Origin of the sequence: Rhodococcus sp. IEGM 1305, assembly GCF_030058635.1 — a bacterium.
In the GTDB taxonomy this organism is placed as follows: domain Bacteria; phylum Actinomycetota; class Actinomycetes; order Mycobacteriales; family Mycobacteriaceae; genus Rhodococcus_F; species Rhodococcus_F opacus_D.
Map to the genome: position 1 here is coordinate 115,344 of NZ_JASHKX010000008.1, position 95,891 is coordinate 211,234.

At 68.4% G+C, this 95,891-nt stretch carries 80 protein-coding genes and 1 pseudogene (1 of these 81 only partly in view); 38 read left to right on the forward strand and 43 right to left on the reverse strand.

The window, feature by feature from the left end; all coding sequences use genetic code 11:
* Positions 1-219: the 3' portion of a non-ribosomal peptide synthase/polyketide synthase gene (locus tag QM693_RS15445; RefSeq protein ID WP_283352790.1), read on the forward strand. Its footprint begins 29,322 nt before the window's first position; the window shows 219 of its 29,541 coding nt (coding positions 29,323-29,541); its start codon lies beyond the left edge, outside the window; it ends in the stop codon at positions 217-219.
* Between the two features lie 549 nt (positions 220-768).
* Here QM693_RS15445 and QM693_RS15450 read toward each other — a convergent pair.
* A complete protein-coding gene (locus QM693_RS15450) occupies positions 769-1,107 on the reverse strand; it encodes an RNA polymerase-binding protein RbpA (RefSeq protein WP_005255751.1) in 339 nt (112 codons plus the stop codon).
* A 172-nt stretch (positions 1,108-1,279) separates the two neighbouring features.
* On the opposite strand from QM693_RS15450, the gene QM693_RS15455 reads away from it, so the two are divergent.
* The 7 genes from QM693_RS15455 (at position 1,280) to QM693_RS15485 (ending at position 34,164) form a co-directional block, all read left to right on the forward strand.
* The gene (locus QM693_RS15455) at positions 1,280-1,612 is read left to right on the forward strand and encodes a hypothetical protein (protein ID WP_005246337.1); all 333 of its coding nucleotides are present in this window, start codon (positions 1,280-1,282) and stop codon (positions 1,610-1,612) included.
* A 215-nt stretch (positions 1,613-1,827) separates the two neighbouring features.
* A complete protein-coding gene (locus QM693_RS15460) occupies positions 1,828-28,614 on the forward strand; it encodes a non-ribosomal peptide synthase/polyketide synthase (RefSeq protein ID WP_283352791.1) in 26,787 nt (8,928 codons plus the stop codon).
* A 115-nt stretch (positions 28,615-28,729) separates the two neighbouring features.
* On the forward strand, positions 28,730-29,950 hold the full coding sequence (locus QM693_RS15465; protein WP_280783141.1) for a lipase family protein: 1,221 nt from the start codon (positions 28,730-28,732) through the stop codon (positions 29,948-29,950).
* A gap of 118 nt (positions 29,951-30,068) precedes the next feature.
* Positions 30,069-30,755 (forward strand): SDR family NAD(P)-dependent oxidoreductase, encoded by a 687-nt coding sequence (locus QM693_RS15470; protein ID WP_283352792.1) that lies wholly within the window; start codon positions 30,069-30,071, stop codon positions 30,753-30,755.
* Positions 30,756-30,815: 60 nt separating this feature from the next.
* Positions 30,816-33,173, forward strand: coding sequence for an ATP-binding protein (locus QM693_RS15475; RefSeq protein ID WP_283352793.1), 2,358 nt, complete (start codon positions 30,816-30,818; stop codon positions 33,171-33,173).
* Positions 33,174-33,448: 275 nt separating this feature from the next.
* Positions 33,449-33,838 (forward strand): Zn-ribbon domain-containing OB-fold protein, encoded by a 390-nt coding sequence (locus QM693_RS15480; RefSeq protein WP_105417507.1) that lies wholly within the window; start codon positions 33,449-33,451, stop codon positions 33,836-33,838.
* 5 nt (positions 33,839-33,843) lie between these two features.
* Complete coding sequence (locus tag QM693_RS15485; RefSeq protein WP_280783144.1) at positions 33,844-34,164, forward strand: hypothetical protein; 321 nt, start codon at positions 33,844-33,846, stop codon at positions 34,162-34,164.
* 10 nt (positions 34,165-34,174) lie between these two features.
* On the opposite strand, the gene QM693_RS15490 is transcribed toward QM693_RS15485, so the two are convergent.
* The 3 genes from QM693_RS15490 to QM693_RS15500 are packed head-to-tail and all read right to left on the reverse strand — an operon-like array spanning position 34,175 to position 37,784.
* Entirely contained in the window at positions 34,175-36,271 is a 2,097-nt protein-coding gene (locus tag QM693_RS15490; protein WP_283352794.1) for a xanthine dehydrogenase family protein molybdopterin-binding subunit, read from the reverse strand.
* Complete coding sequence (locus QM693_RS15495) at positions 36,268-37,260, reverse strand: FAD binding domain-containing protein (protein ID WP_283352795.1); 993 nt, start codon at positions 37,258-37,260, stop codon at positions 36,268-36,270. The genes QM693_RS15490 and QM693_RS15495 overlap by 4 nt, the downstream gene beginning before the upstream one ends.
* Positions 37,257-37,784, reverse strand: coding sequence for a 2Fe-2S iron-sulfur cluster-binding protein (locus QM693_RS15500; RefSeq protein ID WP_283332473.1), 528 nt, complete (start codon positions 37,782-37,784; stop codon positions 37,257-37,259). Before QM693_RS15500 ends, QM693_RS15495 begins: the two co-directional genes overlap by 4 nt.
* Before the next feature lie 76 nt (positions 37,785-37,860).
* Here QM693_RS15500 and QM693_RS15505 point away from each other — a divergent pair, with 76 nt between their 5' ends.
* Genes QM693_RS15505 through QM693_RS15525 form a run of 5 tightly spaced genes read left to right on the forward strand, consistent with a single transcriptional unit; the run spans position 37,861 to position 41,849 of the window.
* The gene (locus QM693_RS15505) at positions 37,861-38,778 is read left to right on the forward strand and encodes an amidohydrolase family protein (RefSeq protein WP_025432596.1); all 918 of its coding nucleotides are present in this window, start codon (positions 37,861-37,863) and stop codon (positions 38,776-38,778) included.
* Between the two features lie 56 nt (positions 38,779-38,834).
* Positions 38,835-39,500 (forward strand): glycosyltransferase family 2 protein, encoded by a 666-nt coding sequence (locus QM693_RS15510; RefSeq protein ID WP_283352796.1) that lies wholly within the window; start codon positions 38,835-38,837, stop codon positions 39,498-39,500.
* Positions 39,497-40,462: an acyl-CoA dehydrogenase family protein gene (locus QM693_RS15515; RefSeq protein WP_283352797.1), complete on the forward strand. Its 966-nt coding sequence runs from the start codon at positions 39,497-39,499 to the stop codon at positions 40,460-40,462. Before QM693_RS15510 ends, QM693_RS15515 begins: the two co-directional genes overlap by 4 nt.
* 2 nt (positions 40,463-40,464) lie before the next feature.
* The gene (locus QM693_RS15520; protein WP_283332470.1) at positions 40,465-41,238 is read left to right on the forward strand and encodes a PIG-L deacetylase family protein; all 774 of its coding nucleotides are present in this window, start codon (positions 40,465-40,467) and stop codon (positions 41,236-41,238) included.
* Positions 41,232-41,849, forward strand: coding sequence for a class I SAM-dependent DNA methyltransferase (locus QM693_RS15525; protein WP_283352827.1), 618 nt, complete (start codon positions 41,232-41,234; stop codon positions 41,847-41,849). Before QM693_RS15520 ends, QM693_RS15525 begins: the two co-directional genes overlap by 7 nt.
* Positions 41,850-41,862: 13 nt before the next feature.
* Here the strand turns inward: QM693_RS15525 and phoU are convergent, their stop codons facing one another.
* Both phoU and QM693_RS15535 read right to left on the reverse strand, forming a co-directional pair.
* Positions 41,863-42,510, reverse strand: coding sequence for a phosphate signaling complex protein PhoU (gene phoU / locus QM693_RS15530; RefSeq protein WP_105417489.1), 648 nt, complete (start codon positions 42,508-42,510; stop codon positions 41,863-41,865).
* Between the two features lie 39 nt (positions 42,511-42,549).
* On the reverse strand, positions 42,550-42,819 hold the full coding sequence (locus QM693_RS15535) for a DUF4235 domain-containing protein (protein ID WP_280783154.1): 270 nt from the start codon (positions 42,817-42,819) through the stop codon (positions 42,550-42,552).
* Positions 42,820-42,951: 132 nt separating this feature from the next.
* On the opposite strand from QM693_RS15535, the gene QM693_RS15540 reads away from it, so the two are divergent.
* The gene (locus QM693_RS15540; RefSeq protein ID WP_283332467.1) at positions 42,952-44,274 is read left to right on the forward strand and encodes an NAD(P)/FAD-dependent oxidoreductase; all 1,323 of its coding nucleotides are present in this window, start codon (positions 42,952-42,954) and stop codon (positions 44,272-44,274) included.
* A gap of 38 nt (positions 44,275-44,312) precedes the next feature.
* Complete coding sequence (locus QM693_RS15545; RefSeq protein WP_280783156.1) at positions 44,313-44,540, forward strand: hypothetical protein; 228 nt, start codon at positions 44,313-44,315, stop codon at positions 44,538-44,540.
* Here the strand turns inward: QM693_RS15545 and QM693_RS15550 are convergent.
* Positions 44,537-45,226, reverse strand: coding sequence for an HAD family hydrolase (locus QM693_RS15550; protein WP_283332466.1), 690 nt, complete (start codon positions 45,224-45,226; stop codon positions 44,537-44,539). The two genes, QM693_RS15545 and QM693_RS15550, sit on opposite strands and share 4 nt — an antisense overlap.
* A gap of 78 nt (positions 45,227-45,304) precedes the next feature.
* Between QM693_RS15550 and QM693_RS15555 the strand changes: the two genes are divergently transcribed.
* Both QM693_RS15555 and QM693_RS15560 read left to right on the forward strand, forming a co-directional pair.
* Positions 45,305-45,748, forward strand: coding sequence for an SRPBCC family protein (locus QM693_RS15555; RefSeq protein WP_317567508.1), 444 nt, complete (start codon positions 45,305-45,307; stop codon positions 45,746-45,748).
* Positions 45,749-45,752: 4 nt separating this feature from the next.
* Positions 45,753-47,375, forward strand: coding sequence for a phytoene desaturase family protein (locus QM693_RS15560; protein WP_283352798.1), 1,623 nt, complete (start codon positions 45,753-45,755; stop codon positions 47,373-47,375).
* A 12-nt stretch (positions 47,376-47,387) separates the two neighbouring features.
* Here the strand turns inward: QM693_RS15560 and QM693_RS15565 are convergent, their stop codons facing one another.
* Positions 47,388-47,798, reverse strand: coding sequence for an NYN domain-containing protein (locus tag QM693_RS15565; RefSeq protein WP_283332464.1), 411 nt, complete (start codon positions 47,796-47,798; stop codon positions 47,388-47,390).
* 85 nt (positions 47,799-47,883) lie between these two features.
* Here QM693_RS15565 and QM693_RS15570 point away from each other — a divergent pair, with 85 nt between their 5' ends.
* On the forward strand, positions 47,884-48,867 hold the full coding sequence (locus tag QM693_RS15570) for a magnesium transporter CorA family protein (RefSeq protein ID WP_280783160.1): 984 nt from the start codon (positions 47,884-47,886) through the stop codon (positions 48,865-48,867).
* Positions 48,868-49,477: 610 nt separating this feature from the next.
* Here QM693_RS15570 and QM693_RS15575 read toward each other — a convergent pair.
* A complete protein-coding gene (locus QM693_RS15575) occupies positions 49,478-50,623 on the reverse strand; it encodes an RNA polymerase sigma factor (protein WP_283332462.1) in 1,146 nt (381 codons plus the stop codon).
* Between the two features lie 6 nt (positions 50,624-50,629).
* Positions 50,630-51,037, reverse strand: a complete 408-nt coding sequence (locus QM693_RS15580; RefSeq protein WP_283332552.1) for a YciI family protein — start codon at positions 51,035-51,037, stop codon at positions 50,630-50,632.
* A gap of 269 nt (positions 51,038-51,306) precedes the next feature.
* Between QM693_RS15580 and QM693_RS15585 the strand changes: the two genes are divergently transcribed.
* Both QM693_RS15585 and QM693_RS15590 read left to right on the forward strand, forming a co-directional pair.
* Complete coding sequence (locus QM693_RS15585; protein ID WP_283332461.1) at positions 51,307-51,531, forward strand: hypothetical protein; 225 nt, start codon at positions 51,307-51,309, stop codon at positions 51,529-51,531.
* Positions 51,532-51,604: 73 nt separating this feature from the next.
* On the forward strand, positions 51,605-51,754 hold the full coding sequence (locus tag QM693_RS15590; RefSeq protein WP_283332460.1) for a hypothetical protein: 150 nt from the start codon (positions 51,605-51,607) through the stop codon (positions 51,752-51,754).
* 12 nt (positions 51,755-51,766) lie between these two features.
* Here QM693_RS15590 and QM693_RS15595 read toward each other — a convergent pair whose 3' ends face one another.
* From QM693_RS15595 to QM693_RS15605, 3 genes are all read right to left on the reverse strand, one after another.
* A complete protein-coding gene (locus QM693_RS15595; RefSeq protein WP_283352799.1) occupies positions 51,767-52,450 on the reverse strand; it encodes an HhH-GDP family DNA glycosylase in 684 nt (227 codons plus the stop codon).
* 11 nt (positions 52,451-52,461) lie between these two features.
* The gene (locus tag QM693_RS15600) at positions 52,462-52,911 is read right to left on the reverse strand and encodes an STAS domain-containing protein (protein WP_283352800.1); all 450 of its coding nucleotides are present in this window, start codon (positions 52,909-52,911) and stop codon (positions 52,462-52,464) included.
* A gap of 224 nt (positions 52,912-53,135) precedes the next feature.
* Positions 53,136-53,861 (reverse strand): GAF and ANTAR domain-containing protein, encoded by a 726-nt coding sequence (locus QM693_RS15605; protein ID WP_280783168.1) that lies wholly within the window; start codon positions 53,859-53,861, stop codon positions 53,136-53,138.
* A gap of 208 nt (positions 53,862-54,069) precedes the next feature.
* Between QM693_RS15605 and QM693_RS15610 the strand changes: the two genes are divergently transcribed.
* Both QM693_RS15610 and QM693_RS15615 read left to right on the forward strand, forming a co-directional pair.
* Positions 54,070-55,383, forward strand: a complete 1,314-nt coding sequence (locus tag QM693_RS15610) for an HNH endonuclease (protein ID WP_283352801.1) — start codon at positions 54,070-54,072, stop codon at positions 55,381-55,383.
* A gap of 114 nt (positions 55,384-55,497) precedes the next feature.
* Positions 55,498-57,234, forward strand: a complete 1,737-nt coding sequence (locus QM693_RS15615; RefSeq protein WP_283352802.1) for a cutinase family protein — start codon at positions 55,498-55,500, stop codon at positions 57,232-57,234.
* 7 nt (positions 57,235-57,241) lie between these two features.
* Here the strand turns inward: QM693_RS15615 and QM693_RS15620 are convergent, their stop codons facing one another.
* From QM693_RS15620 to QM693_RS15660, 9 genes are all read right to left on the reverse strand, one after another.
* Positions 57,242-57,688 (reverse strand): mycothiol transferase, encoded by a 447-nt coding sequence (locus tag QM693_RS15620; RefSeq protein ID WP_283352803.1) that lies wholly within the window; start codon positions 57,686-57,688, stop codon positions 57,242-57,244.
* Positions 57,685-58,008 (reverse strand): DUF2207 domain-containing protein, encoded by a 324-nt coding sequence (locus QM693_RS15625; protein ID WP_280783171.1) that lies wholly within the window; start codon positions 58,006-58,008, stop codon positions 57,685-57,687. The genes QM693_RS15620 and QM693_RS15625 overlap by 4 nt, the downstream gene beginning before the upstream one ends.
* Before the next feature lie 38 nt (positions 58,009-58,046).
* Complete coding sequence (locus QM693_RS15630) at positions 58,047-58,196, reverse strand: hypothetical protein (protein ID WP_280783172.1); 150 nt, start codon at positions 58,194-58,196, stop codon at positions 58,047-58,049.
* Positions 58,197-58,210: 14 nt separating this feature from the next.
* Positions 58,211-58,447, reverse strand: a complete 237-nt coding sequence (locus QM693_RS15635) for a DUF3618 domain-containing protein (protein ID WP_283352804.1) — start codon at positions 58,445-58,447, stop codon at positions 58,211-58,213.
* Positions 58,444-58,887, reverse strand: coding sequence for a phage holin family protein (locus QM693_RS15640; protein ID WP_283352805.1), 444 nt, complete (start codon positions 58,885-58,887; stop codon positions 58,444-58,446). The genes QM693_RS15635 and QM693_RS15640 overlap by 4 nt, the downstream gene beginning before the upstream one ends.
* Positions 58,888-58,963: 76 nt before the next feature.
* Entirely contained in the window at positions 58,964-59,464 is a 501-nt protein-coding gene (locus QM693_RS15645) for a DUF6328 family protein (protein WP_283352806.1), read from the reverse strand.
* Positions 59,465-59,577: 113 nt separating this feature from the next.
* Positions 59,578-59,856, reverse strand: a complete 279-nt coding sequence (locus QM693_RS15650; RefSeq protein ID WP_283352807.1) for a GlsB/YeaQ/YmgE family stress response membrane protein — start codon at positions 59,854-59,856, stop codon at positions 59,578-59,580.
* 100 nt (positions 59,857-59,956) lie between these two features.
* On the reverse strand, positions 59,957-60,193 hold the full coding sequence (mbp1, locus tag QM693_RS15655; RefSeq protein ID WP_005570747.1) for a microaggregate-binding protein 1: 237 nt from the start codon (positions 60,191-60,193) through the stop codon (positions 59,957-59,959).
* A gap of 41 nt (positions 60,194-60,234) precedes the next feature.
* Positions 60,235-60,774 carry a Dps family protein gene (locus QM693_RS15660; protein WP_037232228.1) on the reverse strand — a complete coding sequence of 180 codons (540 nt, stop codon included), beginning with the start codon at positions 60,772-60,774 and terminating at the stop codon, positions 60,235-60,237.
* A 478-nt stretch (positions 60,775-61,252) separates the two neighbouring features.
* On the opposite strand from QM693_RS15660, the gene QM693_RS15665 reads away from it, so the two are divergent.
* The 3 genes from QM693_RS15665 to QM693_RS15675 all read left to right on the forward strand — a co-directional run bounded on the left by QM693_RS15665 (position 61,253) and on the right by QM693_RS15675 (position 62,874).
* A complete protein-coding gene (locus QM693_RS15665; RefSeq protein WP_411194541.1) occupies positions 61,253-61,498 on the forward strand; it encodes a cold-shock protein in 246 nt (81 codons plus the stop codon).
* 147 nt (positions 61,499-61,645) lie between these two features.
* Positions 61,646-62,077 carry an ATP-binding protein gene (locus QM693_RS15670; RefSeq protein ID WP_164061353.1) on the forward strand — a complete coding sequence of 144 codons (432 nt, stop codon included), beginning with the start codon at positions 61,646-61,648 and terminating at the stop codon, positions 62,075-62,077.
* Complete coding sequence (locus QM693_RS15675) at positions 62,077-62,874, forward strand: SigB/SigF/SigG family RNA polymerase sigma factor (protein WP_105417455.1); 798 nt, start codon at positions 62,077-62,079, stop codon at positions 62,872-62,874. Before QM693_RS15670 ends, QM693_RS15675 begins: the two co-directional genes overlap by 1 nt.
* 10 nt (positions 62,875-62,884) lie before the next feature.
* Here QM693_RS15675 and QM693_RS15680 read toward each other — a convergent pair whose 3' ends face one another.
* A complete protein-coding gene (locus QM693_RS15680) occupies positions 62,885-63,127 on the reverse strand; it encodes a hypothetical protein (protein ID WP_411194542.1) in 243 nt (80 codons plus the stop codon).
* 157 nt (positions 63,128-63,284) lie between these two features.
* Here QM693_RS15680 and QM693_RS15685 point away from each other — a divergent pair, with 157 nt between their 5' ends.
* Positions 63,285-63,410 carry a hypothetical protein gene (locus QM693_RS15685; RefSeq protein ID WP_283352808.1) on the forward strand — a complete coding sequence of 42 codons (126 nt, stop codon included), beginning with the start codon at positions 63,285-63,287 and terminating at the stop codon, positions 63,408-63,410.
* A 317-nt stretch (positions 63,411-63,727) separates the two neighbouring features.
* Positions 63,728-64,501: a GAF and ANTAR domain-containing protein gene (locus tag QM693_RS15690; RefSeq protein WP_283352809.1), complete on the forward strand. Its 774-nt coding sequence runs from the start codon at positions 63,728-63,730 to the stop codon at positions 64,499-64,501.
* Between the two features lie 19 nt (positions 64,502-64,520).
* Here the strand turns inward: QM693_RS15690 and QM693_RS15695 are convergent, their stop codons facing one another.
* The 3 genes from QM693_RS15695 to QM693_RS15705 form a co-directional block, all read right to left on the reverse strand.
* The gene (locus QM693_RS15695; protein ID WP_283352810.1) at positions 64,521-65,960 is read right to left on the reverse strand and encodes an alpha,alpha-trehalose-phosphate synthase (UDP-forming); all 1,440 of its coding nucleotides are present in this window, start codon (positions 65,958-65,960) and stop codon (positions 64,521-64,523) included.
* Positions 65,957-66,412 (reverse strand): STAS domain-containing protein, encoded by a 456-nt coding sequence (locus tag QM693_RS15700; RefSeq protein WP_280783180.1) that lies wholly within the window; start codon positions 66,410-66,412, stop codon positions 65,957-65,959. Before QM693_RS15700 ends, QM693_RS15695 begins: the two co-directional genes overlap by 4 nt.
* A 369-nt stretch (positions 66,413-66,781) precedes the next feature.
* Complete coding sequence (locus QM693_RS15705; RefSeq protein WP_502942644.1) at positions 66,782-67,012, reverse strand: CDGSH iron-sulfur domain-containing protein; 231 nt, start codon at positions 67,010-67,012, stop codon at positions 66,782-66,784.
* Positions 67,013-67,021: 9 nt separating this feature from the next.
* On the opposite strand from QM693_RS15705, the gene QM693_RS15710 reads away from it, so the two are divergent.
* On the forward strand, positions 67,022-68,068 hold the full coding sequence (locus QM693_RS15710; protein ID WP_283352829.1) for an iron-containing redox enzyme family protein: 1,047 nt from the start codon (positions 67,022-67,024) through the stop codon (positions 68,066-68,068).
* Between the two features lie 4 nt (positions 68,069-68,072).
* Here the strand turns inward: QM693_RS15710 and QM693_RS15715 are convergent, their stop codons facing one another.
* The 3 genes from QM693_RS15715 to QM693_RS15725 all read right to left on the reverse strand — a co-directional run bounded on the left by QM693_RS15715 (position 68,073) and on the right by QM693_RS15725 (position 71,187).
* Positions 68,073-69,458, reverse strand: a complete 1,386-nt coding sequence (locus QM693_RS15715; RefSeq protein ID WP_280783182.1) for a WS/DGAT/MGAT family O-acyltransferase — start codon at positions 69,456-69,458, stop codon at positions 68,073-68,075.
* 119 nt (positions 69,459-69,577) lie between these two features.
* Positions 69,578-70,744, reverse strand: coding sequence for an AI-2E family transporter (locus QM693_RS15720; protein WP_283352811.1), 1,167 nt, complete (start codon positions 70,742-70,744; stop codon positions 69,578-69,580).
* The gene (locus QM693_RS15725; protein WP_283332446.1) at positions 70,741-71,187 is read right to left on the reverse strand and encodes a DUF6292 family protein; all 447 of its coding nucleotides are present in this window, start codon (positions 71,185-71,187) and stop codon (positions 70,741-70,743) included. Before QM693_RS15725 ends, QM693_RS15720 begins: the two co-directional genes overlap by 4 nt.
* Positions 71,188-71,310: 123 nt before the next feature.
* Here QM693_RS15725 and QM693_RS15730 point away from each other — a divergent pair, with 123 nt between their 5' ends.
* Both QM693_RS15730 and QM693_RS15735 read left to right on the forward strand, forming a co-directional pair.
* Positions 71,311-72,021, forward strand: coding sequence for an enoyl-CoA hydratase/isomerase family protein (locus QM693_RS15730; protein WP_283352812.1), 711 nt, complete (start codon positions 71,311-71,313; stop codon positions 72,019-72,021).
* A gap of 106 nt (positions 72,022-72,127) precedes the next feature.
* Positions 72,128-72,553: a cupredoxin domain-containing protein gene (locus tag QM693_RS15735; RefSeq protein ID WP_280783186.1), complete on the forward strand. Its 426-nt coding sequence runs from the start codon at positions 72,128-72,130 to the stop codon at positions 72,551-72,553.
* 5 nt (positions 72,554-72,558) lie between these two features.
* On the opposite strand, the gene QM693_RS15740 is transcribed toward QM693_RS15735, so the two are convergent.
* Genes QM693_RS15740 through QM693_RS15750 form a run of 3 tightly spaced genes read right to left on the reverse strand, consistent with a single transcriptional unit; the run spans position 72,559 to position 75,099 of the window.
* A complete protein-coding gene (locus QM693_RS15740; protein ID WP_283352813.1) occupies positions 72,559-73,011 on the reverse strand; it encodes a nitroreductase/quinone reductase family protein in 453 nt (150 codons plus the stop codon).
* A gap of 8 nt (positions 73,012-73,019) precedes the next feature.
* Complete coding sequence (locus QM693_RS15745; RefSeq protein ID WP_283352814.1) at positions 73,020-73,925, reverse strand: DUF8686 domain-containing protein; 906 nt, start codon at positions 73,923-73,925, stop codon at positions 73,020-73,022.
* A gap of 13 nt (positions 73,926-73,938) precedes the next feature.
* A complete protein-coding gene (locus QM693_RS15750) occupies positions 73,939-75,099 on the reverse strand; it encodes a zinc-binding dehydrogenase (protein WP_283352815.1) in 1,161 nt (386 codons plus the stop codon).
* A 123-nt stretch (positions 75,100-75,222) separates the two neighbouring features.
* Between QM693_RS15750 and QM693_RS15755 the strand changes: the two genes are divergently transcribed.
* Entirely contained in the window at positions 75,223-75,759 is a 537-nt protein-coding gene (locus QM693_RS15755; protein ID WP_280783189.1) for a carboxymuconolactone decarboxylase family protein, read from the forward strand.
* A gap of 41 nt (positions 75,760-75,800) precedes the next feature.
* On the opposite strand, the gene QM693_RS15760 is transcribed toward QM693_RS15755, so the two are convergent.
* Positions 75,801-76,226, reverse strand: coding sequence for a hypothetical protein (locus QM693_RS15760; RefSeq protein WP_283332441.1), 426 nt, complete (start codon positions 76,224-76,226; stop codon positions 75,801-75,803).
* Between the two features lie 257 nt (positions 76,227-76,483).
* Between QM693_RS15760 and QM693_RS15765 the strand changes: the two genes are divergently transcribed.
* On the forward strand, positions 76,484-77,161 hold the full coding sequence (locus tag QM693_RS15765) for a response regulator transcription factor (RefSeq protein ID WP_283332440.1): 678 nt from the start codon (positions 76,484-76,486) through the stop codon (positions 77,159-77,161).
* Here QM693_RS15765 and QM693_RS15770 read toward each other — a convergent pair.
* From QM693_RS15770 to QM693_RS15780, 3 genes are all read right to left on the reverse strand, one after another.
* Entirely contained in the window at positions 77,134-78,537 is a 1,404-nt protein-coding gene (locus QM693_RS15770) for a sensor histidine kinase (protein WP_283352830.1), read from the reverse strand. The genes QM693_RS15765 and QM693_RS15770 overlap by 28 nt on opposite strands.
* A gap of 14 nt (positions 78,538-78,551) precedes the next feature.
* Positions 78,552-82,973: a non-ribosomal peptide synthetase gene (locus QM693_RS15775; protein ID WP_283352816.1), complete on the reverse strand. Its 4,422-nt coding sequence runs from the start codon at positions 82,971-82,973 to the stop codon at positions 78,552-78,554.
* A gap of 136 nt (positions 82,974-83,109) precedes the next feature.
* Entirely contained in the window at positions 83,110-84,591 is a 1,482-nt protein-coding gene (locus tag QM693_RS15780; protein ID WP_280783193.1) for an MFS transporter, read from the reverse strand.
* A 249-nt stretch (positions 84,592-84,840) separates the two neighbouring features.
* Here QM693_RS15780 and QM693_RS15785 point away from each other — a divergent pair, with 249 nt between their 5' ends.
* Positions 84,841-85,548, forward strand: a complete 708-nt coding sequence (locus QM693_RS15785) for a hypothetical protein (RefSeq protein ID WP_280783194.1) — start codon at positions 84,841-84,843, stop codon at positions 85,546-85,548.
* Here the strand turns inward: QM693_RS15785 and QM693_RS15790 are convergent.
* Positions 85,508-86,356, reverse strand: a complete 849-nt coding sequence (locus tag QM693_RS15790) for an alpha/beta fold hydrolase (RefSeq protein ID WP_105417417.1) — start codon at positions 86,354-86,356, stop codon at positions 85,508-85,510. The genes QM693_RS15785 and QM693_RS15790 overlap by 41 nt on opposite strands.
* A 157-nt stretch (positions 86,357-86,513) precedes the next feature.
* Here QM693_RS15790 and QM693_RS15795 point away from each other — a divergent pair, with 157 nt between their 5' ends.
* Entirely contained in the window at positions 86,514-87,260 is a 747-nt protein-coding gene (locus QM693_RS15795) for a response regulator transcription factor (RefSeq protein ID WP_280783195.1), read from the forward strand.
* Here the strand turns inward: QM693_RS15795 and QM693_RS15800 are convergent.
* Positions 87,236-88,201 (reverse strand): alpha/beta fold hydrolase, encoded by a 966-nt coding sequence (locus QM693_RS15800; protein ID WP_283352817.1) that lies wholly within the window; start codon positions 88,199-88,201, stop codon positions 87,236-87,238. The genes QM693_RS15795 and QM693_RS15800 overlap by 25 nt on opposite strands.
* A gap of 52 nt (positions 88,202-88,253) precedes the next feature.
* Here QM693_RS15800 and QM693_RS15805 point away from each other — a divergent pair, with 52 nt between their 5' ends.
* A complete protein-coding gene (locus QM693_RS15805; RefSeq protein WP_283352818.1) occupies positions 88,254-88,793 on the forward strand; it encodes a TetR/AcrR family transcriptional regulator in 540 nt (179 codons plus the stop codon).
* A gap of 39 nt (positions 88,794-88,832) precedes the next feature.
* On the opposite strand, the gene QM693_RS15810 is transcribed toward QM693_RS15805, so the two are convergent.
* Positions 88,833-90,221, reverse strand: coding sequence for an ABC transporter permease (locus QM693_RS15810; protein WP_283352819.1), 1,389 nt, complete (start codon positions 90,219-90,221; stop codon positions 88,833-88,835).
* Positions 90,222-90,264: 43 nt separating this feature from the next.
* Positions 90,265-91,038, reverse strand: a pseudogene (locus QM693_RS15815) (ABC transporter ATP-binding protein); the annotation flags it as partial.
* 187 nt (positions 91,039-91,225) lie between these two features.
* On the opposite strand from QM693_RS15815, the gene QM693_RS15820 reads away from it, so the two are divergent.
* The 3 genes from QM693_RS15820 (at position 91,226) to QM693_RS15830 (ending at position 93,560) form a co-directional block, all read left to right on the forward strand.
* Positions 91,226-92,704, forward strand: a complete 1,479-nt coding sequence (locus QM693_RS15820) for a DUF4389 domain-containing protein (protein WP_283352820.1) — start codon at positions 91,226-91,228, stop codon at positions 92,702-92,704.
* Complete coding sequence (locus tag QM693_RS15825) at positions 92,701-93,243, forward strand: flavodoxin domain-containing protein (protein WP_283352821.1); 543 nt, start codon at positions 92,701-92,703, stop codon at positions 93,241-93,243. The genes QM693_RS15820 and QM693_RS15825 overlap by 4 nt, the downstream gene beginning before the upstream one ends.
* Before the next feature lie 74 nt (positions 93,244-93,317).
* Entirely contained in the window at positions 93,318-93,560 is a 243-nt protein-coding gene (locus QM693_RS15830) for a PLDc N-terminal domain-containing protein (RefSeq protein WP_283352822.1), read from the forward strand.
* 15 nt (positions 93,561-93,575) lie between these two features.
* On the opposite strand, the gene QM693_RS15835 is transcribed toward QM693_RS15830, so the two are convergent.
* From QM693_RS15835 to QM693_RS15845, 3 genes are all read right to left on the reverse strand, one after another.
* On the reverse strand, positions 93,576-94,583 hold the full coding sequence (locus QM693_RS15835) for a potassium channel family protein (protein ID WP_283352831.1): 1,008 nt from the start codon (positions 94,581-94,583) through the stop codon (positions 93,576-93,578).
* Positions 94,584-94,627: 44 nt separating this feature from the next.
* Entirely contained in the window at positions 94,628-95,416 is a 789-nt protein-coding gene (locus QM693_RS15840) for a universal stress protein (protein ID WP_283352823.1), read from the reverse strand.
* A 106-nt stretch (positions 95,417-95,522) separates the two neighbouring features.
* On the reverse strand, positions 95,523-95,780 hold the full coding sequence (locus QM693_RS15845) for a hypothetical protein (protein WP_280783203.1): 258 nt from the start codon (positions 95,778-95,780) through the stop codon (positions 95,523-95,525).
* Positions 95,781-95,891 lie beyond the last annotated feature (111 nt).

Genomic DNA, 95,891 nt, shown 5'->3' on the forward strand with positions numbered 1-95,891 from the left:
CACGTGGACCCGGTGACCTGCTGGGGCCAGTTCGTGCGCGGGAGCATCGACGAGCATCCGGTGGACGCGACGCACTGGACGATGACGACGCCAGCTGCTCTCGCCGCGATCGCACCGCACCTCGAGCGTTCGCATCCTCGGCCGCGGCACGCCGCGCCCGACACCGGCAGGGACAGCGATCCCGACGACAGCGCGAACCGGCCGCACTCGGTGCGCTGACCGCATCACCGCCCGACAGACCGGAAGGTTTGGTTTGGGCGGTGATGGGGGAATACCACGAAATGTGAGTGGTTGTACGGAAAACGAGCGGTTGACCACCCCGAATGTCGTGGACGCCCGACCGGTCGTGGTTTCGGGGTGCCGATTTCATACCCCAGGTGTGAGATTTACCCGAAGAGAAGACCAAACCCTTGACTCCGCGGTACCGAATAGTAGATTGAGAGCGGTCATGTGACCTACCTCTCAAATGGTACGGAAGCCCGAGAGGTCGGTCATACGTGGTTTCTTCGACTGCGTGTTCGGGGCGTGACGCTCGGTGCTTTGTGTGCTCGGAATGTAACGCGCCCGCGTTCAGCAGATCGGAGTACTTGGATGAGTCCTGTCGAGACGGTGACCAGCCCAGTGACGAACAGAAGCTTGTCCGTGTCGAACACCCCGTCCGTGTCGAACACCCCGTCCGCGCCGAAGCCGGGGTCGCAGTCTCCCCGGACGCGGCGAACGCCGCCCCGGCAGAGCCGAGACGGCGTTCGTACGGTTCGGTTGCCTGTGTCAGGCTCCGCGGCGCTTCGCCTTCAGCAGGTCGAGGCGCTCCTTCAGCAGCTCCTCCAGTTCCTCCTTGGAACGGCGTTCGAGCAGCATGTCCCAGTGGGTACGCGGCGGCTTGACCTTCTTGGCCTCGGGCGCAGTGCCCTCGACCAGGGTTCCCTCGAGGCCGTTACGGCACAGCCACGTGCCGGGAATCTCGGCATCGTCGGCGAAGGGAATGTCGAAGACCTCACCGTTGTCGCACCGGTACTTGGCCATCCGACGGGGCGCGAGGTCGTGGTCACGGTCGGTCTCGTAGCTCACCGCTCCGAGTCGACTTCCTCGAAGTACGCGATCTGCCATGGTTGTGTCCTCTCCTCGATCGTCTCCGCGCGAGTACGCCTGGACCAGAACCAAGCGTTCACACTCATCTACAACGCCACGGCCTCCCGATTGGTTCCCGCACGCCGCGCAGATGCAACCTCGACATCTTACCGGGCGGGCCTCGAGGCGCCGCGCAGTAAGGTGGTTGACCATGACCGGCGCCTCCCGCAGACCCGATTCCTGTGTGTGGTGCGGCCGGGAAGTGGCCGAGACAGGGATGGGGCGGCGCCGCCGGTACTGCCGCCAATCCTGCCGGCAGCGCGCATACGAGCAGCGCAACCAGGTCAAGGGCACGAGCATCCCCGCCGATGCGGTGGTGCTCACCTCGGAGGAAGCCTCCGCCATGGTCGACCGGGTTTTCCAGGTTCGATGTGCCGCCGAGGACGTGGCGACAGCCGTTGCCGAAGGTGCGGCGGCCCATGAGGTGGAGTCTCTGTGCGCCGACCTCGTGCAACTCGCACGTGAGGCCGAACGCTTCCGCTGAGCCTCGGACAGAGGCGGGGGAGCGTAGGACGCACTCTGCTCGACCGGTCCGACCGTCGCCCGTCGATGGCGATTCCGAAACGAACATCACGAATCGACGCACGCCGAGCCCACGCGTACAGCACGATCAGTACAGCGTGGGAGACCGGCGTCGGTTGGTCCGTCTCACGCGCAGGACTTGCGCATCCAAGGTCTTCTACCCGCTGGGGGAACGAGATGACGAGTGTGAATTCGCCGCAGCCGAATAACGGCGCCGAAGATGTGAACGTTCCCGAAGGGGCCTTCCCGCTCTCCTCGGTGCAACGCAGCATGTGGTTCGCCCAACAACTGAGCCCCACCGTTCCGAAGTTCATCGCCCAGTACATCGAGTTGCGGGGCGAGATCGACCTGGACCTGTTGAGCGATGCGGCGGTCCGGGCGGGTCAGGAGTTCCAGTCGCCGTTCCTGCGACTGCTGGACGTCGACGGGGAGCCCTACCAGGCGGTCGATTTCAGCATCGACCCGTCGATCGGATTCCTCGACTTCCGGGGCGAGTCCGACCCGATGGCTGCCGCGCAGGTGTGGATCGACGAGGATTACGCGACGCCGCTCCGGCTCACCCGGGACCGGCTCGTCGAGATGAACGTTCTCCAGGTCGGTGAGCAGCACTACCTGTGGTACACCAGGATTCACCACGTCGCGCTCGACGGATACAGCGGTATGACCATGGTGAACCGGATCGCGGCGCTGTACACGGCGGCGGTCGAGGGCACCGAACCGGAACCGAACCGTGCGCTGGATCTGCGCGACCTCTACGAGCTGGACCAGAAGTACCGGGCGTCGAGCCGCTTCGAGAACGACCGGTTGTACTGGGCCGAACGCATTGTCGGCATCGAGCACGGGTCGACGCTCGCCACCCACGACGCGCCCGCGGCGGCGAAGAGCCGGCTCGAGAGCGCGAAGATCTCCGACACCGCACTGGGTTTCCTCGGAGAGTCGGATCAGCGGGTCGGCGCCACGTCGGCGGCGGTACTGCTCGCCGGGTTCGCCTGCTATCTGTCCCGGATGACGGGCAAGCGGGACGTGCTCATCAACCTGCCGGTGTCGGCGCGCACCACGGCGCCGTTGCAGCGGTCCGGTGGCATGCTCGTCAACGTCGCCCCGCTGCGGATCACCGTCCGCCCGGAGGACACGGTGGCCGAGCTCGTGCAGCGAACGCAGCTCGAACTGATGGGTGCGCTGCGCCATCAGCGGTGCAGCCTCGAGGACATCCGCCGCGATGCCGGGCTCGCCGGGACCGCGGAGGGCCTCGCCGGCCCGATGGTGAACGTCATGCTGTTCCACCAGGCGTTCACTCTCGGCACGGTCACGGGCGAGTACCACATCGTGACATCGGGCCCGGTGGACGACCTGCTGGTCAACATCTATCAGAGCGGTGACGGGCAGACGCTCCTCGATTTCCGCGGCAACCCCAACCGGTACGGCTCGGAGGAGTTGCGCGCCCACCACCGCAGGTTCGTGGAACTGGTCGAGGAGTTCGTCACGGCCGAGCCGCAGACACGGACCGCCGACATTCACGCCGAGAGTGCGCGCCTCGGCGCGCGGTTCCTCGAGCGGGAGGCCCAGCTCGCGTTCTGGAAGCGGGAGTTGGCCGGCCTGCCGGAGGTGACGGCACTGCCACTGGATCGGCCGCGTCCGGTTGAGCGGGCCGGGGCCGGCGAGGTCGTCGGGTTCGCCGTCGACGCGGACGTGCAGCGCCGCGCGGCACTGCTTGCCGAGGAGGCGGGCACCGGGATCTTCACCACGCTGCACGCCGCGCTGGCCGTACTCCTGGGCCGGCTGGGCGACACCGACGACGTCGTGATCGGAACGCCGGTCGTCGGGCGCGAGGCTTCCGACTCCGACGACCCGGAAGCCGGAGCATTCTTCAACAAGACCGTCCTGCGGTCGCAGGTGGACACCGCAACGTCGTTCGTCGACCACCTGAGCCGGGTCCGGGACGCCGACCGGGCCGCGTTCGCGCATGCGGCGCTGCCCTTCGACGATCTCGTCGCCACCCTCGGGGCCGAATCCGATCCCTCGCACGCCCCGCTGTTCCAGGTGATGCTCGAATTCACCGACGGTGGCCATCCGCACTACTCGTCCGGGGACGTGACGGTCAGCCCGATCCAGCGCGAACACCGCGCGCTGGGGCTGGATCTCGTGTTCTCCCTCACCGAATCGGAGACGGGCGGCATCATCGGCCGGTTGCGGTTCGCGACGGACGTGTGGGACCGCGCCGGCGCGGAGGCCCTGGCCGCGCGCTTCGTTCGCATCCTGCAGACGGTGACGGCGGACCCCGCCGCACCGATCGGGGACGTCGACCTCCTCGAGCAGGTCGAATACGCGGAACTCGCGCCGGTCCGCGACGAACCGTCGGTCGAGCCCCGCACGCTGCCCGCGTTGCTCGCGCGCGCCGTCGAGACGGGCGGCGACGGGGACGCCCTCGTCTACCAGGGACGCACCCTGACCTACCCCGAACTCGACGCGCAGTCGGACCGTCTCGCCCGCATGCTGATCGGACACGGTGTGGGACCGGGTTCGGTTGTGGCGCTGGCGATCGCGCGATCGATCGAATCGGTGCTGGCCACCTGGGCGGTCGCGAAGTCCGGGGCCGCGTTCGTCCCGGTCGACCCGAACTATCCGGCCGATCGCATCGAGCACATGCTCACCGATTCCGGTGCGGTCGTCGGGCTCACCGTGGCGGCGCACCGGTCGTCGCTGCCGGAGATCACGCCGTGGTTCGTGATGGACGACGCGTCGTTCGGCCGGGACCTGGCGCAGCACGCGGCCGGCACGGTCGCCGACCCCGACCGCCTGCGGCCGCTGCGGACCGCGGATCCGGCCTACCTGATCTACACGTCCGGTTCCACCGGCACACCCAAGGGTGTCGTCGTCACTCACATCGGCCTGGCCAATTTCGCCGAGGACGAGCGGCAGCGGTTCGCCGTGACCGCGGAGTCCCGCACCCTGCACTTCTCCTCACCGAGTTTCGACGCGTCCATCCTGGAACTGCTTCTCGCGGTGGGTGCCGGCGCCACGATGGTGGTGGCGCCGTCGACGGTGTACGGCGGTACCGAACTCGCGGACCTGTTGCGTCGGGAACGGGTGACGCACGCGTTCGTGACCCCCGCCGCGCTGGCATCCGTCGATCCGACCGGCCTCGACCACATCCGGTGCGTCGTCACCGGTGGTGAGAGCTGTCCTCCTGCGCTGGTGGCGCAGTGGGCGCCGGGGCGGGTCATGTTCAACGCATACGGCCCGACCGAGGCCACCGTCGTCGCGAGCGTGGCCGGACCGTTGACGGTCGGTGAACCGGTGACGATCGGCCGCCCGTCCCGCGGTTGCGCTCTGCTGGTGCTCGATTCGCGGTTGCACCCCGTCCCGAAAGGGGTCCCCGGTGAGCTGTACATCACCGGTGACGGTGTGGCACGCGGGTACCACAATCGGTCGATCCCGACGGCCGAACGGTTCGTCGCCGACCCCCACGGGGCGCCCGGCGAGCGGATGTATCGCACCGGCGACCTGGCACGGTGGAACGCTGCCGGACAGCTGGAATACCTGGGCCGCACCGACTTCCAAGTGAAGATCCGCGGGTTCCGCATCGAACTCGGCGAGATCGACGCCGTCGTCCGCTCGCATCCGAGTGTGGCGTTCGCGATCACGGTCGGACGGACCGCACCGTCCGGCGACACCGTGCTGGTGACGTACGTGCTCCCCGAGGACGGGACGGACATCGTCGTCGGCGACATCCTCGAGCACGCCGCGGCCGCGCTGCCCGCGCACATGGTGCCCGCCCGGGTGATGGTGCTCCGCGAGGTCCCGCTGACCCCGGCGGGCAAACTCGACCGGAAGGCGTTGCCGGAACCGCAGTTCGAGGCCACCTCCACCGTCTACCGGGCGCCGGTGACCCCGACCGAGATGCAGATCGCGGAGGTGTTCGCGGCGCTTCTGGGAGTCGAGCGCATCGGCGTCGACGACAGCTTCTTCGACCTGGGCGGCGACTCCCTCGTCGCGACTCGCGTGGTGTCCCGGGTCAACGCGGCCCTGAGCGCGGAGATCGGGGTGCTCGATCTGTTCGAGGCGCCCAGCGTCGCGTTGCTCAGTGCCCGCGTCGACGCTCTCGGGCCCCGCACCTCCGCCCGCCCCGTGCTCGCGCCGCGGGCCGGGTCCGGCCCGGTGCAGGTGTCGCTGGCGCAGCAACGGATGTGGTTCATCAACCAGCTCGACACGGCCTCGCCCGCATACAACATTCCCGTCGGCATCCGGCTGCGCGGCACGCTCGACGTGGACGCGCTGCGGACCGCGGTGAGTGACGTCCTCGCCCGGCACGAGTCGCTGCGGACGGTGTTCCCGAACACCCCCAACGGTCCCATTCAGGTGGTTCTGCCGGTCGCCGAGGTGAGCCCGCACCTCGACGCGGTCGAGGTGGCCGAGAACGAGCTCGAATCCCGCCTGATCGCCGACGCCGCAACCGGTTTCGACGTCACCGTCGAACCGCCGATCCGGGCGGAGCTCTACCGCACCGCGACCGACGATCACGTGCTGGTGTTCGTGGTGCACCACATCGCCGCCGACGGCCTGTCGATGACACCGCTGACCCGGGACGTGATGGTGGCCTACCACGCCCGCGCCGCAGGCGACACGCCGCAGTGGGCACCGCTCGAGGTGCAGTACGCCGATTTCGCGGTGTGGCAGCGCGAGCTGCTCGGTTCCCCCGACGATCCGACGAGCCTCCTCGCCCGCCAACTGGCGTTCTGGGCCCGCACGCTCGACGGCGCCCCCGAGGTCATGGACCTGCCGACCGACCGGCCGCGCCCGGCCCGGCAGTCGATGATCGGCGCCACCGCCGACTTCTCGATCCCGGCGCGCATCCACGCCGCGCTGCTCGAGATCGCGGGCGCCAACGACGCCAGCCTGTTCATGGTGGTGCACGCCGCCCTCGCGGTCCTGCTGTCCCGGTCGAGCGGCTCGTCCGACGTGTCGATCGGATCCCCGGTTTCCGGTCGTGGCGAACGCCAACTCGACGACGTCGTCGGCATGTTCGTCAACACCGTCGTCCTGCGCACCACCGTCGACCCCGATCGGAGCTTCCCCGAGATCCTCTCCCACACCCGCTCCGTGGATCTGGAGGCGTTCAGCAACACCGATCTGCCGTATGAGCGGCTCGTCGACGAACTGAAGCCGACCCGCTCCGAGGCACATTCACCGCTGTTCCAGGTGATGCTGGTGCTGCAGGGATTCGCGAAGACGCGGCTCGAGCTGCCCGGGCTCGACGTGGAGGTCGAGGCCCTCGAGACCGGCGCCGCCAAGTTCGACCTGCAGGTCATCCTCACCGAGCACACCGAGGAATCCGGCGCCCCGGGTGCGATCGACGTCCAATTCTCGTACGCGTCGGAACTGTTCGACCCGCCGACGATGACGGCGCTGGCCGAACGCTTCGTCACCTTGCTCGAGACCGTCACCGCCGGTTCGGACGCGAAGGTCGGCGATATCGACCTGATCGGTGCGGACGAGACCCACCGGATGCTCGCGCAGTGGATCGACACGGACGTCGCCGTGCCGGACTCGGCGACCTTGGTCAGCCTGTTCGAGGCGCAGGTGGCCCGGACCCCGGACGCCGTGGCCGTCGTGTTCGCCGAAGAGGAACTGCTGTACGCGGAATTCGATGCCCGCGCCAACCGGCTGGCACGCGAACTCCTTGCCCGCGGCGTCGGACCCGAATCCCGGGTCGCCATCGCCCTGCGCCGTTCACTCGAGCTGATGATCGCGATCTACGCGGTCGAGAAGACCGGGGCAGCGTACGTTCCGCTCGACCCCGATCACCCCGCCTCGCGAATCGCCTACGTGATCGAGAGCGCCGAGCCCGCATGCGTTCTCACCTCCTCCCGCGACCGGTGCGAGGGCGTCGACGGCGCGGCCGGTGCGTCCGTGATCGAGATCGACACCCTGAACCTGTCCCGGCGGCCGAGTACCCCGATCACCGACGCCGAGCGGGGCGGTCCGATCCACCCCGATTCGACCGCCTACGTGATCTACACGTCCGGATCGACCGGCCGTCCCAAGGGGGTCGCCGTCAGCCACCGCGCGATCGTGAACCGCTTGCTGTGGATGCAGGACACGTACCGGATGGACCACACGGACGTGGTGCTGCAGAAGACACCCGTCACGTTCGACGTGTCCGTGTGGGAACTGTTCTGGCCCCTCGAGGTCGGTGCGCGACTCGTCCTCGCCGCGCCGGACGGTCACCGCGACCCGACCTACCTGTCCCACATCATCGCCGACCACCAGGTCACCACCATGCACTTCGTGCCGTCGATGCTCGCGGTGTTCACGGCAGGCGCCGAACCGGAACTCTGCGGTTCGCTGCGCCAGGTGTTCTGCAGTGGTGAGGCGCTGCCGCCCGCCACCGCCGACGCGTTCCGGGAATTCGGGTCCGCGGCGCTGCACAACCTGTACGGCCCGACGGAGGCCGCGGTCGACGTCACCTACTGGGAGTGCACGGAAGGCGACCGGGCCTCGGTCCCGATCGGGGCGCCCGTGTGGAACACGCAGGTGTACGTCCTCGACTCCCGGCTGCACCCCGTGCCGGTCGGCGTGCACGGCGAGCTGTACCTGGCCGGCATCCAGCTGGCCCGCGGCTATGTCGGCCGCAGCGATCTGACGTCCGACCGGTTCGTGGCGAACCCGTTCGGCGCGCCGGGACAGCGGATGTACCGCACCGGCGACGTCGTCCGCTGGCGTGCCGACGGCAACATCGAGTACATCGGACGCCGCGACTTCCAGGTCAAGCTCCGCGGTCAGCGCATCGAACTCGGCGAGGTCGAGGCGGCCGTGCTGGCGCACCCGTCGGTGGCGCAGGCGGTCGTGACCGTGCACCGCAGCGAGGCCACCGGCGAAAGCCTTGTCGGCTACGTGATTCCCGTGGCCGGCGCCGACATCGACACCGCCGTCGTGCGCGACGCGGCGGCGGAGGCGCTGCCCGCCTACATGGTGCCGACCCGGATCATCGTGCTCGACCGGTTCCCGCTCGGGGCCACCGGCAAGCTGGACCGGGGAGCCCTGCCCGAGCCGGAGTTCCTCAGCCCGTCCGCAGAATTCGTCACCCCGCGGAACCCGATCGAGGAGATCCTCGCGTCGATCTTCGCGGATCTGCTCGACGCGCCCCGGATCGGTGTGTACGACAGCTTCTTCGACCTCGGCGGCAACTCACTGGTGGCCACCCGGCTGGTGGCGCGGGTGAACGCCGCGCTGGGCAGCCGGATCGGGGTCCGGGAGATCTTCGACGCCCCGACCGTCGCGACCCTGGCAACCCGGATCGAATCCGAGGCCGTGCAGGGGGCCGAACGCCCGCCGCTGGTGGCCGGGGTGCGCCCCGACCGACTGCCGGTCTCGCTGGCGCAGAAGCGCATGTGGTTCATCAACCAGTTCGACCTCGACTCCCCGGCCTACAACATCGCGCTCGCGGTGCGGTTGACGGGCGACCTCGACGAGGACGCGATGCAGGACGCCGTCGCCGACGTGATGGACCGGCACGAGTCGTTGCGCACCCGGTTCCCGATGGTGGAGGGCGAACCCGTCCAGGTGATCCTGCCGACCGAGGACGTGGTGCCCGATCTGTCGCCGATCGCGACGACGGAAGCAGAACTGCCCGAGCACATCTCGCGACTCGCGGGCGCCGGGTTCGACGTCACCGTGTCGGTGCCGGTGCGCGCCGCCCTGTTCCGTACCGATCCCGGCGAGCACGTTCTCGTCATCGTCGTCCACCACATCAGCGCCGACGGCTTCTCCATGGCCCCGCTCGCCCGGGACGTGATGACCGCCTACGCGGCCCGCACCGGGGGACAGGCACCGGACTGGACGCCGCTGCCGGTGCAGTACGCCGACTTCGCGCTCTGGCAGCACCGGGTGCTCGGCAACGCCGACGACCCCGACAGCCTGCTGGCCGCCCAGCTCGACTACTGGACGCACACGCTCGCCGGGCTTCCGGAACTCCTCGCGCTGCCGACGGACCACCCCCGGCCGGTGCAGCAGTCGATGCGCGGCGGCATCCACTCGTTCAGCATCGACCCGCAGGTGCACAGCCGGTTGATCACGACTGCCCGCGAACATAATTCGAGTGTGTTCATGGCCGTGCACGCGGCGCTCGCCGTGCTCCTGGCCAGGCTGGGCGACACGGACGACGTGTCGGTGGGCACCCCCATCGCAGGTCGTGGCGACGCCGCCCTGGACGACATGGTCGGCATGTTCGTCAACACCCTGGTGCTGCGCACCCCGGTCGAACCGGCCGGCACGTTCACCGATCTGCTGTCCACGGTCCGCGACACCGACCTGAGCGCGTTCCACCACGCGGATCTGCCGTTCGAGCGGCTGGTCGACGCGATCTCACCCGAACGCGCGACGTCGCATTCGCCGCTGTTCCAGGTGGTGCTCGAGTTCCGCAACAACGAGCGCCCGCGGCTGGAGCTGCCCGGGTTGACCGTCACCGGCCTCGACCTGGCCACCGACATCTCCAACTTCGACCTGCAACTCACCCTCACCGAGGAATTCGGGGTGTCGGGGGAGCCCGCCGGGATCTCCGCGGCCTTCACGTACGCGTCGAGCCTGTTCGACGCGTCCACGATCGCCGGCTTCGCCGACTACCTGCAGCGGATCTTCGACGCGGTGACGTCCGAACCGGGCATGGCCGTCGGTGACATCGACCTGATGGTGGCGTCCGAACGTGCGGCCCTCACCCCGGTGATGGACGGGCCCGACGCCGAACCGCGGACCCTGCCCGAACTGCTCGCGGCCGCGGCCTCCGTGGATCCCAAGGCGGCCGCGCTGTCCTACGAGGGCCGTGAGGTGACGTATCGCGATCTCGACGAGCGGTCGAACCGTCTCGCCCGCTTGCTGATCGGGCGCGGCATCGGCCCGGAATCGGTGGTGGCGCTGGCGCTGGCGCGGTCGCCGGAGTCGGTGCTGTCACTGTGGGCCGTCGCCAAGACCGGTGCCGCGTTCGTCCCGGTCGACCCGAACTACCCGACCGACCGGATCGTCCACATGCTCAGCGACTCCGGTGCGGCGCTCGCGCTCACCGTCGCCGAGTTCCGTCCCACGCTGCCGGACTGCACGTCCTACGTCGTGGTCGACGCACCCGGATTCGACGACGAGGTGAGCGCGCACTCCGCCGCGGTCGTCACCGACGCCGACCGGACACACCCGCTCGCGCTGGAGAACCCGGCCTACCTGATCTACACGTCCGGGTCCACCGGCACCCCGAAGGGCGTCGTCGTCACCCACCGCGGCCTGGCGAACTTCGCCACCGACGAACGCGTCCGCTTCGGGGTCACGCCGCGGTCGCGCACGCTGCACTTCTCGTCGCCGAGCTTCGACGCGTCGATCCTGGAATTGCTGCTCGCGGTCGGCTCCGGCGCGACCATGGTGATCGCTCCGGCGTCCGTCATCGGCGGCACCGAACTCGCCGACGTGCTCCGGGAAGGCCGGGTCACGCACGCGTTCATCACCCCGGCGGCCATGGCGTCCGTGGACCCCGCGGGCCTCGACCAGCTCGAGTGTGTCGCCACCGGCGGCGACGTGTGCCCGCCGGAGCTGGTGGCGCAGTGGGTGACCGGGGGCAGGCGGATGTTCAACGCCTACGGCCCCACCGAGGCGACGGTCGTGTCCAGCGTGACGGGACCGATGATTCCCGGTGAGGGCGTCACCATCGGCCGTCCGCCGATGGGAACCGGGGAGATGGTGCTCGATTCACGCCTGCACCCGGTGCCCAACGGGGTGACCGGCGAACTGTACGTCACCGGTTCCGGTCTGGCCCGCGGCTACAAGGACCGGGCGGGCACGACGGCGGAGCGTTTCGTCGCCAACCCGTACGGCGGCCTCGGGGCCCGCATGTACCGGACCGGCGACCTGGCGCGCTGGAACGGTGCCGGCCAGCTCGAGTACCTGGGCCGCAGCGACTTCCAGGTGAAGATCCGCGGTTTCCGCATCGAACTCGGCGAGATCGAGACCGCCCTCACGCGCTACCCGGGGGTCGCCCGTTCGGTGGTGTCCGCGCACCAGGGCAGCACCGGAGCCAACCGGCTCGTCGGGTACCTCGTCCCCACGGCGGGCGCGGAACTCGACCCGGAAGCCGTCCTCGATTTCGTCGGCGGATTCCTCGCCCCGTACATGGTGCCGTCCGCGCTGATCGTCCTCGACGAGTTGCCGCTCACCCCCGCAGGCAAGCTGGATCGCCGCGCGCTGCCCGAACCCGACTTCGGCGCCCGGGTGTCGACCGGCCGCGCGCCGGTGTCGGAGATGGAGGAGGTGCTCGCCGGACTGTTCGCCGAGGTCCTCGGTCTGGAATCGGCCGGTGTCGAGGACTCGTTCTTCGCCCTCGGCGGCGACAGCATCATGTCGATCCAGTTGGTGGCCCGCGCGAAGGCGGCGGGTGTGGTGCTGACCCCGCGGGACGTGTTCGAGGCCAAGACCGTTGCCGGTCTCGCCGCGGTGGCGTCGTGGGTGGGGGCCGCCGACATCGTCGTCCTCGACGAACTGCCCGGTGGCGGAGTCGGCGACATGCCGACCACCCCGATCACGAAGTGGCTGCTCGAACGGGGCGGCGAGTTCAACCGCATGTCGCAGTCGGCGCTGCTGACCGCACCGCCGAACCTGCGCGAACTCGAACCCCTGAGCGCCACGTTCCAAGCCGTCCTCGACCGGCACGACATGCTGCGCGCGCAGCTGATCGTCTCCGCCGAGGACTCGCACCTCGCCGTCCGCCCGGTCGGCGCGGTCGACGCACAGGACCTGATCCGCCGGGTCCCCGTGTCCACCGCCCCGGGAACCCCGGCGTTCGCGGCGACGGTGATCGCGGAACTCGACGCCGCGCTGGACCGACTCGATCCCGCGGCCGGCGTCATGGTGCAGGTGGTGTGGTTCGACGCCGGGGAATCCGGCGGCCGCCTGCTCGTCGTCGCGCATCACCTCGTCGTCGACGGTGTGTCGTGGCGCATCCTCGTCCCCGACCTCGCGACCGCCTGGGCGCAGATCTCGGCAGGCCAGGAACCGGTCCTCGAACAGGTCGGCACGTCCATGCGCCGGTGGGCGCACGGACTGGTCGACGAGGCGGCGAACCGGGCAGCCGAACTGGACCTGTGGCAGCGCATCCTCGACTGCGAGGACCCACTCGTCGGCAGCCGCCCGCTCGACCCCGACATCGACGTCAACGCGACCGTCGGCCGCGTCACCGTGCAGCTGCCCGCCGAGGTCAGCGAAGCCGTCCTCACGGCCCTGCCGGAGGCCATCCACGGCAGCGTGAACGACGGACTCCTCACCGCGCTGGCGATGGCGGTCACCCAGTGGCGGCGCACCCGCGGCCACACCCTGCACGGCCGGTCCGTCGACGGGACCCTGGTGAGCCTCGAGGGTCACGGCCGTGAAGACCAGGTCGTGCCGGGCGCCGATCTGGGCCGCACCGTCGGCTGGTTCACAGCGATGTTCCCGGTGCGTCTCGACCTGTCCGGCATCGACCTCGACGACGCGTTCGACGGCGGAAAGGCCGCCGGCTCCGCGATCAAGGCGATCAAGGAACAACTGCTCGCGATCCCGGATCACGGCATGGGTTACGGCATGCTGCGGTACCTCAACGCCGACACCGCCCCGCTGCTCGCGGCCCGCTCGCTGCCGCAGATCAGCTTCAACTACCTGGGACGCTTCGCCGCCGACCTGTCCGAGGCGGCCACCCGCGCCGGCTGGACGCCGACCGGTGAAGTCGACATGGACCGTGCGCAGGACCTCGACACCCCGGTCACCTCGGCCATCGACGTCAACGCGGTCACCACCGAGGTGGAGGACCGGCCTCAACTGCGCGCCACCTGGGCGTACGCGGCCGGTGTCCTGACCGTCGCCGAGGTCCGGGAACTCGCCGAACTGTGGGTCCGGGCGCTCACCGCGCTCACCACGTACGCGGCCCGCCCCGACGCCGGCGGCGTGACCCCGTCCGACCTCGAACTGGTCAGCCTCGACCAGGACGCCATCGACCGCATCGAATCGCGCTTCCCGGCGCTGTCCGACATCTGGTCGCTGTCGCCGCTGCAGTCCGGACTGCTCTTCCACGCACTGCTGGCCGATCAGACGATCGACTCGTACACGGTGCAGGTGACTCTCGAACTGCGCGGTGCCGTGCCGTCCCGCATGCGGGTGGCCGGGCAGGCCCTGCTCGACCGGCACGCGAACCTGCGGGCGTCGTTCGTCTACGACGAGGGCGGCACCCCGGTTCAGGCGATCCACGGGTACGCCGAGCTGCCCTGGACGGAGATCGACCTGTCCGGGCTGGACGCGGAGAGCCGCGAGGCCGAGATCGTGCGACTCCTCGACGCCGACCGGCGCCGCGGGTTCGACATGGCCACCCCGCCGCTGTTGCGGTTCATGCTGATCCAGATCGGTGGGGACGAGCAGCGCCTGATCATCACCAACCACCACATCCTGCTCGACGGCTGGTCGATGCCGCTGCTGATCCGCGACCTCCTCACCCTGTACGCCACGGAGGGTGACGCCACGGCGCTGCCGCGGGTGCACCCGTACCGCGACTACCTCGCGTGGATGTCGCACCGCAGCACCGAGGACTCCCTCGGTGTATGGCGGCGTGCCCTCGCCGGGGTGGAGGAGCCGACGCTGCTCGCGCCCGCCGACGCGTCGGTGCAGAGCGACACGCAGTCCAATGAACTGCTCGTCGAACTCGACGTCGACCGCACCGATCAGCTGAGTGTGCTCGCACGCGAGCACGGTCTGACCCTCAGCACCCTGATCCGCACCGCGTGGGGAATCGTGCTGGGCGGCTTGGTCGGTCGCTCCGATGTGGTCTTCGGTGGGACGGTGTCCGGTCGGCCTCCGCAGATCGCGGGGATCGAGTCGATGGTGGGCCTGTTCATCAACACCCTGCCGGTGCGCGTGGTTCTCGACCCGCGGGAAACGCTGGGGGAGTTGCTCGAACGCATCCAGGGCGAGCAAGCCGCGCTGCTCGACCACCACTACGTCGGACTGACGGACATTCAGTCGGTGGCCGGTCCCGGTGCCGGTTTCGACACGCTGACCGTGTTCGAGTCGTATCCCGTCGATCGGGAAGGGCTGACCGAGCAGACCGACATCGCCGGCATGCACGTCCTCGACGTGCACGACAGCGCGAACGCCGCCCACTACCCGCTCGCGCTGATCGCCTCGGCGCACGAGAACCTGCAGCTGAAGCTCGAGTACGTCGAGGAGCTGTTCGACCGGGCCGACGTGGAGCGGATCGGCGACCGGATCGTCCGGGCGCTGATCGCGCTCGCCGAGCATCCCGGGATGAAACTGGCGCAGCTGCGTCTGCTCACCGACGTCGAGGAGGCCGAACTGGTTCCGGCCCGCGGCCCGTCCGGCCGCTCCGTGCGAACACTGCCGCAGATGTTCACCGACACGGCCGCCGCCGCGGGGGACGCGACCGCACTCGTGTTCGGGGACCGCCGGATGTCCTACCGGGAACTGGACGAACGGTCCAACCAGCTCGCGCGTCTGCTCATCGACCGCGGCGTCGGCCCGGAAGACATCGTGGCCCTGGGTATCTCACGGTCCATCGAATCGGTCCTGGCGGTCTGGTCGATCACCAAGACCGGCGCGGCGTTCGTTCCGGTCGATCCGACCTACCCGCGTGAGCGGGTCGAGCACATGGTCACGGATTCCGGGTGCACGTTCGGTCTCCGCCTGGACGCCGACCACGGCCGGCTGCCCGACACGGTCGGCTGGCTGACCCTCGACGACGCCGAGACCGCGACGGCCGTTCGGGCGATGTCCACCGACACCGTCACCGACGACGACCGTGTCGCCCCCCTGCGCTTCGCACACCCGGCGTACGTCATCTACACGTCCGGCTCCACCGGCAAGCCGAAGGGCGTGGTGGTCAGCCACCGCGGTCTCGACAATTTCGCCGAGGAGCAGCGGACCCGCTACGCGACCGATTCCACGTCGCGGGCGTTGCACTTCTCCTCACCGAGCTTCGACGCCTCGGTCCTCGAATACCTGCTGTCGTTCGCCGTCGGCGCGACCATGGTGATCGTGCCGCCGTCCGTGTACGGCGGCGAGGAACTCGCGGAGCTGATCCGCAGCGAGAGCGTCACCCACGGGTTCGTCACCCCCGCGGCGCTGGCCTCCGTCGACCCCGAGGGGCTCGACGTGTTCCAGAACGTGGTCGCCGGCGGCGAGGCGGTCCCGCCGGAACTGGTGACCCGCTGGGCGCCTGGCCGCACCATGTACAACGGCTACGGTCCCACCGAGACCACCATCATGAGCAACCTCAGCGACCACCTGCAGGCGGGGGAGACGGTCACCATCGGTGCCCCCGTCCGCGGCGTCTCCGAGGTGATTCTCGACTCGCGGCTGCAACCGGTCTCCGTCGGCGTCGCCGGCGAGCTCTACATCTCCGGTGAGGGCCTGGCCCGCGGCTATCATGCACGCGCCGGGCTGACCAGCGAGCGGTTCGTCGCCAACCCCTACGGCGGGCCGGGCGACCGGATGTACCGCACCGGCGACCTCGCGCGGTGGCGGTCCGATCACACGGTCGAATACCTGGGCCGCACCGACTTCCAGGTGAAGATCCGCGGGTTCCGCATCGAGCTCGGCGACATCGACAGCGCGCTCGCCGCGCATTCGTCCGTGGCGTTCGCCGTCACCCTCGGGCGTCCCGGCCCCGCCGGCGACACCGTACTCGTCTCCTACGTGCTGCCGGAGACCGAGTCGGCACTCGAACCGCCGGAACTGAAGGAGTGGACGGCGAACCTGCTGCCCGCACACATGGTGCCGTCCAGCATCATGATCCTGGACGAGATCCCGCTCACCCCCGTCGGCAAGCTCGATCGGGCAGCGCTGCCCGAACCGCAGTTCCTGCCCACGTCGGGCGACTTCCGGCCGCCGTCGACGGTCCTCGAACACACGATCGCCGACGTCATCACCACCGTCCTGGGCATCGAACGGGTCGGCATCGACGACAACTTCTTCGACATCGGCGGAAACTCGCTGATCGCGACCCGTGTCGCCGCGCGCCTGACCGCGGAACTGGACACCGACATCGGTGTCCGCACCCTGTTCGAGGCGCCGACGATCCATCAGCTGGCCCGCCTCATCGAGTCGACGGCATTCGCACCCGCGCAGGACGGCGCCCACGTCCGGATCCCGCTCGGCCCGATGCCGCGGCCCGCGCACGTGCCGGTGTCCCTGGCGCAGAAGAGGATGTGGTTCCTCAACCAGTTCGACACGTCGTCGGCGGCCTACAACATTCCCCTGGCCGTGCGGCTGACCGGTCACCTGGACGTGGAGTCGCTGCGCGCGGCGGTGACGGACGTCTTCGTCCGCCACGAATCGTTGCGGACCGTGTTCCCGTCCCACGACGGCGAACCGACCCAGGTGGTCCTCTCGCCGGGTCAGTGGACGCCGAACCTCGAGATCGTCGAGGTGTCCGAGGACGAACTGAGGGAGCACATCGCCGGTCTCGCGACCGCCGGCTTCGACGTGACGGCCGACGTGCCGATGCGGTCGGCGCTGTTCGCACTCGCCCCCGACGACCACGTGCTCGTCATCGTGGTGCACCACATCTGCGCCGACGGGTTCTCGCTCACCCCGCTCGCCCGGGACGTCATGACCGCCTACGCCGCCCGCATCGCGGGGAGCGCACCGCAGTGGAACCCACTGTCGGTGCAGTACGCCGACTACACCCTGTGGCAGCTGCAACTGCTGGGCGACGAGAGCGACGCCGAATCGCTGATCTCCCAGCAACTCCGGTACTGGACGGATCAGCTGGCCGACCTGCCCGAACTCCTGCAGCTGCCCACCGACCGGGCGCGGCCGGTCCAGCAGTCGTTCCGCGGTGCGCAGGTCGACTTCACGATTCCGGCGGACGTGCACCGGGCGCTGGCGGCGTTGGCGCGCAAGCACAACTCCACCATGTTCATGGCCGTCCACGCGGCCCTGTCGGTGCTGCTGTCGGCGCTCTCGTCGACCGAGGACATCGCGGTCGGCACACCCATCGCCGGCCGCGGTGACGCGGCACTCGACGACATGGTCGGCATGTTCGTCAACACCCTGGTGCTGCGGAGCGCTGTCGACCCGGCGGCGGGTTTCGGCGCCCTGATGGATCAGGTGCGGGCCACCGACCTGGCCGCGTTCCACCATTCGGACCTGCCGTTCGAGCGGCTCGTCGACGTTCTCGCGCCGGAGCGCTCCACCGCGCACTCGCCGCTGTTCCAGGCGCTGCTCGAGTTCCGGAACAACGAGACGCCGCGGCTCGAGCTCCCGGAACTGACCGCGGCCGCCGTCGATTTCGATCTCGAGGTCGCCAAGTTCGACCTGCAGCTCAGCGTCGAGGAAGGATTCGACGCGGACGGGGTGGCGTCGGGTATCGCCGCGTCGTTCATCTTCGCCACCGATCTGTTCGACGCCGGCACCGTCCGGACGTTCGCCGACCGGTTCCTGCGCATCCTCGGTGCCGTCACCTCCGATCCGCTGGCCCCGGTCGGGGACATCGTGATCACCGACGCCGCCGAGCGGTCGGCGATGGCGACCGAATGGAACACCGCCGGACTCGACGCGGGCACCGACACCCTCGCGGACCGGTTCGCCCAGAGCGTGGCCCGGTTCCCCGACGCCACGGCCGTGACGTCGGAGGACGTGGCACTGACGTACGCGGAGCTCGACGCCCGGTCGAACCGGCTGGCCCGCCTGCTCATCTCCCAGGGAGTGGGGCCGGAAACGCTGGTGGCCGTGGCGCTTCCACGCACCTGCGATCTGATCATCGCCCTGCTGGCGGTGATCAAGACCGGCGGCGGCTACCTGCCCGTCGATATCACCTACCCGGCGGACCGGCTGGCGTTCGTGTTCGAGGACGCCGCACCGAACTGTGTCATCACCACCACGGGGGACGTCTCCGCCCTGCCGGATTCGGAGACCCCGGCGATCCTGCTCGACGACCCCGAGACCACCGCCGACCTCGCGCAGCAGTCGCCGGCGACGATCACCGACGCCGACCGGCTGGCGCCGCTCGACTCCGCGTCGGTGGCGTACGTCATCTACACCTCCGGGTCGACGGGCCGCCCCAAGGGCGTGGTCGTCTCGCACCGCAACGTGCTGACGCTGTTCGCGAACACGCAGACGCTGTACGGGTTCGACGAGAACGACGTGTGGACGATGTTCCACTCGTACGCGTTCGACTTCTCCGTGTGGGAGCTGTGGGGTCCGCTGCTCTATGGCGGCCGACTCGTCGTCGTCGACTACTACACGGCGCGGTCGCCGGAAATGTTCCACGAACTCCTGCGGAACGAGCAGGTCACCGTACTCAACCAGACCCCGACCGCGTTCTACCAGCTCGCCGAGACCGACCGCATCGTCTCGGAGATCGACGTGAACGCGGCGGCACTGGCCCTGCGGTACGTGATCTTCGGTGGTGAGGCGCTCGACCTCGGACAGCTCGGCCGCTGGTACACGCGGCACGACGACTCCGCCCCGACGCTGGTGAACATGTACGGCATCACCGAGACGACGGTCCACGTCAGCTACCTCGCGCTCGACCGCGAATTCGCCGAGTCCGCGTCGGCCAGCGTGATCGGCCGCGGAATCGCCGGGCTGCACGTCCACGTCCTCGACCGGCGCCTGCACCCGGTTCCCCCGGGCACCATCGGGGAGATGTACGTGTCGGGTGACCAGGTGACCCGCGGCTACCTCGGCCGGGCCGGGCTCAGTTCGACCCGGTTCGTGGCCGACCCGCTCCGGCCCGGGGCCCGGATGTACCGCACGGGTGACCTGGCGCGCTGGAACACCGACGGCCAGCTCGAGTACCTGGGCCGCAGCGACTTCCAGGTCAAGATCCGTGGTTTCCGCATCGAACTCGGCGAGATCGAATCCGCGCTGCTCCGGTACCGCGGCATCGCCCAGGCCGTCGTCCTCACCCGCGACGACGGGCACGGCGGTCACCGGCTGATCGGCTACGTGGTTCCGGAATCCGGCGCCACCGTCGAGGTGTCGTCCGCGCTCGAGTTCGTCGGCACCCAGCTCACCTCGTACATGGTGCCCGCCACCCTGGTGGTGCTCGACGCACTGCCGTTGACGAGCAACGGCAAACTCGACCGCCGCGCGTTGCCGGAACCCGACTTCGGGGCCCGGGTGTCGGCGGGCCGCGCCCCGGCCACGGAGATGGAAACCGTCCTCGCCGGTCTGTTCGCCGAGGTACTCGGTCTGGAATCGGTGGGTGTGGACGACTCGTTCTTCGCACTCGGCGGCGACAGCATCATGTCGATCCAGTTGGTGGCCCGGGCGAAGGCCGCCGGCGTGGTGCTCACCCCGCGGGACGTGTTCGAGGCCAAGACCGTTGCCACGCTCGCCGAGGCCGCCTCCTGGGCGGGCGCCGCCGACGTGGTGGTCCTCGACGAACTGCCGGGCGGCGGGATCGGCGAGATGCCGGTCACCCCGATCACCGCGTGGCTGCTCGAACGCGGCGGCGACTTCCGCCGCTACACCCAGACCGCGCTGCTGTCCCTGCCCGCCGCGGCCGACGAGACACTGCTGAAGCGCACGATCGCGGCCGTCGTGGATCACCACGACATGCTGCGGGCGCGTCTCCTCGGTGCCGAGCCGCAGTGGCGGATCGAGGTGCAGGCCGTGGGCGCGGTCGACGTCGACGACGTGCTGCACCGCGTCGAGGTCGCGTCGGTGGTCGGTTCCGGGTTCGCGGAGGTCGCGACCCGTGAACTCGATGCCGCGGCAGGACGACTGGACCCCGAGGCCGGGGTCATGCTGCAGATGGTGTGGTTCGACGCCGGCGACGAGGGCGGGCGGCTGCTGGTCGTGGCCCACCACCTGGTGGTCGACGGTGTGTCGTGGCGGATCCTCGTCCCCGACCTGGCGACCGCGTGGGCGCAGGTCTCCGCCGGTCAGGAACCGGCCCTCGAACCGGTCGGCACGTCGATGCGGCGCTGGTCGCACGGCCTCGTCGAGGCGACACGCGAACGCGCCGGCGAGATCGAACTGTGGCGCCGGGTGCTCGAGGCCGACGACCCGCTCATCGGATCGCGTCCGCTCGACGCCGCGGTCGACGTGGCCGGGACCGTCGAGAAGGTGACCGTGGAGGTGCCCGCCGACGTGACGGACGCACTGCTCACGCGTGTTCCCGAGGCGTTCCACGGCGGCGTCAACGACGGACTGCTCACCGCGCTGGCGCTGGCACTGGCCCAGTGGCGGCGCACCCAGGGCGACTTCACGCGCGAATCGCTGGTCAGCCTCGAAGGCCACGGCCGCGAGGACCAGGTGCTGCCGGGCGCCGACCTGGGCCGCACCGTCGGCTGGTTCACGGCGATGTTCCCGGTGCGCCTGGACCTGTCGGGCATCGACCTCGACGACGCGTTCGCCGGTGGCAAGGCCGCGGGGTCCGCGGTCAAGGCGATCAAGGAACAGTTGCTGGCCATCCCGGATCACGGCATCGGCTACGGCATGCTCCGCTACCTGGACCCGGAGAGCGCGGATCAACTGCGGGCGCTGGCGAAGCCGCAGGTCACGTTCAACTACCTGGGCCGGCTGGGCGGCGCGACGTCCACCGACATCCACGGTCACGCCTGGGTTCCGGTGACGGACACGAAGCTCGACGACATCCCCGCCTCCGACATCCCGGTGGCGTCGGCGCTCGACATCAACGCCGTCACCGGCACCGGGGCCGACGGCAACCGGCTGCGGGCCACGTGGGCGTTCCCGACCGGGGTCCTCACCCCGTCCGAGGTCCGCGCACTCGCCGACCTGTGGGTGCAGGCGCTGACCGCGCTGACCACCCACGTCGCGCGGCCCGACGCCGGCGGTGTGACCCCGTCCGATCTGGACCTGGTCACCCTCGACCAGGACGCGATCGACCGGCTCGAGGCCCGGTTCCCGGCACTGTCGGACATCTGGTCGCTGTCACCGCTGCAGTCCGGGCTGCTGTTCCACGCCCAGTTCTCGGACGCCTCGGTCGACCCGTACCTGGTGCAGCTGGCGCTGAAACTGCGCGGAAACATCGACCCGGACCGGATCCGCCGGGCCGGACAGGCCCTGCTGGACCGGCACCCCAACCTGCGGGCCGCGTTCGTCCACGACAGTGCGGGCGCCTCCGCGCAGATCATCCAGCAGCACGTGGAACTGCCGTGGTCGGAGTTCGACCTCTCGGCACTCGACCCCGACGAGACCACCCGCGAATACGACCGGATCGTGGCACGGGACCGGTCGGTGAAGTTCGACATGGCGAACGCGCCGCTGCTGCGGCTGGCCCTCGTCCGGCTCACCGAGGAGGACTACCGGCTGATCCTGACCAACCACCACATCCTGCTCGACGGCTGGTCGACTCCGCTGGTCATCCGCGACCTGCTGACGCTGTACGCGTTGGACGCCGACGGCAGCCTGCTGCCCCGGGTCCACTCCTACCGCGACTACCTGTCGTGGATGAAGCGCCACGACACCACGGACTCCCTCGACGCCTGGCGCACCGCGCTCGACGGGGTCGAGGGGCCGACCCTCCTTGCCCCGCTGGAGCGGGGTGAGGCGCACTCCGTCGTCGCGGAGGAGACCGCCTTCACACTGTCGGTGGAGCAGACCACCCGGTTGCGGGACCTGAGCCGGGAACGCGGGCTCACCCTCAACACCGTCGTCCAGACGGCGTGGGGAATCGTGCTGGGCGGCTTGATCGGCCGCTCCGACGTGGTGTTCGGCGGTACGGTCTCGGGCCGGCCGCCGCAGATCGCGGGCATCGAATCGATGGTGGGTCTGTTCATCAACACCCTGCCGGTGCGGGTGACCCTCGACCCGTGGGAGTCGCTGGGCGAGCTGCTCGAACGTGTGCAGAGCGAACAGGCCGCACTGCTCGATCACCACTACCTGGGTCTGACCGACATCCAGTCGGCGGTCGGCGGCGGCGGTGCCTTCGACACGCTGACCGTGTTCGAGTCGTACCCGGTCGACGAGGCGGGGCTGACGGAGCAGACCGACATCGCCGGGATGTTCGTCACCGGCATCGACGGCAAAGACTCCGCGCACTACCCGCTCGCCGTCGTCGCCTCCGGGGACGCGCGGCTGAACTTCAAGTTCGAATACCTCCCCGAGGTCTTCGAGGAAAGCGCGGTCGACGAGATCGCGGACCGGCTGCAGCGGGTGCTCGACGCCCTCGCCGACCGACCCGAGATTCCGCTCGCCCACATGCAACTGCTCACCGAGGCCGAACTCGCCGAGTTCGCGCCGGTGCGCGGCCGTCCCGGGTTCTCCGTCCGGACGCTGCCGCAGATCTTCGAGGACGCGGCCGCCCTGGATCCGAACCGCACGGCGCTGACGTTCGAGGGCCGCAACGTGTCCTACCGGGAGCTCAACGAACGCTCCAACCAGCTCGCGCGGGTGCTCATCTCCCGCGGCGCCGGCCCGGAGACGTTCGTGGCGCTCGGCATTCCCCGATCGATCGAGTCGGTCCTCGCCGTGTGGGCGGTGGCCAAGACGGGTGCCGCATTCGTCCCCGTCGACCCGAACTACCCGATGGACCGCATCGAGCACATGCTCACCGATTCGGGTGCCACCATCGGATTGACCATGGCCGCGTACGAGAAGGCGCTGCCCGACTCGGTGCCGTGGCTGCAGCTCGACTCGCCCAAATTCGAAAAGGCCTGCCAGTCGAAACCGGCTCTGCCGGTGGCCGATTCGGATCGGCGGTCGCCGATAAGCCTCGACAACGCCGCCTACATCGTCTACACCTCCGGTTCGACGGGGAAGCCGAAGGGCGTCGTGGTCACCCACGAGGGCCTCGACAACTTCGCCGAGGACCAGCGGCAGCGTTTCGCCGCCGCGCAGACGTCCCGCACCCTGCACTTCTCGACGCCCAGCTTCGACGGGTCGGTGTTCGAGTACCTGCAGGCCTTCGGGGTCGGCGCCACGATGGTGATCGCCCCGCCGACGGTGTACGGCGGAGCGGAACTGGCCGAACTGATCAGGTCCGAACACGTCACCCACGCGTTCGTCACCACCGCGGCGCTGTCCACGGTCGACCCGACGGGGCTCGACGAATTCCAGCACGTCGTGTTCGGCGGCGAGGCGTGCCCGCCGGAACTGGTGACCCGCTGGGCGCCCGGCCGGCAACTGTCCAACGCGTACGGACCCACCGAGACCACGGTGATGGCGAACATCAGTGACCCGATGACGGTGGGCGACCCCATCACCCTCGGCGGCCCGATCCGCGGAGTCGGTGAGCTCGTGCTGGATTCACGTCTCCAGCCGGTGCCCGTCGGGGTGCCCGGCGAGCTGTACATCACCGGTGCCGGTCTCGCCCGCGGCTACCACCGGCGCCCGGAACTGAGCAGCCAGCGGTTCGTCGCCAACCCGTTCGGGGAGGCGGGGGAGCGGATGTACCGCACCGGCGACATCGTCCGGTGGCGCGCCGACCACACCGTCGAGTACGTGGGCCGCAGCGACTTCCAGGTGAAGATCCGCGGTTTCCGCATCGAACTCGGCGAGATCGACAACGAGATCGCCACGTTCCCCGGGGTCAGCTTCGCCGCGACCCTCGGTGTTCCCGGCCCGTCCGGTGACACGGTGCTGGTGACCTACCTGCTGCCCAACACGGCCGGCGGCGTCGATCCGGCCGAACTCACCGCGCACCTGTCGACCCGGCTCCCCGCGCACATGGTGCCGACGAGCGTCATGTTCCTGGACGAGATCCCGTTGACCCCGGTGGGCAAACTGGACCGGTCGGCGCTGCCCGCCCCCGAGTTCCACGTCACCACCACCGAGTTCCAGCCGCCGACCAACGACCTCGAACGCAAGATCGTGGACATCTTCGCCGATGTCCTCGGTGTCGAACGGATCGGTATCGACGACAACTTCTTCGATCTCGGCGGAAACTCGCTGGTCGCCACCCGTGTCACGGCGCGGTTGCGGGATGCCCTCGACACCGACATCGGTGTGCGTGCCCTGTTCGAGGCCCCCGACGTCCGGTCGCTGGCCGCACGCGTCGCCGACAGTGTGAGCGGCGGCGCCCGCCCGGCCCTCGCGCCGGTCGAACGGCCCGACCGGATTCCGCTGTCGCTGGCACAGAAGCGGATGTGGTTCCTCAACCAATTCGACACGTCCTCACCGGCCTACAACATTCCGTTGGCCGTCCGGCTGACCGGAACCCTGGACGAGGACGCCCTGCGGCTGGCGATGGCCGACGTCCTCGAACGGCACGAGACGCTGCGCACCGTCTTCCCGACGGTCGACAACGAACCGACCCAGCGGATCCTGCCCGCCGCCGATGCGCAACCGGGCGTCGACACCGTCGCGGTGGCGGCGGAGGACTTGCCGCGGCACATCATGGATCTGGTGTCCCGTGGGTTCGACGTCAGCACCGACGTGCCGGTCCGCGCGGCCCTGTTCCGGATTGCGCCCGACCATCACGTGCTGACGATCGTGGTGCACCACATCAGCGCGGACGGATTCTCCCTGGCGCCGCTCGCCCGCGACGTCATGGTGGCGTACACGTCACGGCTCGGCGGCGACGGCCCGCAGTGGGATCCGCTGCACGTCCAGTACGCCGACTACACGCTGTGGCAGCATGCCGGACTCGGCTCGGAGAACGATCCCGAATCGATGATCAACCAGCAGTTGCGGTTCTGGTCGGAGACGCTGGCCGGGGTGCCGGACGTCATCCAGTTGCCGACCGACCGGCCGCGCCCGATCCAGCAGACGTTCGAGGGTGATCGGGTCGAGTTCGCGATCGACGCCGACCTCCATCAGCGGCTCACGGCACTGGCCCGGGTCAACAACGCCACCATGTTCATGGCCGTCCACGCCGCGCTGGCGGTTCTGCTGTCGAGGCTCGGCAGCACCGACGACGTCGTCATCGGCACCCCCGTCGCCGGGCGCGGTGAAGCCGCACTCGACGACATGGTCGGCATGTTCGTCAACACCCTGGTCCTGCGGAACCGGATCGACCCGGCGTCGACGTTCACCGAACTGGTGCAGCGGATCCGGGAAACGGACCTGGCCGCGTTCCAGCACTCGGATCTGCCGTTCGAGCGCCTCGTCGAGGAGCTCAACCCGACCCGGTCCACGTCGTACTCGCCCCTGTTCCAGGTGGCCCTCGAGTTCCAGAACAACGAGAACCCGACGCTGGAACTGCCGGATCTGCGGGTCGAGAACGTGGACCTCGAAACCAAGGTGGTGAAGGAAGACCTCGAGGTGATCCTCGCCGAGCAGTTCGATCAGGACGGCGCGCCAGCGGGTGTCGCCGGCGGACTCGACTTCGCCGTCTCCCTGTTCGACCGCGGGACCGCACGCTCGATCGCGGACCGGTTCGTCCGGATCCTCGCGGCCGTCACCGCCGACCCGGACCGGCCGATCGGCACCCTCCCGCTGCTCGACGAGGCGGAGATCGAGGAGATGGTCCCGGCGCGCGGCAAGCCCGACGTGCGCCCCGAGGTGTGGCCCGACCTGCTCACGGCCGCCGCGGCACTCGACCCCGATTCGGTGGCGTTGTCCTTCGAGGACCGGCAGGTCACCTACCGCGAACTCGACGAATGGTCCAACCGGCTGGCGCGGGTGCTGTGCGCCCAGGGAGTCGGGCCGGAGACGTTCGTGGCCATCGGAATGCCGCGATCGATCGAGGAAGTCGTGTCGATCTGGTCGGTCGCGAAGTCGGGTGCGGCGTTCGTGCCCGTCGACCCGACCTACCCGCGGGACCGCATCGACTACATGCTGACCGACTGCCGGGCGTCCGTCGGCCTGACCGTCGCCGGCCGTCGCGACAACCTGCCGGACACCGTGTCGTGGCTGGTGCTCGACGACGAGTCCTTCGCCGAGCAGGTCGCGGCCGTCTCCTCGGCGCCGGTCACCGACGCTGACCGCACACGCCCGCTCCATCTGGCCCACCCGGCGTACCTGATCTACACGTCGGGATCGACCGGTAAGCCGAAGGGTGTCATCGTCACTCACCGCGGCATGGCCAACCTCACCGCGGAGGAGCACGAACGGTTCCAGGTCACGCACGAGTCGCGGGTCTCGCATCTGGCGTCCCCGAGCTTCGACGCGTCGATCTTCGAGCTGATGATGGCGTTCGGCGCGTCGGCCCGGGTCGTGATCGTGCCGCCCACCGTCTTCGGTGGCACGGAGCTGGCGGACCTGTTCCGGCGCAACGCGGTGACACACGCGTTCATCACGCCCACCGCGCTGTCGTCCATCGAGGACGTGGGACTCGAATCGCTCCGTGTCCTCGCGGTGGCCGGTGAGGCCTGCCCGCCGGAGCTGGTGGAGATCTGGGGTAAGCACCGCAACATGCACAACGGCTACGGGCCCACGGAGACGACCATCCAGGCGAGCGTCAGCGCCCCGATGCGTCCGGGTGGCGTCGTGAACATCGGCGCCCCCGCGCTGGGATTCGGTTCGCTGGTCCTCGACGAGCGCCTGCAGCCGGTCCCGGTCGGTGTGCCCGGCGAGCTCTACATCACCGGCCCCGGACTGGCACGCGGGTACCACAACCGGTCGGCGCTGACGTCGGAGCGGTTCGTCGCCTGCCCGTTCGGCGAGCCCGGTCGCCGGATGTACCGCACCGGCGACGTGGTGCGCTGGCGCGGCGACCACACCATCGAGTACATCGGCCGCACCGACTTCCAGGTGAAGGTCCGCGGCTTCCGCATCGAACTCGGTGAGATCGACGCCGTCCTCGCCCGCCACCCCGCGGTCGCGTTCGCGGCCACCATCGGTCACACCGGACCGTCCGGCGACACGCTCCTCGCGTCGTACGTGCGGGCGGCCGAGGGACACGATCTCGAGCCGGCGGAGTTGCGTACCCACGCAGCCGACCGCCTGCCCGCGCACATGGTCCCGTCCGCGGTGGTCGTCCTCGATCAGATCCCGATGACCCCGGTCGGCAAACTCGACCGCAAGGCGCTGCCCGCACCCGAGTTCGGCACCACCGGAGCGGCCTTCCGGGCCCCGACGACGGCGACCGAGCACATCATCGTCGAGGCGTTCGCCGAGGTGCTGGGCGTGGACCGGGTCGGCACCGCCGACAGCTTCTTCGACCTCGGCGGCAACTCGATCGTCGCCACCCGGGTGATCACGGTGCTGCAGGAACGCCTCGGACGGCAGATCCCGTTGCAATCCATGTTCCTGGACCCGACCCCCGCCGGTCTGGCACTGCGCGTCGACACCGAGAACGCGGCCGGGTCGCCGGTCGACGAGGCGCTCGGCGTGGTCATCCCGCTGCGGCCGACAGGGGACAAGCCGCCCCTGTTCTGCATCCATCCCGGGATCGGGCTGTCGTGGGGTTACGCGGGTCTCCTGCAGCACCTCTCGCAGGACCGGCCGGCGTTCGGCCTGCAGTTGCCGATCATCAGCGGTGGCCCGAGCTTCGAGTCGATCGAGCAGCTGGCGCACCAGTACGTGCTGGAGATGCGCAAGGTCCAGGCGCACGGGCCCTACCACCTGCTGGGCTGGTCGCTCGGCGGCGTCATCGCCCACGCGATGGCCGTCGAACTGCGGCGGGAAGGGGAGGCGGTCGACACGCTGGCCGTCATGGACAGCTACGTGACCGACGGGACCGACCAGGGTCCGGAGAGCCTCACCGTGTCCGAGTTGCTCCACGGCCTCGGGCTGGACCTCGAGTCCGTCTCCGAGGAGGAACTCACCTACGAGCGGGCAGTCGAGTTGCTGGACGACGCGTTCGGGCAGAAGACGGGACTGACCCCGAAGCACCTGGAGCGGATCAGCGCCGGATTCACGAACTCCTCGCGGATCATGAACAACTTCCGCCCGCAGGTGTTCGACGGGGATCTGCTGTTCTTCACGGCCGCCGGATCGGCGTCGACGGAACAGCATTCGCCGGACGAGTGGCGGAGTTCCGTCACCGGAGGCATCCGGGAAGTGAAGATCGAGTGCGAGCACAATCAGATGATCGAACCCGAGGTCCTGGCCGTGGTGGGGCCGGTCCTCGAGGATTATCTGAGCGCGCATTGACCCGATTTCGTTGCGTCGGGCCCGCCCTCCATTGCAGTGGCGTAACGGGCGGGCCCGAATACCGATATCTCCTGCGAACTCGGTAACAATCGATCTACGCAAACTAGGAGGCGGCATGAAGCGCTCACGTATCTCGAGCCTCACCGCGGGTGCACTGTGTGCCGCATTCGTCGCCTGCGCCACCGTCGCGAACGTCGGAGTCGCGGCTGCTGTGCCGATCTATCCCGCATCCGACCCCGATCCCTTCTACCTGCAGCCGCAGGGTCTGGCGGATACGGCGGTCGGCGAGCCGCTCGTGGTCCGGCCGATGCCGCCGTTGCTCGCCTTCCCCGACACCGACGTCTGGCAGGTGAAGTACCGCACCACCAACTCGGAGGACCACCCGATCTCGTCGGTCACCACCGTGCTGGTTCCCCGCACCCGGGCGGTGAACGGGCCGCTGCTGTCGTATCAGCACATCATCAACGCGCTCGGACCGCGGTGCGCGCCGTCGCGGACCCTGTATTCGAACGATCCCGACCTCCAGATCAAGGAGGCGCCGGCACTGAACCTCGCACTGCAACGCGGCTGGACGGTCGCGCTTCCCGACCACCTCGGCCCGAACAGTGCGTACGGTGCCGCACGACTCGGCGGAACCATTACCCTGGACGGCATCCGCGCGGTTCAGCGGGTGCCCGAACTCGCCGTGGCGGAGAGCCCGGTCGCGCTGGCCGGGTACTCCGGTGGCGGCATGGCGTCGGCGTGGGCTGCGGCGCTCGCCCCCACGTACGCGCCGGAACTGAACATCGTCGGTGTCGCCGAGGGCGGTGTGCCCATGAACATCGGCAAGATGGCCAACGGCCTCGGCATGCAACCGCACCCGGCGTTCGGCCTCGCGATGGCGGCGGCACTCGGACTCGAGCGTGAGTACCCGGACCGCCTTCCGATCAGCGAGCAACTCAACGATCGCGGCCTGGCGATGCGCGACGAGATGGTCAACGCGTGCACCAACGGCATCCTCGCGGCAGGCGCAGGGCGCAGCGCGACGGAGGTCGCCAGGACCACCGACCTCATGAGCAGCCCGCAGGCCTGGGAGGTGCTGAACGAGAACAGTGTCGAGCTGTATCCGGGGGTTCCGACCGCGCCGATCTTCGAATGGCACAGCCCGACAGACGTACTCATTCCGGTCGACTCGATCGAGGCGACCGTCGCGCGATACTGCGCCGCCGGCGTCACGGTGCAGTCCGATCTGTTCCCGAGTCCCGACCACCTGACCACCGCCGTGCTGGGCCTTCCGACCGCCCTGGACTACCTCGATGCCCGGTTCCGCGGCGATCCGGCGCCGTCCAACTGCTGACGGTGGGCGTTGATCCGCGACGGGTCGCGTGTGCGGCTCGTCGTCGGATTATGTTCTGCCCGTACGCAGTCCGAAAGTTGAGCGTTTGAGCAGATCTGCCAGGGGGTATTCCGAATCCATGCACCCCAGCACACGCACCGCAGTCGTGACGGGATCGGACTCGCCGATGGGCCGAGCGGTCGCACTGGCGCTCGCGGACGACGGGTTCCACATCGGCCTCGCCTACGCCGCGGACCGGGACAGCGCCGAAGCCACCGCCGCCGACGTCCGGTCCAGATCGGTGAATGCGGCCGTGCAGCGCATGGACCTGGCCGACCTGCCCGACTCCGCGGCCGCCGTCGACGAGTTCGCCCGTGAGCTGGGCGGAATCGGCGTTCTCGTCAGCTGCCCCGGCAGTACGGCCGTCGAGTGCATGCAGCGCGCCGTCCGTTACATGATCGCAAGTGGCGGGGGCGGCCGGATCGTCAACATCGTCCCGTCGTCGTCCGGTCTCGGCGGACTCACCGGTCTGCTCGCCGCCGAATTGGCGCGATACTCGATCACGGTCAATTCGGTCGTGGTGCCCGCGGTCGAACCGGACTTCGCGTCGCCCGGCCCCGACGACCGGGAAGTCGCCGCCGTCGCGTCGTACCTGACCGCGCCGGGCGCAATGTTCGTCACCGGGGCCGCCTACGTGGTCGACGGCACCCGGATCGCCATGATCCCGCACAGCCTGACCGAGGCCGGCACGCGGCGGCCTGCCCGCCGCGCCAACCGCATCCGGTCCTACACCGGCCGCTGGGCGCCCACCCGCTGGACGCGGTGACCCGAAACTCGCGGACCCGCAGCCGAAAGCGTCGTTGCCGCCGCGCACCGGGAGTACCGTGTGCGCAGGGGGCTGCGAGTCGAGAGTGACGGTGTGATGCCGGCGGCAGTGAAGGGCACAGTGGGAAATCTGCCCCACGAACTGACGAGTTTCGTCGGCCGTCGCCGTGAGGTGACCGAGGCGCGACGTCTGCTGTCCGTGTCACGACTGGTGACGCTCGCCGGGATCGGCGGGGTCGGGAAAACCCGGCTGGCGTTGCGGGTGGCTGCCGATGCGAGTCGCGCATTCGAGGACGGCGTGTGGCTGGTCGAACTGGGAGAGCTGGACGACGACACGACACTCGTCGACGCCGTGTCGGCGGCACTGCGACTGCGCGAGCAGCGCTCCGGGGACCCGGAGGTGCTGCTGACCGAGTACCTCGCCACCCGGCAACTGCTGCTGGTGCTCGACAACTGCGAGCACGTGGTCGCCGCGGCCGCCGCGTTGTCGGAGACGTTGTTGCGGAGCTGCCCGGAGTTGCGGATCCTCGCGACGAGCCGCGAACCGCTGGCCATCGGCGGCGAGGCGGTACTGCGGGTGCCGCCGTTGACGGTGCCCGAACCCGAACGCTCGTCACTGCAGGGCCTGCCGCAGTACGAGGCGGTGACGTTGTTCGTCGAGCGGGCGGCCACGGCGGTGCCGGAGTTCGAACTCACCGAGGACAACCATGTGGCGGTGGCCCGGATCTGCCGCCAGCTGGACGGGTTGCCGTTGGCGATCGAGCTGGCGGCGGTGCGGCTGCGGGTGATGTCGGCGGAACAGATCCTGCAGCGACTGACCGACCGCTACCGGTTGCTGACGGTCGGATCGCGGGGCGCGCCGAGCCGGCAGCAGACCCTGCGGCTGTGCGTCGACTGGAGCCACGAGCTGTGCACCGAGGAGGAACGCGAGCTGTGGGCGAGACTGTCGGTGTTCGCCGGCGGCTTCGAACTGGACGCCGTGGAGGGAATCTGCGCCGGGGACCTGCCGGTGGAGAACGTCCTCGACGTGGTGGCGTCGTTGATAGACAAGTCGATCCTGATCCGCGAGGAGTCGGGGCCGGCGGTGCGATACCACCTGCTCGAGACGGTGCGCGACTACGGCCGCGAGAAATTGCAGGAGACCGGGGAGTACGTGTCGCTGCGGCGGCGGCACCGCGACTGGTACGAGCAGTTGGTGGTGCAGTGCGAGGCCGAGTGGATCGGTCCCCGGCAGGCGATGTGGATCGGCCGGCTCGACGCGGAGACGCTGAACGTGCGGGCGGCTCTCCATTTCTGCCTGACCGAGCCGGGGGAGGCCGAGACGGGGCTGCGGATCGCCGCCGCACTGTACCCGTACTGGCGCGCCCGCGGACTGCTCCGTGAGGGTCGCCGCTGGCTCGGACAGCTGCTGGGACGGCACCCGGGTGGCGCGAGCCGGGAACGGATCGAGGCGCTGTACGTCGACAGTGTGCTCGCGGGCATGCACGGCGACCGCGAGGCCGCGAAAGCGCTGGTCGACGAGGGGGTCGTCCTCGCCGAGCGGAACGGTGACATGCTGATGCGTGCCCTGGTGGTCCACGCCGCCGGGTGCTGCGCCATGTTCGCCGGGGACCTCCCCCGCGCACGGGCCTGCTTCGAGGAGGCACTCGCCGAGTTCCGCGACAAGGGCAACCTGCTCCAACTGACGTGGGGACTGCTCGGGGTGGCACTGGTCAGCGGCATGCAGGGCGACGGGGCGGTGGCGAAGATGTGCGGATCCGAGATCTTCGCGCTCACCGAGGCGCACGGCGAGTCCGTGTACCGGGGCTGGTCGCTGTGGGCGGCGGGAATGGCGGCGTGGCAGCGCGGACACCTCGCCCTCGCCGACGACTACGTGAAGCAGGGGCTGCGGCTGTCCCACCTGGTCGACGACCGGATCAGCGCGTGCGGGGCACTCGAGGTGCTCGCCTGGGTCGCCGTCGGCTCCGGCCGGGCCCAGCAGGCCGCCGAACTGATGGGCGCCGCGGAGGCCGTCGCGCAGACCGTGGGCAACCCGAGCACCGTCTACCCGAACCTGCTCGTCCACCACGCCGAATGCGAGCAGCAGGCACGCGCCGTGATCGGGGACCGCGCATTCGACGCCGCCTTCGACCACGGCATGCACACGTCGTTCGACGATGCGGTCGCCTATGCGCTCGACGAGCAGCGACCGGAGGCGGTGTCGGCGTCGAACGGGGCGACGCACCTGACCCGACGAGAATGGCAGGTCGCGGAACTGGTCGCCGACGGGCTCACCAACAAGGCGATCGCCGCCCGGTTGGTGATCTCCCAGCGCACGGCGCAGGGGCATGTCGAGCACATTCTCGCGAAACTGGGTTTCAATTCGCGCACCCAGATCGCGGCGTGGATCGTCGAACACGCACAGGACCCGCACCCCTGACCGGGCACCCGCACGGGACGAAATAGGTATGTCCCCGGGTCGTTCAGCCGCTGTACTTCGCCGCCGCGGACGGGATGCTCGTACGCGTCCCCCCAATCCGGCTCGAGACCGAGGCCCCCGATGTCCACTGATCCCCGAACGCACCGAAAGCCCGACCCCCAACTTCCACGGCCCCCGATCCTCCGTCGGGCGCACACCGACCGGTGTCTTGTGTGGATCGGGGGAAGCCGAATGGCAGACGAGGTGGTGGGGCAGGAATTCACGGGGGTGACGGCGTGACCACGGACGGCATGACCCGCTGGCAGGGTCTTGCCCAGAAATGCGAACTGATGATCCAGCGCTGCCTCAACTGCACGACCCTGCTCGCGCCGTTGATGGCCACCTGCTCCGCGTGTCAGGGTTCGAACCTCGAGCGGGTCCCGTCGTGCGGCGTCGGATCGATCGTGTCCTCGAAGGTGGTCCACCGCGAGGTGAACGAGACCAACCGTGGCCTCGTCCCGTGCACGATCGCGATCGTCGAACTCGACGAGGGACCATGGGTGTACACCTGGATCGACGGCGACGTCCCGGCACCGTCCGACTGTCCGGTTCGCGTCGAGTTCCGTCCCGCGTCGACGGCGGAACAGTTGCCGGTGTTCGCGGTCCGCTCCGCCGGTCAGCGGTGAGCGGCATGACGACACAGATCACAGAGGAACCGGAGGAAGCGTTCGGCACCGATTGGCTGCGCCTGGCGCTTCGCCGATGCGATCTGCTCGCGCAGATGCACTCGGTGAGCTCGGATGCCCGGTGGATGATCAGCTTCGCGATCCAGTGGGCACCGTTCGGTGGTGCCAGCGCGGCGGAACTGCTGGAGCGATTCGGTGTCAGCCGCCGACGCTTCATGGAACTCGTGCTCGAAGGACTCGCACCGAAGTCCACCGATGTCCAGAAGATCCGCGCGATGAAAAGTCACCTGCGCACCTCCCTCGCGCAGGCGTGGGGCGTGCAGTAGCACCGGTCGATCACCCGGGCAGCAGGTCGTCCAGGTGGATCGGCACCTTCCGAACCCGCACCCCGGTGGCGTGACGAACAGCGTTCGCCACCGCGGCCGCTGCCCCGACGATGCCGATCTCACCGGCGCCCTTCGATCCCATCGGATTGGCGTGCTCGTCGACGTCGTCGAGGCACACCGCGTCGAGGTACCTGATGTCGGCGTGCGTGCTGACGTGATAGGAGGCAAGGTCCTGGGTCACGACGTGACCGAACCGGGGGTCGTTCACACTGCTCTCGTGCAGCGCCATCGAGATCCCCATCGTCATCCCGCCGAGGAGTTGCGACCGAACCGTGCGGGTGTTGATCACCCGGCCGATCGCGAACACCCCGAGCATGCGTTCGACGCGGATCTCGCAGGTGTCCCGGTGGACGTGCGCCTCCACGAAGTGGGCACCGAACGAGTGGAGCGCGAACTTGTCGGCGTCGGGGTTGTCGGGCGTCCCCGCACTCGTCGCCGCGCCCGGGGCGGGGGACGTGCCGTGCTGGTCCCGGAACGCCCGGGCCGCCGCGACGATCGCACTGCCCCAGGAACTGGTACCCGTGGAGCCGCCTGCGACGGTCGCCGACGGAAGATTCGTGTCGCCGATCTGCAGGACGATCGCGTCGAGGGGACAGCCCAGCGCGTCGGCGGCGATCTGCGTGAGCGCGGTCCATGCGCCGGTGCCGATGTCGACCGACCCGATCTGCACGGTGTACGTGCCGTCGGATTCGTACACGATCCGGGCAACCGATCCCGGTGACGTGTTGGCGGGATACGTTGCGGACGCGACGCCCATCCCCACCTGCCACTCGGAGTCCGACCGGGCCCGCGCCGTCGCGTCGCGGTCCGCCCACCCGAAACGCCGGGCGCCCTCCCGCAGGCAGTCGGTGAGGCGCCGACCCGACCAGGGGTGGCCCGTACTCGGGTCGACGTCGGGTTCGTTGCGGATCCGCAGTTCGATCGGGTCGAGTCCGCAGGCCTCGGCCAGTTCGTCCATCGCCACCTCGGCCGCGAACATGCCCGGGGTCTCGCCGGGCGCACGCATCCAGGAGGGGGCGGGCACGTCGAGGGACGCGAGACGGTGGGTGGTGTACCGGGTGCCCGCGGAGTACATCAGCCGCGACGGGACTGCCGCCTGTTCGGCGAATTCCTTGATCTTCGCGGACTGCACGATCGCCTCGTGGGAGAGCGCGGTCAGCCGTCCGTCCGCATCCGCCCCGAGCCGGATGTGCTGCACCGTCGGGGTGCGATACGCGGAGAGGGCGAACATCTGCTGCCGGGTGAGCGCGAACTTCACCGGCCGGCCGTCCACCCGCTGCGCCGCCAGCACCACGAGTACGTCGTGCGCGTGCGGCAGTCCCTTGGAGCCGAAGCCGCCGCCGACGTACGGGGCGATCACCCGCATCTGCTCGACTTCGAGTCCGAACAGCGGTGCCAGCGTCTGCCGCACGGAGTGGACGCCCTGCGTCGAATCGTGCAGCGTCAGAACCGGTCCGCTGCCGCCCGGGGTCCATCGGGCGATGGCGGCGTGCGGTTCCATCGGATTGTTGTGTTCCATCGCGGTGGAGTACACCTGATCGACCGTGACCGCGGCGGCGGCGAGTGCCGCGTCGACGTCGCCGTCCTCGGTGTCGGTTGGGAACCCCGCGTTCACGTCTTCGGGGGCGTACAGGTCGTCCCGGCCGGAATGGAAGTCGGTGTCGTGGGATTCCACGTCGTAGTCGACACGCACGAGGCTCGCGCCGTGCCGGGCGACCTCGGGTGTCTCCGCGACCACCGCACCCACGAATTGGCCGCGGAAGTGGACCTCGGGGTCCTGCAGGATCGCGAGTTCCCCGTCCGAGGTGTCTGCGAGGCGGGGCGCATCGAACACCGTCAGGACCGCGAGCACCCCGTCCAGGGCTTCCGCGTCGGCCGTGTGCATCGCCGTGATCCGGCCGCGTCCGATCGTCGACAGGATCGGATGCAGATACGTCGGCTCCTCCACCGGGTACTCGAACGCGTACAACGCCGTGCCGGTCACCTTGTCGTGGGCGTCCAGCCGTTCGGCGGAGGTCCCGATCACCTTCGGATCGACGAGGGTCATCGGCGCGCCTCCTCGGCGAGTGAACGAAGTACCGACGCGAGCACCCGGCGGGTCAGCGCGACCTTGAATTCGTTTCCCGGAAGCGGTTGTGCCGCGGCGAGTTCCGCTGCGGCGGCCTCGGCGAACGTGGCCTCCGTGGGCGGCGACCCGACGAGGACCTCCTCGGCGAGCGTGGCACGCCAGGGTCGGTGCGCGACCCCGCCGAGCGCGACCCGCGCCGACGTGATCGACGTGTCCCCGATCGTCAGCTCGGCGGCCACCGACACCACCGCGAACGCGAACGAGGCACGGTCACGCACCTTCCGGTACGCGGACCGGTTCCCGGCAGGCGGCGGGGGCAGCTCCACGGCCGTCACGAGATCACCGTGCGCGAGGACGGTGTCGCGGTCGGGCCGGTCCCCGGGAAGCCGGTAGAACTCGCTCAGCGGGATTCGCCGGTCACCGTCGGCACTGCGCACCACCACGACACCGTCGAGCGCCGTCATCGCGACGGCCATGTCGGACGGGTGCACCGCGACGCAGTGCTCCGACGCGCCGAGAATGGCGTGGTAGCGGACGTAACCGCCGATCGCGGAACACCCGGTGCCGGGCTCCCGCTTGTTACACGGCGTCGAGACGTCCTGGAAGTACACGCAGCGAGTCCGCTGAAGCAGATTTCCCGCCGTGGTCGCGACGTTGCGCAGCTGGCCCGACGCACCGGAGAGGAGTGCGCGCGACAGCATCGGGTACCGGGCGCGGACGACGTCGTGCGCGGCGAGATCGCTGTTGCGGACGGCCGCCCCGATACGGAGCCCGCCGTCCGGGAGTTCGGCGACGTCGTCGAGGGGAAGACGGCTCACATCGACGAGGAGATGCGGGTGCGCCACCCCGAGCTTCATGTGGTCGACGAGGTTGGTGCCGCCGGCGAGGAACGACGCCCGCGGGTCACCCGTGACCGTGGCGACGGCACTGTCGACGTCGGTGGCCCGTTCGTAATCGAAGGGAATCACGCCTCCGCCGCCTGCCTGATCGCCGCGAGGATGTTCGGGTACGCGCCGCACCGGCAGAGGTTTCCGTTCATCCGCTCCCGTATCTCGTCGTCGGTGAGTTCGGGCGGAGCGGTCAGGTTCTCGGTGACGGCGCTCGGGTGCAGGGCCAGGAACTCGTCGAACATCCCGATCGCCGAACAGATCTGACCGGGCGTGCAATAACCACACTGCAGTCCGTCCTGCTCGACGAACGCCTGCTGAACGGAATGCAGCACCTCTCCGTCGGCCAGTCCGTGCGCGGTGACGACGCGGTCCCCGTCGTGGGCGATCGCGAACGTGAGGCAGGGCGTGACCCGTCTGCCGTCGAGGAGGACGGTGCACGAGCCGCACTGGCCGTGGTCGCAGCCCTTCTTGGGCGCGGTCACCCCGAGGTGATCGCGAAGCGCGTCGAGCAGCGTCGTGCGGGTGTCGACTTCGAGTGTCCGTTCCTCACCGTCCACGGTGAGGGTGATCTTCCGGTAGCGGGGGCTGTCCGCGACATTCATGGCGGGAGGTTACCCGCGGTGGCAGATCCCGAATCAGAGTCGGCTCCCGCGGGGAATTGCTGGTATATCGGACCACATGGCCTCTGCTCAGTGGATCGACACGCACGTGCATCTGGTGGACTTCCTGCAACATCCCGCCGCCGTGCACGAATTACGCGACACCCTGGTCGACGCCGGTGCGCAGCGCGCCGTGGTGTTCGGTCTCCCGCTGAAGAAGAAGTGGTCGACGGCCGAGCCGGTGCGGCCGGACTACTACCTCGACGACAATGCGCCGTGTCATTACCACTCGCTGACCGACGCCATCGTCCTCGACCTGCTACCCGAACTCGAATCCGACGGCCGGTTGACGGTGGCGCCGCTCGTCTGTGGTTTCGATCCCACCGACCGCCTCGCGGTCGAGCATGTCGAATTCGTGTGGAATCGCACCGATCGCTGGGCCGGTGTCGGTGAGGTCATGTTCCGTCACGACGACCTCACGAATCTCACGCTCGGCGAGGTGCCCTCTCCCGACCACGTGGCGATGGACGAGGTTCTCGCGTTCTGCGCCGAGAAGGAGGTGCCGATCTCGCTCCATCACGACTCCGCCTCGACCGGAATGCCGGGCAGGCACGAATACATCGGCGCACTCGAGCGAGCCCTCGAACGGCATCGGTCGACCTCCGTCGTCTGGTGCCACGCGGGCGTGTCGCGCCGCGTCGACCCCAGCGGTCAGTTGGGCCTGGTCCGCGAACTACTGGGTCGGCACCCGAACTTGACCGTCGAACTGTCGTGGGTGCTGCTGGATCGAATCGTCGACGGCTCCGACGTCGCCGCCGACTGGGTGGAGGTGATCACCCGGCATCGCGACCGATTCGTCGTCGGCACGGACACCGTGGGCAGGGCGGAGACGGTGAAGACCCGGGGACGTCAAATCCGTACGTTGCTGGGTGCGCTACCCGTCCCGGTCGCGCACCAGGTTGCCGTCGTCAACGCCGAACGGTTGTGGTTCCCCTGACGACGGACTGGGTACTTGCTGAACCCGGAAACAGTGAGTGATCAGGAAGGGACGTCATGCGCGTCGAGCACATCACGGTGGTCGTGCCCGCCCACGACGAGGAAGCGTTGCTGCCCGGCTGCCTGGAGGGCCTGCATACCGCCGCGCAGGCGGTGTCCGTGCCGGTCACGACAGTGGTGGTGCTCGACGGGTGCACCGACGGCAGTGAAGCCGTCGTCCGCAGGGCGGGTGTCGACGTCGTGGTCCTGGGTGCGCGGAACGTCGGAGCGGCCCGGCGTGCGGGTTTCGAGTCGGTCGCCCCGCGCCCGCACGAGTGGTTCGCCACGACGGACGCCGACTCGCGCGTCCCCGCGCACTGGCTGTCGTCCCACCTGCAACACGCGAGTCGTGGGGCTCAGTTGGTGGCGGGCACGGTGGCGGTCACCGACTGGTCGGGGTGGCCCGACCACGTCCGGTCGCGGTACGGCAGCGCCTACCGGTCCGGCGCCGCCCACGGGCACGTGCACGGCGCATCCCTCGGATTCTCCGCGGACCTGTATCGGGCGGCGGGAGGGTTTGCCGCACTGCCCGCGCACGAGGACGTGGATCTGGTGCAGCGGATGGTCGAGCGGGGAGCGAACGTGGTGTGGAGTATCGATGCCCCGGTGGAGACATCGGCGCGAGTCGACGCCCGCGCGCCGCAGGGTTTCGCCACGTACCTCGAAGGACTGCAGGACCGATGAGCGCCGACGTCACCCACGACAGCAGCCCCACCGACGCCGCAGTGCGGGCGATCATCGGTGCGGGGGACGCGGAACTGCCGCTGCCCGGCGGAGGCTCGACCGCAGCCCGGTGGGCACGGCTGACGCAATGGTGCCGCCACGACCTCTCGGTCGGCCGGCTCCTCGAGGCACACGCCGACGCGGACGCGATCCTCGCCGAAGTCGACGGCACCCGCGCCGGCCGGAACGAATTCTGGGGCGTGTGGGCCAGCGAGCCACCACACCCCGTCCTACACGCGTCCCGCGACGTCACCGGGTGGCGCCTGCGGGGGACCAAGGCATGGTGCTCCGGGGCGTCGATGTGCACGCATGCCCTGGTCACGGCACGAGTCGACGGGCAACCCCGTCTGTTCGCCGTCGATCTGCGGGAACCGGGGGTCACGGCGGGACGCGGAGGCTGGCGGAATCCGGGCATGGCGGCGACCGACACCGAGTCGGTGACGTTCGACGGTGTTCCCGCGCGACCGGTGGGCGCGCCCGACGAGTACCTGGATCGTCCCGGGTTCTGGCACGGCGGCATCGGGGTGGCGGCGTGCTGGTTCGGGGGCGCACTCGCCGTCGCGGAACCGCTGCGGGTGCGGGCCCGGAGTGGCCGCGCGGACAGTCACCAGCTCGCGCACCTCGGCGCGATCGACGTCGCCGTCAGCGCGGCACGATGGGCACTCGAATCGGCGGCCGGGGAGGTGGACGCGAGCCCCCTCGACCGGAAATCCGCCCAGGTGCGCGCGTTCCGGGTGCGGGCGCTGATCGAACGGACCGCGAGCGAGGTGATCGACCGCGTCGGCCGAGCGCTGGGCGCCGCGCCGCTCGCGACCGACGCCGACCATGCCCGCAACGTCGCGGACCTCCTCGTCTACATCCGGCAATCCCACGCCGAACGCGATCTCGCGACACTCGGCGCACTCGTCGCGGGGGAGGACTGACAGTGGACAACGGCACCAGGTTCCGGGAGATCCCCGTGGCCGCGCGCGGCACACCGGAGGACGAATGGCAGCCGTGGCTGGAGTCCACCCGCTTCCTGCCGGTACCACTCGCGGAATGCGACCGGTTGGTCGTCGTCGCACCACATCCCGACGACGAGGTACTCGGCGTGGGCGCGCTGATGGCCGCCGCCGCGGCCGCCGGCATACCCGTCGTGGTGGTGGCGGTGACGGACGGTGCGGCGTCCCACCCGGACTCGCCGACGCTGTCGCCCAACGCCCTGGCCGCCGCCCGGATCGCCGAATCGAACCAGGCGACAGCACTGTTGGGTGTCGGGGAACCACTGCGACTCGGAATACCGGACGGCGGGGTGAGCGCACACGAGCACGCACTCACCACCGGCCTCGTGGACGTGCTCACCGCGACCTCCGGTGAAGGGGAGAGGGTGTGGGTGCTCGCGACCTGGCGAGGGGACGGCCACCCCGATCACGAAGCCACTGGGCGAGCTGCGGCAGCAGCTTGCTCGATCACCGGGCACCGACTGATCGAGTATCCGGTCTGGATGTGGCACTGGGCCCGGCCTGCCGATCCGGCGGTGCCCTGGAACCGGATACGCGTCCTGACCCCGGCCGCCGAGATCCTGGCACGCAAACGCCGTGCCGTCGACGAATTCCGGACCCAGATCCTCCCGCTGTCCGAGGACCCGCGGGACGCCGCGATCCTCCCGCCGTGGGTGCTCGCGAGACTGATGCGTACAACGGAATGGGTGCTGTGGTGAGCGCGATGGATCCCGGCTACTTCGAGACGATGTACGCGGACTCGGCGGACCCGTGGGGCTTCGACGAACGGTGGTACGAGCGCCGCAAGTACGCGCTCACTCTCGCGGCCCTGCCCCGTCCGCACTATCGACGGGCGTTCGAACCGGGGTGCTCTATCGGCGTGCTCACGGCGCACCTGGCGCGGCGCTGCGACCGGGTCGTCGCAACGGACGTGGTTCCGCGCGCCCTGGAGAGCGCACGGGACCGTCTGCGGCGCGAAGGAGTGGCCGACCGGGTGGAACTCGGCCTCGCATCGCTGCTCGACCCGTGGCCGCCCGGCGCCTTCGACCTCGTCGTGCTCAGTGAGGTGCTGTACTACCTGACGCCCGCCGACCTCGCCACCACGCTGGGACGTGCCGTCGACGCCCTGGAAGTCGGTGGCACTCTCGTGGCGGTCCACTGGCAGCATCCGGTACCCGAGTACCCGCAGACCGGCCGCGCGGTGCACGAGACGGTCGCCGCGACGGACGGCCTCCACCGTGCCGGGGCGTACCAGGACGCGGACTTCCACCTCGACGTCTACACCCGAGGTCCGGTGCCCTCGGTGGCCGCGGCGGAAGGGTTGAGCTGACCGGGCGCCGCGCTCACTGTTCGGGCAGGCTGCCCGTCTCGAGGAAGATGACGCGCCTGCCGATCTCGACCGTGTGGTCGCAGAACCGCTCGTAGAAGCGGCCGAGCAGGGTGATGTCGACGGCCGACTGGACACCGTGCGGCCAGTCCTCGGCCTGGGTGATCGTGAACAGGCTCCGATGGAGTTCGTCCATCGCCTCGTCCGCCGTCAGCAATCCGCGTGCGCGTTCGGGATCGCGGTGTTGCAGAACCTGCTCCGTCTCCTTCGCCTGCGCGACGGCGACGGCGCCCATCTCGGTGAACACGTCCAGGACCTCGTCAGGAACGACGTGGTCGGGATGCCGTCGGCGGGCGATCTTCGCGATGTGCACCGCGAGTCCGCCCATGCGGTGCAGATCCGCGGAGATGTGGAGGCCGCCGACCATGAACCGGAGGTCGTGCGCGACCGGCGCCTGCAGCGCCAGCAGTGCGAAGGCCCGCTTCTCCCAGTGCGCCGCGGCATCGTCGAGTTCGCCGCTCACATCGATGACGTGCTCGGCGAGCTCGAGGTCTGCCTGCAGCAGTGCGTCGCTCGCCTCCGACATCGCGGTAACGGACAGCCGGCACATGGAGGCGAGATCGCCGGACAGGCTGTCGAGGTTTTCCGCGAAACGAGTACGCATCGGCTCAGCCTAGGGGTGTTCCGTGACAACTGCCTCGATCTACCGGGGGTCGGCGTGGGCGAGCTTCCGGTATCCCTGCGCGCCTGCACGGTCTACCGCCGCCTTGACCAGGCCGAATACGGTGCCCTGCACGGCCGCCGCGATCAGCACCTCGCGGGTGCTGCGTGTGAGATCCTTGGGGTCGGGAGCCTCGGATTCGCCGGCGACGCGCTTCCACACCTGACCGAAGGCCGCACTGGCCGCGATTCCGCCGGCGACACTCGCGGCCAGCGCCAACGGTTTGTACATTGCCTTCGACACAGCACTCATGTTCCCGCCCTTCACATTCGATCACGTCGATCACTCTCGTACGGCGAGTACCCGGAATCGCCGTCCTCACACCGCGATGCCGCGCCGCCGGAGATTGTTTGGTTCGACGCCAGGTTGGGGACAGTGTTCTGTATGACCCACGAATCAGCTGGAGAGCCAACTCGCATCGTCGTGGTGGGAAGCGGCTTCGCCGGATTCGAATGCGCACGCGCTCTCACGCGGCGCCTCCGGGGGACCGATAGCCGCATCACCATGATCTCGGCGCACGACTACATGCTCTACACACCGCTCCTGCCCGAGGTGGCGGGCGGAATCCTGGACGCACGGTTCGTCACCGTCCCGCTGTCCGAGGCGCTGCCGAACGTCGAACTGGTGAAGGGCAACGTCGATTCCGTCGACTTCGAGGCCCGCACCGTGCACGTGACCGACTGCGAGCAGGGCGTCGAGGACGTGGCCTGGGACCGGGTGGTGCTCACCCCCGGGTCGGTGACGCGCCTGTTCGACATTCCCGGTCTCGCCGAGCACGCCAGGGGACTCAAGACGCCGGCCGAGGCGCTGTACTTCCGCGACCAGCTCCTCACCCAGATCGAACTCGCCGAGCGGGACACCGATCCTTCGGTCGCCGACGCCCGCCGGACGGTCGTCGTAGTGGGTGCCTCCTACGCGGGCACGGAACTCACCGCCCAACTGCGCGCCCTCGCCGACGAAGCGGCCGCGCGGCGAAACCTCGACCCCGCGAAGATCCGGTTCCTGCTGCTCGACGCCGCCGACAAGGTGATGCCGGAGGTGGGGGAGAAGCTGGGCGGCAAGGTACTGGATGTGCTGCGCTCCCGCGGCATCGACGTGCGACTGGAAACCACCCTCACGGAACTCGGACCCGAACACGTCACGCTCGACGACGGCACCGTGATCCCCACCCGCACCGTCGCCTGGGTGACGGGAGTGACCGCCAGCCCCCTCATCGACACGCTCGGATTACCCACCGAGAAGGGAAGGTTGACGGTGCGCCCCGACCTCTCGGTGGAGGGGCATCCCGACGTGTTCGCGGGCGGCGACGCCGCAGCTGTTCCCGATCCGAAGAACAGCGGGTCGATCACCCCACCCACCGCCCAGCACGCCGTCCGGCAAGGGCAGGCCCTGGCCAGCAACGTCGCGGCCAGCCTGGGCGTCGGCGACCCGAAACCGTACAGCCACCGCGACATGGGTCTCGTCGTGGATCTCGGCCCGGGGTTCGCCGTCGCGAATCCTCTCGGCATCCAGCTGTCGGGGTTCCTCGCGAAGGTGGTCACGCGCGCCTACCACCTGTACGCCATGCCGAACGCGGCCAATCGCTGGGCGGTCGCTCTCGCCTACCTCACCGATCTGCTCTTCCCCCGCCCACTTGTGTCGATCGGACTGGTCACCGATTCGGAATCGCGGTTCGCGGCCGGGGAGGGCGTAGGAGCGCAGCACTGAAAGCACGCCGCCTGCGAACGCAACGAAAGGAACAGATGATGGCTGAGAGCAAGAAGCAATTCGTCGCACTGCGCCTCGACGAGGTGATCCACGAATGGGAGGCGGACGCGCCTGCCGGTGGTTCCGAATCCGGGGGATCGGAGGGTCCGTTGGTCACAGCGCAGCGCCACCGAGCCGAGATAGACACCGCGACCGACGAGCGTGTCGACGAGATCGCCGACGCGTATCCCGAGATCGCGCAGGCGTGGTCGTCGCGCGGAGCCTAGGACACCAGCAGCTTCGCCAGCGGACTGGACTCGAGGTTGTCCAGTAGGTCCTGTGCGTCCTCGAACACCGCCGCCGCGCCGGCCTCCGTCAACTCGGCGCGGGAAATACCCCCGCTGAGGAGACCGACGAACGAGACACCGGCCCGGGACGCCGCCTTGCCGTCCCACACAGCGTCGCCCACCATCACCGCAGTGTCGGGCGACGAGGACGCTCGGTCCATCGCCGCACGGACCACCCCAGGATCCGGCTTGGCATGATCGACGTCCTCGGACGACGTGGTGTGAGCGATGTACGAGTCGACCGACAAGATCTCCCGCAGCACATCCAGCTCCTCCTCCGGGGCGGAGGTGGCAAGGACGACCTGCACACCGCGCCCGTGCAATTCCCGGATCAGTTCCCGTGCCCCGGACAGCGGCCGCATGCTGTCCCGCGCGCCGAGGTAATACGTCGTGTGGAGATCCTTCGCGCGGTCCCCGAGCTCGTCCGCATCGTCACCGAGAAGCGATTGCAGGAGAAGCGAAGAATCCAGTCCGATCGCACGATGCACCCGCCACGCGTCCACATCGTGCCCGACCTCCCGGAACGCCCGCTGCCACGCTCGGACGTGCAGGTAATTGGAGTCGACCAGGGTGCCGTCGACGTCGAACAGCGCTGCTCGGGTGGTGGACGCGGATTCCTCAGACATAGGCTCGAGCAAACCACAGTTTTCGATGCGATGAACGTGGGTAAGCGCGGAGAGTCCGTCAAGTACTCATTCGAGGGAGTGGTCGTCATCGAGGCACAACACGACACGTCGGCGTCGGCTTCGGACGTGTGGTCCGTTCTCGCCAACGGGTGGCTGTACCCGTCCTGGGTGGTCGGAGCGTCACGCATGCGTGCCGTCTCCGCCGAATGGCCCGCCGTCGGGAGCCGTCTGCACCATTCCGTCGGCGCCTGGCCCGCGTTGATCGACGACTCCACCGAGGTCCTCTTCGCCGAAGAGGACCGTGAACTTCGGCTGCTCGCCCAGGTGACGCCTACGAAAGCTGTCGTGCGACTGCGACTCGAGCCGCGTGGATCCGGCTGCCACCTCCGGATGTCCGAGGCCGCAGCCTCCGTTCCGTTGAAGTGGGTTCCGCAGACGGCGCAAGACCTCGCGGTCCTCCCGCGAAATCTGGAGTGTCTACGCCGGCTCTCGTTCCTCGCCGAGCGAAACACGAAACCCTGACGCCGTGACAGTGCGGACTGTCGACGCTGTCGTCATCGGGGCCGGACCCAACGGTCTCGCCGCAACGGCCACCCTGGCGGAGGCCGGCTGGGACGTCGTCCTCCTCGAACAACAACCCGAGCCGGGTGGCGCCGTCAGGTCGGCCGAACTCTTCCCGGGTTTCCGCACCGACCTGTTCAGTGCGTTCTATCCCCTGGCAGCGGTCTCACCGGCGATCCGGCACCTCGACCTCGAAGGTGTCGGTCTGCGATGGAGCCAGGCGCCCGCCGCGGTCGGGCACCCCAGGCACCCGCACGACGACGACGCCCCGCTGATCCACCGGGATGCGGCAGACACCGCGGCCGACCTCGAGCGCAGGCAACCGGGGGACGGACAGGCGTGGCTCCGTCTCTTCGAGCAGTGGAAGGACGTGAAGGAACCGTTCCTCGACACCCTGTTCAGCCCGTTTCCGCCTGTACGGGGACCACGGCGACTGTTGTCGCAGCTCGGCACCGCGGAAGCTCTCCGGCTCCTGCGTTTCCTCATGCTGCCCGCACGCCGGATGACGCACGAGCTGTTCGACGGAGAATCGGCCCGGGTGTTGTTGCTGGGCAACGCAATGCACGCCGACACCCCGGTCGACGCACCGGGGAGCGGAGTCATGGGATATCTCCTGACCATGCTCGCGCAGGACGACGGGTACGTCGTCCCGGTCGGTGGGGCCGGCGCCCTCTCCGCCGCGATGGCGGAACGAGCGAGACGGAACGGCGCGGAAATTCGGTGCGGCGAGGAGGTGACGTCGATCGAGGCAACCGGGGGAGTGGCGACAGAGGTTCGGACCGCGGGCGGCGACCGCTATCTGGTCAGGCGCGCGGTGCTCGCCGATGTCTCCGCGCCCGCACTCTACGGACGGCTGCTGGATTCCTCCGCTGTCCATGCGGGCGTCCGTGCAGACCTCGAGAAGTTCGAATGGGATACCCCCGTCGTCAAGGTGAACTACGCTCTGGACCGCAAGATTCCGTGGCGGTCGCGGAGCCTCGAATCCGCCGGAACCGTGCATCTGGGCGCCGACGACAACGGACTGGTCCGGTGGATGGCCGACCTGACCACAGGGGTGATCCCGACCCACCCGTTCCTGCTGTTCGGTCAGATGACGACGTCCGACCCCAGCCGCTCGCCCGAGGGAACCGAAAGCGCCTGGGCCTACACGCATCTGCCGCGGGGAATCACGGACGACGAATCGGCCGAGTTGCTGGGGCACCGAGTGGACGCGATGCTCGAATCGCACGCGCCGGGATTTGCCGAGCGCGTGGTGGGGCGCAATGTGCAGCGTCCAAGTGACCTCGAGGCGAGCAATGCGAACCTGCACGGCGGCGCCGTCAACGGCGGCACCGCCCAGCTGTACCAGCAGCTCGTCTTCCGCCCGACCCCGGGTTCGTCCGGGCCCTACACGTCCATCGACCGGCTGTATCTGGCCAGCTCGGCCACCCATCCGGGCGGCGGTGTCCACGGTATGTGTGGATACAACGCGGCTCGTGCCGCCCTGGCCGATCACGGGCGGTGGGGGTTGGTGCGGAGGAAGGTCCGTGGCCGCATCCTCGACCTCGTGGTCACCCCCGACGGAAAGCGGTCGCCGCACCGCCGCTGAGTGGTAAGACCGTCAGGAGTCGATGTGGTCCAGGAGCCAGCGCGGACCGATTGTTCTGGCCCCGAGTGCCTCGACTCGGTCGCGGAGTTCTCGGTCTGCGGTGACGACGGTGATCGGCCGGTCGCCGTCCTCCTCGGCGGCTGCGGCCACCACGTCGACGATCGCGTCGTCGCCCGAACCGACCGCCGATACCACGTGCAGGCCCTCGAATTCCGGGTTGGTCTCACCGGTGACCGCGGCCTTCGCCGCGCCCTCGAGGACGACCACCACCTCGACGGGCTGGTCCAGGCGCTGTTCGAGGGTGCCGAGCTTGGCGAGCAATCGTCGAGCCGCACCGGCACGATCACGCCACCAACCGTCAGGTCGCGAGCCGACGACGTTCGCAGCATCCACCACAACCAGCGCAATTTTGTCGTCAGCCACGCCCTCAGTCTCCTCTCTCCTCGCATCCGCCGTGCGGGTGCTATCACAGAGGAGATGGTCTGTCCGTCGTGGCGAGGAGGCCGATATGGACGTCCGCTTCATCTCCCGTGACGGTGTGCGTTCGTGTGCGGTGACGGAACTGAGGGCGTTGCTCGACCGCCCCGACGGATTGGTCTGGGTGGATGTCCCGACCTGGGACGACCAGGCGAACGACGCTTTGACCACGATTTTCGGCTTCCATCCTCTCGCCGTGCGGGATTCGATGAACCGCAATCAGGTCCCGAAGGTGCACAGGTACGAGGACCACTTCTTCGTGGTTCTGCACGCGCCGCAGTCGGGAGCGCACGGACACGTGCACTACGTCGAACTGGACCAGTTCATCGGCGGCCGGTACCTGGTCACCGTGCACGGTCCGGTGAATCCGGCGATCGATCCCTCGACCGCAATGGTCGAGGCGAATGCGGTGCTGGGCCGGCTGGAGTCGGGGAAGTTGCAGCCGGGCACCGCGTTCGAGTTGTCGTTCGCGTTGCTCGCCGCGTTGACGGCTCGGATGCGGGCGTACACCGCCGAGCTGACCAAGGACGTGTGGAAGCTCGAGCAACAGGTCACTGGCGGGCACCTCGGCAATCCGGAAACCTTTCTCGACGAGATGTTCCGAGTCCGACACGGTCTGCTCACGGTCGGCACCATGGCCGCGTTGAGCCGAGAGGTCTACGGCCGCATGGTCACCATCGAGGCGTTCGGCGCCGGCAAGGGGCAGGATCTCCTGCTCGACGCGGTCGACCAGTTCCAGCATCTGACCGTGATGGCCAAGGGCCAGAAGGATTACCTCCAGGGCACGATCGAGTTCTACCAGGCGCGCACGAACACCAAAATGACCATCGCTGCCGAGCGACTCGCCGTCATCGCGGCCGTCACGCTGCCGATTACTGCTCTGTCCTCGATCATCGGCATGAATGTGATCGTGAACGAACGGACGCAATGGCTCTCGGTTGCCGCGATCCTGCTCGTGATGCTCGCGATGTCCGGGGCACTGCTCGTCTGGGCGAAGCGTAAAGGCTGGTTCTGACGCGTGTATTTTGCGTTCAGCGGGGGAGTGGCGAACTCGGCGGCAGGGCCGTGCCGGGGGTGGGGGAGGACGCGTGACCAGCTCGTGGCATTCCCACCATCTGCGACTCCTGCAGGCTCGTCGGAAATCGCCGCATCAAGTCCCCAAAAAATTCGACCGTATGACTCTGACTCGGACGGAACGCGTCAATTACCCGAATTTTGGTGGTCACCCCGCGGCGTCGGGGTAGTAGGACCCCTGTCTGCACCTCTCGACTAGTTCACAACTTGTTCGAAAAGCTTGGACGCAACGGGCCTCAGGCCGACGCCGGAGTAGGGGAGAGGACGCTGCCGGGGCCGGCTGAATGCCAGGGGGAGTGGAGCGACTCGCCCTGGCATTCAGCCGAGTAGCGGTCGGCAGCGAACAGGAATCGCGCACCCACCGTCAGCGCCCTTCATCTTCATCTTCTTCCGTCGTCGATATTTGACTCGGACCGTGACGGAACACCGAATTTTAACGAACTCGCGGGGTCGCCAACGCTCGCAGCAACCGTCGTCACCACAACCAGCACGGTTCCTTTCCATAGCCGATCACCACATAACCAGCGCATAGGAGACGGTGTGGTCGCTGCTCAACTACGGAGGTGTGCGTTGAGCCGAGCGGCCTGTCGCGTGAGGTGGTCCCGTTCGGGGAGGTTGGGCGCCGACCGGGCTGCTTCGGCGTAGAGCCGTGCTGCGGTGGCCGGGTCCCCGTCACGCTCGTGTAGGTACGCCGCGGCCGCGGAGTGCCGGGGCAGAGCGGGGTCGAGCCCCGACAGGGCGGCCAGGCCCGCCCTCGGGCCATCTGCCTCGCCGACGGCGACGGCCCGGTTGAGGCGGGCCACCGGGCTGTCGGTGAGGCGCACCAGTTCGTCGTACCACTCGACGATCTGCACCCAGTCGGTCTCCGTGGACGTCCGGGCGTCGGCGTGGAGCGCAGCAATGGCGGCCTGGGCCTGGAACTCGCCCAGTCGGTCGCGGGCGAGGGCCGACTGGAGTACGACGACGCCCTCGGCGATCAGGCGGGTGTCCCACAGACTGCGGTCCTGCTCGGCAAGAGGCACGAGGCTGCCGTCGGTGCGGGTCCGCGCCGGGCGCCGTGCGTGGTGGAGCAGCATGAGCGCGAGCAGGCCCGCGACCTCCTCGTGGTTGGTCTTGGCCGCCAGCTGGCGAGTAAGCCGGATCGCCTCGGCGGCGAGATCGATACTGCCGCCATAGCCCTCGTTGTAGACCAGGTAGAGCACGCGCAACACCGTCGCGACGTCACCGGGCTGGTTGAACCGCACGTCCGAGACGGTCCGCTTGGCCCTGCTGATCCGCTGGGCCATCGTCGACTCGGGCACGAGGTAGGCCTGCGCGATCTGACGCGTGGTCAGGCCGCTGACCGCGCGCAGCGTCAGCGCGACGGCCGAAGCGGGTGTCAGCGACGGGTGCGCGCACAGGAAGTACAGCTGGAGTGTGTCGTCCACCGCCTCGCCCGGGCCGGGGGAGGGCTCGGCGTCGACACGTTCCTCGCGGTGCCGCCGCGAGGAATCCGCGCGGGTGGCGTCGAGAAACTTGCGCCAGGCCACGGTGACCAGCCAGCCCTTGGGGTCGCGCGGCGGGTCGTCCGGCCATGCACGCACGGCCTCGATCAGAGCGTCCTGCACGGCGTCCTCGGCCGCCGCGAAGTCTGCTCCGCGACGAACGAGGACGCCGATCACGGTGGGGGTGAGGGTCCGCAGAAGGGCGTCGTCCACCGTGCGTCACTCCGTGACTGTCGGGTGCGCGGCCAGGAACGGACGCACCTCGAGCCATTCGTGGATCGGTTTCCCATCCGCACCCGGGGCCGCGGACAGCTCGCCGGCCAGTTCGAGTGCCCGCTCGTGGGTCTCGACGTCGATCACCATCCAGCCGGCGATCAGGTCCTTGGTCTCCGCGAACGGGCCGTCGGTCACCGGTGGTCGCCCCTCGCCGTCGTAGCGGACGAACGTGCCCTCCGGGGAGAGTGCCTGACTGTCGACGAACTCGCCGGTGCTCTCGAGCCGAGCGGCGAAGTCGTTCATGTACTGCACGTGGGCGGAGATTTCCTCCGGTGTCCACTGGTCCATGGGCACGTCGTTGACCGATGCCGGCGCGCCACGGTAGTGCTTGAGCAGCAGGTACTTGGCCATCATGTTCTCCTTGGTGCGGTGCGGCCCATTCTGGCCGTATTCACTCCGGGGACGAAGCGACGCGCGGGTTCTCGACATCCCTGCACGGAATTTTTCGATCGTCGCTTTCCGTGACGGACGGCCAACTGCTCCACCGTTCGACGATGATCCCCTCCGGCCCGCACATGGTGCAGATGGCACCGACTGGCGCGAGGGGCGTGTTGTGATGTACAACATACTCGTAAGTGTGTGACTCACGTCACTCCTGCTACCACGGGGTACGCCAACACATGACCCGCACCACGGTGCACCAGGACGATCAGCGCACGATGTCGCCGCCCCCTGCCGAGGAGCCGCCACACCGCCACACGCTGCGTCCGACCGTATACATCGCCTCTGTCTCGGCGGCAACCGCAACCGCGCCCGCCGTCGTCGTGACGGGATCCGTCCTCGTCGCAGTCGCCACCTCCGTGTCAGTGCTGGCCGCCGTAGTACTTGCCGCGCTCCTGATCTAACCGTCCGACTCGCGGACGCACCCTTCGACCACTACGCGGCACTCGCCGGCGCAGAAGACAGAAAGCACGTCACATGAACACCTTCACCACGCCCACCTCCGCTCGCAATCGCGGCTTCGCCCCCTCCCGTGGCTCGATGAGCACGGTCGAGATCAAGAACCGCATCGAAGCAATGTTCCGCGAGGACGACGAGCGCGAGTCGAAGGCAGTCCGAGCGGAGTAGTAGTGCCGGCTCTCAGCGCGTATTGCCGCGGCGCACTTCCTCACGAAGTCGCGGATTGAGAGAGACCCGCACCAGGGCGGCCGCCAATTCCGCGACTCGGTCCTCCGAGGCAAGGGCGGACAGTGCGGCGGGATCGTCCGGTAGCCCCAATTCACGCGCAGACTCGGTAGCTCGCGTGTCGAAGTAGGGGCGCACCCACGTCCATACGTCCTGAACTTCCCGGAGGAAGATATCGGCGCCCACCGGGCCGATTCCGTCGAACTCCGTCAGTAACCGAATCGCGGCGGAGGTCTCCTGATCGCTGGCGCGGGCCAGCCGGCGCAGGTCACCGCCGTACTCGTCGTGGACTCGAACCGCGGCGGCGTGTAGACGGGTAGCCGTGCTCTCGTCATAGCGCACGTAACCTGCCCTGCCGAGTGCGGAGATGATCATGCGACGGTCCGCCGCGCGCATCGCGCGTGGGCTGCGCAAACCCGCTCGGAACAGTTCCCTGGCCGCCGCGACGGCGATCTCCGAGGAGATCCGCGCGCTCAGCAGCAAAGACAGCGTCAGCAGTTGGAAAAGAGGCGTCGGGGTGTCCTTCAAAGTCACGTGCGACTCGGACGCGTACGTCGGACCGGCCGTGTCGAGAAGCACACGCACGGTCTCCGCCCCGCGTGCCTTCGGATGCCCACGAGTGGACTGCTTCCCGGGCATGTCGACTCCGATCAGCTGTGTGCGATTTTCTCCACTCTGTCGAAGGCGTCGCGAACCGTGCGGCACGTGGGGATCATCGCGTCGAGACCGATAGCCTCGATGGGCCGGAGCACCGCTCTATTGCCCGCCAGCGCCCAGGTAATGTGCTGCCGCTTGGCCGATTCCGCAAACTCGGACAGTATCGACAATCCCGAGGTTCCGACGAAGTCGACTGCAGTCATGTCGACGATGATGCGTGAGGAGGAGCCCCCGTCGGCCAGGTGCGCGAGGGCAAGCGCGAAGGAAGGGGCGGCGAGCACGTCGATGTCGCCGGAGATTCGTCCCACCGTGGCGTCGGCGTCCGGCGCGAATTCGACGGCGATCCCCAGTCCACGGTCGCTGGTGAGCATCTCCCGGGTGCGGTGGCCGGTGGCCCGCGCGGTGGGGGGAGTGACTCGGAACGACGTGTGTAATAGCTTCATGACCCTCCGATCGCGTGCACTCTATGGGAGTCCGTGCGCCGTGGGCCGAACGGAGCGCAGCGGCATCGAGACCGCAGTGGGAGTGCACACAATATCTGTCCACCGCGCACTGCTGCGGCCTCCGGACAATCTGCGGCTGTGTTCTCAACCACGCGCGATCTACATTACGTCTACACCAGATCGGCATCAACCGATTGCCAACGTGGTCGAACGGTGAGGGCGCGTCAGTCGAACTTCGAATTGTGATGCGTGATGACTTCCCGTGCGACGCCGGTGAGCTTGATGTTCATGTCCTGCGACGTCTTGCGCAGCAGGTCGAACGCCCTACCTTCGGAGATGTCGTGGAAGGCCATCAACAGTCCGATCGCTTTTCCGATCTCGCGGTTGCTGGCCAGGCCCTCACGCAGAGTCTGCGCTTCCTGGTGTTCGTGGAGCGCTGTCAGCGTCACCGCCGCGAACGCCGTGATCAGGATCGCCTGATCGATCGATTTGTCGGTGAATTCTCCGGGGTTGTCCGAGAACAGATTGAGTGCGCCGACCTTGCGTCCGCGGATCATGAGCCGGAAGCCGGCAGCGCCCCGGACCGGGGTTTCGGCAATGGCCCGACGGGCAAGGCGCGGCCACTGCGTCGAACGGGCGAGCTCGCTCTCGACCTGCGGTGCGTCGTTCTCGATCGCATCGAGGCAGGGCCCTTCCTGCTCGGCTCGTTCGAGCGCGTCGACCTGGGCTGCGATGTCATCGCTAGCGGCCACGGTGACGTGACGATCGTTCTCCTTCAGCATGAGGCTGGCGTGGGCACACCCGGGAACCAAAGTGGCAGCCGCATCGCAGATGGCCTGGTAGACCTGAGCGAAGTCGTCGCCGTTGTAGACCATCTCGGCCAGCTTCGCGAAGACGGCACTGGGTCCGTCGCCTCCGGTACGCGTCATCTCCGAAGGATCATTCGGCATTATTCGCCTCCCGAAGTGCACTAACGCGGCGTGAACCGGCGTCGCAATTCTCGCGACGTCCGATCAATTCTGCCAGAACGGCAACGACCACTAGGGGGCCGAGGGGGCCGGCATCGCACGTGGGGGAGTCGTTGCCCGGGTATTGCCATGCGTGCGGCAGCTAGCTAGGCTCGAACATGTATTCGAACGACCTTGGGGGAGGTTGGTTGTGGGGGCATTACTTCTCGAGGAATTGCGCGCATTCACGGCGCGGTTGCAATGTGCCGAGGCGGGTGGCGATGCGGGGTTGGGCATCGATCTGCTCGACGCGATCGAGGCGTTGAAGTCGGTCGGGTGTGCGGTGCAGGCGGTGATCACCGACAACGTCGCCACCCGTACTCGCGCGGACCGCAAGGCTGCCGGGTTGCCGCGGGCGGACTGGGACCGCGGCATTGCCTCGCAGATTGCGTTGGCGCGCAGGGAATCCCCGAACCGCGGCGGTCGGCATCTCGGGTTCGCGCAGGCGTTGGTGCACGAGATGCCGCACACCCTGGCCCTGTTGCGGTTGGGCCGGCTGAACGAATGGCGAGCCACGCTGCTTGTGCGGGAGACGGCGTGCCTGTCGGCGACGGATCGGGGCATCGTGGACCGCCGGTTGTGCTCGGACCCGGCCACTCTCGGCGGAGTCGGCGACCGCGGGCTGATCGCCCGCGCGAAGGCGTTGGCGGTCGAACTCGACGCCGCGGCGGTTGTAGCCCGGCATCGCACGGCGGTGTCCGAGCGTCGGGTCACGACACGGCCGGCCCCAGATTCGATGGCATATCTGAGTGTGCTGATGCCGGTCGAGCAGGCGGTGTGTCTGCAGGCCACGCTGGGTGGGGATGCCGACAGCCTGATCGCGACCGGCAAGAGTGGCGGCCGGACCCGCAATCAGCTGATGGTGGACCTGTTGTTCGACCGCGGAACCGGCCGGGCCGCTGCTGGTGGTGTTCCGGTGGCGGTGAATCTGGTGCTCTCGGACGAGACCTTGCTGGCCGGCGGGCAGGAGGCGGCGCAGTTGCAGGGGTTCGGGCCGGTGCCGGCGGGGATTGCCCGGCAACTGGTGGCAGATGCGGTGGGGTCGGGTATCGAGGCCACCTTACGAAGGATTTACACCTGCCCTCAGTCGGGGGCGTTGACGGCGATGGAATCCCGGTCGCGGACGTTCCCGAAGAGCCTCGCGGCACTGATCGACCTCCGGGACCGCACCTGCCGCACCCCGTGGTGCGATGCGCCGATCCGGCACCACGACCACATCCGCTCACACCGAGAATCCGGTGCCACGACGGCAGACAACGGGTCCGGCCTCTGCGAGGCCTGCAACTACGCGAAAGAGGCGCCCGGCTGGGCTGCCCGTCCGATACACCGGCCCGGGCGCACCCACTTCATCGACCTGGGCACTCCGACAGGCCACCACTACCGATCGGCGGCCCCGCCGCTCCCGGCCGCGGCGCGAGAGTCGGAGGTCGAGACCCTTCTGATCACACACCTCCGCGCCTCGTGAACGACGCCTCCGAGACGGACGTGTAACGCCGTTGCTGCAATGTGCGACTTGTCTGTTAACGCGTTGACACCTACTCGGGTGTTCGACACGGGCTACGAACGGATGGGGTAGACCATGGAACGTCGCGTTTCAGCACGCAAGGTCGCGCATCGACGAAGGATCGCAGGCAGTCTGGTCGCGCCCGGCGCGTTGGGGCTGGCGGCGCTGCTCGCGACACCGTGGTCGAACCCGGGTTCACCGGCCACGACGTCGACAGCCTTGACCGCGGCGGCCTCGGACGCGTGCTACGACATGGTCAGCATCGCCGTCGCCGGCCGCGGCGACACCCCGCGCGACGGGACCCGGCTGCTCGTGGCGCCCGACGGCACGCGGCTTCCCGCGTCGTACTCCAGCGACTACAGCAGTCCATGGATCGACGAGGTGGTGAATGCGCCGCAGCAATCCGTCGGCGGAGGGTCCTATGCCGCGGTCTACATCGAGTATCCGGCCAACATGAACTCGTACGAAGACGCCGTGAACGCCGGCGTCGACAACACCGAAACCGTGATGCGGTCGATTCACGCGTCGTGCCCGGACACGAAGTTCTCGATCGTCGGCTACAGCGAGGGCGCCGATGTGGCACGGCGGGTTGCGATGGAGGTCGGCAACCAGGACGGCCAGGACGGCTCGTACGACATTCTCGATCCTGCGTCCGTGGTCGGCGTCGTCATCCTGGCGGATGCCGGCCGCAACCTCGGGGGAGGGCCATTTCCCGGTTCGGAGAACGAATTCCGCAATCCCGACGGCTTCGACCTCGCCTACCAGTCGGGGCAGACGGGCACATCCGGGCGGGGAGCATTGCCCGGCACGTCGGGAAGCTTCGGTGCCCTGGACGGGAAGGTGGCATCGTTCTGCTCGGAAGGCGACCTGACCTGCTCCGCGCCCGAGAACATTGCGCTACTGCAGCTCGCGATCAACGTGGGACGGCAGCTGAACGTCGACTCGTTGCAGAAGGATGGGCTGACCCCCGCGACGGGACAGGATCTCGCGGTGGTGCTCGGGCAGATCGCCCTCGCCGCGTTCGCGGACATCCAGTCGCAGGACGATTGGATGCAGTCCGACGAGACGTTCCTCGACGTTTTGATCAAGGTGTCGGATCCGGCGTACAAGCCCGATAGCGGTGCGGCGCAATCGGACACGTCAGCTGGTCCGATCTCGTCGAATCAGGCGGTCGACCTGGTCTACCTGCCGGCGAAGGTGCGGAACGAGATCATCGGGTTCATTGCGGACAACCAGAACACGATCCAGGTGGCGATGAGCGACCCGTATCAGCAGACGCTGGGGGAGGGAACCGGCCATCACTTCGACTACTGGCGTGATGCGAACGCCGGCAGCGGGAAACCGCTGACTTCTGCCCAGTACGCCGCAGCCTGGTTGACACACCTGGCGCAGGAGGCGGAGAAGGGTGAGTCGCGCGCGGCCGCGGCGGAAGCGTCGACCGCGAAACTTGCCGCTGCCTCCACGAAGGAGACGGAAGCGGAAGCGGCTCAGGTCGTTCCCACCACCACGGACAGCGCGAAAAAGGCTCAGTTGGCGGGCAACCCGGTCAGTGCGACGACCACGACGACCAGCAGTTCGCCGACACCCACGACGACGGTCGCGACGACGACGTCACCGGAACCCACGACAGCGGTGGAAGTAGCCGCAGAAATCACGACGTCGGCATCGGCGCCTCAGGCCGTCGCCGGAACATCGGACGCATCCGTGGTGACTACCACCGCGGCGGAACCCACCGCGACCACTGAATCGGAGTCACCGACGACCACCACGCCGGTCGTCACCACGACGACGCTTCAGCCGGCGGCCGGGTGACGCCCGATCAGCCCCGGTCGGCTTCGCGTGCGGCGCGTTCGAGGCGGGTCCGGTAGGTCTCCCACCACATCCGGTCTTCTGCGGGCAGGTTGGTGTTGTCCGCGCGCAGGCCGACCGTGCCGTCGACGAGTTCGCGGACGATGTCGGCGTGCGCCCACGCTGTCCGGTACTGCCCGACGATGTATTCGCGTGACTCGCCGGGGGTCGCCCACATGTCCACGTTGTCTTCGGCGTGGTCGGTCACCCACGGTGGGTATTCGACGGATCGGCCGAAAGTCTTGCCGAAGTAGCCGATCTCGACGCCCGTCAGGTGTTTGACCAACCCCAGCAGATTCGTGCCGGTCGGGGTCATCGGCCGGCGGATGTCGTATTCGGACAGCCCGTCAAGCTTCCACAGCAGGGCGTCGCGGGCGGCTTGGAGGTAGTGGTGCAGGTCGGCCTTCGGATCTGTCAATGCCCTTCCTGATCGGTCAGTTCCCTGCCTTCGAGGGCCTTGACGCGGCGCCGTTCGAGGAGCACGAGACCCGTGCCGATGACGAGGCAGAGGACGCAGGCGATTCCACCGATCAGCGCCCAGCCCTCGAATCCGTAGCCGGCCGCGACCAGCGTCAACCCGAGTACGGCGATTCCGGCGGCGATCAGGATGTATCCCGGCCAGTTGCGGCCGTCGGTGATCGCCTCACCGGCATGGTTGCGCATGGTGTGCGCATCGTCCTGCGGGTGATGCTCGGAGTTCAATTCCCGGCTGGGCCCGTTGTCCGGCTGATACGTCACTACAGTCCTCCTGTGCGCGAGCGGTGATCTGAGTTTCATCAGTCGGTCTCGGTTTCGGCGTCGGCGGAGTCCTCCGCTAACTCGGGTGCGTTCTCGCGCGTCGCCATGCCGCCGTCCTTGCCGTGATCGGCGGGACCGGGACGGCCACCCTTGGGCTCGTCCGTCTCTCCGTGAGTGTCTTTGGTCATGTTCATGCTCTCCTTCAGTGGCTGTGCCGACGGCGTTGTCGCACGGCGACGTAGGCGACGACGAATGCGCTCACGAGTCCGGCGGCCGCGACACCACGGGGTTGCTGCCGGACCCGGTCGAGTTCGTGGCGCGCGCCGGCTTTCACGCGGGCGGGCACGTCCACTTTGCGGTGCAGCGCATCCACCGTCGATGCGAGAGCGGCCCGTTGTTCGGCGACCGAAGGTTCCGGTTGGGGCTGTGGGTCGCTCATCGAAGACCTTCCTTGACGGTGTCGACGTCGGTGCGAACGCTGTTCGCCGTCCGCTCGGGTACGGGCGGCAACGCGTTCTTGGCGCGGCGGGCTCCGACCGCCGCCACGACACTGCCCACCACGATCAGCACGGCGGCCACGATCAATGCGGCCAGCCACGGGTCGAGTGCCGTCGCCAGTCCCAGTATTGCGGTGGCGACGAGGGCCCCGAATCCGTACAGCAGGACCAGCACGCCCGCTCCGGAGACTCCTGCTCCGATCCCGAAGCGCGTTCCCTTGTCTTTCACTTCGGTGAGGGCATGGGTCATCTCGGTCCGTACGAGTCCCGTGACCTGATCGGTGAGTCGTTCGACGAGTTGGACCGTCGACAGCTCGTCGAGATCGTGTGCAGCGCCGGGTGGCTGGACCCGCGGGGCATCGCCGCGATGGATTTCGGTCATGTCCGTGCTCCTTTCTCGTCTCCGCTCCGCCTACCCGGAAGCCTTACCGGCAAAACACAATGCCTCGCCGGCCGGCTCACCGATGCCGCGACTGCAGGATTGCGCCGAAGCCCCAGAGTCCACAGAACATCGCGAGGGCCGCTGCGGCGGCGACGGCTCCGGCGACGGCTGAGATCACGAAGCTGAAGATCAACGCGACCACGCCGATCAGCGCCAGCCCGAGGGTGGCGATGCCGCAGATCGCGAGGCGATGCGACGCAGAGACGAGATCGGGGAGAGCGTGCCGGCGGAAGAGTAGGCGGTGCAGGCCGGCAGGGGCCACCAGGAGCATGGTGGACGTCACCGACAGAGCGACCGTTGCCAGATAGATGGCAACCTCGCTGTCCGAGAGGTCCTCGAAACGTTCCTGGAACGGCAACGTCAACAGGAACCCGGTGAGGAGTTGCACACCGGTCTGCACGACGCGAAGTTCCTGGAGAAGGCCGCTCCAGTTCCGGTCGAGTCGTTGAGTCTCGGTCTCGTGCCTGGCGCGGAAGTTCCAGTTCGCATCGTCCCGATCCGGTCCTCGACTGTCCATCCCCCACGAGTACCCCATTGACGGCCTCGAGGGCACGATTTCGTGTGGAATACGTGACGAAAACCGGGCCTGCCCATCGTGAGATGGACAGGCCCGGTTCCGGAGTACGGGGACTAGCGTCGCCCGGCCGCGCTTCGCCCGGTGACGAGCTTGACCAGGAACAGGAGTATCACCGCGCCGAGGAGGCAGGTGAAGAAGCTGAACCAGAGACCGCCGCCTTCGACGTCTCGACCGAGGAGGCTGAGGATGAAGCCGCCCAGGAGGCCGCCGACGATTCCGACGACGATGTTGAGGATGATGCCCATCTGAGCGTCGGTCTTCATGATCTTGCTGCCGATCCACCCGGCGAGGCCGCCGATGATGATCCAGCCCAGAATTCCCAGTCCTAGCACGTATCAGTCCTTTCGGGGGAGAGTGGTGACCGGCGATTGCCGATTCCACTCGGAGAAGAGACGCTCGGTGCGGGCCGGTCGTGAACCGGCCCGCACCGTCTCACTGTTCGGCGCGTTGGCGTGCTTCCTGCGCTTCGGCCTTGCCTCGGGCCTTCTCGGCTTCGGCTTCCTTTGCGGCCGCCTCGCGCTGGGCCGCCGCCTTGTCCTGCTGCGCCTTGCCCTCGCGGGTGAGGTCGTCCTGACCGGACACCGCACCCGCGGCTTCCTTCGCTTTACCCTTGACGTCTTCGACGACGCCCTTGACGGCCTCTGCGGGACCGCTGTTGTTCTCAGCCATGTTCGTCACCTTTCGGTTGTGGGCGGAAGAATTGTGGGTACTCACCGCGCTTGCGCGGCTGCCTGCTTCTCGGAGTGCGCGCCGTCGTTGGACAGGCTGCCGCCGGAATTCTCGAGGTGGGCGCGTACGAACCACTGGAACTTCTCGAGTTCACCGGTCTGCCCGATGAGCAGATCCTCGGTGATCGGGTCGAGGTCGCCGGTCTCGGAGATCGCCTTGCGGTTGTCTTCGACGACACCGCTGTAGACGAGGTCGAGTGCACCGAGGTGCGCCTGCGCTGTGTCCCGCTTCACCGAGTAGTCGTCCCACGTGCGGTCGCGGGCGATTGCGGCAGGGGTTCCGTCGGGCGATTTCCCCAGCGCGGCGATGCGTTCGGCGACGGCGTCCGCGTAGCCCCGTACCAGCTCGACCTGCGGGTCGATCATCTCGTGCACGCCGATGAAATTCGGACCCACGACATTCCAGTGAATGTGCTTGAGCGTCAGATGCAGATCGTTGTATGCGCTGAGCCGCTTCTGAAGTATGTCGGCGACTCGCGCGCCCTGATCGTCGGAAAGACCTGGCACGGTGAACTTCGACATTCTCGGTCCTCTCTTTCGCTACTACCTGCCGGCGGAACTTCGAGGCATTGGGTGCCCCCTCGGTTGTCGGGGGGCGAGGCGCCGGATGACTCACCGCGTACCCGTGGAGAGAAGTCTCGAATCGCCGGGACCCCGCCTCGCCGCAACCTGCGATCGTGCCGAACAACGTTCCTGACTCGATCGCTGAAGTTCCGACAACCCGACCGTACTACAAAATCTATGTCGAGCAAATCAGATCTTCTGCGGTGTCGATCGCGGATGCGCTGTGGTCGGCAGATCTCGATTGTGCAAACGCTCCGCCCGAATCGCCCCGTACCCACAAGAGAGGCACTATTTTCGGTCTGATTCGACCACAGGGTCGACCGTGCGCACGCCGAGGAGGAGCAATGCTCAACGTGACTCTGCTTGTGGTTCTGCTCGTTGCGAGTCTGGGGGGCGGCGCTGCGCTCCACGGCCTGGCCGATCGAAGGGCGGCACGATGAGTGCCGGGCACACGCTGCCTGCGCGGCAGTCGACGGCATTGCGCACGGGCACGGTGCGATGGTTCAACGCCGAACAGGGTTTCGGTTTCCTCGCCCCGGCCGACGGATCCGACGACATCTTCGTGCACGTCTCCGAAATCGCCGGCGACGGCCACCGCATTCTCGAGGAAGGGCAGCGCGTCAGCTTCGCCGTCTGCCGCACCGAGACCGGCAACCAGGCGCGCGACGTCCGGATCGCCTGAGCCCACCGAATCGAGTTCGTCGAACCCGCAAGTTTCGACGCATTCGGCACGCGCTCGCACTTTCGTTCGCCGGCGGGTTGAGGGTCGCGGCAGCTGGGTACGCTGCCGAGGAGTCGCAGAAACCGACGACACAGACGTGGAGTGCAGATGGCCGAGGTCGACGAGGTTAGACGAATGAAAACGAGATCCGGTGTGCCCGTGGAGCTTCGTGTGGCGGCGGAGTTCGAACAGTTGCCTGTGGTGCGCGCCGTCGCGGAGACTCTCGCCGTTCTGGGAGACTTCACGCTCGACGACGTGGCCGATATCAAACTTGCCGTGGACGAGGTGTGTTCGGAGCTGATCGCGGCTGCGCCGGGAAGTGCCGAACTGACGTGTTCGTTCGCCGTCACCGAGACGGGGTTGCACGTGACGATCAGTGCACCCCTCACCCGAGGTGGAGTGCCCAACCGGGAAAGCTTCGGCTGGCACGTGCTCGAGACGTTGATGAATGCGGTTTCGGTATCGGAGGGACCCGTCGGCAACGGGTCCGTAGAACGGACCGTGGCGGTGGAACTGGTCAAATACCGGGGCACCATCTAGTGTCACCGGTTTCGGAACGCAGCGAGCGGCACCGTCCCGGCAGAGACGACTACAAGGACGTGGCGCCCACGGTGGCGCGCCTGCGAGCCCTGGACGCGTCGTCCGGGGAGGCGTCCGCGCTGCGCGACGAAGTCATCACACGCTGCCTTCCGCTCGCCGATCACATCGCCCGAAGATTCGGCGGGCGCGGCGAGGCGCACGAGGATCTGCTGCAGGTCGCCCGGCTCGGGCTGGTCAAGGCCGTCGACCGCTTCGATCCGGACCGCGGCTTCGACTTCGTGTCCTACGCAGTGCCCACGATCATGGGCGAGGTTCGCCGGTATTTCCGCGACACCGGCTGGTCGATGCGGGTGCCCCGGCGCATGCAGGAACTCCACGCGTTGATCACCAAGGCCGTCGACGAGCTGTCGCAGGAACTGGGACGGTCACCTTCGGCCAGTGAGATCGCCGCCGAACTCGAACTCGACGTCCGCGAAGTATCCGAGGGCCTGCTCGCAAAAAATGCCTACCAAACACTGTCGATGGATGCGGCCATGGGTGATGATCCCGACGACCTTCCCCTCGCCGAGACGCTCGGCGAGGAGGATCCGGAGCTCGCGAACGTGGAAAGTCACGCCGCCGTGCGGCCGGCGCTGCAGAAACTTCCGCCGCTCGAACGCCGCGTGCTGATGTTGCGGTTCTTCGGATCGATGACCCAGACGGAAATTGCCCAGCGCGTGGGCGTCTCACAGATGCAGGTCTCGCGGATTCTGGCGCGCACCCTCTCCGGACTGCGGGAGCAACTGGGCGGCGGCTGAACACCCCGGGTCAGCCACCCAAACCCGCGACCGTCGATTCGAGCGACGCGGCGTGGAACTCCAGATCGCTCTGCGAGCAGTCGCGGTCTTGCGGGAGTTGCTCGCGCAGTTCGGCCCGGGTCACGATGACCAGGGACTGATGCTCGTCGCCCAGCTCACCCGAATCGACGATGGTGGGGGCGCCGCTCTGCAGGATCAGGGCGGGATCCGGCAGTGGCGAATCGAGAAGTGTCTGCAGGTGCGTCGCGGTCACGTGGGTGTTCATAGTGCCCGGCATACCCGGAGGCGCCGCGTTCGAACCGTGTCGGTTGGTGCTGCCGCGACTCGGGCGCACGGCACCTGGCGATCGCGCTCGGCGCCGGCACCGGGGGGGCGGTGAACGCGCTGGTCTCGACGAGGCCCTGGACGCCGTGGCCTGGACGGGGAAGAGCGCGCGCGCCACCTCGCTGGCGCTGGCACCGCAACCCCCGTTCGACCCTCTCGACCCGGAGATCCGGGAGAGCGCGGCCGCGTCGTGGACGCACTGGCAGACGTGATCCGAGCCGAATTCGCGACGCTCATGTCGCCGCCTGTCGGGCCGCGGAGGAACGGCTCCGCAACTTCGAGGATGCGGTGTCCTCCCACCGCGGTCTCACCCGGGGTTCGTCGATGAGCGCCGGAAGCATCCTCCGGCCGTCGGCGGCGGCGCTGAGTTTGCTGACCGGGGAATCTCCCCCCTCACCGTCCGGGACGGGATCGGTGGACGAAGGCGGTCCCCGGGTCGAGTAAAGTCTTCTCGACGGTAGAGACAACTGCTGCGTTCGTTCAGTGGGTGTCCTGTCGGTTACACCCGGAATTTGAGGTGTATCCGAGAATGACCGAGACTGCGGGTGAGCGCCCTGAGTCGTCGATGTCCCCTGATCTCGACAGCGCGACGATCGCTGCCCAGTTGGGCTCCTTGGCAACCGCGTTGGACGAGTTCAATCGCAATTCCGGTTCGCAGGTGGAGATGAGCCTGTTGCTTCAGCGGGTCTGCGATCAGGTGGTGGACGCGATCGTCGACGCCGACATGGCCGGGATATCGCTGCTGCGCGACGGACGGGTGGTGACCGTCGCGTACACGGACGAGGCGGTCCGTGAGATCGACATTCAGAACTTCCAGGCCATCGACGGCGACTACTTCGGTGTCGCCGGAACGCGGAAGGTCGTCAAGGCCCGGCTGGGGGAGGCCGCGGCCCGATGGCCGTCGGTCGCGGACAATCTCGACCAGGCCGGCATGCGCAGCTTCCTGTCCGCGCCGCTCGCCGTCGACGAGGCCCTCGCCGGCACACTCAACATCTACGGGCAGGGGGATCACGGGTTCAGCGAACTCGACGCGGTGGTGCTGCTCGTCTACACGACGGCGATCGAGGGCCTGCTGAGGAGCGCCCGCAGCGTGGAGTTGGCCAGGAACGAGGTTTCGGGCCTGACGAGGGCGATGAAGTCCCGAGCGGTCATCGAGCAGGCCAAGGGAATCGTGATGGCGCTGCGGGGCGTGCCCGCGGACCAGGCGTTCGAGATCCTCGTCGCGCAGTCGCAGCAGGAGCACGTCAAGTTGGCGGAGGTGGCCCGCCGCATCGTCGACTCGGTGACGACGACTCCCGAATGAACCGAGGCGGACAGTGCGATCAGTCCGCGACCGGGGACAGCGAACCGAGGAAGGACTGCGCCCAGCGGTGCACGTCGTAGTCGAGCACCTGACGGTGCAGTCGCGACATGCGGCGCCGTCCCTGCTCCCGCTCCGGGTCGAGCGCGGCCATGATGGTGTTCTTCACTCCGTCGAGGTCGTGTGGGTTGACCAGGTAGGCGCCCCGGAGTTCGGCGGCGGCACCGGCAAACTCGCTGAGCACCAGCGCACCACCCAGATCCGCTCGACAGGCGACGTACTCCTTCGCGACGAGGTTCATCCCGTCCCGCATGGGGGTGACCAGCATGACGTCGGCGGCCAGGAACAGCGCGATCAGCTCGCTGCGATCGACCGGCTGGTAGAGGTAGTGCACGAATGGCCGGCCGATCTGACCGTGATCACCGTTGATGTGGCTGACCTGCTCCTCGATGGAACTGCGCATCTTCATGTAGTGCTCGACGCGTTCACGGCTGGGGGTGGCGAGCTGCACCATCGCGGTGTCGGACGGATCCAGGCGGCCCTCGTCGAGGAGTTCGCCGAGCGCCGAGAGGCGCAGGTCGATGCCCTTCGTGTAGTCGAGTCGGTCGACTCCGAGGAGGATCTTGCGGGGGTTCCCGAGCTCGCGGCGGATCTCGGCGGCCCGTTCGACGATGGCAGGATCGGTGGCCTGTTCGACCAGTTGCCGCGAGTCGACGGAAATGGGGAACGCGCCGACCTGCACGACCCGGTCGTCGAGTGTCACCTTGCCGAGTGCGCTGCGCACGCCGACGCCTGCGGTGGTGGTGTCGAGTCCCAGAAGCCTGCGCGCCAGGAACAGGAAATTGTTGGCGCCGCCGGGGAGGTGGAAGCCGATGAGGTCGGCCCCGAGCAGCCCCTCCACGATCTCCTTGCGCCACGGCAACTGCATGAATAGTTCGACGGGCGGGAAGGGGATGTGGAGGAAGAACCCGATGGTCAGGTCGGGGCGCAGCTCCCGCAGCAGGCGGGGAACCAGCTGCAACTGGTAGTCCTGCACCCACACGGTTGCGCCCTCGGCCGCGGTGCGCGCGGTCTCCTCGGCGAAGTGGCGGTTCACCTCCAGGTACGAGTGCCACCAGTCCCGGTCGAAGACCGGTGCCACCAGCACGTCGTGGTACAGCGGCCACAGCGTCGCGTTCGAGAATCCTTCATAGTACAGCGCGACCTCGTCCGAGCTCAGCTCCACCGGGTACAGGTCGATCCCGCCGGAGACGATCGGTTCGACCTTCGTGTCGGGCACACCGGGCCAGCCCACCCAGGAACCGCGTTCCCGGTCGTGAAGGATCGGCTCCAGTGCTGTGACGAGGCCTCCGGGGCTCCGCTTCCAGCGAGTCGTCCCGTCGTCGAGTGTTTCCATGTCCACGGGCAGCCTGTTGGCGACCACCACGAAGTCGGACGTGCCGTGCGGAGCAGTGTTCTTCACGCCGAGCGCCCACCCTGGTGAATTCCCTGGGCGACCAGCAGGAAGGCGTCCTCGAGGTCGGCGCAGAACGGGATCTGTGCAGCCATCTTCATCGCGGTCAACGGCCTGCGGAGAGCGTTGTTTCCCGTCACCGCCCACGGCACGGTGAGCCTGCGGGCGCGGGCGGCCATGGTGCCGAGTACCGGCAGAGCAGACGCGCAGAAGAACTGCACGTCCGTCAGGTCGAGCACGAACGGAAGTCGTTCGCTGATCGCCTCGTCGAGATGATTCCCGAAGGTGTGCAGCGTGGTGACGTCGATGTCACCGGATATCCGGACCACGAGGATCCCGCCGGCACCGGGCGCACTGACGACGGAGAGCCGCCCGTGCTCGGGCTCGACGGCCCAGCTGAACAGCGTCGAATCGTCGGCAGGGTCGTAGTGTGTCGGCAGCGCACTGAGAACAGATTTCATGTCGTTTCCTCACGGTCGAGCGACGTTAGGAGACAGGCACGACATAAGGCGCGTGAACCGTGCCCGTCCATTGCGGCTGGGGGCTCAACCGTGCAGGACTCCGACGTTACCCCATTGTGTCAACGGCGGGGGCGCGCTTTTCTGCGCAGGATCGTCACCGATGCCACGGCGGCCGCGCTTCCGCTTGTCCCACTGCACTTCTCGGTGTCCAACCGGGGTATCGAACCGGAGCGCGGCGTAGCTTGTTCGCGGAGTGGGTAATCGGGACGGATGGAAATCATCGCCATCGTGATCCTTGTCGGCGTCGTGACGTTCGTGATTGCCCGCCGCCGTGCGCACAATCGGAAACGGAACTGATGCGGGTCGGCCCTACGGGCGGCGCCGCTTCTTGTGCGAACTGTCGCAGAAGGGAGCGATGCTCGTCCGCCCGCACCGGCACAGCGCCACGGTGGCCCGATCGGTGCCGAGCGGGTTACCTTCGGGGTCGAGGATCCGCGCGGCACCGCGCACCAGCAGTGGACCATCGGGGCAGACCGTGATCGTGACGTCGGATTCGTCGGCCCCGGCACTGGGAATGGAGTTCATATGACTACCTTGCACTCTCCGTCGATGTCGGACACGGTCGCGCAATCGGGAACGTCCATGCCCTTTCCGAAGCCGCGCGGGCCCGTCAGCGACCTCCTGTTCTCCATTCTGCGCGCAGACGTCGCCGATGCCGAGCCGTTCGTGGCGGCGGCACGCTCCCTCGCCTCGTCCGCGCGCGACAGCCCGCGGGCGTTCCTCGTCGACGAGGACGCGCAGATCTGCCTGACCGCGCTCTACGAACTGCACCTGCAGGGGATCACCGGTGTCGGCGACGAATGGGAGTGGAACAGCGACTTGATCGCCGCCCGGTCGGCGCTCGAGGTTCCGTTCGACGCCGCGATCCGTGACGTCGCCGACGCGCCGACCGGCGCCGACGACGTGGTGGCGGCACTGTGGTCGATGACCGCCCCCAGCACGGCGCCCGGGCTGTCCGGTCACATGGCCCACGAGGCGGATCTCACCCAGTTCCGGGAACTGCTGATCCACCGTTCCCTGAACCAGTTGCGTGAGGCCGACGTGCACACACTCGGCATTCCGCGACTCGCGGGCGCGCCGAAGGCGGCGCTGGTGGAGGTGCAGTCCGACGAATACGGCGGCGGCAGACCCGAGCGGATGCATTCGGCGCTGTTCGCCACCACCATGCGTGAACTCGGGTTGTCCGACGACTACGCGCACTACATCGACGCGGTCCCCGCCGTGACGCTGGCGTCGCTGAACGCGCTGTCCCTGTTCGGCCTGCACCGCAGCCGACTCGGGGCCCTGGTGGGACACCTGTGCGCGGTGGAGACCACGTCCGCGTTGCCGAGCAAGAAATACGCCGCCGGACTGCGCCGCCTCGGATTCGGGAAGGCGGCCACCCTGTTCTTCGACGAGCACGTGGAGGCCGACTCCGTGCACGAACAGATCGTCTGCCGCGACCTCGCCGGCGGACTGGTCGCGGCCCGGCCCGACGTGGCCGACGACATCCTGCTGGGGGCCGCGGCCTGCCTCGCCTTCGACGACCTCGTCGGCGACCACGTCGCACGGTGCTGGGAGGAAAACCGCACGTCGCTGCGGCAGCCGCCCGGTTAAAGGGTCAGGTGCCGGACGCGGCGACCGCGTGCTCGAGATCGCTGAGCGACGTCTCCAGGTGCGTGATGATCCGCTGCAGGTGCGGGACGGCGTTCCGATCGCCCACCACGCCGACGTCGAGCTGACCGGACCGGCTGGTGAGGGTGATGCTGAGCGCCTGACCCCCGAGGACCGTCGGCGCCGGATACACCGCGTCGAGGCGGGCCCCGTTCCAGTATCGCGGCCTCGACGGGCCCGGCATGTACGAGATCATCACGTTGAACGGTGGGGGAGTCTCGTCGACGAACCGGCGGACCGGCTCGAGCAGGATCGGGCTGATCGCCAGCGCACTCATCAGCTGGAACTGGGTGTGGCTCAGCGCACCGAAGACCCGGTTGGTGTGCTCGACCGACTCGCTGATGCGGGCGAGGCGTGCCGCCGGATCAGCTTCGTCGGTGGCCAGGCCGACGACCATCGCGCCGACGCCGTGATCGCGGCCGCGCGGTCCGATCATCGTGCCGCCGAGGTCGAGGGGCACCGGCAGCATCGCCGTCAACGGTGCGTCCGGCAGCGCGTACTGCTCGAGGAGATACCGGCGCAAAGCCCCCGAACACATCGCGAGCACCACCGCGTTGATCGTGGTGCGGGCCGCGGTGGCCACCGACACCAGGCGCCGGATCGGCCACGATCGTGCCGCCAGTTTCCGGGCCCGGCCGACCGGAACGTTGAGCATCGTGGGCGGTGACTGCAGAGGCAGGGTCAGATGCTGCTCGCGGACGCCGTCGTAGGCGACCTTCGCGAGCGCGGGCAGCACCCCGACGATGCTGGTGGCGGCCCGCACCCCGGCCCGGACCACGGCCACCGGCAACACGGATTCGCGCCGCGGCACACCGGCGACCCCGGGAGTCCACGGTGCGGGGCAGTCGCGGGCGTCGGGGTCGGTCGACAGCGCGTGATGGAGAAGTCGCAGCCCGGCCGGTCCGTCCATCAACGACAGGTGAATCTTCGAGAACACGGCCGTCCGTCCGTCGGCGAGCCCCTCGATGACGTGCATCTCCCACATCGGGTGCTGCGGATCGAGCGGCATGCCGTGCATCTGGGACACCAGCGACAGCAGGTCCTCCATCCGGCCCCGGCCGGGGACCGCCGTGTGCCGCACGTGGTAGCCGAGATCGATACGCTCGTCGAACGACCACCAGGGGTAACTGGCCCCGCGGAGCGGGCGTACGGCGCGCCGGCGGAACGTGTCCGACGCGCCCTCGTGCGAAATCAGCGCCTCGAACATGGCCCGGGCATGATCGGGCCCCGACTCGCGCGGCGGTTCGAACAGTTCGAGCGCACCCACGTGCATGGGATGCGACGGCGTCTCGAACAGCACGAACATCGCCTCGGTGGGACTCATCACCGACATCCAGCGCCTCTTTCTCATGCTCGGGACACGGCCCGAGCATGCCCCGGCGCATCCCACGTCTCCAGGGTAAGCAGAACACGGAAACTTCTTCCGCAAGGCCGTTTTCGTGCCCCGCCTGCTCAGCTGCGGTCGAGCTGCGGAAACACCGTCTCGCGGGCGAGGAGCAGAACGGCGGCGGCGACGGGGATCGCGAGCAGCGCCCCGACGATCCCCAGCAGTGCGCCACCGATGAGGACGGCGACGACGGTGACCATCGGGGGCACCTTGACGGTGCGGCCGATGATGCGGGGAACGAGAAGATAGTCCTCGAACAGGCGGAGGGCGATGAAGAAGACGATGGTGGCCAGTGACACCGGCAGGGAGACGGTGAGGGCGACCAGTGCCACCACCACGCCGGCGAGGGTGGAGCCGACCACCGGAATCAGATCCAGCACGGCGACCAGGACGGCCAGCAGCAACGGGTAGGGGACGTCGAAGGCGACCAGCCACACGAACGTGAGGATGGCGGTGATCAACGAGATCAGGAGATTCCCGAGCACGTATCCGCCGACCTTCGCGAAGATTTCGTCGCCGATCAGGATCGTGCGGGGTCGCCGTGAGTTCGGGGCCAGGCGGTAGATCGACGATCGGATGTGTGCGAAGTCGGCCAGGAAGTAGGCGGTGAGCACGACCACGATCACGGTGCCGCTGATGGCGCTGAACATGAACTTGCCCGCACCCACGAGCCCGCCGACCACCATCGGCGCGTTGCTCGCATCGAGTGCCCGGCGCAGTTCGTCCTGCAGGTGGAACCGGGTGCTGAGTTCCTCCAATACCGGGTAGCGCTGCTCGAGGTGTCCCAGGTAGTCCGGGGCGTTGTGCACGAGTGCGCCACCCTGCGTCACCATGGGCGGGATCGCGGCGGCCAGGAACCCGGCCAGCACGGCGAAGGCCAGGACGAAAACCGTTGCGACCGCAGCCCATCGGGGGAAACCGTGCCGCACCAACCAGGACACCGCGGGTTCGAGGCCGATCGCGAGGAATGCGGCGACGGCGATGAGGACCAGCACCCCGCGGGCCGCGAGAACGACCTCGATCAGGGCGTATGTGACGGCGACACCGGCGGCCCCGGCCATTCCGATGAAGAACGGGGACCGGCGATCGAACCGCGGTCCGGGCTTCCCGAGCGGATGCGTCGCCGTGCTGATACGCGCCGCGCCCTCCTCCGCGGCGACGATCGACTGCTCCTGCGCGGGGGAATGCGGTTGGGCCACACTGTCGTCGTGACCCCCGGCGCCCGTGGTCACGGCCGTCTGACGACTCTGTCCCGCCGTCCACTGCCGGCGGTGTCCCGGCCGATGCGGGGACACCGATCCGCGGCGGTCGTGCCGGGTCTCGTGGTCGGCACCCCCGCCGATGCGGGTGCCGAGCGGCAGTAGTCGTCGATCAACTCCACCGCACGATCCGCGCAGACGGCGGGCGACGGCATCCGCCCGATGCCGAGGCCGTCGATCACGATGACACTGCGGCGACCCAGTCCTTCGACGCCGAGTGACCAGCCGAACGTGCGGTTCCACGCGAGCACCGCGTTGCGTCCGGGCAGATAGTGCAACCGGAGCGGCAGAACGAGGACGGCTTCGATGCCGTCGCTGTCCCACCAGTCGATGGAGTCGGCGTGAACGGTTCTGGCCACCGTGTGGATGTAGTCCCGAACGGTGCGGGTGTCGGCAATGCCTGTTCCGCTCTTCATCGTCCACCGCCTCAGCTGCTAGACGATCGACATACCCGGCCCCGCGACAGTTGAAACTTCACCCACCGAGGTGTGTGTGTGCTCGAGCGGCGCGACCCGCCCGACTCCGGGTAGCCTCGCCGCATGCCTTACGTGGAGCGCTCGGGAGATGTGTTCGTCCTGTACTTCGGCGAGGAGGGGGAACCGGACAGCGAGAACGCCTTCCACCCGGATTGGATCGACAGCATCGACGGCCTCCTCGACCAGATCGAGCAGCACGACGGCCCCGCCGCCCTGGTGACGACAGGACTCGGAAAGTTCTACTCCACCGGTCTCGACACCGCCTGGGTCGTCGCCAACACCGACAAGCTGAACTCCTACATCGACCGGGTGCAGACCCTGTTTGCCCGGATCCTCACCTTCCCCCTGCCGACCGTGGCCGCGCTGACCGGGCACACCTTCGGCGGCGGCGCCATCCTCGCCGCCGCCCACGATCACCGGGTGATGCGTGAGGACCGCGGCTACTTCTGTCTGCCGGGCATCACCATCGGGGCGAGTTACGCGCCGGGCAGCATCGCGCTGCTCGCGGCACGCCTGCCCGCGCGGGCCGTGCACACCGCCCTGGTGACCGGCCGTCGGTACGGCGGCGTCGCGGCGAGCGAACTCGGGTTCGTCGACGAAGTCGCCCCCGAGCAGCAGGTGCTCACCAGGGCCGTCGAACACGCGCAGGGGCTCGCCGCGACCCGCGGACGCACACTCGGTGAGATCAAGTCCTCCCTCTACGCGGACGCCGTCGCCTCGCTCCGCACCCCGGTGGCGAACCTCGAATCGCAGGAGGCGCTGAACGGCGGCTGACGGGTCGCCGGCGCGCCGAGGGGTGCCTGCCGCGAAAACGGGTACTACTCCCGCGAGGAGCGGGGCGTCGGGCATCCGTTCTCACCGTCATCCGGAGGCGACCACCATGAAACGCGTTCTGACACTTTTCCTGTCGATTCTGCTGGCCGTCTTCGTGCTCGCCGCGTGCGGAAGCGACGGTGACGACTCGTCCGGTTCGGCGGAAACGGCGCACGGCGGGGACCATCCCATGTCCGGTATGCCGTCGATGTCCATGTCGATGCCTGCGGGGGCGGGTCAAGCGGGCGGGCAGGAGATCCTGATCTCCGATTTCAAATACACCCTGCCCGGCACGTTCGCGCCGGGAGAAGAGGTCACCGTCCGCAACGACGACACCGCCGAACACACCGTGACGGCGGACACCGGCGACCTGTTCGACGTGGAGGTCGAACCGGGTGCGACCGCGACGTTCACCGTCCCCGGTCAGCCGGGCACCTTCGCGTTCCACTGCACGTATCACCCGAACATGGTGGGCACGCTCGAGGTACGGTGACCCCGTCAGTCGAGCGGCTCGATGCGGAACACCTCGCACCGGTCCGCGGCGGCCGCGAACGCCTCCGGGGAGGAGTTCGCGACCGTCCCGGCCTTGAGGAACATGGTGACCCCGTGCGGCACCCGGATCGGAAACTCGCGGAGGATCCGGGCCCGCTCCGACACCGGCAGGGCGACCAGCCGGACGCGCTCGCGGCGACGCCCCCGGGTCAGCTCACCACGCCCGGCGGCCCGCGCGTTCTTCGCCCAGTCCGATTCGGCGTATCCCGCGACGACGTAGCGCCGGCCGTCCACCTCGTACGGTGACACGGGCGTAGACCGAAGCACGCCCGTCTTCCGGCCGGGGACGGTCAGCGCCGGCATCGGCATCGGAACGCCCAAGCGATGCAGGCCCACGATCACCTTGTTCACGTGGGCGAGATACCAGGGCGGCAGCACTCTTCCGGTCCGGCGCACCATGTCCTCGACTATTCCGAACCCGGTGCTCTCGTGGCAACCACCTCGTGCTGTGCCGGCGCCTCGCTGTCTCGCCACCAGCAGAACACGAACAGCGCCAGCGACGCGACGAGTGTGGAGACCACCCACACCGTGAGGGCGATGTCGACCCACGACCCGATCGGCGGGCTTCCCGGCAGGATTCCGCGCAGTGGCACGACGGCGAACAGCATCGCGGCCATCCAGCCCAGCATGTCCGTGTTGACGGCGCGCTTGCGGCGGAACGTCTGCAGCGCGACGAAGGCGGCGAGGCCCGCGAGGATCGTCATCATCAGCAGCAGGATTCCGGCGTAGATCAGGTTCCCGCCCGTGCGCGCGAACATCAGCGCGGCGCCGGTGCCGTTCCGGGACAGGTCCGTGTCGACCGCCACCTCCTCGGCGCGCGCCTTCCACCCGTCGACCCGGCCTTCCAGCAGCAGGGCCGTGGGCACCAGTTCACGGTCGGCGCCGAGGCCCTGGTACGCCTCCACCACCATCGGATTCACCTCGAACCGGTCGAACGGCCAGTAGGCCGCGTTGCCGGTGGCGATGAACTCGGTGTCGAAGGTCGTGGCCGAGGCGCCCGCCCGGAAGACGATTTCCTCGTGGCTGGTGCTCGGGATGAGCAGCAGCGTGATGTCCCGGTTCAGTGTGTCGCCGTTGGCGTGGAGGAAATCCTCACCGACGGTGATCGTCACCTCGGCCTGCACCCGGTCGGTCGTCGGCTGCAGCGACTTCGCCGTCACGAGGACCACGACCTCGTCGCTACCGATCTCGAACGCTCCGTCGTCGTCGCCGGTGCGGCTGCTCAACCCGTACACGGTGAGCGACGCGGCGTAGATCAGCGCGAGGAGAAGCGCCGGGACGGCCCACTGGAGCCGGGGGTGGTGGGATGTCATGGGCGTCGGCGGATCACAGCGCGGCGGTGGTGTTCTCGGGGTCGATCAGGATCTTCGCGTGCACCTCGGGGCTGCCGAGCGCGGTGAACGCGGATTCGACACCGGCCAACCCGACGGTGCCGGTGATCAGCGGCGTCGGGTCGACCTTTCCGTCGGCGAGCATGTGGAGTGTGTCGCGGAATTCGCGGGGGTCGTAGGCGATGGCGAAGCGCAGGTCGATCTCCTTGTTGATCGCCAGAGCGGGCCGGAAGGTGTCGGTCTCCATGCAGACCCCGACCACGATGACACGTGACCGCAGCGGCGCGCCGGCCAGTATGCCGTCGATGACTCCGGGCATGCCGACGCACTCGAAGACGACCGGCCCGGACGGTGTCGCGCCCACCGCGTCGGCGAGGGTGAAGGCATGCCACCACGGCAGCTTCGGGATGCGGCGCAGCTTCTCCATGGTGTCCAGTCCGAGGGCGAGTACCTCCGTGATGGACGTCGTCTCCCTGCGTCGCGGATAGGACGTCCAGGGTGACGCCGTGGCAGGGTCGACGACGACGTCGGCGCCGCATTGCCGGGCGAGCGCCCGCCGACGCGCGGAGAAGTCGGCGGCCACCACGGTGCGGACACCGGACGCCTTCAGCATGCTGATCACGGCGAGACCGATCGGGCCGCATCCGATGACGATCGCGGTCCGGCGCTTGCCGACATCACCCTTCCGCACCGCGTGCCACGCCACCGCCATCGGCTCGGTCAGCGCGGCCGCCTCCGTCGACAGCCCGTTGGGCACCGGCAGGGTCATCGACTCCTGCACCACCACCTGTTCTGCGTAGCCGCCCGGCGCCGAGGCCGACAGCCCGGTCAGGTGGATGTCCGACCCGGTGCGCACGATGGGCAACGCGACCACCGCGGTACCCACCGGCCACTTCTTCCGGCAGCCGGGCCCGTAGCCGGCGACGGTGCCGCTGAACTCGTGCCCGAGCACGACTCGCTGGTGGGAGCGCATGAAGTCGCGGTAGCCGGTCTCGGCCGCCAGTTCCGCCATCTCGTCGGCGTGCACGCGGGCGTGCAGGTCCGAGCCGCAGATCCCGCACCGGGACACATCGATCAGCACCTGACCCCTCACGGGGATCGGAGGCGGGATGTCATCCACCTCCAGGCGAGCCTCGGTGCAGATGACAGCCTTCATGCCGACTCCTCGGGGTGCGGTGGGCCTCCGTTCCGAACGTAGAACACTCCCGTCGCCGAGACACCACGATTGCCGAATGGCTTCAGGGTTGTCCCGCCCCGGCGATGGGTGTAGACCGACAGCATGAGCGTCCTCGGTCAGATGGACTCGTTACGTCGTGTCTTTCCCACCGCCCGCCGCAACCGGGCAGACCTGTTGCGCTGGTTGCGGCGCCGACCGCAGCTACTCGCCGCCGTCGGGGTTTACGAGTTCGCGCTCGCGACGAGCGCCAGGCTCGACCCCCGCCTCAAGGCGCTCGGCGAGATCAAGGCGGCCGCACTGACCAACTGCGAGTACTGCCTCGACATCGGATCGGCGTTCAGCCGCGCGCTCGGAGTGAGTGACGCGCAGTTGCGCGCCCTCCCGAAGTTTCGTGAGAGCAGCGAATTCGACGACACCGAGAAGCTGGTGCTGGAATTCGCCGAGGCCATCACCCGCACACCCGCCCACATCGGCGAGGACCTGCGGCGCTCACTGCTCGCCGAGTTCTCCGAGGCGCAGCTGACCGAACTCGCCGCGGCCATCGCCTGGGAGAACCACCGGGGACGGCTCAATCAGGCGCTCGGTGTGCGGCCCTCGGGGTTCTCCGACAGCGACTTCTGCGTCGTGCCCGAGCAGTAGCCGACGGAGTCTCCGAACTCGGTCCGATCGACGTCAGACAGTCAGCGGCAGCGGGAACGGGACAACCCGCCGAGCACGAAACCCAACCCGATGCCGAGCATCCACACGTCCTTGGCGACGGCGATGCCGTTCTCGTTCGGCCAGATGCTGCCGGGGTTACGCAGCGCGGGCGTCCTCGCGTACATGGCCACGAGGCCGCCGGAGAACCCGGTGAGCGCCGCCCCGGCCACGGCGGAGGGCACGAACGGTGTGAGCAGTGCTGCGCCAGTGCCTATCTCGGCGACCGACAGCAACTTGATGAATCGTTCCGGCGGGATCGCGTTCAGGAACGGGAACGCCCCCGCCGCCATCCCGTGAATACTCTGGGCGGTCTGCTCGTCCGCCGACCATTTCTGCATCCCTGTGTGGAGGATGAAACCCCCGGTCGCGATGCGCGCGGGAAGGTCGCCGAGTGTGGTCAGTCGCATAGTGGTCTCCTGTCGTCCGGGTCGAACCAGAGAAACTGTTCCCTCCTCAGCCTCCCACTCGGCTGACGACCGGGAGCGGTTTCGACGGAGCAACGGCGCCGAGCGGACGGTGGACACACGAAGCCCGGCGGTGGCGGCGGAGGTGTGGGGCATTCGGCCAGTGTCGTCACGGCCCGCTGTGGGAACGCTGAGAGCGCGTGGCCCACCCCGCGGCGGTCTGTTGTACTGAAAGTCGCGGGGCACAGGGAGGAGAGGCGGTGCGAGTTCTTCTGGTCGAGGACGAACGGCGTCTCGCTGAGACGGTGCGCCGTGGACTGACGGCCGAGGGGTTCGTCGTCGACGTCGAGCACGACGGCCTGTCGGGTTTCGAGGCGGCGCTCAGCGGCGACTTCGACGTGGTCGTCCTCGACATCATGCTGCCCGGGAAACACGGGTACGACATCGTGCGGGACCTGCGGCGTCGTGAAGTGTGGACTCCGGTGCTGATGTTGTCGGCCAAGGACGGCGAATACGACCTGGCGGACGCGTTCGACCTCGGCGCCGACGACTATCTGATCAAACCGTTCTCGTTCGTGGTGCTGGTGGCCCGGCTGCGGGCGCTGATCCGCCGCGGCGCACCGCGGCGTCCCCCCGTCCTGACGGTGAACGGACTGGAACTGGATCCCGCCCGGCATCGGGTCACTCGGGACGGCATCGCGCTCGCGCTGACGCCTCGCGAATACAGCGTCCTGGAGTTCTTGATGCGGAATGCCGGGTCCGCGGTCACCAAGCAGGAGATTCTGCAGTCGGTGTGGGACACCCACTACGAGGGCGACGACAACATCGTCGAGGTGTACATCGGTTATCTGCGACGCAAGGTGGATACCCCGTTCGGCAGAAACAGCATCGATACCGTTCGCGGGGTCGGCTACCGGCTGAAGTCCGGTGACGACTGACAGGTACCGTCCACGGGGAGGGCGATCACGAATCGCGCCCCGCCCGTGTCGCTGTCGGTGACGTCGATCGTGCCACCGTGTGTCGCGACGATCTCGGCGACGATCGCCAGGCCCAGCCCCGCACCCCCCGAGTCGCGGGTGCGGGGGGTGTCGAGGCGGACGAACCGTTCGAATATCCGCTGCCGGTCCAGCAAAGCAATCCCCGGCCCGTCGTCGGCGACCTCGAGGACCGCTCCGTCGGACGACGTCCGGCAGTTCAGGCGGATCTCACGCCGGGCGTGACGCCGCGCGTTGTCGACGAGATTGCGCACCACCCGCGCCAGTTGCTGCGGGTCGCCGACCACTCGGACCGGCGCGATCGCCGCCCGCACCACCAACTCCGGCGACATGTCCCGCACTCGGGCACTCTCGGCGTACATCAGGTCGTCGATATCCACATCCACCGACGTGTGGGTGAGCCCGTTCTCGTCGGCCCGGGCGAGGAGCAGCAGGTCCGCGAGGAGATGGTTCATGCGGCGCGCCTCGGGCAGCAACGACTCGTCGACCAGCGACGTGTCGACCAGTTCGGGGCGGGTGTGCGCCAACTCCAGGGCGGCGGTGATGGTGGCCAGCGGGCTGCGCAGTTCGTGCGATGCGTCGGAGACGAATCGTTGCTGTGCGCGGTGACCGGACTCGAGCCGGCCGAGCATGCTGTTCATCGTTTCGGCGAGCCGGGCGATCTCGTCCTGGGTGTCCGGGACCGGGACGCGTTCGTCGAGCCGGTCCGTGGAGATGGCGGCCACCCGCGCCCGGATCCGTTCGACGGGCAGGAGGGCCGCGCCGACGAGTCGATAGCTCGCCACCGCCACCAACGCGACGACGACGGGGCCACCGATCGCCATGAGCAGGGCCACCGTGCCGAGAATGCCCTCGATGGGTTCGCGGTCCGCCCCGACCACGACGGTCGCGGGACCCGACGGCGACTGCGCGCCCTGTTCGACGATCCAGTAGTCGGGTTCGCCGCCGAGGTCGATGTTGCCGAGGTACCGCGAATCGCCGGGCGGCACTGGCTCGAACGTGACAGGGAGGCGGTCGGCGCCGGGTGAGGCCGCCACGACGATGCCGGCCGAGTCGATGACCTGGATGGTGCCGATCTGGCCGTCGGTCGCGAACAAGGAGCTGTCGAGGCCCCCGGGTGCCGCGGTCCGGAGTTCCTCGACGATTTGCCGTGCGCGGGTGTCCGCGGCGTCGCGCGCCGAATGCTCCAGCGTCCGATACAGCACCACGAGCAACGCTCCGCCCGCGAGGACGAGGCAGATCGTGACCACCAGGGCGGCCGCCGCCGCGGACCGGGCGCGCACATTCCACGACCTCGGGTCGAGCAGATTCCGATCCATGGTGTCAGTGTTGCTCATCCACCGTGATCGTCTCCGACGACGGCCAGTAGAGCGTCGACGAAGGACGTCGCGGTGGCCCCGTCGAAGAGGTCGGTGGCGTACACCAGTTCGGCGTCGATCCCGGCCGGCCTGCCGGTGGAGTCGTGGCACTCGGTGAAATGAAAGTGGAGATCGCATTTCGCCACGTCGAGGGGCCGCGGGGTGATGTCGAAACGGAGGCCGGCGACGTCCAGGGTCGCCGGGGTGAAGTTGTTCAGCGACATCGCGACCTGGAAGAACGGGTGCAGCGACGGCGACCGGGGCGGGTCGATCAGGTCGACGAGTCGCTCGAACTGCAGGTCCGCGTGCGCGAAGGCACGCAGTTCGACGTCATGGGTATCTCGGATCACCGCCGCGAGCGTGTCCCCGGGATCGACCCGGGTCCGCAGGACGACGGTGTTGACGAACATCCCGACGACGTCGTCCAATTCCGGGACGTTCCGACCGGCGACCGGGGTGCCGACGGCGATGTCGGTGTCTCCGCTCAACCGGGCGAGCAGGATCGCGACCGCAGATCGCAGCGCGGTGAACACCGTGGCGTGATGTCGGTGCGCAAGCGACGCGAGCGTGACATGTGCGGTCTCGTCGATCCGGAACGTGACGCGTCCCGCGCCGTACGTCCAGTTCTGCGGCCGCTGTCGGTCGAGGGGCAGCCCCACCTCGCCGGGGAGTCCCGACAGTTCCTGGGTCCAGAACGCGAGTTGCCGCGACGCGACGCTTCCCGGATCGTCCTCGGTGCCCAGCATGTCGCGACGCCACACACTGTACTGCGGGTAGGTCACCCGGGGCGGCTCCCAGCCCGGGGGCGCGCCCGCGGTCCGGCTCGCATACGCGGAGACGAGATCGCGTGCGACCAGCGCCAGCGACCATCCGTCCGCGGCGATGTGGTGGAGGACGCACGCGAGGAGGTGATCGCGTGCGTCCAATGCGAAGAGCCGTGCGCGCAAGGGGGGTTCGGTCCGCACGTCGAACGGCGCCCCCAGCACCCGATCCACCCGGTTGCCGACGTCGTCGGGTCCGGCGGGGATCGGCGCCAGATCCGGTAGGGCATCGTCGACGGACAGCAGACGCTGATACGGCCCCGACGCCGAGTCAGGGAAGACGGTGCGTAACGCACCGTGGCGCGCCACGACGTCCGCCACAGCGCAGCGCAGCGCGTCGACGTCCACCGCCCCCGCCACCCGCACAGTGAACGGAATGCTGTACAGCGGCGGGGTGGTGGCCGTGCGGTCGATGAACTGCTGCGACGGCGACAGCGGCACCCGGTCGGGCACGGCGGTGGCGGCGATACCCGGAGCGCGCACCGTGCCGGATCCGGAAGCGTCCCTGTCGTCGATCCGCTCCGCGAGCGCCGACACGGTCGGGGTCTCGAACAGCTCACGCACACCGAGCGTCGCGTCGAGTTCTGCGTTCAATGTCGCGACCACCCTCGTGGCGGACAAGGAGTCTCCACCGAGGTCGAAGAACGAATCGCCCGCCGCGACGGCGGGGACACCGAGCAGTCGGCCGAACACGTCGGCGACCGTGCGCTCGGTCACCGTGTCCGGTTCGCGTCGAGGGGTGGTGGTCGTGCGGAAGGCGGGGGCGGGGAGTGCGCCGCGGTCCAGCTTCTTCGTCGGTGTCAGGGGAACCGCGTCCAGCACGGTGATCGATGCGGGAACCATGTAGTCCGGCAGGAACCGTGCGAGGTCGCGTCTCGCCGACTCGGGCGTGGTCTGCGACTCGCGCCGCACCACGATGTAGGAGACCAGGACCGGGTCTCCGGCCGGGTTGCGGTACACGACCGTGGTGGCGAAGTCGATGTTCGGGTTCCTGCGCAGCGCGGCGTCGATTTCGCCGAGCTCGATGCGGAATCCGCGGACCTTCACCTGATCGTCGGCGCGTTCGAGGAATTCGAGGGTGGTCGCGTTCGTCCACCGGACCCGGTCACCGGTGCGGAACATGCGGGATCCCGGCTTGCCGGCCGGGTCCGCGACGAATCGTGTGGCGGTCAGTGCCGGTTGCCGGTGGTATCCGCGGGCGAGTGCAGGCGTCCCGAGGTACAGCTCGCCGACGGCCCCCGGCGGGAGGGGGCGCAGCAGCGGATCGCAGACCGTCGCCCGCACGCCCCGCATCAGGGACCCGATCGTCACCCGGCTGCCCGGGTCGAGGGGGTCGGTGAGGGTGACGCTGCACGTGGTTTCGGTGGGCCCGTAGGCATTCCGCATCGTCCGGCCGACCGCCCACCGATCAGCGAGGTCCTGCGGGCACACCTCGCCTCCGACGAGGACCAGCTCCAGGGAGTCGAGCCCGTCGGGTGCCACGGTCGCCAGCGCGGACGGCGTCGACAGCAGATGGGTGATGCGTTCGGCACGCAGCAGTTCTCTCAGCTCCGCCCCGCCGTACACGTCGGTCGGTGCGATCACCAGGGTGGCGCCGCCGATGCACGCCGCGAGCACCTCGACCAGTGCGGTGTCGAAGCTGGGCGATGCGAAATGCAGGACCCGTGAATGTGCTGTGACCGCGTACTTGTCCCGAATCTCCTGCACGAGGTTGGCGAGACCGTCGTGCGTGACGACGACCCCTTTCGGGACCCCGGTGGAGCCGGAGGTGTAGATCACGTAGGCGGGGTGCTCGATGCGCACAGGGCTACCGCGTTCCGCGGTCAGCGGATTCTCGTCGCCGTCGTCGAGGCTCAGCCAGCGGATGGTGCCGGGCAGGCTATCGCGCGCCGAGCGGACGGTGAGACCCAGCGCCGCGCCGGAGTCGCCGAGGGTGTAGGCGATCCGGTCGGTGGGGTGGGTCGGATCGACGGGCACGTACGCCGCGCCGCTCCTGACTACTGCCCACAACGCCAGCACCGATTCGTACGACCGCGGAATCGACACCGCCACCAGGTCCTCGGGTTCGACGCCATGCCCGGTCAGCACCCGCGCCCACCGGTCGGCGGCCTCGTCGAGTTCGCGGTAGGTCACCACCCGCCCTCGGTCCCGGACCGCGACGGCGTCGGGGCGGGTAACGACGGTCGCCGCGAGAATCCGATCCAGCGTCACAGGTTCCGAATCCGGCAGTCCGGAGGCCGGAGTGAACGCCTCCCGTTCGGCGTCGTGGAACACGTCGAGGTCGGCGACCAGGCGGTCCGTGCCGGTGGCGGCATGGAAGCGCGCGAGGAACACGGTGAACCGTCGATGGTGCCCGGTGACCTCGTCCTCGTCGTACAGCGCCGGACTCGCCTCGACGTCGATGCGCGGAACCGAGCCGGGTGGTCCCGGATAGATGTTGACGGCCAGGTCGGCCGTGGGACCGGTCGTCAGCACCTGCACGCGTCCGCTGACCGGACCGAGAGTGATCTCCTGCTTGAACAGCATCACGTTGACGACCGGACCGAAGTGGGTGAGACCCGTTCCGGCAGAGGCGGTGTCCTTGCCGATGTCCTCGCGGCGGTACCGCTGATGGCGGAGCGCCCCCGTCAAGGCCGTTCGGGCCGCCCGCACCGCCTCCCGCACCGTGCCGGTGCCGACACCGCGCAGGGGGAGGGGAAGGACGTTCGACACGGAACCACCGGCGCCGCGCAGCCGCGCAGATGTCCTGGCGGACACCGGAAGTGACAGGACCACGTCGTCGGCGCCGGTCATGCGGGCGAGATACGCGGCGAACGCCGCCACCACCACCACGGTCGGGCTGTGCGCGTTCCCGTCGTCGGTGGGACGCAAGAGGTCGCTGCTGCGGTCCGCGCTGCCCCGTGCCACCAGCACCGAGGCGCCGGGATTCGGGGTACGTCGTCCGCTGAGGCCGACCATCGGGGGCAGGTCGCGGACCTGCGCCCGCCAGTAGGCGCGGTCGCGTTCGAAGCGGGGCGAAGACCGGTAGTCCGCGTCGTCCGCCGCGATCCGCCCAGGATCGACCGTCCGGAACTCCGGAGGCCGGTCGCCGTCGATTCCCGCCACGTACAGTTCGGCGGTGCGGCGCATCAACATCATCGCCGCATAACCGTCCATCGCGACGTGGTGGGCACGCGAGTACCAGTAGGTGCGCTCGGCGCCCACCTGCAGAATCGTCGATAGGACGAGTGATTCGCCGTACATGTCGACGGGGGAGGTGCAGTCATTCCGCATCCACCGTTCGGCCGCGTCGCCCGGATCGGGTTCGTCCCGCAGGTCGACCACCGGCACCGGCTCCGACGTTCCGGTGCCGAAAACCTGGTGGGGCCGGCCGTCCACCTCCCGCACGGTGAACGATCCCAGTTCGTGGACGGCTCGTGCGGACGCGTCCGTCAGCAGGTCCAGGCGTACCGGACCACGCAGGTCCACGTACTGGGCGATCACGTAGGGAATCTCGGGTGTGAGCTGCTGTGCGAACCAAATGGCGTGCTGCGCCTCGGTCAGCGGGACGACCCGCCCGGGTAATCGCACCCGCATCAATGCCTCCTCACAACGACCGAGCCCAGGGACGGGACGACCGCTGATGGTGACACACGCGCGCTGTGAAATCGCTGAGGGCCGTCGTCGCCGCGACCCCACGGGGGAGTCGCGACGACGGTGTGAGACCGGCGGCTCAGTGGGCGAGGACGACGGCCCCGTCCGTGTCGGCCGCGGCCGCCGACCCCGAACCGGGCGCGCTCAGTTGCGAAATCCGGCGGGGCAACGCGAAGGCCACGACCGCGCCCAGCAGCGCCGAGATCGCACCGATCACGAACGCGATCGTGATGCCGGTGTCGGTGTAGAAGACCGCACCCTGCATGACGGTCGCGATGTGCGAGTTCAACACCGAGAAGACGATCACCGGGAGGATGGCGGGCAGGATGCTCTGGAACACCGCCACCATGCTCGCCGTCGTCGCCTGCAACTGCGGCGGCACCGCGGCGATGAGCAGGTTCGGGACGGAGGCGTACCCCATGCCCATTCCCACGCCGAGGAGTGCGGCGAAGCCGATCAGGAGTGCCTTGTCATCGTGGACCATCGCCGTGAGCAGGCAGGCGGCGGCCATCACGAGCATGCCCACGACCATCAGGGTCCGCGGGCGGACGTTCCGGGGGACCAGGGTTCCGACGATCAGTCCGCCGATCACCACGGCGCCACCCAGCGGCGCCTGGAAGATCGCGAATCCCTCTGCGCTGATGCCGAATCCGTAGCCGAGCCCCAGGATCGCCGGGGTCATGCACATCATCGGGAGCATGATCGTGAACACCGCGGACGTGCCGTAGCAGAATCCCGCGCCGAGCGCCGTCAGGAACACCGGCCGCTTACCGAAGAACCGGATGTCGATCAGCGGGTCCGCGAGCAGTCGTGCGGACACCGTCCACGCCACCAGCAGGGCGACACCGCCGGCGAGGAACCCGATCGTCGACCCCGACGTCCAGCCCCACGAGGGCCCGAAGCTCACCCCGACGAGGATGCCGGCGAGTCCGGCTCCCAGGAGCGCCGCGCCGATCAGGTCGATGCGGGCGCGCAGGCGCACCGGCGATTCCGCGGTCGTCGCCCGGATCAGGACGGCGAGAATCACCAGACCGGCCACGAAGAACCAGAAGATGCTCCGGAAGCCGAAATTGTCGATCAGCCAGCCGGTGAAGAACGGTGCGGGGATCGCGATGAGTCCCATGCCGCTCGTGGCGATGCTGACCGCCAACGCCACCGTCCGGGCGGGGAAGACGTCGCGGATGAGCGAATAGCTCAGGAACAGGCAGGGCACGAGCAGACCGGTGAGGGCGCGGCCGGCGATCAGCACCGCGTACGTCGGTGCGATCGCCGAGATCAGCGACCCGAGCGCCGACAGGCCCACGGCCGTCAGCAGGAGTCTCCGTTTGCCGTGTGTATCGGCGAGCTTGCCGATCAGCGGGCAGGTGATCGCTCCCACCAGCAGGAACGCCGTGAGCAGCCATGCGCCCTGCGTCGTCTGGTAGTGGGTGACGATCTGCGGCAACGCGATCGAGATCATCATGTAGCTGACCGCGAGCATCTCCAGCAGCAACACGATCGAGGCGAGCGAGAAGATCAGGCGGGGTGTCCATCGCTCGGTGGTCGCATGGGTGACCATCATCGGGTCCTTTCGAATACCTGCACGGGACTCGTGACGGCGCCGCGGCACTGCGGCGCGGCCCGAGCCGGGCGGTAGGGGTGGGTGGTCACATTCGGTGGTCGAAGTCTCGTGAATGTGTAATTGACATCACAGTTCTCGGGGATGCGGCACGCTATGCGGCGTTCCGCCCAGCGGGAAACCGACCGGCGGGTGTTCCCCGGTTGACGCGAATCGGTGAATCCCGAACGCTCCTCGAGCGAGGATCGACTCATGGCCGAAACGCAGCGCGCGCAGGACCTCCGCCGGCTGAGAACGCCACGCTCGGCGGCCGTGGCGGGGATCGTCTTCGCCGTGCTGTTCGCCACCAGCCTCGTCCTCCTGCGGACCGCGCTGCCGGCGGACCCGTTCGACGAAACCCCCTGGGTGGGCAGCGGCGAGATGCGGATCAAGGCGGCCCTGCTGCTTGCTCCGTTCGCGGGGATCGCGTTCCTCTGGTTCATCGGCGTCATCCGCGACCGGCTCGGCGACCTCGAGGACCGATTCTTCGCGACGGTGTTCCTCGGCAGCGGATTGCTGTTTCTCGCGATGGGTTTCGTCTCGATGGGGGTGGCGGGAGGCGTCCTCGCCATTGCCCGTCACTCGGGCAGCTCCGCGAACGAGATCGTCTATTTCGGCCGCGAGATCATGCTGCAGATCAACCACGTCTACGCGCTGCGTATGGCCGCGGTGTTCATGATCTCGCTGGGGACGATCTGGCTGCGGACCGGCCTGATGCCGCGATGGCTCGTCGTGACCACGTATTTGCTGGCCCTGGGGCTGCTGGTGATCGTCGACTTCAGCCTCTGGTCGACGTTGGCGTTCCCGGCGTGGGTGCTGCTGGTCAGCGTCTACATTCTGGTCACCGGACGCCGCGCGAGCGCCGCCGGGAACGGATCGTTCAGGTCCGCGCCGGCGTCGTGGAGACGAAGTCGTCGATGATCTCGACCACCGCGGCGGGATCCTCGAGGTGCGGATAGTGCCCGACACCGTCGAGGACGGCGAGCCGGCTCCCGGGAATCGCCTCGTGCGCCGCGTATCCGTGTGCGACCGGGATGATGCCGTCGGAATCGCCCCAGATCAGTTGCGTCGGGAGACCTTCGTTGAGGTACAGACGGCTCAGCGCGCTCACCGCCTGCCCCCGATGGTCGACGACCGCGCGGAGCGTCCGCAGAAACGCCTGCCGGGTGGCCGAATCGGACAGCGACGAGTAAGCGTTCCACATCTCGTCGCCGCGGACCGAGTGGAACCCGGCCGCCGCCAGCCAGCCACGGACCTTGTTTCCGGCGTCACGAACCACGGTGGGCGCCACCAAGGGCAGGACGAACTCGGACCCCGGCGCCGCCAGCAACCGCAGGGTCCAGTTCACGTCCGGTCCCAGTCCGCCGCTGCCGATGAGGACCAGCCGGTCACACAGTTCGGGATGCTGATAGCTGAACTGCATCGCCACCCCACCGCCGAGGGATTGACCGATGACGGTCACCCGTTCGATGCCCAGTTCGTTCAGGAGGTCGCGCAGCCACGCGGCGAACGCGCCCAGCGAGTAGTCGCCGCGCGGCTTGGCGGAATCGCCGTGGCCGGGCAGGTCCGGCGCCAGGACCCGGTACCGCTGCGCCAACTGCGGGAAAACGGCACGCCACGTCGCGGAACTTCCCGCCATCCCGTGCACGAGCAGCAGCGTCTCGCCCTCACCCTCCATCCGGTATGCGACGGCGTCCCCGTGCAGTGTGAGGTGCTGGAGCTGGGACATACAACGACCTCCCGATCGTCTGATGCAGCGGTCTCTCGGTAACGATAGGGGAGATTCGCCCGATATCGTCATCAACTGCGGCGTGGGAACTTGATCTCAGTCCCGGGTTGATCTAGCAGGAACCCCGACGCGAGGCTCGAAAACAGGAGGAACCCGCATGAACGCTGTGTCGAGTTCGGCCATCGCCCGTCCGCGCGTCCTGCTGATCGACGCGGATGTCGAGAGATCCCTCGTCGAGCGCCTCCGGGACGCGGGGTTCTTCGTCACGAGGACATATGCGGAGCCGGTGCGGTCGCGGATCGAACCCCCCGATGTGGTGATCGTCGACGCACGATCACCACATCTCGACGCCGACACCACGGTGCGTGCGTTGAAGGCGATGCGATTCGCGCTCGCCGTTGTGGTGATCGGCACGTTCCGTTCCGGCAACCGGCGCAGCGACCTCCTCGAGGCCGGCGCCGACGATGTGATGGAGATGCCTGTCGGGGCGGACGAGCTCGTCGCACGGCTCCGCGCGATCCTCCGCCGGGTGAAGCCTGAGGTGCCCGCGCAGGTGCCCGACGGCGCGCAGGACGTCTGCCTGTGCGAGGAACCTCACGAACCCGACCACGACGGGCTCCGCACCACGCTGACCAGGACGGAATTCGTCCTCTTCACCGTGCTCGCGCAGAATGTCGACCGGGTCGTCACCCGCCGCGACCTCATGCTCATGGTGTGGGGTGTGACGGTCGAATCGAAGACGAACGTCCTCAATGCCTACGTCTGCTCCCTGCGACGGAAACTGGTGGCCGTGGGATCGCCGTACGTCGTCCACACCGTGCGCGGCGTGGGATTCGCCCTCGGCGAGGTCGAGCGTCCCGGGAGCATCGATCCGGTCCGTCAGGTGCCCGTCGCCGCCTCGTGACCCCGACCCGGCGGCGCGAAGAATGCGAGCGCGCGTGCGAGCACTACCTCCGGCCTCTCGTCGACGAGGAAGTGTGAGGCGCCCTCGACGACCTCGACACCGAAGTCATCGGTGTGCTTCTCGAATCCGCCGAGGAACTCCGGGCGCACAATGGGGTCTTCGGCGCCGATGAGCACCCGGGTGGGGGTGCCGAGCCGACTGTTCCGGTAGGCGCCGGTCATGATCCGCGCGGCCTCACGCATGATGAAGCATCGGTAGAGAGCGGACGCCGCGTCGGCGCGGGCAGGTTCGCGCAGCTGGGCGGCGAACATCTCGATGTCGTTCTCCGAACAGGTGTTCCGGTTCGTGGTGAAACCCCGCAGCAGGTGGTAGGTCAGTCGTTGACGCCCCCGGCCGAGCAGGCGTGGACCGAGGAACGGTGCGGCGATCACGGGTTCGAACCAGCCGTGCCGTGCGATCGTCAGCAGCAGCCGTGGATCGAACCGAACGAACGGGTGGGGGACACCGAGACTCACGTATTTCCGCACACGGTGCGGCGCGCGCAGGCACAGCTCGTATCCGAGCAGAGCGCCCCAGTCGTGCGCGATCAGGCAGACCCGGTCGAGTTCGAGCGCGTCCAGTAGCGCGACGACGTCGGCGAGCAACTGCTCGCGGGTGTATCCGGTGGGCGGGGCGTCGGTCCAGCCGGCGCCGCGCAGATCCGGGCAGATCACCCGGTAATGCGCGGCCAGCCCGGGGAGGACCCCGCGCCACTCCCACCAGTTCTGGGGGAAGCCGTGGAGTAGCACCACGGGTTCGCCGTGACCGGCCTCGGCCACGTGCATGCGCAGGCCGGGGAGTCGGAGGTAGCGGTGCCGGACACCGTCCAGTGCGGGAAAGGTGTTGTCCGGCTCGCCGTTCGGTCCGGAAACTCTGTCGTGTCCGCTGGCCTCGTGTCTCATGACATCACGCTACTACGATCATAGTGCCAAGTCACTATGTTTATAGTAGCGTGTGACGCCAACGAGAACGACAGCGCTCGACGCAGCGATCGACCTGGTCGGAACCGAGGGACTGCGATCACTCACCCACGCCCGGGTCGACGAACGCGTCGGCCTCCCGAAGGGGACGACGTCCAATTACTTCCGCACCCGGGCGGCGCTGCTCTCCGGCACCGTCGACGCGATCGTGGAACGCGAGATGGCCGAAGTCGGTGTACTGGCACCGACATCCGCAGACGACCTCGTCGACGCGCTCTGCGGTCTGATCGACTACACGACCGTCGCCAACCGAACCGTCACCGCCGCACGGCTGGTCCTGTTCCTCGAAGCCAGCCACGACCCCACTCTCCGGGAGGCGCTGGCACGGGGGCGCGCGGCCATGGAGGCGTCGGCCGTCTCGGCATTCCACCGGCTGGGAGCACGGGATCCACAGACCGCCGCCACCGCAGTCATGGCCTGCGCAGAAGGCCTGATCCTGCATCGCATCGCCCGACACGACACGACGGATCCGCGGCCGACGTTCGAACTGGTGGTCCGGGCCGCGCTGAGCTGACGGCCCGTGTTCGCCGGCGAGATTCGATACCCGGATCGGTCACCTCCGGTCGCGCCGGCGGAAACCGATCAATCCCACTGTGATCAGTGCGACCGCGAAAACCAACTCCCACACGATCGGTGCCGGGTCGAATGCTTCTCCAGGCAGTTTCGGAAGATGACTGAATGGTTCCAGGTCGAGGACCCAGGCCGGGAGGCCGGAGAGAGCGCCGACCATGAAGATCAGGATGAACGTCACATAGACGGCCCATGCGGCAGGCGCGAGGCGGGGCAGCAGTCCGAACAGTGCCACGGTTACTCCGGCCGATATCCAGATCGCGGGAAGCTGAACCAGCGCGCCGGCCACCGTCGCGGGGAGCTTGCCCGCGATGTCCCCGACGGCCGCGCCGTACGTCACTCCGACGGCGACACCGGCGACGACGATGGCGACGGCTGGGCCGAGCACCGCGAACAGCAGGTGGCTCAGTGCCCACCGGACGCGGCCGACCGATCCTGCGATCACCGGCTCGCCGCGTTGCGCGGCTTCCTCGTAATGAAGCCGGAGTGCGGCGGAGATCGCGTAGGCCGACGCGGCGATGCCCAGCATGGTGAGCGCGAAGGCGACGAAGACGTCTTCCACGGTTGCATTCCCGCCGAGGCGGGCGAGGACGTCGTTGATCGTCCGGCTGTCGCCGAGTTGGATGCCGAGCCCGTGAGCGGCGCTGCCGAACAACAGTCCGTACAGGAGCAGGGCGACGGTCCACGCGAGCAGTGTCCCGCGGTGCATCCGCCACGCCAGACCGACGGGCCCCGAGAGAGCAGGCCCGGCGGTCTCGTCGCCGGGGCGTTCGGCGATGAGACCGCCACCGATATCGCGGCGGCGGAGCAGCACGTAGGCGGTGACGGTCGATGCCGCGGTCCCTGCCACATGCAGGAGAAGTGTCCACCAGCGCTCCTCGGCGAACGGGCGCAGCTGCAACGACCAGCCCTGCGGCGACAACCACGACAGCGTCCCGGAACCGGCATCGCCGACGGCGCGGAGTGCAAAGAACACTCCGAGTGCGCCCAACGCGACGCCGCGGGCCGTGCGGGCGGAGGTGGTCAACTGCGCGGCGACGCCGGCTACGCCGGTGAACACGAGACCGCTTGCGGCCAGGGCGGCTCCGTAGCCGATCGAGCCGGCCAACGGTAGGTCGAACATGCGCAACACGACGCCGAATGCGGTTCCCGTCACAATCGACGCACCCGCGGCCACGACGATCGCGGCGGTCAGTCCGGCGTACCGGCCGACCGCGGTCGAATCGATCAGCTCGGCGCGACCGGATTCCTCCTCGGCCCGGGTGTGCCGGATCACGGTCAAGATCACCGCGACGGCGATCACGGTGTACAGCGCACCGGCTTTCCAGATCGCCACCGCCCCGGGACTGGGGTTGAATATGGGTCCGTACATGGCGATCTGGGCGGGACTGGCGGCGGTCGCCGCCGCAAACTCCGCTGTCGACCTGACAGTGCAGCATGCTGCCGTTGATCACGATATCCGCGACGCCGGGGATGTGGTGCAGGTCGACCGCGTCGCCGAGTAGTTCGGCGGTGATCGACGTGCGGCTGAGGTGACGCATCGAGTCGACGGCGCCGCTGTCGACTGTCTTGCCTTCACGGATGATCGTCACCCGATGGCAGAGCGCCTCGACCTCGGAAAGGATGTGGCTCGACAACAGGATGGTGGCGCCGCGGTCGACCGCTTCGCGGGCGCACTCGCGGAATACTTGCTCCATCAATGGGTCCAGACCGGAGGTGGGTTCGTCGAGGAGCAGAACCCTGGCGTGTGACGAGAGGGCCGACACCAGGGCTACCTTCTGCCGGTTACCTTTGGAGCAGCTCCGCGCCTTCTTGCGCGGATCCAGATCGAACCGATCGATGAGTTCTCCGCGGCGTTGTTCGTCGAGTCCGCCGCGCAGTCGTGCCAGCAGGTCGATCGTTTCGCCACCGGACAAGGATGGCCACAGTGTGACATCGCCGGGCACGTAGGCCACTTCACGGTGCAGCGCGACTGCATCGGACCACGGATCGCGACCGAGCATCCGGGCCTGACCCGACGTGGCGCGCAGGATCCCGAGCAGTACACGGATGGTGGTGGATTTTCCGGAACCGTTCGGCCCGAGGAAGCCGTGGATCTCGCCGGTGTCGACGGTGAGATCCAACCCGTCCAGTGCGTGAACGTGACCGAAGTGTTTGTGAAGACTGTGCACTTCTATGACGTGGTGCATGTCAGCTCCTGTCCTGCTCAACTGTCGCTGATCCACCGGCCGGTGTACTAGGGCCTTTCGTCCGCGTTCTTTCGTTGCCGCAAACACGCGCGACCATCGGGCGAGGTGGTGACCAATGACCCTGACGCGCCGATGGAGCCAGGACCCACACTGAGACTTCGGGGACACGGACCGGGAGGAATTTCCTGTGCGAACCGGCAGAGTGGCTGTTCTCGTCTTGGGCTGTCTGAGCGCCCTGACCGGGTTCGCGCTGCTCACTGCCGCGGTGTTTCTGGGGTGGGCCTACTTCATGCAACGCGACGGTGGGCACTTCACCTCGCCGCGTGAGCACTTCGAGACGAGTGAAAGTGCCCTGGTATCGGAGAAGGTCGATCTGTTCGAGGGCGCCGACTTGCCGGAAGGGTTCAGCACCGAGGACCTCGGCCGGGTACTGCTGCGAGCCACCGCGACCGATCCCAGCCAGGAGATCTTCATCGGGATCGGCCCTCGTGACGAGGTCGACAAGTACTTCACCGACGTTGCTCGCACCGAGGTGACAGACGTGCACTTCGATCCGTTCCGACCGACCTATCGGCAGATTCCCGGAACCCGGACCGCGGAAGCACCAGGGGCGCAGTCGTTCTGGTCGACCTTTTCATCGGGTCCTGGCACACAAGAAGTGCGCTGGGAGCTGCAGCAGGGTGCCTGGACGGCTGTCGTGATGAATGCCGACGCCGCCCCCGGGGTGTCGGCCGACATTCAGGCCGGGGCACGCCTCGCTTTCCTCGGACCGCTCGCTCTGAGTGTCCTGATCGGCGCAGTCGTCTTTCTGATCATCGGAATCCCGTTGATCGTGGCAGGAGCGATCGGTCTGGGTCGGCACGGTCCGCCGCAACCGCATCCCGTCGGACGGGACGCAGCCGACGACACCCACCCCCAGGTTCCATGGACCGTCTATCCCAGCCGTCTCGTGGGCGAACTCGACGAACCACTGTCGCGATGGCTGTGGCTGGTGAAGTGGTTACTGGCGATCCCGCACTACTTCGTGCTCTTCTTCCTCGGGGTCGCGTTCGTCGTCACCACCCTGGTTTCCGGATTCGTGATCCTGTTCACGGCGCGGTATCCGCGGGCCCTCTTCGACTTCGGCGTCGGAGTTCTCCGGTGGTGGTGGCGCGTGCAGTTCTATACCTACTCGGCCCTGGCGACGGACCGCTACCCACCCTTCACCCTGAAACGTACCGACTATCCGGCGGACTTCGACGTCGATTATCCCGTGCGGCTGTCCCGCGGACTGGTGCTCGTGAAGTGGTGGCTGTTGGCGATCCCGCACTACCTGATTCTGTCGCTACTCGCGGGAGGGTGGTTCGGGAGCTGGCGTGCCGGAGCGTTCGCCACCGACGGTGCGCACTACGGGCAGCCGTGGCTCGTCGGTTCTCTGCTCGGTCTCGTGGTGACCTTTTCGGCAATTGCGCTTCTCTTCACCGGACGGTACCCACATGGTCTTTTCGACTTCGTGATGGGCATCAACCGCTGGGCGTTTCGCGTCGCGGCGTACGCCACCCTGATGCGGGATGAGTACCCACCGTTCCGCCTCGACCAGGGACCATTCGAGCCAGATGAGCCCGGGCCACACTCGCGCGGAGACGATTCCGGTGCCGACACCTCTCCGGAAAGGCCCCGCCCATGAAAGTACTGGTGGCGTACGCGACAGCGAAGGGCTCGACCCGCGGGATAGCCGAGAGACTCGGGTCGTGTATCGAAGGTTTCGGGCAGGAAGTCGATGTGCGGGCGGCCGCGGACGTGTCACACGTGCACTCCTACGACGTGATCGTTCTCGGAAGCGCGATCCATGACGGGCAGTGGCTCGCCGAGGCCTCCGACGCGGTCGAGCGCCTGCGGTCGCAATTCGAAGGGAAGCGAGTGTGGGCGTTCTCGGTGTCGTCGGTGGGCGTCACCAGCACGACCCTGTCCAAGCGGCTGGCGCGTTTTCTGCGTCGCGTGACACCGGAGCCGCGAGCGGTGCAATTGCTGCGGGATGCGGCCGATGTGCGCGACCACCGATTCTTCGCCGGGGCGATCGCCTCGGGTGATTGGCCGGGATTCGGGCGAGTCGTCTTCACGCTCATGGGTGGGCACTACGGCGACGCCCGGGACTGGGCGGACGTGTGCGCGTGGGCAGGCACCATTGCCGCCGAATCGACCCGGGACACGGAAAGACGGACCTAGATCCAGTGGTCGGCGCCGCCGAGGCATTGCTCTCGCGGTGCCGTGCCGGTGGAGGTGAGATCGGAGGAGCATCGATGAGTCCATGGAAGAGGCGTGTGACGTGGTCGAGTCTGACAACGCCGCAGCGCGCCGCGCTGGTCGTGGCGGCGGCGGTGCAAGTGGGGCTGGCTGTGGCGGCCTGGGCAGATCTGGCGAAGCGTGATCCCCGCGAGATCAAGGGGAGCAAAACGACATGGGCTGCCGTGATCGCGGTGAACTTCATCGGACCCATTGCGTATTTCCGGTGGGCTCGCCGCACCCCGGAGGAGGCACGATGAAGGGCCGGAAACCGTTCAGGGTGAGCCGATTCCCTCACTCTGCTTGACCTCGCGCCGAAGCGCGTCGAGCTGCGGCGCAGTTCCGAGTGCAATGAGAATCGTGCCCGGGTCCAGACGTCGCTCCGGCGGGGGATTGGCGACGAACTGTCCCGTCGGCGACCGCAACGCCATCAACAGCGAGCCGGTGGCCGCCGCGAGGGCCGCTTCCGCCAGCGTCCGCCCGGCCAGCGGCGAACCAGCCGAGACCTCGACCTCCTCGATCCGGTAGTCCAGTGTCTCGTCGTGCATCACGACGTCCAAGAACTCGGCGACATGTGGCTGGAGCGCGAAGGCACCCATCCGGCGCCCCCCGATGAGTTGAGGGTTGACGACTCGGTTTGCTCCCGCCCGAATCAACTTGGACGTCGAACCATCGTTGCGGGCGCGGGCAATGATGATCAGATCCGGCCGCAACGCACGGCTCGAGAGTGTGACGTAGACATTGTCCGCGTCGGTGTCGAGCGCCGTGATCAGGGCGTGGGCACGGCCGATTCCCGCCGCTTCGAGAACCTGGTCGTCGGTGACATCCCCGACTATTGTCGGGACGTCGAGGTCGGCGAGGCGCTCCGGATCTCGGTCGACGACGACGACCGGCATCCCGAGCGTGGCCAGGTACTGCACTCCGGCCCGTCCGACCCGGCCGAAACCACAGATGATGGTGTGTCCGGTCGTCCTGCTGATGTGTCTGTCCATTCGCCGACGCTCCATGTGCTGACGTAGATGTCCTTCGATGAGTGCTTCGAGTATTACCCCGAACGTGTATAGCGCCGTACCGACACCTGCCAGTATGAGCAGGATCGTGAAGATCTGGCCCACCGCACCGAGTGGGTGGACCTCACGAAACCCGACCGTGCTGATCGTCGTCACGGTTTGGTACAGCGCATCCAGAATGCCGAAGCCCAGGACGACATACCCGAGCGTGCCTGCAACGACGACGAACCCGAAGGCCCCCAGTGCGCGGCCGATCCTCAGGAGGGGACTCATCACGGTCCGCCCGGCCGGGACGGCGGTGGAGGCGTCTCGTCTCGTCACCGGCGCACGATCAGCAGCGGGCAGGTGAGCGCGTGGAGGAGCGCCCGACTCGTCGAACCGAGCAGCAACGAGGTGAAACCACCCCGCCCACGGCTGCCGGTCACCACCAACTGCGCTCCTTGCGATTGCTGAAGCAAGTGGTGAACCGGTCGATCTCGGACGACAATCTTGCGGACGGACACGTCAGGATACTTGTCCTTCCATCCGGGGAGGCTCTCCGACAGGACGGCCTCTTCAGCGGTCGCGATTGCCGACCAGGGAAGTTCGTTGTCGCTGAGATCGGCCGGGGCAACGGCGACACCGACCACCACCGGGCCGTCCAATGGCGGCGCGTCCGTTTCGGGCATTCCGCGGATCAACGCCACCGGGCAGGGTGCATGACTGGCTACCGCGGCGCTGACCGATCCCACCAGGCCGCCGGTGAACTCTCCGAGGCCACGGGAACCGACGACCAGCATGCGCGCCGACTTCGCGGCGTCGAGCAGGGCCGGCACGGCCGAGCCGTGACGCAACGCCGTCCGTAGGGTGAGGTGGTTGCCGCGCACGCTCCGCCGGGCGAGTTCCGCGGCCGTGGCGAGACGCTGAGTGCCGGCATATTCCACGCCGCTGAACGCACCTGCGGAGAGGTTGACGGCGTCGCCGAATGTACCGGGCGCCGTCAGGAGGGAGGACACCAGAAGTAGCGGGACTCGATGGTGGACGGCCGCATCGGCGGCCCAGCGCACGGCGTCGAGCGATTGCGCCGATCCGTCCACACCCACGACTACCGGTGAATCAGTCTGCATGTCGATTCCTCGTCTCTGTTCGGTCGTGCCGGCCACGTAGAGAATGTGCCACCGCCGCGTGACCGTCTCGACAGGGCACACAGTCTCCAAATCGCGGAGCGGCCGCTCACAGCGAGTTCACACCGTGGAGAAGAAGGGCGGGCAAACCCGGGACCATCAGTCCGACACCGACCGACACGATCGCGGCGCCGACGACCCGATGATGCGGATTACGGAAGACGCCGAGTCCGATGAAGACGACCGCTGCTGCACCCCCGAGGACGGTGAGGGGAGACGTCACCGACAATGCCGCGAAGCCCACGACGGTGGCGGCCGCGACCCATGGCCATCGCAGATCTCCGGCGTCGAGATATTGTGCCTGCATGACGGCTCCTCTCCTCGTCCACCAGCGTCGGCGTGCCACCATCACGGGACAAGGGTCCTAGGGTGTGTCTCCCAATGATTTGTGGTGTTGTGCTGCAGAATCTTCGGTGTG

Bases quoted from the DNA above. Each gene is read 5' to 3' on its own strand.
- QM693_RS15450 (WP_005255751.1), bottom strand. From the start codon at position 1,107: ATGGCAGATCGCGTACTTCGAGGAAGTCGACTCGGAGCGGTGAGCTAC.
- QM693_RS15455 (WP_005246337.1), top strand. From the start codon at position 1,280: ATGACCGGCGCCTCCCGCAGACCCGATTCCTGTGTGTGGTGCGGCCGG.
- QM693_RS15460 (WP_283352791.1), top strand. From the start codon at position 1,828: ATGACGAGTGTGAATTCGCCGCAGCCGAATAACGGCGCCGAAGATGTG.
- QM693_RS15465 (WP_280783141.1), top strand. From the start codon at position 28,730: ATGAAGCGCTCACGTATCTCGAGCCTCACCGCGGGTGCACTGTGTGCC.
- QM693_RS15470 (WP_283352792.1), top strand. From the start codon at position 30,069: ATGCACCCCAGCACACGCACCGCAGTCGTGACGGGATCGGACTCGCCG.
- QM693_RS15485 (WP_280783144.1), top strand. From the start codon at position 33,844: ATGACGACACAGATCACAGAGGAACCGGAGGAAGCGTTCGGCACCGAT.
- QM693_RS15490 (WP_283352794.1), bottom strand. From the start codon at position 36,271: ATGACCCTCGTCGATCCGAAGGTGATCGGGACCTCCGCCGAACGGCTG.
- QM693_RS15500 (WP_283332473.1), bottom strand. From the start codon at position 37,784: ATGAATGTCGCGGACAGCCCCCGCTACCGGAAGATCACCCTCACCGTG.
- QM693_RS15505 (WP_025432596.1), top strand. From the start codon at position 37,861: ATGGCCTCTGCTCAGTGGATCGACACGCACGTGCATCTGGTGGACTTC.
- QM693_RS15510 (WP_283352796.1), top strand. From the start codon at position 38,835: ATGCGCGTCGAGCACATCACGGTGGTCGTGCCCGCCCACGACGAGGAA.
- QM693_RS15515 (WP_283352797.1), top strand. From the start codon at position 39,497: ATGAGCGCCGACGTCACCCACGACAGCAGCCCCACCGACGCCGCAGTG.
- phoU (WP_105417489.1), bottom strand. From the start codon at position 42,510: ATGCGTACTCGTTTCGCGGAAAACCTCGACAGCCTGTCCGGCGATCTC.
- QM693_RS15535 (WP_280783154.1), bottom strand. From the start codon at position 42,819: ATGAGTGCTGTGTCGAAGGCAATGTACAAACCGTTGGCGCTGGCCGCG.
- QM693_RS15540 (WP_283332467.1), top strand. From the start codon at position 42,952: ATGACCCACGAATCAGCTGGAGAGCCAACTCGCATCGTCGTGGTGGGA.
- QM693_RS15545 (WP_280783156.1), top strand. From the start codon at position 44,313: ATGGCTGAGAGCAAGAAGCAATTCGTCGCACTGCGCCTCGACGAGGTG.
- QM693_RS15550 (WP_283332466.1), bottom strand. From the start codon at position 45,226: ATGTCTGAGGAATCCGCGTCCACCACCCGAGCAGCGCTGTTCGACGTC.
- QM693_RS15570 (WP_280783160.1), top strand. From the start codon at position 47,884: ATGGACGTCCGCTTCATCTCCCGTGACGGTGTGCGTTCGTGTGCGGTG.
- QM693_RS15580 (WP_283332552.1), bottom strand. From the start codon at position 51,037: ATGGCCAAGTACCTGCTGCTCAAGCACTACCGTGGCGCGCCGGCATCG.
- QM693_RS15585 (WP_283332461.1), top strand. From the start codon at position 51,307: ATGACCCGCACCACGGTGCACCAGGACGATCAGCGCACGATGTCGCCG.
- QM693_RS15590 (WP_283332460.1), top strand. From the start codon at position 51,605: ATGAACACCTTCACCACGCCCACCTCCGCTCGCAATCGCGGCTTCGCC.
- QM693_RS15595 (WP_283352799.1), bottom strand. From the start codon at position 52,450: ATGCCCGGGAAGCAGTCCACTCGTGGGCATCCGAAGGCACGCGGGGCG.
- QM693_RS15600 (WP_283352800.1), bottom strand. From the start codon at position 52,911: ATGAAGCTATTACACACGTCGTTCCGAGTCACTCCCCCCACCGCGCGG.
- QM693_RS15605 (WP_280783168.1), bottom strand. From the start codon at position 53,861: ATGCCGAATGATCCTTCGGAGATGACGCGTACCGGAGGCGACGGACCC.
- QM693_RS15615 (WP_283352802.1), top strand. From the start codon at position 55,498: ATGGAACGTCGCGTTTCAGCACGCAAGGTCGCGCATCGACGAAGGATC.
- QM693_RS15630 (WP_280783172.1), bottom strand. From the start codon at position 58,196: ATGACCAAAGACACTCACGGAGAGACGGACGAGCCCAAGGGTGGCCGT.
- QM693_RS15635 (WP_283352804.1), bottom strand. From the start codon at position 58,447: ATGAGCGACCCACAGCCCCAACCGGAACCTTCGGTCGCCGAACAACGG.
- QM693_RS15640 (WP_283352805.1), bottom strand. From the start codon at position 58,887: ATGACCGAAATCCATCGCGGCGATGCCCCGCGGGTCCAGCCACCCGGC.
- QM693_RS15645 (WP_283352806.1), bottom strand. From the start codon at position 59,464: ATGGACAGTCGAGGACCGGATCGGGACGATGCGAACTGGAACTTCCGC.
- mbp1 (WP_005570747.1), bottom strand. From the start codon at position 60,193: ATGGCTGAGAACAACAGCGGTCCCGCAGAGGCCGTCAAGGGCGTCGTC.
- QM693_RS15660 (WP_037232228.1), bottom strand. From the start codon at position 60,774: ATGTCGAAGTTCACCGTGCCAGGTCTTTCCGACGATCAGGGCGCGCGA.
- QM693_RS15665 (WP_411194541.1), top strand. From the start codon at position 61,253: ATGAGTGCCGGGCACACGCTGCCTGCGCGGCAGTCGACGGCATTGCGC.
- QM693_RS15670 (WP_164061353.1), top strand. From the start codon at position 61,646: ATGGCCGAGGTCGACGAGGTTAGACGAATGAAAACGAGATCCGGTGTG.
- QM693_RS15690 (WP_283352809.1), top strand. From the start codon at position 63,728: ATGACCGAGACTGCGGGTGAGCGCCCTGAGTCGTCGATGTCCCCTGAT.
- QM693_RS15700 (WP_280783180.1), bottom strand. From the start codon at position 66,412: ATGAAATCTGTTCTCAGTGCGCTGCCGACACACTACGACCCTGCCGAC.
- QM693_RS15710 (WP_283352829.1), top strand. From the start codon at position 67,022: ATGTCGGACACGGTCGCGCAATCGGGAACGTCCATGCCCTTTCCGAAG.
- QM693_RS15715 (WP_280783182.1), bottom strand. From the start codon at position 69,458: ATGTCGGTGATGAGTCCCACCGAGGCGATGTTCGTGCTGTTCGAGACG.
- QM693_RS15725 (WP_283332446.1), bottom strand. From the start codon at position 71,187: ATGAAGAGCGGAACAGGCATTGCCGACACCCGCACCGTTCGGGACTAC.
- QM693_RS15730 (WP_283352812.1), top strand. From the start codon at position 71,311: ATGCCTTACGTGGAGCGCTCGGGAGATGTGTTCGTCCTGTACTTCGGC.
- QM693_RS15735 (WP_280783186.1), top strand. From the start codon at position 72,128: ATGAAACGCGTTCTGACACTTTTCCTGTCGATTCTGCTGGCCGTCTTC.
- QM693_RS15740 (WP_283352813.1), bottom strand. From the start codon at position 73,011: ATGGTGCGCCGGACCGGAAGAGTGCTGCCGCCCTGGTATCTCGCCCAC.
- QM693_RS15745 (WP_283352814.1), bottom strand. From the start codon at position 73,925: ATGACATCCCACCACCCCCGGCTCCAGTGGGCCGTCCCGGCGCTTCTC.
- QM693_RS15750 (WP_283352815.1), bottom strand. From the start codon at position 75,099: ATGAAGGCTGTCATCTGCACCGAGGCTCGCCTGGAGGTGGATGACATC.
- QM693_RS15755 (WP_280783189.1), top strand. From the start codon at position 75,223: ATGAGCGTCCTCGGTCAGATGGACTCGTTACGTCGTGTCTTTCCCACC.
- QM693_RS15760 (WP_283332441.1), bottom strand. From the start codon at position 76,226: ATGCGACTGACCACACTCGGCGACCTTCCCGCGCGCATCGCGACCGGG.
- QM693_RS15770 (WP_283352830.1), bottom strand. From the start codon at position 78,537: ATGGATCGGAATCTGCTCGACCCGAGGTCGTGGAATGTGCGCGCCCGG.
- QM693_RS15775 (WP_283352816.1), bottom strand. From the start codon at position 82,973: ATGCGGGTGCGATTACCCGGGCGGGTCGTCCCGCTGACCGAGGCGCAG.
- QM693_RS15780 (WP_280783193.1), bottom strand. From the start codon at position 84,591: ATGATGGTCACCCATGCGACCACCGAGCGATGGACACCCCGCCTGATC.
- QM693_RS15785 (WP_280783194.1), top strand. From the start codon at position 84,841: ATGGCCGAAACGCAGCGCGCGCAGGACCTCCGCCGGCTGAGAACGCCA.
- QM693_RS15790 (WP_105417417.1), bottom strand. From the start codon at position 86,356: ATGTCCCAGCTCCAGCACCTCACACTGCACGGGGACGCCGTCGCATAC.
- QM693_RS15795 (WP_280783195.1), top strand. From the start codon at position 86,514: ATGAACGCTGTGTCGAGTTCGGCCATCGCCCGTCCGCGCGTCCTGCTG.
- QM693_RS15800 (WP_283352817.1), bottom strand. From the start codon at position 88,201: ATGAGACACGAGGCCAGCGGACACGACAGAGTTTCCGGACCGAACGGC.
- QM693_RS15810 (WP_283352819.1), bottom strand. From the start codon at position 90,221: ATGTACGGACCCATATTCAACCCCAGTCCCGGGGCGGTGGCGATCTGG.
- QM693_RS15825 (WP_283352821.1), top strand. From the start codon at position 92,701: ATGAAAGTACTGGTGGCGTACGCGACAGCGAAGGGCTCGACCCGCGGG.
- QM693_RS15830 (WP_283352822.1), top strand. From the start codon at position 93,318: ATGAGTCCATGGAAGAGGCGTGTGACGTGGTCGAGTCTGACAACGCCG.
- QM693_RS15835 (WP_283352831.1), bottom strand. From the start codon at position 94,583: ATGAGTCCCCTCCTGAGGATCGGCCGCGCACTGGGGGCCTTCGGGTTC.
- QM693_RS15840 (WP_283352823.1), bottom strand. From the start codon at position 95,416: ATGCAGACTGATTCACCGGTAGTCGTGGGTGTGGACGGATCGGCGCAA.
- QM693_RS15845 (WP_280783203.1), bottom strand. From the start codon at position 95,780: ATGCAGGCACAATATCTCGACGCCGGAGATCTGCGATGGCCATGGGTC.